This is a genomic window from Paraburkholderia sp. EG287B, from assembly GCF_040965595.1.
GTDB lineage: Bacteria > Pseudomonadota > Gammaproteobacteria > Burkholderiales > Burkholderiaceae > Paraburkholderia.
The window spans coordinates 1-112,572 of sequence record NZ_JBFRCG010000012.1 but is presented as its reverse complement, the minus strand read 5'-3'; the positions used below and the strand labels follow the sequence as shown (position 1 = coordinate 112,572).

Genomic DNA, 112,572 nt, shown 5'->3' with positions numbered 1-112,572 from the left:
GTTGCCCGCCGACGTGCGCTGGCTCGGGCATGTCGCGAGCGAAGCGACGATGGCGCTGCCCGATCGTCATCTCGGCCTGCATCAGGCCGCGGAGATCGACGACCTCGACGCGCGCATCGAACGCGCCGCCGACGCGCTCGCGCAAACCGCGCTCGCCGAATTGCCGCCGGCAGTGGCGTTCGCCGATCCTTCGCACGACGAAGCGATGACGCGGCGGCTCGAAGGCCGTCATATCGCCATTGCGCGCGACGCCGCGTTCTCGTTTCTCTATCCGGCGAACATGGCGTTGCTCGAATCGCTGGGTGCGAGCGTGAGTTACTTCTCGCCGCTCGCGAACGAGCCTGCGCCCGCCGGCGCCGATGCGGTCTTTCTGCCGGGCGGCTATCCCGAGCTACATGCTTCGACGCTCGCGCACAACACGCGGAGCGCGAATTCGTTGCGCGCGCATGTATCCGCAGGCAAACCGCTCGTCGCCGAATGCGGCGGCATGCTCTATCTGCTCGACGCGTTGACCGACGTGGAAGGCACGCGCACGCCGATGCTCGGCATGCTTCCGGGCGAGGCGGTCATGCAAACGCGCTTCGCTGCGCTCGGAATGCAGCAGCTCGACGGCGCGCATGGCGAGCTACGCGGCCATACGTTTCACTATTCGCGTGTTTCCACATCACTCGCACCCGCGCTCACGGCACGCCACGCTCAAACTGGCGCGCCCGGCGAGGCGCTGTATCGGCACGGCTCGATCGCGGCCACCTATATGCACGCTTACTGGCCCTCCAACCCGGCTTTCGCGGCCGCACTCTTCCATGGCACAGCCCTTTGACGAAGCCGAACGCGCGGCGGTCTACCGCGCGATTTACGAGCGCCGCGACATGCGGCACTTCGCACCGGGCCCGATCGACCCCGCGACGCTCGCGCGTCTGCTCGACGCCGCGCATCACGCGCCGAGCGTGGGCTTCATGCAGCCGTGGCGCATCATGCGCATCACGGACCATGCGTTGCGCGAACAGCTGCATGCGACGGTCGAGCGCGAACGCATCGCGACCGCCGATGCGCTGGGCAAACGGCGCGACGAGTTCATGAAGCTCAAGGTGGAGGGCATGCGCGATTGCGCCGAGGTGCTCGTGGTCGCGCTGATGGATCGCCGCGAAGCCCACGTCTTCGGCCGCCGCACGCTGCCCGAGATGGACCTCGCTTCGGTGGCGTGCGCGATCCAGAACATGTGGCTCGCGGCGCGCGCCGAAGGCCTCGGCATGGGCTGGGTGTCGATCTTCGACGTCGACGAGGTACGCGCCCTGCTCGCCATGCCCCCCGGCGCCAAGCCGGTGGCGATACTGTGCGTGGGTCAGGTCGACGCGTTCTACCCGCAGCCGATGCTAGAAATGGAGAAATGGGCCGAACGCAAGCCGCTTGGCGAATGCGTGTTCGAAAACCGCTGGCCGCATGACGAGCCGGCCAGCGTGGCCGAAGCGGCGCCGGACGCAACGCCCGGCGCCTGACGCCCGCTCACGCCTCGCGCGCGTAGCAGACGGCCTCGACGTTGTTGCCGTCGGGATCGATCAGGAATGCTGCGTAATAGTCGGGGCTGTAATCGGCACGCACGCCGGGCTCGCCATTGTCTTTCGCGCCTGCGCGCAGGCCCGCTTCATAGAAACCAACGACCGCCGCGCGGTTCGCCGCCGCGAATGCCACGTGCACGCCGCGCGGCGCCAGCGCGGTGGCGGCGGATATGGCGTGCAGCCAGAGTTTGGGCTCGCCGGGCTGGCCGAGCCCCGCGTAGGAGTCGTCGCGCATGCACACCACGACGCCTGACGGCGCGAGCAGCGCCTCGTAAAAACGCACGCTTCGTGCGAGATCCTGCACGCGCAATCCAATGTGATCGAACATGAGCGACTCCCGTGATGTCTGCGCGCAACCGTTGCGCCAGATTCTGGAGCCAGCATAGCGCCTCCGCGTTCGGCGCGGCCTGGGAAAAGTTGCCCTGAACTACTGCGGATTGACGGGTGAGACGGAGAGCACTTCCGGCATGCCCGGCGCCTGCTCCGCCGTGCCGGCGCTGGCCGGAGCCTTCAGCTTGACGCGCCATTGCGGCGCGCCCGCGTACGGCAGCCGCGCCAGTGCGCCCGCCACGAGATACGGCACGGCCTCGCGTGCGTCGGCGTTGCGGTCGCGCTTCACGGCGCTCACCTTGTAGACCTCGCCGCCTTCGGGCAACGCGAAGAAACGCAGCGTCAGCGTATGCACGTAGGGCCGCCCGAACCACGGCAACGACGGCCCCTCGGCCGGCGCGCAGCCGGCGCCGCAATTGCTATTCACGACTTTCACCTCGGCGGGATGCGTGTCCCACGCCACCGAGACGAGATAGCGCGCCGCCTCGGGTGCGCCTGCCTTGAAGCCGCGCTGCGCGAGACCGTCGCTCAGCAACGCCTGGTACGGCAGGATCTCGCCCGCATCGGCCTGGGCGGGGGTTGGCGCAAAACGGTAGAGCGCGGGCTGGCTGGTCGCCGCCGCAGCGGGCAGCGCACCCGTGGCCGCGACGTCGGTCGTCATGCCCGCGCATCCGGCGAGGGCGACGAGCATCGGCAGGAGACAGATCGACAGCAAGGTCTTCACGAAACACTCCATCGGGTGGCCGCCGGCATGGGGCCAGCGGCATTCGGGTTATGCATGCGCCGCCGCAACGGTCCGGCGCGGCTCAAACCGGCGCGTCGAACGCGGGCAGCGACATCGTCAGGACGGTGCCCTTGCCCGGCTCGCTCTCCAGCTGGACGTCGCCGCCGTGGCGCGTCACGACCGTTTTCACGAACGCCATGCCGAGCCCCGCGCCGCTCACCTCGGGCCGCTGTTCCGCGTGAAAGCGCTGGAACGGCTGGAACAGCCTCGCCTGATCTTCCTGCGAAATACCGTAGCCCTGATCGCGAATCGAGCAGAGCACACGCGGCGGTGCGCGGTCGTCCAGCGCGACGGTGCAGACGATGCGCGTATCCGCAGGACTGTACTTCACTGCGTTGTTCAGCACGTTCACGAGCGCGCGCGTCATGAGCGAGCGGTCGGCGTTGATCCAGCCCATCTGCTCGCCTTCGAACACGGTGTCGATCTGGATGCGCTTCGCGTGCGCCTGCGGCCACACTTCATCGCTCGCATCGATCACCAGCTCCGCGAGGCTCGTGGGCTCGAGCGCATACACCTGCGACTCGGCGCGCGCGAGTTGCACGAAGTCGTCGGCGAGCTCGAGCGAGCGGCGCGCGTAGCGCTCGATGCGCTCCATCACGCCGCGCAGGGGCTCCGAGCCGAGCGTGCCGCGTTCGCGCTCCGTCTCGACCAGCGCAACGATCGAGGCCTGCGGCGAGCGCATGTCGTGCGACAGCAGGCGCAGCGCGTCCTCGCGCTGGCGTTCGGCGTCGTGCAGCTCGGTCACGTCGACGAGACCCGCGATCCAGCCCACCGCCTGCCCCTGCGCGTTGGTGCAGCACGCGTAGCGCAGCAGGTAGTCGCTGCCGTCGCGCGCGCGCACTTCCACGCCACGCTCCATCAATTCCGCGAACTCGTCGCGCGCCGGGTCGAGCGGCGCTGGCCAGTGCGCGTGCGCAAACGCCATCGCGTCGGGCGCCGGGTCGATCGGCTTGACGAGCGCGAGGTCGCCGAACACGTCCTGCATCCGGCGCCCTTCCGCGGCGCTCACCGCCAGGCGCTCGAGATACGCACGCGAAGCATGATTCGCGATCAGCACGACACCGCGCAGATCGGCCACGAGAATCGGCTCCGGCACGGAATCGAGGCTGTCCCACACGAAGCGGCGCATGTCCTGCAGCCGCTGCGCGGCCTGCGCCATGAGCGCCATTTGCTGGGCGAGCGCGTCGCCGGCGAATTCGCGGCGCGGCGTGGGGGCCTCGGGCAGCAGGTAGGGTTCGTCGGCAAGCTGGCGCAGTTCCTTGCGCAGATACGCCATCGTCATCTCGAGGCGGCGCCAGCTCCACACCGGATAGACGATGAGCAGCGCGACGATCGCCGGCACGGGCGGGAGCCAGAGGCGCGCGTGCAGCATGCCCGCGCTCGCGCCGAGCGACACGGCGATCAGGAACGCGAGCAGCAGCAGCGTGCGCAGCGGCGAGAGCACGAGGAAGCCCGCCAGCAGCAGCACGAGCGGCGCGAGCGAGGCAAGCACGACCATGACCGGCGGCACGGGCTGGATGGCGCCGCCGTTGAGCAGCGTGTCGAGCACGATGGCGTGGATGTACACGCCGGGCAGCGGCCCGAGCGTACCCGAGAGCGGCGTGGCGAAGCGGTCGTAGAGCCCCGAGGCCGTGACGCCGACGATCGCCACGCGCCCGCGCAACTGCTCGGGCGGCACGCGGCCATCGAGCACGTCGGCGAACGAGACCTTGCGGAAGGCCTGCGAATTCGCGCCGAACGGAATCAGGAAGCGCGACTCGCTGCCGGGTGCCGCCGCATGCAGCACCTCATCGCGCTGCGCGGCGCCGGGCGTACCGTGCGCGAGCTTCACGGCGCCGCTGCGCACCGCCCGCCAGACCGGCACCATCAGCTGTGGCCAGCGCTGCTGCGCGTCGCCTTCGAACAGCGCGACGCTGCGCACGATGCCGTCGCTATCGACTTCGAGGTTGATATGACCCATGCCGGCGACCGCCTGCGCGAGCGGCGCGACCGGGGGCACGGCCTCGCGGTGGCCGGTGTCGTCGGCGGGCGTGAGCAGGATCGGCAGGAACGACGGGCGCGCGCGCAGCGCCTGCGCAAAGTGCGCGTCGTCGGGAGACGATTCGGTGAACAGCACGTCGTAGACGACGGCCGCCGCGCCCGCTTTCGCGAGCTGATCGACGAGCCGCGCGTGCAGCTCGCGCGGCCAGGGCCAGCGTCCGAGCGCGGCGACGCTCGCATTGTCGATCTCCACGAGCACGATGTCGGGCGACACCGGCAGCGCGCGCGCGGAGAGCAGACGGTCATAGACCAGATGGTCGGCGCCGCTCGTGAGCCGCCAGAGCACGCAGAGCACGACCACGACCACGCCCGCGCAGCCCACCCCGGCCCATTCGAACAGGAAGCGTCGCCCGACGGAGCGGCCAAGGCGCGCGGGCGGCCTCACGCTCATGCGCGGCTCCGTCACCAATCGAGCCTGAACGACTGGACCGGGCTGGCCTTCTGGTAATAGTGGCCGTTGTCGAACTGCTCGGCGATCACCGTCCAGTAGTAGACGCCCTTCGGCAGGTCGCGCACGACCGCGTCGCCCGCCGTGATGTCGGTACGGTCGATGAGCGGCGCGCGCAGATCGGACGTCGTGGCGAGCACGAAGCGAAAGCGCGTGTTCGGCGCGTTGCGGTCGATGAACCAGCGGAACGCGAAGTCGCGCGAGCCTTCGATCGGGCCGGCGCTCGTGCCGAGCGCGACTCGCCGGCGCTCGAACGCATACGACGCCGGCATGCCTTCGAGGCCGCGCGCGTCGATGGCGGAGATGCGCACGAAGTAGGTGCCGTCTTCGAGGTTGGCAAACGACGCGCGCGGCTCGGCGCTGCGCTGGTCGCGAATCATGTCGAGCAGCCCCGCGTCGCGGCCGATCTGCACGCGCCAGGCGCTCGCACCCGCCGACGGCGCGATTTCGAAGGCGACTGCTTCGTCATCCTGCACTTTTGACGGATGCAGCAGCTCGGGCGCGTCGAGCAGCGTGACGGGCGCGCCCGCCGGCTGGCCCGCCAGCGTGAGGTTGCCGTGGTGCGCGGCGACGAGTTGCTCCGAGGCCGTGAGCGGCATGCCCGGTGCCGGCGGCCGTGCGTGTGCGCCGCTGCGGCGGCGGGTCGGCGAGTCGGCGTCCACGCCCACCGCGCCGTCCAGCACCTCGACCGCCGTCGCGCGCTTGTCGCCGTTGTAGCTCACGCGAAACTGCGTGCCGCGCACGCCGGCCACCACGGAAGGCGAGCGGATCTGGAAGCGATCGTCCTTCTTCGTGGCGTGCGTGACCTCGCTGTTCACCTCGCCATGATGGAGATCGACGATGCGGTCGGTCGCGCCCGTGAGCGCCGTTTGACGCAGCGTGGCAAGGTCGAGCGAGGTATCGGGCGGCAGCGCGATATGCGAGCCGTCGGCCAGTTCGAGGGTGGCGAAGCCGTTGTGGCCGGTCTGCACCCGGTCGCCTTCGACGAGGCTCGCGCCGACCGTGAGCGGCAGGAGCGGACCGCTGCGGAACGCATGCTGCACGGGACCGTTCGCGGCAACCACCTTCGCGCTCAGGCCATCCTGGCGCAGCAGCGCGACCGGCACGCGCAGCGTCGTACCCGGCCGGAGGTGGCGCGGCTCGCTCACATGATTGAGGCTCGCGAGCGTCTTCCAGTCGGCGGGATTGCGCAGGTAACGCGTGGCGATGTCGTAGAGCGAGTCGCCGGGGCGCGTGACGTAGGTGGTCATCTCGGGCGGCTGCGCCGGCGCGTGCTCGCGGGCCTCGGCGCCGCGGGGCAGGGCAATGAACGCAAGCGCGAAGGCAAGGAACGGCGCCGCGGTGGCGCGCACCGCACGCACGCCCCTCACGCGCTGTCCCCCTCGATCCGCTCGAGCCGGTAGCCGTAGCCGTAGATCGGCGTGAGGCGATAGCCGTTTTCGGGACGCAGGCCGAGCTTCGAGCGCAGCATGGAAACGTGCGTGTCCATCGTGCGCGAAGGAATGTCGTCGGACTGTTTCCAGATCACGTCGAGAATGTGCGCGCGCGACAGCGGCCGGCTCAGGTGCTGAAACAGCAGCAGCGCGAGATCGAACTCCTTCTGCGTGAGCGCGACGTTGCGGCCGCTCACCGAAGCCTGGCGCGACTTCAGGTCGAACTCGTACTCGCCGAAGGTTTCCTTGAACGCAGGCGTGTGCAGCTGATAGGCGCGGCGCAGCAGCGAATTGACGCGGGCGCTCAGCACCGGCGCCGAGACGGGCTTGACGACATAGTCGTCGGCGCCGGCGTTGAGCATTTGCGCGATGTCGGCCTCGCGGCTGCGGCTCGTCATGAAGAGCACCGGCAGGCGCGTGGAGAGGCTCTGCCGCACCCAGTGCAGCACTTCGTCGCCCGCCATGTCGGGCACGTTCCAGTCGAGCACGAGCAGATCGAACGTCTGCCGCCGAAGCTGCCTGACGAGCTCGCTGCCCTTGGCGAAGGCGTGGCAGACGTGGCCCGCCGCGCTCAAGGCCTGGCAGACGAACTCGGTCTGCGCTGCATCGTCATCCAGTACTGCAACTCTCATAGCACCCCGCAACCAGGTTTGTTCTTCATCGTCCTGCGATGGACTGCCTCCCTGCCGCACCGCGCTGCCACCGGGACCATCGCCTGGCGGGCTCTGGCGCGCGCTTCGGCACCGGATCGTCGGCCACCCGCCCTGGCCCTGGCGGCACGCGCAACCCACCGTGCAGTAAAGGCCGCTACTCTCGCCGCGTCTCGAAAAAAATGGGAGCGCGAGGCCGCGCTCGACTTCGGTGAACAGATCGCTCTCATGTTAATCACTCATGGTAGTCGAATTTGCCTTCGTTCGAACCGGGCCTGGCCGCCTCGCCCGCGGCTGAAGGCGATTCCGCGAGCAGCGCGGTCAGATGGGAGCGCACGTGCTCCCATGCCACATGCGCATAGTCGGGCTGCAAGGCCGCGCGCGACTGCGCCATGACGAACACGCGCAACACTGTGGACGAACACTGTGTCAGGCGCTCGGCCGCGCCGAAACGCGAAAGGTGCAGCGCTTCGCTGAGCCACGGGAGTTCGGCCGCGCAGGAATCCGCGTAGGCCTCCATTGCGGCGCGCGCATGGCGGTCGCGCGCGAGGTCGAGTTCGATGCGGTCGAACTCGCGGCCACCGTCGGGGCTGTCCACGCGCGTGCCCGGTGGAAAACGCATACGGCCGGATCGGAAAAACATGTAGCCCCCGTGAAGACAAGCAGGCAGAGCAACGGAAGTGAAGCGGCCAGGCGTTTTTTCGCGGACGCAACAACGTCGAGCCGCTCGCCATGCGCGAAGCGGCAAAAAGAATGCGTTCTGGAGTGCGGAAAAAAATGTGGCGACGGCCGCGTGCTGCGCACTGCGTGGTCTCCGGATTCCGCCCCCGGAGTCGGACCGCCAGCGCAGTCATCGTCGTACGCGGCGCGAGCCCCGCTGCCAGCGTCACCGCCCGACGCTGTCAGCGGGCCGCAGCCGCCTCCCTGCACGACGAGGCACGTGCCGCCATCGCCACGTCCACCTCAAAGCACTGGTTTTCCCAGCGTTATCCGGCGAACTCGGGTTCGCTCTGACTTCCTCTTGCTGACTGCGTCGCCAGGTCCCGAGCGAGCCAGCCCCCGTAGCAGAAATCCGTTGCCAGCGGCGCATGCGCGAAGCTCGCGTGGCGCTGGCGGAGCGCGGCCGTGCTTGCACTTGCCGCGACGACGTATTCTCACCTGGGCGCCATGAATTTACTGTCAGGGATTGTTAAATCTGTCAGAACCGACGAAAAGCGGTGAAACGCCGGGCGGATGGCATGGCGCGGGCGATGGCTCCAGTGAGCCCGCGTAACGCCGAGCATGACCGTCACGCCCCTTGATTGATTCGCAATCCTAATTCTCAGCCGGAAAACAGCAGCGGCGGGATTCCCGCCATCGAGATCCCGCCGCTGCAGCGAAGCAACGCGCTATGCGTTAGTGCTCGGTTTGCCGCTCGTTGCCCCGTTCGCCACCCTGGCTGGGACCGTGGCCGCCCTGACCACCCTGAGGCGGCGCAGCCGGCCGCCCCTGCGGCTGTTGAGGCGCGGGCGCGGGCGCACGCATGCCGCCCTGCGCCTGTTGAGGTGCGGGCGCGGGCGCACGCATGCCACCCTGAGGCTGTTGAGGTGCGGGCCCGGGCGCACGCATGCCGCCCTGCGGCTGGGGCTCCGGCGGACGCGCATAGCCCTGCGCGGGCGCGCCGGCCGGCGGCCGGCCGCCGAACTGCTGCTGCTCAGGCGGATGCCCCGCCTCGTGGGGACGCATGGTGCCGGGCTGCTCCACGTTGCCAGGCGGGCGTTGCGCTCCGGGCGGCGGTGCGCCGCGCATCGGCTCATTGGGCGCGGGCGGGCGCTCGCCGCCGCCCGGCGCAATCGCGGGCGGACGGCCCGGCGCGCCGTGCCACGCCGGCGCGGCCGGCGGGCGGCCGCGTTCAGGCGGCGGTACATGATCCCATCGATGCTGTTCGCCATACCACGGCCGGTCGCGATAGAAGCTGCCCCAGTAGGCACCGAGCGAGAACGCCACGATCGGCACGCCGATCTCCGCGCCATAGTCGGTGAGCGGCACGTAGTTGCCCTGATACGGATAACTGAGATACCCACCGTAGACCCAGCCGCGCAGACCCGGCACCGTGACGTCACACCACGAATAGTCGCCCACGCAGCCCATCACGGTGACGGGCTGGCCGGGTCCCAGTTCGGCAACGACGGGATAGTCGCCTGAAGGCCCTGCGTACAGATCCACCGGTTCACTCGTGTAGGCCGCGGATTGCGCGCTGGCGTCGGACGACGCGAGCACGAGGCCGGTTGAGAGGCACGCGCTGGCGAGCGCAGGTACGAGCGCGCGCAGGCGCGTGTTGAAGCGCTTGGACATCGTTTCTCCCTGTTCCAGCTAGTTTGTTTTGCCGCTGCGCAATTGCCGTTCCCGGCCCGTCGTGACGACGGTTCGAGGCTATTCGTTCTCTTCGAAGTAATGCCCGAACTTGACCTGCTTGGTGCGGATATAACGCTCGTTTTCCTCGCGCATCGGGATCGCGAGCGCCACGCGTTCGATCACCGGGAGGCCGTGCTGCCTGAGCGTGTCGAACTTCTTCGGATTGTTGCTCATGAGCTTTACCGACGACACTTTCAGCAGGCGCAGGATTGCCGCCGCCGAATCGTATTCGCGCGCGTCGTCGGGCAGACCGAGATCGAGGTTCGCCTCGACGGTGTCGCGGCCTTGCTGTTGCAGCTGGTACGCGCGGATCTTGTTCGACAGGCCGATGCCCCGGCCTTCGTGGCCACGCAAATAGAGCAGCACGCCACGGCCTTCGGCGGCGATGTAGCGCAGCGCGAGGTCGAGTTGCTCGCCGCAGTCGCAGCGGTAGGAACCGAACACGTCGCCGGTCAGGCACTCGGAGTGGAGCCGCGTCAGCGTGGGCTCGCCACTGCCCACGTCGCCCATGACGAGCGCGAGATGCTCGGCGCCGCCGTCCTTCACCCGGTAGACATAGGACTCGAACGTGCCGTAGCGGGTCGGCAGCGTGGCAGTCGCGTCAAGCACGACGCATTCGTTGGCGTTGTCGCCGTCCGCACAGGACGACTCAGGAAGCGTAGGCATGATTCTCGAGCAAAAAGCGGGCAAAACCGGCAAGGGGCCGGGTTGAGGTTCGGAACCGGAGTTTACCGCCATTTGCTCCGCCCCGCCGCGCAGCCCCGTAGGGGGCCGCCCGGTCTGCGCCGCATGCCCTCGGCATAAATGGTGCGACCCCGCGCATACCCCGACGACGCACGGCACGCCAGCCGCCTATACTGAAATGGCTTTCCAATGGCTTGACGGGTAATCCACCGGCTTGCCGCACCGCGCAATGACTGGACAACCAGAAGGACGAAGAGGGTCGCCCTATGACAAGCGTTGCACAGGTACTCAAATCGAAGCCGGAACAGGTGGTGTACACGATCGAAGCCTCCGATTCCGTCTATAACGCAATCCGCCTGATGGCCGATAAGCAGATCGGCGCGCTGCTCGTGACCGACGGTCCATCGATCGCCGGCATCGTCACAGAGCGTGACTACGCGCGCAAGATCGTGCTGATGGACCGATCTTCGAAAACGACCGCCGTGCGCGACATCATGAGCACGCACGTGCGCTTCGTCCAGCCGGAGCAGACCACCTACGACTGCATGGCGCTCATGACCGAGCGGCGCATGCGCCACCTGCCCGTCATGGACGACGGCAAGCTCGTGGGGATGGTGTCGATCGGCGACCTGGTGAAGGAAATCATCGCCGAGCAGAAGTTCACGATCGAGCAGCTCGAGCATTACATCACCGGCGGCCCTGGCGCCTGACGTAACGCGCCCGCCCCTCCCTCCAGACCGCCAGACGCGAAAAAGCGCCCAATCCCGACGGGGTTGGGCGAAGCCACCTTTCGGCGGCGGAGGTTCCACGCATGAAAAATCGCGCGATGGTTTGCGCGGGCGGCATGCGACAAAGGCGGAACGGTGTCCGCCTTCGCCGGTATCGGTTGGGAGCCAGGCTGGGTGGGGGCGCGGCCGGGTCAACTTGCGAGGGCGTCTGGGCCTGCTCGAAGCGCCCCGGCACCGGCTGGCGCGGGAGCGGCCAGACTGTGGCCGGTCGATGTCGCCTGCGCCGGTGTCTGAGCGACGGCCGTTTGCACCGTTCGCTTTCCCCGGACTTCGGCGCCCCATGACGGCGCGCCCTGCCCGGTTATCCGCTCAGTTGCCCGGGCCGGTCGCCCACGCCGGTAGCCGCTCAGTTGCCGAAGTACACCGACTGCGACGGGCGCACCGTGGCCGGCTGGCCCGACTGCGCCGAACCCGAGGTCGACGGGCCATAGCCGCTCGTTTCGGCTGCCGGCGCTTGTTGCGCCAGCCCTTCCTGCTGGCTCACGCGGGCTTCGGCGGCCTGGATGTCGCTCGGGTACGTCGCGTCGTTGGCGGTAGCCGGGTTGTAGCCGGCCTTCTCGAGCTGGATCAATTCGGACTTCACTTCGGCGCGTGTGACCGGACCGTTGCCTTGCACCTGGGCAAACGAAAGGGCCGGAGCAGCCACGAGGGCAGCGACGATTGCGGCTTGAATCAGGGTACGGGACTTCATGTTCATTACCTCCATCACTTGTTTTATGCCGGCGGCGGTGTCTGCCTGCATCGCCGAACCAGTGATTTCAGTGTATTGAGACAGGAGCCCAGGGGAAACCCTTATTTTGAGAAAATACACTTTCATTCGCGGCAACAATGCCGCGCGCATGCGATATCGCCCGAGCGCCTTGCGGCACGGCGCTTCCCGCGGCTTCCCACGGGGCGCTCGAGCCGGTCACAGCGGGGCGACGCTGCCGTCCAGCAGCTTGCGAGGGCCGCTCACGAACCGGCTGCCCAGTTCGTAGAAGCGCAGCGGCCGGTCCTTCTCGCGCGAGAGCCCGATGCGCGTCGTCACGCCCACGGGCCGCTCGGGTTCGTCCACGCGGCCGATCCAGAGTCCGTGCCCGCGGCACAGGTCCACGCCGTCGAAGGCCGCCGCGATGCCGAACGCCTGCGAGAGCCGCCCCGGCCCGCGCGCGAGATCGCGCAGCGGGACGCCGGGGCGCAGCGCCTCCATCGCGCCGATGCCTTCGAGCGGCTCCAGCGCGCGAAACAGGATGCCCGCGCCCACGTCCACGGCTTCGCTCGACATGTTGAACATCCAGGCGCTGCCGTAGGTCAGCCGCACGTGGGCATGACCGCGCTCGAGGAACATCGCGGCGTTATAGGGCCGGCGTCCGATGTAGGCGTAGCTCGTGGAGTCGCCCACGGGATACGCTTCGACTTCGACGAGCCGCCCGGCCATGCGCCCGCGCGCCAGGTCGCGCACGACGTATTTGCCGACCATGAAGCGCGCCAGCTCGGCGGTGTCGAGCGGCAGGTCGTTGCGGTGCAGTGGCAGGATCGTCATCGTCATCGAAGCGTTCTCGGGGTGATCGGCGCAAGCATCGCGGTTTCGCGGACCGGCAGAGTGTAGCGCTGCCGCGCTCGTCCACTGCTCATCTACCGCTTGGCCACGTGCGGCCGGCCATTGCGCTACCATCGTCCGCATATCCGCGCGAACGGTTCGCGCTACCGAAGGAGCCGCACGATGAACGAACAAAGCGCGATTGAATTCCTCACCACCGTGCGCAAGCCCCTGCTCACGCTGCACAAGGCGATTCTCGACCACGAGCGCAAGGACTACGAACGCGAGTTCGGACCGGTCACGCCGGCGGCCTTCCTGCAGGTGCTCATCAACGGCTCGGGCTTTCGCTGGCTCATGCCGCTCTCGACGGTGATCGCCAACGTCGACGAAACGCTCGACGCCAAGGACGCGAGCCCCGACGATCGCATCGGCGCGGCGCAAGGCGTGGCGGCGCTCTTTTCCGGCGAGGAATCGGCGGAGTTCTACGAGCGCTATCAGGCGTTGTTGCAGGCGAGCCCCGAAATCCTGCACTTGCACGGCACCGTGGCGCCGCTGCTCAACGCCCTGAAGAACTGAGCACGTTTCAGGCGCGCGGCGCCTTGCGGGAAGCCGTGGCCGCCGTTGCCTCCGCGGCCGCACCGCCGCGCTTGCCCTTCGCGGCGGAAAGGCGCCGCCACAGTGTCGTCTTGCTGATGCCGAGCATCTCGCACGCGCGGTCGCGATCGCCGTTGCACGCGTCGAGCGCGGCGCGGATTTCATCGGCTTCGGTGTGGAGGCTGCGCTCGCGCAAGGTGAGCGCGCCCTCGCCTGCCGTCGTTGCAGCGCCACTCGCCGCACCGCGCGACTCGAACACCTCCGGCGCGATCGAGCGCAGCACATCGGGCGTCAGCACGTCCTGTTCCGAATCGGCCAGCTCCACCACCATCCGCTCGACCACGTTCTGCAGCTCGCGCACGTTGCCGGGCCATGCGTGCCGCGCGAGCGCGCCGCTCACCAGCGCGAGCGTGCGCGCCGCGTCTTCGGGCGTGCGGATGCGCACGGCCACGCGCGGCTCGCGGCGCGAGGCCTGGAACAGCAGTTCCGCCGCCAGCAGCGCGATATCGGCGCCGCGCTCGCGCAACGGCGGAATGGCGAGATTGAGAATGTTCAGGCGGTAGAAGAGATCCGCGCGAAACTCGCCCGCTTCGATCTGCTCGGTGAGCGCGCGGTGCGTCGCGGCGACGACGCGCACGTCCACGCGCGTGGGCTCCGTGGCGCCGAGGCGCACCACCTCGCGCTCCTGCAGTACGCGCAGCAGGCGGCTCTGCAACGGCAACGGCATCTCGCCGATTTCATCGAGAAACAGCGTGCCGCGGTGCGCCGCCTCGATGAGCCCCACCTTGCCGCCGCGCCGCGCGCCCGTGAACGCGCCCTCCTCGTAGCCGAACAGCTCGCTCTCCAGCAGCGCCTCGGGAAACGCGCCGCAATTCATGGCGACGAACGGAAAGTCCCGCCGCGGGCTCTCGCGATGAATGCCCTGCGCGATCATCTCCTTGCCGGTGCCGCTTTCGCCGCGGATCAGCACCGTGGCGTCCGACTTCGCATAGCGCCGCGCGAGCTGGCGCACGCGCTCGATGCTGGGCGTCGCGCCGCTCAGGTCGTCCAGCCGGTAGCGCGCGACGAACTGCTGCGTGCGCTGACGCGAGCGCAGCGTGCGGTCGAGCCGCTCCACCGCGCGCGACTCCTGGAAGGTGAGCACGGCGCCCGTCGTCACGCCGTTGTCGACGAGCGGCCCGCGGTGCACGACGTAACTCACGCCGCGCACGGTTTCGAGCGATTCGCCATCGGCTTCGGGCAGCGCGAAGGCAATGTCGGGCGCGAGCGCTGCGAGCGACTGGCCCGCGGCCGCCGCCGGATCGATGCCGAGCACGGCCGCGAGGCGCTGGTTGATCGCCTCCACGCGGCCGCGCGCGTCGAGCGCGACCACGCCGTCGCGCAGGTGTTGCAGCACGCTGTCGAGCCGCTGGCGGCGCTGCGTTTCGCGCCAGGTGGCTTGCACGAGATCCAGCGCGTTGTCGAAAGCCGCGCGCACCGACGGGCGCGAGTAGACGAAAAACGGCACGAGCCCGAGCCGGGCCGCGAGATCGTTGACGAGGCCCGGCCCCACGACCGCGCCCACGCCGCGGTCGCGCAGGTCGAGCACGCAGGCTTCGGCGTCCTGCACGGTGCGGTAATGGCCGAACACCACGTTGATGCCATACGCGCTCGCGAAGCGCTGTACTTCCACGGGCGACTCCCCGTAGGTCACGAGCGCGACGAGTTCGGCCTCGCGCCGCGCGCGAGCGAGCGCCTGCATCACGTCGAAGCCGGTGGGCTGCACGAGCACCACGGGCAGGTCGATGCGCGCCTTCAGGTAGGTGCCGTTCGAGCCCGCCGCCACCACCACATCGGGCCGCTGGTTCGGCCCAGCCGCGGCGATTTCGGCCACCGCTTCCTCGAAGCCGCGCGGCACCACGCGCAGGTCCGCGAGCTCGTCGTATTCGCGGGCGATGTCGCGAAACAGGTCGCGCAAGCGGCTGATGCCCATGGCCCACACACGCGGGCGAATGGCGGAGGAAGCGGGAGCGGGAAAGCGGTTCATGATGTCCAACGATACGGTCGTGACGTCGAGGGCCGGCGCAGCCGAAAGCCGGCCGTCAGGCAGATTTCGCATTATCGCGCGTCGATTTCATTTTTGAAATTGTGATTTCACCATGGAAATCGGGGCGCGTTGCCGGCACACGCGATTCCGGCGCAAAATCAACGCGTTAGCCTCCTTGCGCGGAGCTGGCACGCTATCTGCAGTATGAGGCGGCGATTCAATTGGAGACATCCCGCATGAACAACAAATCCCCCGCCAGCGCCGGCGCGAAATTCCGCGCAGCCGTGGCCGCCGAACAACCGCTGCAGGTCGTCGGCGCCATCACCGCGTATGCGGCCAAGCTCGCGCAGGCGACCGGCTTCAAGGCCGTGTATCTCTCGGGCGGCGGCGTGGCCGCCAACTCGCTCGGCGTGCCGGACCTCGGCATCAGCACCATGGACGACGTGCTGATCGACGCCCGCCGCATCACCGACGCCGTCGACATTCCGCTGATGGTCGACATCGACACCGGCTGGGGCGGCGCCTTCAACATCGCGCGCACGATCAAGTCGTTCATCAAGGCGGGCGTGGCGGCCGTGCACCTGGAAGACCATGTGGGCCAGAAGCGCTGCGGCCATCGCCCGAACAAGGAAGTCGTGGCGACCGGCGAAATGGTGGACCGCGTCAAGGCCGCCGTGGACGCTCGCACCGACGACGGCTTCGTCATCATGGCCCGCACCGACGCGGCAGCCGTGGAAGGCATCGACGCCGCGATCGAGCGCGCCGTGGCCTACGTGGAAGCGGGCGCGGACATGATCTTCCCCGAAGCGATGAAGACGCTCGACGACTACCGCCGTTTCCGTGCCGCCGTGAACGTGCCGATTCTCGCCAACCTCACGGAATTCGGCTCGACGCCGTTCTTCACGACCGAAGAACTGAAGAGCGCGAATGTCGATATCGCGCTCTACTGCTGCGGCGCGTATCGTGCGATGAACGCTGCCGCGCTGAACTTCTACGAGACCGTCAAGCGCGACGGCACGCAAAAAGCCGCCGTCTCGACGATGCAGTCGCGCGAAGACCTCTACCGCTACCTCGGCTATCACGCGTACGAAGACAAGCTCGACGCGCTCTTCGCCGCGAAGAAGTAAATCCGCCCACCATATAGTTCACAGATACCTGGAGAGAGGAAGACACCATGAGCGAAGCAGAAAACACCACGCAAGCCGCAGGCGGTTTCAAGCCGAAGAAGTCCGTTGCGCTGTCGGGCGTGGCGGCGGGCAACACGGCACTGTGCACCGTGGGCCGCACCGGCAATGACCTGCACTACCGCGGCTACGACATTCTCGACCTCGCCACCGCGTGCGAGTTCGAAGAAGTCGCGTACCTGCTCGTGCACGGCAAGCTGCCGAACACGGCCGAACTGGCCGGCTACAAGGCGAAGCTCAAGGCGCTGCGCGGCCTGCCCGCCAACGTGAAGACCGCCCTCGAAGCCGTGCCCGCCTCGGCGCACCCGATGGACGTGATGCGCACCGGCGTCTCGATTCTCGGCACCGTGCTGCCCGAGAAAGACGACCACAACCTGCCGGGCGCGCGCGATATTGCCGACCGCCTGATGGCCTCGCTCGGCTCGATGCTGCTGTACTGGTATCACTTCTCGCACAACGGCAAGCGCATCGAAGTCGAAACCGACGACGACTCGATCGGCGGCCACTTCCTGCACCTGCTGCACGGCCGCGCACCGTCGAAGTCGTGGGTCGACGCGATGCACGTGTCGCTCAACCTGTACGCCGAGCACGAGTTCAACGCCTCGACGTTCACGGGCCGCGTGATCGCGGGCACGGGCTCGGACATCTACTCGGCCATCACGGGCGCGATCGGTGCGCTGCGCGGTCCGAAGCACGGCGGCGCGAATGAAGTCGCGTTCGAGATCCAGTCGCGCTACGAAAACGCCGACGACGCAGAAGCCGATATCCGCGCGCGCGTGGAGAAAAAGGAAGTCGTGATCGGCTTCGGCCACCCGGTGTACACGATCTCGGACCCGCGCAACAAGGTCATCAAGGAAATCGCGAAGAAGCTCTCGAAGGAGCAGTCGAACATGAAGCTGTTCGACATCGCCGAACGCCTCGAATCGACGATGTGGGAAGTCAAGAAGATGTTCCCGAACCTCGACTGGTTCAGCGCCGTGTCGTATCACATGATGGGCGTGCCGACCGCCATGTTCACGCCGATCTTCGTGATCGCGCGCACGGCCGGCTGGAGCGCGCACATCATCGAGCAGCGCATCGACAACAAGATCATCCGCCCGAGCGCGAATTACACGGGTCCGGAGAATCTGAAGTTCACGCCGATCAGCAAGCGCTGATCGCCGGAGGCGATGCGTCGTAGCGTGACGACATCGCCTTCGATCCCGCGCACCGCCGCTCACAACACATTTGGTCCCCAAGCCGTGAATACCGCCTACCGCAAGTCCCTCCCGGGCACCCGGCTCGATTACTTCGACGCGCGCGAAGCCGTCGAGGCCATCCAGCCCGGCGCCTACGCCACGCTGCCGTACACCTCGCGCGTGCTCGCCGAAAACCTCGTGCGCCGCTGCGACCCGGCCACGCTCGCCGCCTCGCTGACGCAGCTGATCGAACGCAAGCGCGACCTCGATTTTCCGTGGTTCCCCGCGCGCGTGGTCTGCCACGACATCCTCGGGCAGACCGCGCTCGTCGATCTCGCCGGCCTGCGCGACGCCATTGCCGACCAGGGCGGCGACCCCGCCAAGGTGAATCCGGTCGTGCCGGTGCAGTTGATCGTCGACCACTCGCTCGCCGTGGAATGCGGCGGCTTCGACCCGGACGCGTTCAACAAGAACCGCGCGATCGAAGATCGCCGTAACGAAGACCGCTTCGACTTCATCAACTGGACGAAGAAGGCGTTCAAGAACGTCGACGTGATTCCTCCGGGCAACGGCATCATGCACCAGATCAATCTGGAGAAGATGTCGCCCGTGATCCAGGCGCGTGACGGCGTGGCGTTCCCCGACACCTGCGTCGGCACCGACAGCCACACGCCGCACGTCGATGCGCTCGGCGTGATCGCCATCGGCGTGGGCGGCCTCGAGGCCGAGAACGTCATGCTCGGCCGCGCCTCGTGGATGCGCCTGCCCGATATCGTCGGCGTGGAACTCACGGGCAAGCGCCAGCCCGGCATTACCGCTACCGACATCGTGCTCGCCCTCACCGAGTTCCTGCGCAAGGAAAAGGTGGTGGGCGCGTACCTGGAGTTCCGCGGCGTTGGCGCATCGAGCCTCACGCTCGGCGACCGCGCCACGATTTCGAACATGGCGCCCGAGTATGGCGCCACGGCCGCGATGTTCTTCATCGACGATCAGACGCTCGACTATCTGCGCCTCACGGGCCGCGAGGAAGAGCAGGTCAAGCTCGTCGAAACCTACGCGAAGACCGCTGGCCTGTGGGCCGACACGCTCGACAACGCGCAATACGAGCGCACGCTCACGTTCGATCTTTCGAGCGTCGTGCGCAACATGGCCGGCCCGTCGAATCCGCACAAGCGTCTGCCCACCTCCGCTCTCGCCGAGCGCGGCATCGCGGGCAAGTGGGAAGAGACGCCGGGCCAGATGCCCGATGGCGCGGTCATCATCGCCGCCATCACGAGCTGCACGAACACGAGCAACCCGCGCAACGTGATCGCCGCCGCGCTGCTCGCGCGCAACGCGAACGCGCGCGGTCTCACGCGCAAGCCGTGGGTGAAGAGTTCGCTCGCGCCGGGATCGAAGGCCGTCGAGCTTTACCTCGAAGAAGCCAACCTGCTGCCCGATCTGGAAAAGCTCGGCTTCGGGATCGTCGCGTTTGCATGCACCACGTGTAACGGCATGTCGGGCGCGCTCGACCCGAAGATCCAGCAGGAAATCATCGACCGCGACCTGTACGCAACCGCTGTGCTCTCGGGCAACCGCAACTTCGACGGCCGCATTCACCCGTATGCAAAGCAGGCGTTCCTCGCCTCGCCGCCGCTCGTCGTCGCCTACGCGATTGCGGGCACGATCCGCTTCGACATCGAACAGGACTCGCTCGGCACGGACAAGGACGGCAAGCCCGTGTACCTCAAGGACCTCTGGCCGAGCGACGAAGAGATCGACGCCATCGTCGCGAAGAGCGTGAAGCCCGAGCAGTTCCGCAAGGTGTACGAACCGATGTTCGCGGCCACCGCGGTAACAGGTGAAACGACCGACCCGCTCTACGACTGGCGCGCGCAAAGCACCTACATCCGCCGTCCGCCGTACTGGGAAGGCGCGCTGGCTGGCGAGCGCACGCTCAAGGGCCTGCGCCCGCTCGCCGTGCTCGGCGACAACATCACGACCGACCACCTCTCGCCTTCCAACGCGATCCTGCTGGACAGCGCAGCGGGCGAGTACCTCGCGAAAATGGGCCTGCCCGAAGAGGACTTCAACTCGTACGCGACGCATCGCGGCGACCACCTCACGGCGCAGCGGGCAACCTTCGCGAACCCTACGCTCATCAACGAAATGGCCGTGGTGGACGGCGCCGTGAAGAAGGGGTCGCTCGCGCGCGTCGAGCCGGAAGGCAAGGTCACGCGCATGTGGGAAGCCATCGAAACCTACATGGAACGCAAGCAGCCGCTCATCATCGTTGCGGGTGCGGATTACGGCCAGGGCTCGTCGCGCGACTGGGCGGCCAAGGGCGTGCGTCTCGCGGGTGTGGAAGTGATCGTGGCGGAAGGCTTCGAGCGCATTCACCGCACGAACCTGATCGGCATGGGCGTGCTGCCGCTGGAGTTCAAGGCGGGCACGAATCGCACGACGCTCGGCATTGACGGCACCGAAACCTATGATGTGATCGGCGAGCGCACGCCGCGCGCCGACCTCACGCTCGTGATCGAACGCCGCAACGGCGAGCGCGTGGAAGTGCCGGTCACCTGCCGGCTCGATACGGCCGAAGAAGTGTCGATCTACGAAGCAGGCGGCGTGCTGCAGCGTTTCGCGCAGGACTTCCTCGAATCGTCACAGGCAGCGGCATAAACGGGAGACGGGCGGCGCAGCGCTCACGCGCGCGCCGCCCTTCGTTTCAGGACAACACATGGCACACGTACCTCAGATCAAGATTCCCGCCACTTACATTCGCGGCGGCACCAGCAAAGGCGTGTTCTTCCGCCTCCAGGATCTGCCCGCTTCGGCGCAGCAGCCGGGCGTTGCGCGCGACAAGCTGCTCATGCGCGTGATCGGCAGCCCCGACCCGTACGGCAAACAGATCGACGGCATGGGCGGCGCGACGTCGAGCACGAGCAAGACCGTGATCCTGGCCAAAAGCAGCAAGCCCGATCACGACGTCGACTACCTGTTCGGCCAGGTCGCCATCGACAAGGCCTTCGTGGACTGGAGCGGCAACTGCGGCAATCTCTCCGCCGCCGTGGGCCCGTTCGCGATCAGCGGCGGCCTCGTCGACCCGAGCCGCGTGCCCGACAACGGCGTGGCGACCGTGCGCATCTGGCAGGCCAACATCGGCAAGACCATCATCGCGCACGTGCCGATGACGAACGGCCACGTGCAGGAGACGGGCGACTTCGAACTGGATGGCGTGACCTTCCCCGCCGCTGAAGTGCAGCTCGAATTCCTCGACCCGGCCGCCGAGGAAGAAGGCGCGGGCGGTTCGATGTTCCCCACCGGCAATCTCGTGGACGACCTCGAAGTGCCGGGCGTGGGCACGCTCAAGGCCACGATGATCAATGCGGGCATTCCGACGATCTTCGTGAACGCCGAGGCCATCGGCTACACGGGCACGGAATTGCAGGACGCGATCAACGGCGACGCGCAGGCGCTCGAGAAGTTCGAGACGATCCGCGCGCACGGTGCGCTGCGCATGGGACTCATCAAGCATCTCGACGAGATCGCCACGCGCCAGCACACGCCGAAAATCGCCTTCGTGGCGAAGCCGGTGGGCTATACGGCGTCGAGCGGCAAGCGGGTGGAAGCCGGCGACGTGGATCTGCTGGTGCGCGCCATGTCGATGGGCAAGCTCCACCACGCGATGATGGGCACGGCGGCCGTGGCGATCGGCACCGCGGCGGCCATTCCGGGCACGCTCGTGAATCTCGCGGCGGGCGGCGGCGAGCGCAGCGCGGTGCGCTTCGGGCATCCGTCGGGCACGCTGCGCGTGGGCGCCGAGGCGCGTCAGGAAAACGGCGAATGGACGGTCACGAAGGCCATCATGAGCCGCAGCGCACGCGTGCTGATGGAAGGCTGGGTGCGGGTGCCGGGCGACGCGTTTTAAGGCGCGGTTTCAAGAAGTACGCGGTTTGCGGTAATGAAAAAACCGCCCTGACGTTGCAATGCGTCAGGGCGGTTTTGTTGTTCTTGCCGCGCTCAGCCCTGCGGAGAAGAAGGCAAATACGGCATCGGGTCCACCGGCTTGCCATCGCGGCGTACCTCGAACAGCACCGCCACGCGGTCGTTGTTCTCGCTGCCCATCTCGGCGATCTGCTGGCCCTGGTGCACCGTGTCGCCGGTCTTCACGAGCAGACGGCGGTTGTGCGAGTAAGCCGTGAGGAAGTCCTTGTTGTGCTGGACGATGATCAGGCTGCCGTATTCGTTCAGGCCCGTGCCCGCGTACATGACCTTGCCGTCGGCGGCAGCGATCACGGGATCGCCGGCCTTGCCCGCGATCTCGATGCCGCGCGTCGTGCCCGGCGCGAACGGTTCGATCACACGGCCATGCGCCGGCCACACGAGCGCGACGCTGTTCGCGTGGCGCGCCACTTCGGCGGCGACCTGGCGGTTTCCGGCGGCGTTCGCGTTGGCGTTCGCCGTTGCGCCGCCAGCTGGCGGCGCGGCCACCTGGACGGTGATCGTCTGCTTCGAAACCAGCTTGATCGACTGGCCTGCGCGCAGGTGACCGTTCGGCTTCAGGTGATTCCAGGCGGCCAGATCCTTGACCGACACACTGTGCTTTTGCGCGATGCGCTGCAGCGTGTCGCCGCGGCGCACGCGCACGTAGGTCGTTTTCGTGACGACGCGCGTGACGGGCGCACTCGCCGCCTGTTGTGCGGCGCTGGCGTCGGCGCTCGCTGCGTCGGAGGCCGGGGCCGCCGCCGCCGGGTCGGGCTGCGGTTGTTGTTGCGGTTGCTGCTGGTTCATGTCGGCGCAGCCGCCCAGCAGGGCTGCCAGCCCCAACACAGCCCAGAACCCCTTGAGACCGCGCTGGCCGATACGATCGTCTTTCATCATTGCTCTCTCCTGCGGTGCTTGCAGCCGTGCGATGCAGCGAGTGGATGCCCGGGACGGTCTGCTGCGTATGCCGCGCTCCCGCCCCCGTGGCGCTCCGGCTCGCCTGCGCCGGGCTGCTTCGATCTGCATCCAAACCGACTGCATCTCGAACCATAAACATTCAACGCACGCGATCGCCCCATTAACGAACGAGCGTGCCATCTCAAATTCGATCCGGCATTGTAAAGCGCAACTCCACGAAATCAGCCCAGGGAGAACACTTTGAAACAAATGTTAATTAGCCGAATTCTTGCTCGATAAAAACATCGGCAAGGGGCCAGAAGAAACTGCCCAAACCCGCGTCAGGGCGGCGTTCGCCGCGCCGGCATGATCGTGCCCTTTCCCCCGACTTATCGGCACACGTACCGGAAACTTGAAGGGCGCACTGGCGGCGCCCACTGAAAGCAAATTGAAATTGCGCTAATATCGGCGGCGTCAACGTAAACCCGCATGCGGCGGGAACCCTCGCGTATTCTTCAGGTCTTTTCCTGCGTTTGTCGTGCGGCCGCCGCGGTGGCCACGTCACGGTTCCCGGCGCCAGGCGCCCCGCGAACCTCGCCCGAATTCCCGATTTCCCGATTTCCCGATTTTTCCAGCCAGGTACTCCCAGCCTCTGCCCGCCCGGCCCGTTTCGCATCACCGGCTGCTTCAAGCGCCCCATACCGGCCCGGCCCGCTGCCCCAACATGCCAAAGTCATCCAACCGTCTAGTCGAACTCGATTTCTTCCGCGGCCTCGTCCTGCTCATCATCGTCGTCGATCACATTGGCGGCAGCATCGTCTCGCGCGTCACGCTGCACGCCTACGCGCTGTGCGACGCGGCCGAGGTGTTCGTCTTCCTCGGCGGCTTCGCCACGGCCACCGCGTGGGCCACGCTGTGCGCACGCCGCACCGAGGCCGCGGCGCGGCAGCGCTTCATCAAACGCGCGTTCGAGATCTACCGCGCGTTCGTCGTGACGGCGCTGTTGATGCTGCTCGTCACCGCGATTCTCGTGGCCTGCAACGTCGACGCGCCCAACCTCGCCACCACCGATCTCGACGATCTCACGCTCGCGCCCGCCGCCGCGCTGCGCGACATCGTGCTGCTGCGCCGCCAGCCGTATCTGGCCGGCGTCCTGCCGATGTACGCCTGGTTCGCCCTCGCCGCCCCGCTCGCCTTGCCGCTCGCGCGCACGCGGCCGTGGCTGCTGCTGGCCGTGAGCCTTGCGCTATGGGGCGTCGCGCCGCACCTGGCGCCGTGGCTGCCGCACGTCGAAGACGTGCAATGGGACTTCAACCCGTTCGGCTGGCAGCTGATGTTCGTGCTCGGCGTGATCGCGCAGGCGCAACCCGTGTTCCAGCGCGTGAGCGCGCACCGTCTCGGCACGCTCGTGACCCTCGCCGCACTCGCCGTCGTGGCGGGCGCCGCGATCTATCGCCTGCAGCTCGGCAACGTCGGGCTCGACGGCGACTTCAAGCGCAACCTCGCCTGGTTTCGCGTGCTCAACTTCCTTGGCATCGCGTGGCTCACGGCGCATGTCATCCGCCTCGGCTGGGCGAAGCGCGTGGCGCATGCGCTGCCCTGGGTGGGCCTCGTCGGCCGCAAGGGCATGCTCTCGTTCGTGGCCGGCGCCGTGATTTCGCTCACGGTCGACTCGGTGCTCTACTGGTACACCGACGGCTACCTGAACGTGCCGCTCGGCCTCTGCGCCGACGCCGTGGCGATCACCGCGCTGCTGCTCGTCGCACGTGCGTCCGACCCGCTCAAGCGGCTGCTGCCTTCGCGCGCCAAAGCTTCCGCCTGAAACGACGCGGCGCGCAGGCCATGCACTGCGCGCCCGCACACCGATCACGCTTCCGGCGTGCACGAGCGGCTGCTAGCATGATGACCCCGCGCCGCCGGCGCGCCACCGCCCTCGATGTCCCTGCCATGCGCAGACTCCTTCGCACCGCGCTGCTCCCGCTCGCCCTCTCCTGCGCGGCGTTCGTCACGCCAGCGGCGCCTGCCGCGGCGAGCACGATCGTGGTCCGCACGTTCCACGCCGAGGCGCTCAACCGCGAGTGGGCCTACGTGGTATACCTGCCGAACGGCTATCGCGCCGACCAGGGCCGCTACCCGGTGCTCTATCTTCTGCATGGCAACAACGGCGAGCCCATGGACTGGGTCACGCATGGCCAGCTCCAGACCACCGCCGACACGCTGATCGCCCGTCACGAAATCCCGCCCGTAGTGATCGTGATGCCGCAGGGCGGCACCGACTGGTACGTCGACCGCAAGGAGCGGATGGAGACGGCGTTCTTCCAGGATCTGCTGCCCGAGATCGAGTCGCACTTCGCGGTGGACGACGCGCGCGACGGCCGCGCGATCGGCGGCGTTTCGATGGGCGGGTTCGGCGCGCTGCGCTATACGCTGGAGCACCCCGACATGTTCTGCGGCGCGCTGCTGCTTTCCCCGGCGGTCTATGCGGGCGACCCGCCGCCCAGTTCGGCGGCGCGTCACGTGGGCGTGTTCGGCGACCATCAGTTCGATGCGCAGATCTGGCGCACGCTCAACTATCCGGCGCTCTGGAAGCCGTATTTCGCGCAGCCCCGGCGCGTGCCGTTCTTCATTGCCGCCGGCGACGACGACCTCGTGATCCAGGCCGAGTCGTCGCTGCTCTACACGCGGCTGCGCGAGGCCGGCAATACGGCGGCGCTGCGCATCGTCGATGGCGGCCACGTGTGGCCCGTGTGGCGCGAACTGCTGCCGGCGGCGCTCAAGTACACGCTCGAGTGCTTTCGCTGAGCGAGGCGCGCGGCGCGCCTCGCCGCGAACCGGGCGTAACCGGGCGTCACTCCGCCCAGTTCACCCAAAGCACCATCAGCACGGTCATGAGCGCCGGGCCGATGAAGATGCCGATCAGCCCGAAGGTCGTCGCCCCGCCCAGAATGCCGAACAGCACAAGCAGAAAAGGCAGACGCGTGGAATTGCCGATCAGCACGGGCCGCACGAAATGCTCGGCGACGAACACCACCACGAATCCCCATATCGCGAGCGCCGCCGCCGCGATCAGCGAGCCCTGGATGACGAGCCACAGCGCCGCGCCGCCGAACACGATCGGTGCGCAAAACGGCAGCATAGCCGCGATGGCGGTGACCGTGCCCAGCAGCGCTGCATGCGGCACGCCGGTCGCGATATAGGCGGCGGTCAGCAGCACGCCCTCGCCCAGCCCCACGACCACGAGCCCCGTGACCGTGGCGCGCACGGCGGCAGCCATGCGCTGCAGGAGTTGCGCGCCGTCGGCGCCGAAGGCACGGCGCGCACCGCGCATCACCGTCGCCGAGAGTCGCGGACCCGCCCGGAAGATCACGAACAGCGTGACGAGCATGAAGCCGAACGTCATCGTGGCGTGGGCGGCGCGCGCACCGAAGTGGCGGCCGAACGTGGCGATGGTGTCGCCGTGCAGGTTCTTCATCGCCGGGGACGCCTTGAGCGGCTGGGCGAGATTGGCCTGCCACCAGTCGCTCACCTGGCGGCTGCCGACCGGCAGATGCGCGACGAAGTCGGGCACCGGCACGCCGTTCTCCTGGGCGTCGCGCAGCCAGAGGTAAAGCTCGTGAGCCTCGCCGCCGGCCTGAATGGCCGTGACGGCGATCGGCAGGAGCACGAGCAGGCCGATCGCGGCCGTGAGCAGCGTGGCGATCAGCGTCTTGCGGCCCTTGAACGGGGCGCGGCGCTCGATCGCCTGATAGGCGGGCCACAGGACGATGGCAAAGACGCTCGCCCAGGCCACGGCGGGCACGAACTCGCGCACGATCCACAGTGCCAGCAGGACGAGCGTGGCGTACAGCACCGCGGAGGCGGCGCGCTGGATTTTCTGCTCGTTTGCGGAGTTCGGAGCAGGCGGACGATGAATCATGTAACCTCGTGAAAATTCAAAAACAGGGGCCCGGTTTCGTGGCTGCGCAGGTGCGGTGCCACCAGCCAGCGCGGTGCAGCAATCAATCCGGCCGGGCCAGTCTTTCCTCAGATCCCGATCCGCGCCAACCGTTCCGTCCCCACCCTGGAACGCCCTTCAGGCGCCCGTTTTCGGGCCACTCGATGTCGCGCCACGTACAACAGTGCGTTGCACAAATTCGAGATGTCGACCCCCAATCCGCCGCAAACCCCCATTCCTTCGTGAATCGCAACGTGTCGCAGGATGATTGTTGCTGATAATGGAATGGTGTTTCAACGGCGACAGAATGGCACTTGTCAGCGCGCGGGACTACATTCGCGGCACCACACTTACGGAGCCGACAATGAAGAAAAAAGCGTGCCTCTCGCTTGACGGAGCCAACGGTGAGCGCATCGAAATACTCGAGCAGACGGATACGGCGCTGGTGATCCGCTGGGTCGAACCCGGTCGCTGCCATTATGGCGAACAGCGCTGGCGCCGCCGCTCGGCGCATTCTTCGGGCACCTGCGCCGTGTCGCGCCGCAAGATCCGCCGCGGTGACGCCGTGTTCAAGCCGGCCGAACGTCCCGCACCGCTCAACGCCTCCGTCATGATCGCCGCCGAAGTGTTCGGCGCCCTCATCGGCGCAGAACTGCCGAAGTAAGCGCGGCGACGTCGCCCGCGGCCTCAACGAGGCGCGAGCGAGATAGCCCGCGCGGCATGCCGCGGCGCGAAGCCCGCCGAGGCGGCGCACAACGCCGCCACGCGCGCGAGCACATCGGCGTCGAAGGCCGCCGCGTGCGGGCCCGAGCGGTCCACGTGCAAGAGCAACTGCTCGCTCGCCGAGACGGGCGAGCCGCCCGCTTCGTCAAAATCGCCCGCGAACATCTCCAGATACAGGCGCACGCGTTTCGCGTCGTGCTCGATCACCCGGACGTCGACGCGCACCGGCGCACCCTCCTTGATCTCGCGGAGATAGTTCAGGTGCGCCTCCAGCGTGTACATCGACCGCCCGCGCGCCTCGCGCGCCGCCGCGTCGAGCCCGATGGCGTCGAGCAGCGCGTCGGTCGCGTAGCTGTAGATCAGCATGTAGAACGCGTCGCGCAGATGGCCGTTGTAATCGACCCACTCCGCGCGCACCGTGTCGCGGTAGACCACGGGCGCCGTTTCGTTCGTCATCCAGTCTCCCCTCGCGTCTCCACATTCGGTGCCCGCATGCAAGCGGGAGCAGTGTAACTGCAGACCCGCCTCGTGCGCCGCGACGCCGGCAGGCTCCGGCGCCGCCGCATGCGTGCTCGCGTCGCCGTGCACGCCGCGCGCCGCTGGGGTAAGGTTGAACGGTCGCGGCGCAGCCGCCGCCCTTCCAACGCCCTTCAACCGCCGCCTCCCGCGCGGCGCTTCGCGAGGCCCGGCCATGGCAGAAAACACGCCCCCGCTTCCGTTTCCCCCGCAGCAGTTCTCGCTCGACGTGATGCTCGAGAAGTACGCCAAAGGCGACGAGCAGACCGCCGACGACGTCTACCGCCGCGTCGCGCGCGGCGTCGCGCAGGTCGAGCCGCCCGCGCTGCGCGCCGAGGTCGAGGCGCGTTTCGTCGACAATCTGCGCAACGGCGCGCTGGGCGCGGGGCGGATCATGAGCGCGGCGGGCGCCGGCATCGAAGCCACGCTGATCAACTGCTTCGTGCAGCCGGTCGGCGACAGCATCCAGGGCATGGACGCCGAAGGCCGCCCCGGCATCTACGTCGCGCTGCTGCAGGCCGCCGAGACCATGCGGCGCGGCGGCGGCGTGGGCTACAACTTCTCGGCGATCCGGCCGCGCGGCGCGTTCGTGCATTCGACGGGATCGAGCGCATCGGGGCCGTGCAGCTACATCGACGTGTTCGACGCCTCGTGCCGCACCGTGGAAAGCGCAGGTGCCCGGCGCGGCGCGCAGATGGCCGTGCTCGACTGCGATCACCCCGACCTGCCCGAATTCATCGAGGCCAAGCATTCGAAGGGGCGCTGGAACAACTTCAACGTCTCGGTCGCGGTGACCGACGAATTCATGCGCGCCGTGGAAAACGACGCGCCCTGGCAGCTCGTGCATCGCGCCGAGCCCTCGCCCGCGCTGCGCGCCTCGGGCGACCTGCGGCGCCGCGACGACGGCCTGTGGGTCTACGCCGAGACGCGCGCCCGCGCGCTGTGGGACGCGATCATGCGCTCGACCTACGACGTGGCCGAGCCGGGCGTGGTGTTCATCTCGCGCATGAACGAGGACAACAACCTGCGCGCGCTCGAATCGATCCGCGCGACCAACCCGTGCGGCGAGCAGCCGCTGCCCGCGTACGGTTGCTGCAACCTCGGACCGCTCGACCTCACCCGCTTCGTGATCGACCCGTTCGCGCAGATGCGCGGCGGCAAGGCAGATTTCGACTGGAATCAACTCGCCGTTCGCACGGGCACCCAGGTGCGCTTTCTCGACGACGTGCTCGACGCGACGCTCTGGCCGCTGCCCGAGCAGCAGGCGGAGGCGGCGGCCAAGCGGCGTATCGGCGTGGGCTTCACGGGACTCGGCGACACGCTCGTGATGCTCGGCATCCGCTACAACTCGCCCGAAGGCTGCGAATTCGGCGCGCGCGTGGGGCGCACGATGCGCGACGCCGCCTATCGCGCCTCCGTCGAACTCGCGCGCGAGCGCGGCGCGTTTCCGCTCTTCGACGCGAGGACGTACCTCGAAGAAGGCACCTTCGCCTCGCGCCTGCCCGACGACCTCAAGGGCGAGATCCGCGCGCACGGCATCCGCAACAGCCATCTGCTGTCCATCGCGCCCACGGGCACGGTGAGCCTCGCGTTCGCCGACAACGTCTCGAACGGCATCGAGCCCGCGTTCTCGTGGACCTACCAGCGCACGCGCCGCATGGCCGACGGCAGCCGCGAAACGTTCAACGTCGAAGACCACGCGTGGCGTGTGTTCCGCGAACTGGGCGGCGACGTGAGCGCGCTGCCCGCGTACTTCGTGAGCGCGCTGGAAATGAGCGCGCAGGAACACGTGGCGATGATGGCGGCCGTGCAGCCGTACGTCGACACGTCGATCTCGAAGACCGTCAACGTGCCCGCCGACTATCCGTTCGAGGACTTCGAAAACCTCTATCTCGACGCATGGCGGCGCGGCCTCAAGGGACTCGCGACCTACCGCCCGAACGAGACGCTCGGCGCGGTGCTGCAAACGCTGCCTCCCGAAGCGGCGGCAACGGCCGACGACGCGCTCGGCGACGCCCTGCTCGACCCGCTGCGCGTGGCGATCGACCATCGGCCCAAGGGCGAGCTGCCGGCCGTGATCGAGAAGATCGAATACATCACGCAGACGGGCAAGGTCTCGCTCTACGTGGCGGTGTCGTTTCTCGAAGTGACGGGCCAGGTGGGCGGCGAAGCGGTGACGATCGAGCGGCCCATCGAATTCTTCATCCCCGTGGGCCAGCGCGACGAGCAGCAGCAATGGATCACGGCGACCATGCGTTCGCTCTCGCTCGCGGCGCGCGGCGGCTTCGTCGCGCGCAATCTGCAGGACTTGCGCAAGGTGTCGTGGGATCGCGGCCAGGTGCGCTACGGCGAGACGCAGCGTCTGGACGGCCGGCGCATTCCGCTGTGGCACGACTCCGAGGTCGCGGCCATCGCCTACGCGATCCAGCAGATCCTGCACCGGCGCGGCTTTCTCGATGCCGAGGGGCGGCAGGTGCCGTCGCGGCTGCTCGCGCAGCGGCGTGACGGTGCACTGGCCGCGCAATTCACCGGCAACGCGCGGGCCGGCGCGGAACAGCCCGGCGACCAGGTGCTCGACGGCGACAACGCGCTGCCCGCCGATACCCAGCACGCGTTTGCCCACGCGATGCTCGGCCGCAAGTGCGGGTCGTGCGGGGCGAACGCGGTGATCCGCAAGGACGGCTGCGACTTCTGCACGGCGTGCGGTGAGATCGGGACGTGTGGTTGAACACGGCGACGCGCTCGAGAAAGCGCTGAGGAAGCCCTATGACTGCAGGCTTTCGGTAATGCGCCCGCTTGCCGTCACCTGGTCCAGCCTCGCGACCAACTCGTGGACCGTATCGATATTGTGGACACCCGGGCAGGCAGACGGCCCTGTGATCGATGCCGGCCTGCCGCATGCCAGCATGAGGATCGGCACCAGCGGCGCGACGCTGACCACTTCCTCGACGAACAATGGGGCGCGCCACGCCACCTGCTCCGGGTAGATGATCACCGCGGCGGGCTGCTGATCCTCGATGGCGCGCTCCAGCTCCTGGAGCGTACTTACGGAGTTCGCGTGATAGCCTTCCGCGCGAAGCAATACGGTCAGCGATTTCCTGAACAAATCGGAGTTGCTGAAAACCACGACGGCGACAAGACGGCGACGCGTCAATTGCCGTGCAATCCCCTGGCTTCGCAGCCGAAGTTCACACGAACGCAGGACCACCCTGGCGAGATCACAGGCTTTGCGCGCCTCGTTGGCCTGAGGAGAGTCGGCCGAATAGCGGAGTATGACGCGTTCGAGTACGGCGGATCTTGCCTCGAGCAATTCCAGGGCAAGATCGAATTCCCTCTCGAGCGCGCCACCATTGAGCTGGGAACCTGCCATGTCATCTCCCGCGACCGTTTCATCACGGACGGCTATTCCCATTCTAGTCAAGATTGCAGCCGACTTACGCGGCCGACCGCGCATGCCAGCTATCGCCTGGCCGCCTGCTGTTCCGGTGCAAGCGCACGCCTCGCGTTCTTCGACGCCGCATCGACCACCACGTTGAAGTTGCTTTGCGCGACTTCGACGGCCTGCTGCCCCGTGTTCCCTAGCGTCTGGTACAGCGTATTGGCCGCCGTCATCGCGGAATTGAATGCCGCCACCGCCGCCTCGGAGCCAGCCGGCGCGTTGCGGGTCGCTTCGTCGAAGAACGTCTGGGCCCGCTGCATACATTCTTGCCCTTCCACCTGAGCCGCTCTGAGCACTTCGGCCTGCGCCGACGACATGATGCCGAGAAACTCGCGGTTATAAGACTGGACCCTCTCGGCCAGCGGGGCGCCGAGCGCGCCCTGAAGGGTCACCCAGTCCTGCGGATTGTCCACCGTGCTCTGCGCCAACGCCGACGCTTCTTTCAGCGTCGCTCGCGTGAACTGCGCGTTGAGTTCGACGAGCTTGCCGATGCCCTCGACCATCGCGGCGGCCAGACCATAGGCGACATCGAGATTGACACGCTGTGCGCTTGCAGCCATCTCCTGGACTTGCATGATCGGTCGTCTCCTGAATGAATTGAATTGGCGTGAGCGAGCGCCTTTCCGCCGGGTCATCGGCTGGCAGCATCGCGTTGTTGGAACGTCATGCCGGAAGCGGCACGACAAGGCGCGTCGACCGTGTGCCGGTCAACGTTTTCGCGCCATGGCCTGCAGCAGGGATTCGCCTTCCTCCGTCACACGCGGACGCGGCACACCCGTGGCCAGGCGCTCGAGTGCCACGAGCTGTTGCTCGAGCAGCGTGTCGAGGTCCTCGCGGTCCATGTCGATCTGGTCAGGCGATGACTTGACCAACATGAGCGTCGCAAATTCGTGAGGGCTCAGCACTGATGTCTCCTGGAATTTTGATGAGGCCTGGCCGAGAAACGCTTGAATGAGGCGTGTATGAGCATAGGCCCCGGATGACCGAAAAGTACACAACGGCCACATGTTCGTAAATCTGTCTTTACGGACGGCCGCTGCCGGTCTGGGCCAGCAAGATTCCTGCTGTCGAGGCCCGCGAAAAGCGCAACGAAGGCATGAGATTTGCCCAATAAAGTCGTTGCCTGGCTTACGGCTTTGTCAGGGGCAGAACTTTCCTCCCATCCCCAAGGTAGTCCGCAAACCCCTGCGCCAACGCATTCGCCTCGCCACTGCGCACGAGTCTTAGCACTTGCGATTCATAAGGATTGCTGGTCAATGGGCGGAATACCACGCGCCCGCCACCCGCCGCCCCGAGCGCGGCGGGGACGAGCGCGACGCCCATGCCGAACTCCACCATCGTCACGACGGTCTGCCAGAGCCGCGCTTCATGGCGAATCTGCGGGCTGAATCCGGCCTCCACGCAGGTCGCGATGATCTGGTCGTGATAATGCGGCGACACCGAGCGCGGGAACAGGATGAACGGTTCGCGCGCGAGCGTGCCCAGTTCGATACGGCGCCTGCGCGCGAGCTTATGCCCTTCCGGCAGACAGCAGAGAAACGGCTCGGCAAACAGCCGCTCCGATTGCACCTCGGCCGGAAAGCGCCCCCAATGCGCAAAGCCGAGATCGATCTGCAGGCGCTGCAGCGCCTGCACCTGCTCGGCCGTGTTCATCTCGCGCAGCACCACTTCCACGGCGCGATGATCGGCCTCGAAACGCCGCACCGCCTCCGGCAGCCCGCGATACAGCATCGAATTGACGAAACCGATGCGCAGCCGCCCCGCCAGCCCGTGCGCGGAGCGCGCCGCGATGCGCCGCACTTCGTCGGCCTGCTCCAGCAGCCGCCGCGCCTCTTCGAGCAGCACGTTGCCCGCGTTGGTCAGCGCGACGGCCTTGTTGGTGCGTTCGAGCAGTTGCACGCCTAGCTGCTCCTCGAACTTGCGGATGTCGAAGCTCAGCGCCGGCTGCGAAATGAAGAGCCGGCGCGCCGCGCGCCCGAAGTGCAGCTCTTCGGCTACCGCCACGAAATAGCGCAGTTGCTTGAGTTCCATGGCGGCCTCCTTCGGCGTGTTATCGATAGATGGCGTTTATCGTACATGACATCGGTTGTATTGGACCGTTATCGAAGCCGCGCCTAAGCTACGCCGAATCGCAGAGCAAAACAGCATGGAGACAGCACACGATGAGCGATCGCCCCGCCTTCGCCACCCAGTCCGCACAGGCCTCGCAGGCCGTCCCGGCAAGCGGTTCGGCCAACATCCCCGATAGCCGCGGCATCAACTTCTACACGAGCGACCCCGGTCTCGCGCCCCTTTTGCGCAGCTATCTCGGCGATGCCGCATTCGGCGCGCTCGAAACGCGGCTCGTCGCGCTCGGCCAGCGCGCCTCCGACGAACTCGACACGCTCGCGCTCGTCGCCGACAAGCACCCGCCCGCGCTCGAGGCGCGCACGCGCAGCGGCGAAGCGATCCAGCGCATCGACAAGCATCCCGACTACGTGGCGCTCGAACGCGTCGCCTACGCGGAGCTCGGCCTCGCGGCCATGAGCCATCGCGAGAACGCGCCCGCGCCGCTCGTCAAATACGCGCTCACGTTTTTGTTCGTGCAGGCCGAATTCGGCCTGTGCTGCCCGGTGAGCATGACCGACTCGCTCACGCGCACGCTGCGCCGCTTCGGCTCGCCCGACCTCGTTGCGCGCTACTTGCCGATGCTCGCCTCGCAGGACTTCGACACGCTCTATCAGGGCGCGATGTTCATGACCGAGCAGGCAGCGGGTTCGGACGTGGCGCGCATCGCCACGCGCGCCACGCGTGAGCGCGACGCGAATGGCGAGGACGTGTGGCGTCTTTACGGCGACAAGTGGTTCTGCTCGAACGCCGACGCCGATCTCGCGATGGTGCTGGCGCGCCCCGACGACGCGCCGCCCGGCATCAAGGGCCTCGCACTGTTCCTGCTGCCGAAGACGCTCCCCGACGGCACGCGCAACGCCTATCGCATCGTGCGCCTGAAGGACAAGCTCGGCAGCCGCTCGATGGCGAGCGGCGAGATCGTGCTCGAAGGCGCGCAGGCGTACCTGATCGGCGAGGTGGGCCGCGGCTTTCATCAGATGGCGGACATGATCAACATGTCGCGGCTGTCGAACGGCGTGCGCGCGGCGGGCCTCATGCGCCGCGCCGTGACCGAGGCGCTGCACGTCGCGCGCAACCGCGAAGCGTTCGGCCGCAAGCTCATCGAAATGCCGCTGATGCAGCGTCAATTGCTCAAGATGATGCTGCCCGCCGAACAGGCGCGCTCGATGTTCCTGCGCATCGCCACGCTGCTCGCGAGCGCCGATGCCGGCGACGCGCTCGCGGCGAAGTGCGTGCGCGTTCTCACGCCGCTCATCAAGTTCCGCGCCTGCCGCGACGCGCGCCGCGTCACCGGCGACGCCATGGAAGTGCGCGGCGGCGTGGGCTATATCGAGGAGTGGAGCGACCCGCGCCTCGTGCGCGACGCGCATCTCGGCTCGATCTGGGAAGGCACGAGCAATATCGTCGCGCTCGACGTCGCGCGTGCGGCGAAGCGCGAAGGCGCGCTCGAGGCGCTCACGCAGCACGTGCACGCGGAGCTTGCGCAAAGCGGCCTGCCCGAAGCAAGTACCGCGCTCCTGCGCGACGTGTTCGACCGCGCGGGCGCTGCGCTCGTGAGCGTGGCCGAATGCGGCCGCGACGAATCGGTGCGCCAGGCCGCGAGCGCGCTCTATCACGCCACGACGGCGGCCCTGATGGCCTGCGAAGCCGCGCAGATTTCGCACGACGCCGCGGATTACCGGCGCCTCGCCTTCGCGCATCTGCTCTTGCGCCACAAGCTGCTGCCGCGCGACCCGCTCGCGCTCGACGAACGCGACGAAAACGCCGCGACGCTGCGTGCGCTCGTGGACGAACGAGCGTTGACGCTCGAGCAAGCCATGCAACTGATTCCGGCACATCGAGGCGACGCGCGATGAATACAACTCAGGAATCCGCATCAACCCCGGTGCACGGCGCGCTGCATGGCCTGCGCGTGATCGATCTGAGCCGCGTGCTGGGCGGTCCGTACTGCACCCAGGCGCTCGCCGATCACGGCGCCGAAGTCATCAAGCTCGAACCGCCCGACGGCGACGAAACGCGCGGCTGGGGCCCACCCTTCGTCGGCGATACGGCGTCGTACTACGTTGGCGTGAACCGCAACAAGCAGGGCATCGCCGTCGACCTCTCGCGCGAAGAGGGTCGCGCGATTCTGTGGCGGCTGCTCGAAGGCGCGGACGCGCTGGTCGAAAACTTCAAGCCGGGCACGCTCGCGCGCTGGGGCATGGACTACGAGCGCGATCTGCGTCCCCGTTTTCCCCGCCTGATTCACTGCGCAATTTCGGGCTTCGGTCCGGACGGCCCGCTCGGCGGCCTGCCCGGCTACGACGCCGCGATTCAAGCGATGGCGGGCCTGATGAGCGTGAACGGCGAGCACGACGGCCCCGCGCTGCGCATCGGCCTGCCGATCGTGGACATGGTCACGGGGCTGAACGCGCTCGCCGGCATCCTGCTCGCGCTGGCCGAGCGTGAAAATAGCGGCCTCGGGCAGTCGGTGGATATCGCGCTTTACGATTGCGGCGTGTCGCTCCTGCATCCGCATCTGCCGAACTATTTCGGCAATGGCCGCACGCCGCAGCGCAGCGGCAACGCGCACCCGAACATCGCGCCGTACGACAGCTACGCGACGGGTAGCGCGCCCATCTTCCTCGCGGTGGGCAACGACCGCCAGTTCGCGAAGCTCTGTGCGCACCTGGGCGTGCCCGGCCTCGCCGACGACCCGCGTTTCGCCGACAACCGCAGCCGCTGCGCGCATCGGCCGGAACTCAAGGCCGCGCTCGAAGCGCGGCTTGCCGCGCACGACTGCGAGCCGCTCGCGCGCGACCTGATCCGGGCCGGCGTGCCGTGCGGCCCCGTGCAGACCGTCGACGCCGTGGCTGCGCATCCGCACACGCAGCACCGCCGCATGATCGTCGAGATGGACGGCTATCGCGGCACCGGCGCGCCCGTGAAGCTCTCGCGCACGCCGCCGACCTATCGCACGCGCCCGCCCGCGCTCGGCGCCGACACGCGTGCCGTGATGGATGCGCTAGGCATCGACGCCGATATGCAGCAACGGCTCTTCGAAGCCGGCATTGTCAAGGATCCCGAAACGACGCCAAGCGCCTAGCGTTCCATCCCACCCCAACGGAATACAGACCGGCCCAAGCCGGCTCACCCCGATCCAGGAGACAAGCATGACCCGCCCCGGCACTACCCCTGCGCGCCAGCCCGCGCGCGCTTCGCTCGCCGCCTTTGTCGGCACCACCATCGAGTGGTACGACTTTTATATCTACGCCACCGCTTCGGCGCTCATCTTCGGCAAGCTCTTCTTCCCCTCCCACGAGCCGTTCTACAGCACGCTCGCCTCGTTCGGCACCTTCGCCGTGGGCTTCTTCGCGCGCCCCTTCGGCGGGCTCGTGTTCGGGCATTTGGGCGACCGTATCGGCCGCAAGAAGGCGCTCGTCGCGACGCTGTCGATCATGGGCGTCGGCACCGTGGGCATCGGCTTTTTGCCGACCTATGCGAGCGCCGGCGCGCTCGCCCCGGCGCTCCTCGTGCTGCTGCGCGTGGCGCAAGGCATTGCGATCGGCGGCGAATGGGGCGGCGCAGTGCTCATGGCCGGCGAGCATGCGCCCAAGGAAAAGCGCACGTTTCTCGCCTCGTTTGCGCAACTCGGCAGCCCGGCAGGCCTCATTCTCGCGCTGCTGGCGTTTCGCATCGTCGCGCATCTCGACCGGGACGCGCTCTTTGCCTGGGGCTGGCGCTTGCCGTTCATCGCGAGCGCGGTGCTGCTCGTGGTGGGCCTGCTGATCCGCTCGGGCGTGGGCGAGTCGCCGGAATTCGAGGCGATCCGGACGCAGCGCCGCACCGCCGCGATGCCGATCGTCGAAGTGCTGCGCGATTCGTGGCGCGCCGTGCTGCTGTGTCTCGGCGCGAATGTGATCGGCGTGGCGGGCGCGTGGTTCGTCAACACCTTCATGCTCAACTACACGACCCAAACGCTCGGGCTCGACCGCGGGCTGATTCTGGATTGCCTGTTCGTCGTCGCGTTCATCCAGCTTTTTACTCAGCTCTTTTCCGGCTGGTTTGCCCAGCGCGTGGGCGCCGGTCGCTTCCTCGTGCTGGCCGCCGCGCTGGCCATGATTTCGCCATACCCGATGTTCGTGCTCGTCTCAACCGGCCGGCCGGTCGCCATCGTGGTCGGCATTGCGACTGCGGTGATGTGCATGTGCAGCTCGTACGCGGTGATGGCGGGCTTCATGACGAATGCGTTCCCGGTGCGCGTGCGCTACTCGGCGATTTCGATCTCCTACCAGTGTTGCGCGGCGCTCGCGGGCGGCCTCACGCCCCTCGTCGGCACGCTGCTCGCGCATGACTATCCGGGTCAGTGGTGGCCGCTGGCGCTGTTCTATAGCGCGCTCGCGGCCATTTCGCTCGTGTGCATCGCGGTGCTGCAGCGCAAGCAGTCGTCGGCCACCCAAAGCGACGTGGCGCTGGCGTTGCAGGACTAACGCTCTGCTACACGGCCGCCGCTACCGCCGCTATCAGCCCGTTCAGCGCAACGCGCCACGCTTCGCTGTTCGGGCCTTCGGTCAGCAGCGCGCCGACCACCTCCCGGTGCAGCGCATCGCGTTGCGCGCCGGCCGGCAGAATATCGCCGAAGCCCGCCAGCGACTGCGCGAGCGGCGTGCTGCCGCCCTCGCCCTCTTCGCGCGTCAAGGCGCGCAAGAGGTTTTGCGCCGCTTCGGGCACCGCCGCGATCATGAGCATGCGCTCTTCCCAGTTCACGAAGCGGGCGAGCCGCGCCAGGAGGCCTTCCGTTCCGGCGCCGCTTTCGACGTTCGCGGTCGCGACGAAGGCCGGCGTCGTGTCGAGCCATTCGATGAGGCGTGTGCCTTCCATCGGCTTCGCGATGCCATAGCCCTGCGCGCCGTCCACGCCGAGAATGGCGAGCGCGCGAAGGAGGTCGAGCGTATCGACGCCTTCCGCAAGCACGCGCCTGCCTAGCGAATGGCCGAGGCGCGTCAACTGATAGATCACGCGCAGCGTACTGAGCGCGTCGCCGCCGCTCACCTTCACCATCTCGCGGTCGAGCTTGATCCAGTCGAACGGCAATTCCCGCAGCCGCGTGAGGCCGCTATGCCCGGCGCCGAGATCGTCCTGCGCGAGCAGCACGCCCAGCTCGCGGAACTTCGCGAGAATGGCGCGCTGTCCCTGGCTCAGCGACAGTGCTTCGTTCTCCAGAACTTCCAGCGTGAGGCGCTCAGCTGGGCAACGGTGCGCGGCCAGCGCGGTGCGGGTGGCCTCGAAATAGCGGATGTCGTTGAGCGCCGCCGGCGGCAGGTTGATCGCCACGTCGAGATCGCGGCCCTGGGCGCACCAGCGCTCGCGGTCGGCGAGCGCCTGCTCGATGCCGCGTGCGAAGAGCGCGAGCAGATCGTCGGAGGAGAGCGCCGAGAGAAACACGTCGGGCACGAGCAGGCGCTCGCCGTCGCGCAGACGCGCCAGCGCTTCGACCTTGGTCGCCTTGCCCGTGGCGAGGCTGAGCAGCGGCTGATAGTGCATTTCCAGCGCGCCGGTACGCACGAGCGCCGCCCAATGCTGGCGCACGCTCACCGGCACGGCGGCGCTCAGGCCGTCGTTGCCGGCGATACGCGTCGCGGCACAGCCGAGCAGCGTTTGCAGCAAATCGACGAAGGCTACCTGATCGGGCCCGACGAAGCCGCCCGGAAACGCGCTATACAGACTCAACACGGCGAGCGGCGGCTGTCCGGGCGCGGCCAGCGGAATCGCCACCGAAGAGCGCACGCCCTCGCGCGCCGCGAGATCGCGCCACGGCGCGACGAGCGGATCCGTCTGATAGTTGACGACGCGCTCGGGCTTGCCGCTGCGCCACGCGCGCCCGATGGCGCCCTGCCCTTGCGGATGATCGGCGCGCACGCTGATTTCCCGATCGTGCGCGGCAAGCACGTTGAGCATGCCGCCTTCCGTCTTGCCGCCCGCGCCGGCCTCGAAGTGAAAAATGCCCGCTTCGTCGGGACGGCCGATGGTGCAGGCGCTCACTTCGTCGTGCGCCGCCAGCGCGGCAATGACCTGGTCGATGAAATTCGTGTAGCTGCCCGCCTCCCACACCAGACGCGTGATGCGCAACAGCGCCTCCTGCTGCGAGTCCTGGACGGCCTGATACGCCTTGAGCTGCCACGCGAGGTCGGTGGTCAGGCGGCGCGCGTAGAGCGAGAGTTGTTGCGTGCTCACGGTTCGGCCGACGTCCGCGTAGATCAGCTCCTGAAGAATGCCGCGGCTGCGCACGAGTTCTTCCTTGTCGAGCCCGACGATGGAATGAATGCGGCCGATGCGCTGCGCCATGTCCTCGTGCTCGCGCGCGGTCAGGCCGAGGCTGGCGAGGGCAAGCAGATTCTGGATCTGCCGCGCCTTGAGGTGCGCGAGTTCCGCAGCCGAAAGCATTTCGAGGATGCGGCGGGATTTGGGCAAGCGGCCCAGCTCCTCGTAGAAGCGGTTCACCACGTGGGCCACGTGCTCGTGCAGCGCGCCAATCAGCGTTTTCATTTTTGAGCCTTCGATATCACCGCCCTGGCGTCACGGCCCGGATCTGCAAAACGGGCAGGGTGTCGCGCCAGGTTCATGGCCGTGGTGGTCACTAGCGGCCGCTCGAACAGCGATTTTGGCTCGCACAGGAGGAATGATACGTCATGCGCTGCGGGCGTCGGTGCACGGTGGCATACACGGGGCGGCGCACGCGGGCGCTAAAACCGCCCAACGCCGGCCTTCAAAGCGGCGTGAGCAGCGCCTCGCCCGCGAAGTGCCGCGCCGCGTTTTCGGCGAAGTGGCGCACCGTGGCGGTGCGCACGTCGGGCGACGCGCCGGCCACGTGCGGCGTGAGCACGATGTTGTCTAACCCGATGAGCGCGGCGGGCGGCTGCGGCTCGCCCTCGTAGACGTCGAGCCCCGCGCCGCCCAGCGTTCCCGCCTTCAGCGCGAGGGCGAGCGCGGCCGTATCGACCACGCTGCCGCGCGACACGTTGACGAGAAAGCCCTGCGGCCCCAGTGCATCGATCACGTCGCGGTCGATCAGATGCTTCGTTTGCGCGCCGCCCGGCGTCGCGATCACGAGAAAGTCGCTCCATTGCGCGAGCGCCATCACGCTCTCGAAATAGCGCGCCTGAGCGCCCTCGCGCGGCTTGCGGTTGTGATAGCCGAGCTCCATGCCGAAGCCCGCCGCGCGCCGCGCGACCTTCTCGCCGATATGCCCGTAGCCGACGATGCCGAGCCGCCGCCCCGTGACCGTGGGGCGCATGGGCAGCGCGTCGCGCCAGACGCCGGTGCGGCAGGCGGCATCGAACTGCGGCACGGCGCGCACGGCCGCGAGCAGGAGCGCGAGCGCGTGGTCGGCGACGCAGTCGGCATTGACGCCCGCGCCATTGCACAGCGCGATGCCACGCTCGCGGGCGTGATCGAGTGCGATGTTCTCGTAGCCCGCGCCGAGCGCGCCCGCCAGTTCGAGCGCGGGCATGCGGTCGATTTCGTCGGCGGTGAGGCCCGTCGTGCCGTTGGTGAGCACCACGCGCACGTCCTTGCCGCGTTCCGCGACCGCTTTGGCGCGCGCATCCGCATCGGGCGCGTAGATCACGTCGAACTGTTCGCCAAACCCGGCGAGGTCTTCAGCGGGAAGCCGTATCAGGACCAGCAGGCATGGCTTCATCGTCGTGTCACCCTTCCGTCATTGTTTCGATATGCGAATCGAATACCGGAGTGCCCCCGCGCGTGGACTTCACACGGCCGTCACATAGCGCGGCGGCAGCACCTCGACGCGCGGCGCGGCCGCGGCGGCTGCGGCGTCGCGCGCCTGGCGCATCTGGTCGGCCGGGCTCATGCCGAACAGGCGCTTGAATTCGCGGCTGAACTGCGACGCGCTTTCATAGCCGACGCGCGTGGCCGCCGCGCTCACGGTCAGGCCGTCGTGCGTGATCAGGAGGCGCGCATGATGCAGGCGCGTGGTCTTCACGTACTGCATCGGCGATGTCGAGGTGACGGCCTTGAAATGCGCATGAAAAACGGCAAGGCTCATGCCCGCCTCGGAGGCGAGCGTTTCGACGTCGAGGTCGCCACGGTAGTCGGTGTGAATGCGCCGCAGCGCCTTCGCGATCCGCCCGAAGTGATGCTGATGTGTGAGCGCTGCGCGAATCGCGTCGCCCTGCTCGCCCATGAGCACGCGGTAGCAGATCTCACGCACGATCGAAGGACCGAGAATGCGCGCTTCGTACGGTTGCGCGAGCGCTTCGAGCAGGCGCAGCACGGCATTCGAGAGCGTGGCGTCGAGCGGCGTGGCGTAGATGCCCGAGGGTTCGGACACGGCGCGGCGCGGGTCGTCGAGCGCCATGAGCAGTTCGGCGACGGTCGTGAGATCGACGCGAATCGAGATGGCGAGAATCGGCTTCTCGGGGCTCGCCTCGGTCTCGCACTCGAACGGCATCGGCACCGAGAGGACCAGGTATTGCTGGGCGTCGTAGATGAACACCTGGTCGCCGAGAAAGCCGCGCTTGCGCCCCTGGCAGACGATGAAAATGCTCGGTTCGTACATGACCGGCTGGCGCGGATGGCTTTGGCTGCCGCGGTAGAGCCGCACGCCTTCGACCGCCGTGGCGTGCACGCCGTCGCGCTGCGTGATTTGCATGAGCAGGTCGACCGTGCGCGCCTGCGTGGCGGCCGCCGGCGCGATGGCCGCCGCGGCGAGGGTTTTGACGTAGCCCATATCGGTTGTGCCCCAAAAGATGAAGTCAGGCAGAGAAACAGGCTTGCCAATCTATCACCGAACCTGTGGATGTGCTGAGCACCAGGAGAATCAGGCAAGTCTTCGATAGCTTCAGGTATTCCCTGGGTGGGTCCCGGTCCTTACGATGGGAACCCTGCCGCAACACCCATGCACCAAAGGAGCCAACCCATGTACCCAACTTACGGATACGCCGCCCGCGACGCCGCCTCGCCGCTCGCCGCGTTCGAATTCCAGCGCCGCGACCTGCGCGAACTCGACGTCCGTATCGACGTGCTGTTCTGCGGCGTGTGCCACTCCGACCTGCACCAGGCGCGCGACGAATGGCGCAACACGATTTACCCGGTCGTGCCGGCCCACGAGATCGTCGGCCGCGTGGCCGAAGTCGGCAACGGCGTCACGCAGTACAAGGTGGGTGAACTCGTCGGCGTGGGCTGTCTCGTCGACTCGTGCCGCACCTGCCCGAGTTGCGCCGAAGGCCTCGAACAGTATTGCGAGAACGGCTGGGTCGGCACCTATAACGGCGCCGACCGCGTGAGCGGCGACATCACCTACGGCGGCTACTCCACGCAGCTGGTGGTGGACGAAGCGTTCGTGCTGCGCGTGCCCGAGAACCTCGATGCCGCCGCGGCCGCGCCGCTGCTGTGCGCGGGCATCACCACGTATTCGCCGCTGCGCACGTGGGGCGCAGGCCCCGGCAAGAAGGTCGGCATCGTGGGGCTCGGCGGCCTCGGTCACATGGGCGTGAAGCTCGCGCATGCCATGGGCGCGCACGTGGTGCTGTTCACCACGTCGCCGTCGAAGATCGAAGACGGCAAGCGCCTCGGCGCGGATGAAGTGGTGATCTCGAAGGACCCGGAGCAGATGCAGGCGCACGCCAACAGCTTCGACCTGATCGTGAACACCGTGGCCGCGCAGCACGACCTCAACCCGTTCATCGAACTGCTGCGCCGTGACGGCACGATGACGCTGGTGGGCGCGCCCGAGCACGATCACCCGTCGCCGCAAGTTTTCAACCTGATCATGAAGCGCCGCCGTCTGGCGGGCTCGCTGATCGGCGGCATTGCAGAAACCCAGGAAATGCTGGACTTCTGCGGCAAGCATGGCATTACGTCGGATATCGAAATGATCAAGATGCAGGACATCAACAACGCCTATGAGCGCATGCTCAAGAGCGATGTGAAGTACCGCTTCGTGATCGACCTCGATTCGCTGCGCAAGTAACGCGCACGCCGCGCAGGCAACAAGACCCGCGCATCCCGACGTAACACCCTGCCCCGCCGGGCCATCCGTTCCGGATGGCCCGCCAGCCCTTCCCCTTCGAGGCCTACTTTTTTGGCCTCCCGTAGTCGAGCCGGCGTCACATGCGCCGCCATCCAATCGTCATGGCTGTTTAACCGCTGAGCGTCGCTTTCCGCGAGACGCCGGCGCCGCGAAGCGCATTCGTCGCTACGCGGCTCACTCTTTTTCTGCAGCAGCGCGGATTTCGTTCAAGCCTCAAGCCCATTGTCAGGAGCTCGCCCGTGATCGACCGCATCCAGGCGATGCGCACGTTCGTACGCATCGTCGACACCAATAGTTTCACCAAAGCCGCGCAGTCACTCGATATGCCGCGCGCCAGCGCCACCACGCTGATGCAGAACCTCGAATCGCTGCTCGGCACGCAATTGCTCGTGCGCACCACGCGGCGCCTTTCGCTCACGCCCGAAGGCGCCGCGTACTACGAGCGCGCCTCGCAGATCCTCGCCGACATCGACGATGCCGAAGCGAGCGTGCGCCAGTCGCCCGGCGCGATCGGCGGCCGCTTGCGCGTGGAAATGCCGGGCCTCATCGCCAACGCGATCGTGCTGCCCGCGCTCGATGAATTTCACGCGCGCTATCCGCAGATCGACCTCGTGATCGGCGTGAGCCTGCGCAACGTCGATCTCGTCGGCGAGGGCGTGGATTGCAGCATCCAGCTCGGCGAGCTGCCCGATTCGGGACTCGCTGCGCGACGCCTCGGCGTGCTGGAGCACGTGACCTGCGCGAGCCCCGCTTACCTCGAGCGGCATGGCGCGCCGCAAACGCTCGACGATCTCGCGCAGCATCCGGTCGTCAACTTCCTCTCGCCGCTCACGGGCCGCCCGTTCGAGTTCGACTTCGAGGTGGACGGCAGTCCGACCAAGGTGAAGGTGGACGGGTTCGTGCATGTCTCCGACGAGTTCGCCTACCTCACGTGCGGTCTGCAGGGCTATGGGCTGATCCAGCCGCCGCTGCTCGCGGCGCAGCCGTACCTGGACAGCGGTGCGTTGGTCGAGGTGCTGCCGCAGTGGAAGCCGCTGCCTACGCCCGTTTCGGTGGCGTTCGTGAAGTCGCGGCAGCTGTCGCCGCGCGTGCGCGTGTTCGTCGACTGGCTCGCGGAGTTGTTCGAGGATGCTGGCGCGGTGAATCGCGATCTCTCGCGGGTGCGGCAGTTGTTGGAGGGGCTGCAGTTGGCGCCGGTCTGAGCCCACGCGCATTCAGCGCGGCCGCCTAAGCGCCATCCCACGCCGCGCGTGAAACCGCGCAACCGTCTCATAAGGCAGCCAAGCATCCGCCTGATACGGCGCAATGCCCGAAGGATTGTGGAACCAGACGCCGCCATCGCCGCGGCCGTGCAGCAGGATCAGATGACCGCCCTGGCCGGGATCCATCCGCTCGGGATAGCGGATCTCCGGGCTCACGGAGACGATGGCAAGCGTGTCGGCATCGATGCGCGCGGCACTCGCCGCGATGCCCTCGTCGGTCATCACCTCCACGCGCACGCCGAACGCGCCTTCCACCCATGCGGCGAACGGCCGGTAAATCAAACCGTCCACACCGCCATCTTCGCGCACGCGATATACCCCATGCCGCAACGCCTCCTCGAGCATCTGCGCGCGCGGCGCATGCGCGACGCCCCAATAGTCGAGCGCCGATTCGAGGCAGGTCAGGCCGCACAGGCGCTTGGCCCAGAAGCGGTAGGCGTCGGCCTCCGGGAAGCCGCTCGCCCGCCAGTGCGGGTCCTCGCACGGGTCGGCGCCGCGCTCGACGATGGGCGCCACCCAGTCGGCGCTGCCCCACTGGCTGTAGTACGGCACGCCTTCATGCCGCCATGTCCCGCCGTTGCCCCCGTCGTCCAAACGATACCCCTCGCCGCAGTAAGGTTGATCTTCCGCGCGCGAGCGCACGGCGTTCAAAATCGTGCATCTTCGCAGCCGCGCGCCGTCCCCGCAATGCCGCGAATATCGCAAGCCGGATGTAAACGAAGCCGAATATACGCTTACATTCTCGTTTTTCGGCGCCGCATTACATTTAGCTAAAATAGCGCCGTCGTTTGGCATTTTATGCGTTTAGAATATCGTGCTCCCGTGCGCAGGCCGCGCGAGGTCCGGTCAGACCGGCCTCACGGCGCCACGGCATGATCAATCAGAAACTGAATCCACGAATCCCCCCTTTGAGCAGTATGTCGAACGTTGCCTACACAACCGACTCGGCCTCGGTGGCGGAGCGCGTACGCGAGCTGATGAGCCGTCACGGCATCGGCAAGCGTCAGCAAACGACCGAGCTGTGCCGGATTCTTGAACTGAGCTTTTCACAGGGGCACCGCAAGCTGCGCGGCAACAGCCCGTGGACGCTCGCGCAGATCAAGAAAGTGGCCGAAGCGTTCGGCGAACCCGCAGGCCAGTTGTTCGGCGCGCAGTTGCTCGATCCCGGCATGGTCGGGGCCAGCGCTCAGGAGGCGATGCTCTGCGTGAGCGCCGCCGAGCTTCCCTGCACCGCGTGGATCGGCGCACCGGTCGAGGCGGGCAGCCGCCCCGACTTCGTCGCCTACGAAAAGCAGGGCCAGTGGCGCGTGGTGCGCCCGGACGGCGCGCTCTACCAGAACGCGCGCGAAGTCCACAAGATCGAGATCTACCCGCGCCGCGCCGAGTCCGACAAGCCGCTCATCGCCGTCGTCGACGACGACCGCTCCTCCGCCGACAACCTGCGCGACTACCTCGAGCACAGCGGCTACACGGCACTCGCGCTCTACGGCCTCGCGGCATTCAACGAAGCGCTCGAAAACAACGTGTTCGACGGCGTGGTGATCGACTGGCTGTTCGGCAGCCAGACCGCCGCCGAGGCGATCCGCAGCGTGCGCGCCTCCGAGAACCCCGACGCGCCCATCTTCGTGCTCACCGGCGAACTGCTGACCGGCAAGGCCAGCGAATCGGAGATCAGCCAGGTCGTGCGCCACTACAACGTGGCCTGCTACGAAAAGCCGGCGCGCATGGCGATTCTCGTCGCCGATCTTTCCAAGCGGCTCAACCGCGGCTAACGCCGAGCATTGCCCGCTCAGCTCCCTCCCACGCCTTTTCAGGCGGCCGCCCGCGGCGCGCTCAGCGCGCGCTGCAGCGCCGCGCGCAGCACCTCGTAATGCACCGGCTTCGTGAGCCGGTCGAAGAACGGCGCGCCCTCGCCGCCCGGCGTCTTGCCCGCGTGGTCCGGAAGCGCCGCCAGCCCCGCCACGTCGGCGCTCACCGCGATCACGCGCGGCTGCGCGAGCACGTCCTGCGCGGTTTCGAGCCCCGCCACGAAGTCGTAGCCGTCGCGGCCCGGCATATGCAGGTCGAGCAGCACCACGTCGCATGCCACGTGCGCGAGCAGCGCGAGCGCACTGTCGGCGTCGCCGGCCGCGAGCGCGCGATAGCCCATGTGCGCGACCATCTCGCAGAGCGAATCGCGCACGAGCGGGTTGTCGTCGACGACGAGCACCTGCGGCGCTGTCCGCGCGGGCTGCGCCGCTTCGGCCACGGCCGTGGGCGCAAGCGGCTCGACCGGCGTGACGGGAATCCGCACGGTGAAGGTCGTGCCTTTGCCCACGCGGCTTTGCGTCTCGATCGTGCCGCCGAACAGCTCGACGAGGCCGCGCACGATCGCGAGTCCCATCCCCGCGCCCTCGTAGCGCCGCGAGCGCGACGTGTCGAGCTGCGTGAACTCCTTGAAGATGAGCGGAATCTGGTCCGGCGCCACGCCGGGCCCCGTGTCGCCGACGACGATCACGAGCGTGTCGCCGCCAGCAGGCTTCGGCGCACCCTCCTCGTCCGGCGAGAGCCGCGGGACCCGCGCGGGCGCCTGCAGCCAGAATTCGAGCCGCACCTTGCCGCGCTCGGTGTAGCGGATCGCGTTCGTGACGAGGTTGCCGGCGATCTGGCGAATCCGGTGCGGGTCGGCCACCACGCGCCGCTGCGGTCCCACCCACGCATGCTCGAACACCAGCCCGCGCGAGCGCGCCGCCTGCTCGTTCTCGTCGACGATCGACTGCAGCAGTTCGCGCGGCTCGAACTCTTCCTGGCGCAATTCGAGCTTGCCCGCGCCGAGACGCGCGTAGTCGGTGAGGTCCTTCATCTGCGCTTCGAGCTGGCGCGCGGCGGTTTCGAGGCGCTGGATCACCTTGCGGTCGGCTTCCGAATGCGAGTTGAAGCCGAGCAGCTCGATCGACGAAACGATCGCGTGCAGCGGCGTGCGCAGTTCGTGGCTGATCATGCCGAGGAAGGCGTCCTTCGCCATGCTCGCCTCGCGCGCGGCGCGGCTCGCCTGGTGCTCGGCTTCGAGCGCCGCGCGCTGCTGGTGCAGCAGGCGCGTGCGCCGGTAGCCGTTCATCACGAGCAGCACGCCCGCCGCCGCCGACAGCACGAGCAGCACGAGCCCCGAAGCGAACAGTTCGCGGCGCTTGGCGATGAAGTCGTGCCGGATCGCCTCGCGCTCGGTCACGTCGGCGAAACGCCGGTTCAGCGCGAGGTCGGTCACCTGGGTCCAGTGCAGGTCGAGCGCCATGAGCATCGGCACTGCGCGTTCGGGGTTGTCCGCGAGCGTGGCGATTTCGGCCTCGAACGGCGAGATCGTCGCGGCCAGAATGGCGAGATCGGCGTCCTGGCGGCGCTTGAGGCCCGGCGTCGAGTCGAGCGAGAGCGTCGAGCCCTTCATCACGTTGAGCTTCGACTGCAGCACCTCGTAGCGCAGCCGCACCTTGTCGAGATCGCGGTCGATGCCGTCCGCGAACATCAGCAACTGGCTCTCGAAGCGCGCGTAGGCGATCTGGAGCTGCGCGGCGTCCCAGTACAGGCCGTCGTAATTGCCCGTGATGCGCTGCACGACCTGCGGATTGAGCAGGTTCGCATAGAGCAGATAGCCGACCGCCACCACGGGCGGCGCGAGCGCCGCCATCCAGATGATCGCCTGCAGCAGGCGTCGCAAGGGACGTTGTATCACCCGCTACTCACCGCTTGATCGTCATCGACTTGATCTGCCACGCGAATTTCGAGTCGCCGGCCGCGCCGTCGAGCTCGAGCGGATGCTGGTCGCGTGGATAGATCAGGAACAACGGGCCGAAATTGCTCACCTTCAGCCGCTGGCCGTTCATCTCATAGGCGACCACCACGCCGTAGCGCGCGGCGTCGGCCACGGGCACGACGCAGGTGTAGTCGTCGAGCGTATGGATCTCGATCTGGCTGCCGTAGGCGCCCACGGCCTTGAGCACGTCCGAAAGCAGCGGGCCCGTGAAGGTCGAGCGCGGCGTCCAGGTCGTGGCCGTCGTGATCGAATGCGCGGGCAGCGCGAGCAGTTCCGCCTCGCTGAAGTGATACGCCGTGTGGGACGCGTTGTTGGTCACGCGCACCTCGCCATCGACGTCGAGCGAGAGCGCACCGGTCGAACCCGCCGCCTGCGCAGAAGGTGCAAAAAACGGCGCCGCACCCGCGAGCGCCACCACGGCGGCCCAGCGCCGCCAGCCTGGCCATCCCATCCCATGCCACATCTTGCCCGAGCCCTTTCGCGCGATGATTCGCGTCGTTTTCGTGTGTCTTTGCGCGGCGCTACGCTACATTTTGCGGTAATGCGCCGCTTTTTCCTGCTGCGTTTCCCTCGTTTTCCTGCTACCTCCACCCGCCATGCCAGCAGGCGCTGGTGAGCATAGGCATAATATCGTCAAACATTGTGCTGACAATAGCCGTCTTTTTCTCGTACACCGCTATCGGAAACGCGCGTTGCGGAGTTGCCGCGCAGTTACCGCGCAGTTACCGCGCAGTTACCGCGCAGTTACCGATCACGCGCTTCGACACCCAATTCAACCCATGGATAAACCTGTCGTTCCGCTCACCTACGAACAGCTCGATCACTGGGTCGAGTCGCTGCAGCCGGCGCTGATCGCGGAGGAATTCGACCTCGTGGTCGGCATCCTGCGCGGCGGCGCGCCGCTCGCGCTGATGGTTTCGCACGCAACGGGGGCGGCTGTCGCATTCCTGCGCTATGACCGCATCACGCGTGAAGTGCGCTGGGATTCCACGCTGCCGCTGCCCGAACCGGGCTCGAAAGTGCTGCTCTGCGAGGACATCGCGGGGCGCGGCCATACGCTCGTGGACTGCATCGCGTTCCTGAGCGAGCACGGGCTCGTCGTGCGCACGCTCACCGGCGCCTACGACGACCTCAGCCGTTTGCGCCCCGATTATTCGATCGACGCGAGCGGCTATTTCGCGCTGTTCCCGTGGGAGCGCCAGGCCTACACCGACCGCTATCGCGCCGACTGGATCCGCGACGGCGAAGGCGACGGTACGCGCATGGCCGACGACCACGAGTATGCGGTCTACGCCATCGATCTCGACGGCGTCCTGCTCCCCGACCTCCCGATTGCGCGCTACGACGAAGACCTCGTCGCCGCGCTCGCCGAGCGCGATGAGCTGGTGCCGTTCGAGCGTCTGCCCGGCATCGACATGAAACGCACGCGCGCGATCATCACGGGGCGTCCGGAGATCGACCGCGAGCGCACGCTCGCCTGGCTCGAACGCCACGGTTTCGGGCACCTGGAACTGATCATGCGCACGCCGGACGAACACGACGACACGGCCGCGGCCGTGGCGGCGCACAAGGCCGCGGCGGCCATCCGCAGCGGCGTCACGCACTTCATCGAGAGCGATCCGGTGCAGGCCATCCTGATTGCCCAGACCGCGCCGCTCCTGCGCGTGATCTGGTGGAACGCCCAGGCGCGCACGGGCACGCTGATCGGCGCCTCGGCCTGGAGCTGAGCGAGCCGGCGTTCAGGCGCCGCCGCGCCGGCCCTCGATGAACCGCGCGGCGCGCGGCGACGCCACCACGATGAGCTTCATGGCCGCGCGGGTCGCGCCGACGAAGAGTTTGCGCGCAGCGCGCTCGTCGAATGACTCGAAGTCCACCTCGGTCAGGATCACGCACGGCGCGGACTGGCCCTTGAAGCGGTAGATCGATTCGAGCAGCAGGTCGCCCTCGCGGTACTGCGGATTGCCGAACAGGTCGTATTGGCCCGTGAAGCTGCGCAGCCGGTGCGGGCCGAGCTGATCGAGCGTCGCGAACAGCGCATGCTCGCGTCCGCGCCAGGAAAGCACGACGATGTCCTGCTTGCGAAAGCCGAGCGAAAGCGCCTGCGTAATCGCGCGTTTCGTGGCCAGAACCACCCCGGGCTCCGCGCCGGGTCCGGTTTCGTGCTCGTCCCAGCTCGCCACCGTCACGTCGGAGCCGTCGAACGGACTCCCCGCCGCGAGCTGCGCGATGGCGGGCACGGTCGGTCCGGCCACGTCGCGCAGGAACGCGAGGATGTCGCGCGGGCTGCGGTAATTGGTGGTCTCGCGCAGCACGGTCCAGCCCGCCAGCGCGAGCGGCTCGCGCACGTACAGGTTCTGCAGCGGATCTTCGAGCCACCACCATGCCGCGTCCCGCCGCAGCAGACGCCCGAGTGCGCCGACCCACGCCTCCTGGAAATCCTGCCCTTCGTCGACGATCAGCACGTCGAACTGCCAGCGCTCGCCAATCGGCATCTCGCCGAAGCGCCGCACGAGGTCGTCGAACGCGCCGGGGCTTCCGAAGTCGGGCACGTGGCCGCCGTCGCGCGCGACCCAGTCGCACAGCTGGTGATAGGTCGCCACCTTCGCCCCGGGCGGCGCGAGCTGCGCGATGTAATCCGCGAGCGGCCGGTTGAAGCACACGTAGAGCGTGCGCGCGCCGCGCGCCACCGCGTCTTTCATGACCTGCACGGCCAGTTGCGTCTTGCCCGAGCCCGCCGTGCCGATCACGCGCAACCGGAACGGGGCAAATTCGAGCCGCCGCGCCCACGTGGCGAGGCCGCCCGCGAGCCGCGTGACGAGCGTGCCGGCCGCGCCGAGCAGCGCGCTGGTGTCGGGCGTGAGCGAAAGTTCGTCGGCGAGAAAGTGATGGATCCTGGCGGCGCACGGCAGGCGCGGCTCGTCGGCGGGCATGGCTTCGAGCACGATGGCGGCGAGCTGCGCCTTGCGCGTGGCGTCGACGATGCGCGCCGGGTTCACGCCCGCGATGGCGGGCTCGCGCACCACGTGGTCGGGGCAGTAGAACAGCTCTTCGAGCACGTAGGTGCCCGCGCCGAACGACGCCGTAAAGCGCCGATGCAGCCCTTCGACCGTGCGCGCCAGCGCGATCGCCACGTTGCGCTCGGTCTGCATGTACGCCTTGACGAGGCCGCCCGGCGTTTCGCGCAAAAAACCCGTTTTCTGCTCGACGAGCATCACGCGCCCGGCCGGGCTGACGATCACGAAATCGGCCTCGCCGAACACCGAAAAGCCCTCGGAGAGCCGCGTCCAGTGCACGCCGTGATAGACGGTGTAGCCGTTCGGCAAGCCGCGGGCGAGCGCGGCGAGCGTTTCGCGCTCGCGCGCGGCGGCGCCGGTGGCTTCGAGATGCTGCCAGTCGTCGGGGACAATGCGGGCCATGGGCGGGTCTCGGACGGATGTTGAGGTTCGTGGCGGCCGCGCAGGCAAGCGAGGGAGCGCTGCCGCACGAAGCGGGCGCGGCGGCGGAACTCCGGGCGCCGCGCAGCGCCTATTCTACGAAATGCCTGGCTGCACAAATAAACCGCGCGAGAATCGTGTATCGTGGCGGCCAGCGCCAGGTTGACCCTTTTTCCTCTTGCAAGGAGTACGCGCCAGATGATCACGATCTGGGGACGCGCCAATTCGGTGAATGTCCAGAAAGTCCTGTGGTGTTGCGATGAACTCGTGCTGCCGTTCCAGCGCATCGACGCGGGCGGCTCGTTCGGCCATCTCAACGAGCCTTCCTATCTCGCCATGAATCCGAACGGCAAGGTCCCGACGATCACCGACGGCACCTTCGTGCTGTGGGAATCGAACGCGATCCTGCGCTATCTGGCGATGGAATACGGCCCTTCGAGCCTGCTCTACCCGACCGACCCGAAGGTGCGCGCCTCGATCGAGCGCTGGCTCGACTGGTCGATCGGCACCCTCGCGCCCGTCGAGCGCCCCGTGTTCCTCGCGCTCGTGCGCACGCCGCCCGAAAAGCGCGACACGGCGAAGCTCGCGGCCGACTTCGATCAGCTGACCCCGCTTTGGCGGCTGCTCGACCACCATCTGCAAGGCCGCTTCTTCATGGAAAACGAGCGCTTCTCGCTCGCCGACATCGTGCTCGGCGCGTACGCGCGGCGCTGGTTCGGACTCGAAGGCGTGGAGCGCGAGCCGCTGCCGAATGTCGAGCGCTGGTATCAGCGCATCGCTCAGCGCCAGGGCTTCCGCAAGTACATCGATCTGCCGCTCACCTGAGCCGTCGCTCAATGGCGGCGCGGGCGGGCCGGCGGCGCGCCCCGTATAATCGCAAGCATGAAGACAGCAAAACCGTCCCCGGACGCCTTGGCCTTGCACAGCGACACCGAGGCGCACGACCACGCGCACGATCACGGCCACGCCCACTCGCACGACGGTGTAGAGGGCGCTTCGGTCGAGTCCGCGCTCGCGATGGCCGAAGCCTATTGCCGCGAGCGCGGCGAAAAGCTCACGCCGATCCGCCGCAAGGTGCTGGAGCTGCTGCTCGCCTCGGGACGCGCAACCAAGGCGTATTCGCTGCTCGACGAAATGCGCCAGATCCATCCGGGTTCGGCGCCGCCCACGGTCTACCGGGCGCTCGACTTCCTGTTGTCGGCGGGGCTCATCCACCGGATCGAATCGATCAACGCGTTCGCCGTGTGCCACGACCTCACGCAGTGTCAGCACGGCATTCTCGTGGTGTGCCAGCAGTGCGGCAACGTCACTGAGCTGCACGAGCCCAAGCTGCGCCAGGCGTTGGTTGCGCAGATCGAGGCCGCGGGCTACCGGCTCGCCGGCGACGGCATCGAGCTCAAGGGTCTGTGCGCGCAATGCCAGGAGAATCAGGCCAATTCGGCCGACAAGGCTGCACAGCCGGGCGCCGCTGCGGCGCCCGAAGCCGCCGCGCAGTCCTCGTCCGTTAGCTAACCGATCTTGCGCGCCCTTGAGCGCGGGCAACAGCTCAGCCGCGCCGCATCTCGCGGCGCTTCAGTCCATCCGCACCCGCACCTTTGCCGCCGCGCTACGCGCGCGGCGTCACAGCGACTGGCGCGCGTCGATCGCGTCGCTCAGCAGCGTCACCAGTTCGTCCGGCCGGGCCGGCTTGGTCATGAAGTGCTGGAAGCCCTCGCCGATGCTGCGCAAACGCCAGCTTTCGTCGGTATGGCCCGTGAGCGCGACCGCGACGGTCGGTGCGTGATCGCCGCGGATTTCGTAGTCGCGCAGGCGCTGGATCAGGTAGAAGCCGTCCATGGCCGGCAGGTCGAGATCGCAGACCACGGCGTCGGGGTGCAGGCTCAGGGCCGCTTCGACGCCGGTTTCGGCGTCTTCGACCGCCACCACATGCGCACCCTCCGCCTCGAGCAGCGAAGTCAGTGACGCCCGGCTGTGCGGATCGTCTTCGACGAGGACGATGGTCGTCCGGTCGAGCTTGTGTACTGCGTTCATTGTGTTTGCTTACATGCCTTTCTGTCTGTCAGGCCGAGTGCCGCAAGGCTACGAGCCCGGAGTCACGCCGGGCGCACGGCAACGCGGGCCGTCCTGATAGAGCAATCTTGATGCCGTCCGGTTCCTGCGTGCCGCGCGTGCGCCCATCCGCGCCGCGCACGATAGCCGCATCACAAGACAGCCCGATGACGGCGGCGCTCATGCTTTGCCGCCCTTTTTTACGTCCTGCTTTGGCCCCTGTCGCGAAGCGCCGAGGCCCTGGCCCTGCCGGTTTGTGCATAGGCTTCGAGTGCACGCTGGCGTGCCAGTTCATGCTCGACGACAGGTTCCGGATAAGTTTTGCCGAGGCGCACGCCCGCCGCTTCGAGTTGCTGCGCGCCGGCCTTCCACGGCTGGTGCACGAGCGCATCGGGCAGGCCCGCCAGCTCCGGCACCCAGTGCCGCACATAGGCGCCGCGCGGGTCGAACTTCTGGCCCTGCAGCACCGGATTGAAGATGCGGAAATACGGCGCGGCATCCACGCCCGAGCCCGCCACCCACTGCCAGTTGGCCGGATTGCTGGCCGGGTCGGCGTCGACGAGCGTGTCCCAGAACCAGGATTCGCCCGCGCGCCAGTCGATCAGCAGATGCTTGCTCAGGAACGACGCCACGACCATGCGCACGCGGTTGTGCATCCAGCCCGTGTGCCAAAGCTCGCGCATACCGGCATCGACGAGCGGATAGCCGGTCAGCCCACGCTGCCACGCTTTCAGGCCGGCGGCGTCCTTGCGCCACGGCATGGCGTCGAAAGCGGGACGCAGGTTGCGCGTCGCCAGATCGGCGTAATGAAAGCGCTGGTAATGACAGAACTCCCGCCAGCCCAGTTCGCTCGCGAATTTTTCGGCACTCGCGGCGCGGCGCGCCGAGCCGCGTCCGTGCGCGTGCTGCGCCGCCCTGAGCGCCGCCCAGACCTGGCGCGGCGAAATCGCGCCGACGGCGAGATACGGGGAGAGGCGGCTCGTGGCCGCGTCGCCGGGCTCGTCGCGCTCGCCGGCGTAGGCGTCGAGGTCGGTGGCGAGGAACGCGCGCAGGCGCTCCAGCGCGGCTTCCTCGCCCGCTGTCCAGGCTGCGCGCACACCGCCCGACCAGTCGGGCGCGCGAGGAGCCAGGCCGAGCGCGTCGAGCGTCGATGCACGCTGGGTAAGACGTGCTGGCAGCGATTGAAAAATCATCCGTTCGGGCTCGCCTGCCGGCGGCGGCGGGTCGCCCATGCGCAGGCAGGCGCGCCAGTAGGCGCTGAAAACCTGGAACGGCTCGCCGGACTGATTGAGCACCGTCCATGGCTCATTGAGGAGCTGAGCGCTGAAGCTCTCCGCACTGACGCCGCGCTCGCGCAGCGAGGCTTTGAGGGCGCGATCGACCTCGCGTTGCGCCGCGCCGTAGCGGCGGTTCCAGTACACGGCTTGCGCGCCGGTTTCGGTGACGAGGGCGTCCAGTGTCGCCGCTTCGTCGCCCTGCAACAGCAGCAGGCGGCCGCCGCGCGCAGCCAGCGCCGCTTCGAGCGCGCGCAGCGATTCATGGCGCCACCAGCGCGCCGCCCCGCCCTCCGGGCGCTCGCCCGACGCGTGCAGATCGTGGATCCAGATACAGATCAGCGGCACGCCGCTCGCCGCGGCCTGCGCGAGCGCGGGCTGGTCGGCGAGCCGGAGATCGTCGCGAAACCAGACGATGGCGGGGGCCTGGTGCGCAGAAGTGCGGGAAGAAGCGGAAGAAGAAGGCAGACCGGACCTCGACCGGGAACATTCGCGCGGCACTGCGCACGGGCCATGCCGCAAAGGCCACGGAGCGTACCACGGCGCGCGCTGGCGACTAATCCGTATCAATGCCCGTATCGGCGTGTGCGTCGATGCGCCCAGGCCCCACGCCCTCGGTGATGAGCGCGACCGCATGGCGCGCGATCGCCTCGACGCCCACGTGTGGCCGCTGCGCGTCGCCGCGCCACATCTGGCTGGTGGCGAGTGGCAGCAGCGTGAGGCCCATCAGCGACTGGAACAGCAACGCAGGCTCCAGCGCCGCGTTGAGCCGGCCCTCGCGCTGCCAGCGCGCAATGGCCGTGTGGGCCTTTTCCTGGTGGTCGCGGCCGAGGCGCTCGAGCATGCGCTGGCGCAGCACGCCCCCCTCGCTGATGACGTCGCGCACCCACAGCGGCGGAAACCACGGATTGCGCTGCCCCAACGCCACGAAGCGCTGCACCAGCGCGGTGAGCGCCGCCACGGGATCGTCGGGATGCTCCGCGAAGATGTCGCCGAGCGACTCGCGCAGCGGCACGAAGCGCTCGTCGATCAGCACATCGATCAGTTGATCGCGCGTCTTGAAGTAGTAGTGGACCATCGCGGGCGTCACGCCCGCCTCGCGGGCGATGGCGGCAAGCGACGTGTCGAGGATGCCCTGGCGCGCGAACAACGCAAGCGCCGCGTCGATCAGACGCGCGCGCTGCTCCGCCCCGGCCACGCCGCCGCTCGGCCGGCCGGGACGGCGCGCGGCGGGCCGGCCTGGCGTGTCGCCTGCGCTGTCGAGGATGGGTTCTGGCACTTTCATAGGCGTTTTATCGGGTAACGAAATGAATTTTGACCAACTGGAATAATTGTCCTAATATTAACCTCCGAATTAATTAATTTCAAGACAGACGCACACGATGAAACCCAGCACGAAACACCCTGTGCCCGCTACGGCGGGGGTCGGCGCTCACGCGAATGCAGCGGTGCTGGCGTCGGGCCCGGCAGCTGCCGATGCGGGCGGCCATCCGCCGATCCGGCTGCTGTTTCCGGCGCTCCTGCTCGTCATGCTGCTGGCCGCGCTCGACCAGACCATCGTCTCGACGGCGCTGCCCACCATCGTCGGCGAGCTGGGCGGGCTCGACCGGCTCTCATGGGTGGTCACGGCCTACCTGCTCACCTCGACGATCGTCGTGCCGCTCTACGGCAAGTTCGGCGACCTGTTCGGGCGCAAGATCGTGCTGCAGGCGGCCATCGTGATCTTCCTGATCGGTTCGGCGCTTTGCGGCGTGGCGCAGAACATGGAACAGCTCATCGTGCTGCGCGCCCTGCAGGGCATCGGCGGCGGCGGCCTGATGGTCGTGACGATGGCCGCCATCGGCGACGTGATCCCGCCGGCGCAGCGCGGCAAGTATCAGGGCATGTTCGGCGGCGTGTTCGGTATCGCCACGGTGATCGGGCCGCTGCTCGGCGGCTTTCTCGTCGAGCATCTGTCGTGGCGCTGGATTTTCTACATCAACCTGCCGCTCGGCGCGATCGCGCTCGTGGTGATCGGCGCGGTGTTCAAGCCACGCGCCGCGCACGTGAAGCACGTGATCGACTACATGGGCGCGGGCTGGCTCGCCGCCGCCCTCACCTGCCTGATCCTCTTCACGAGCGAGGGCGGCTCGCTGCTGCCGTGGACGTCGCCCACGCTCTGGCTCACGCTGCTGCTCGGCATCGTCGCCGTGGCAGGCTTCATCCACGAGGAAAAGCACGCCGCCGAACCCATCATGCCGCTCGAACTGTTTCGCGAGCGCACCTTCGTGCTCGCAAGCCTGATCGGCTTCATCGTGGGCGTCTCGCTGTTCGGCTCGGTCACCTTCCTGCCGCTGTATCTGCAGGTGGTGAAGGGCTCGACGCCTTCGCAGGCCGGCATGCAGATGCTGCCGATGATGGGCGGCGTGCTCGTGATGTCGATCATCACGGGCCGCATCATCAGCAAGATCGGCAAGTACCGCATATTCCCGATCGTGGGCACGGCGCTCGTGGCCGTGGCGATGATGCTGCTCGCGCGCCTGCAGATCGGCACGCCGATTCACCTCATGTATCTCTACATGGGCCTGCTCGGCTGCGGCCTCGGCATGGTGATGCAGGTGCTGATCCTCGCCGTGCAGAACGCCGTGGAATTTCGCCACATGGGCGTGGCCACATCGGGTGCGACACTGTTCCGCTCGATTGGCGGCTCGGTCGGGGTGGCCGCGTTCGGCGCCGTGTTCTCCCATGGGCTGCACGCGCGGCTCGAAAAGGTGCTCACGGCCGATGTGGAACTACCGCAGCCGCTCACGCCCGACGTGATCCACCATCTGCCGCCCACGCTGCACGCGCAGTATCTCGATGCGTTCGCCGGGGCGTTGCACACGGTTTATCTCTTGGCTGCGGTCGTGGTGGCGTTCTCGTTCGCGCTGTCGTGGCTGCTGCGCGACGTGCCGCTGCGCAAGCAGCATTGAGCGACTTTCCCCCGCTTTCCCCCTCCAGCCAGCGGCTCCCCGCTGGCTTTTTTGTGCCTCGCGAACCGGCATTACGTGGACCTATTAGGGCCCGTTCTCGCAGTCATTACATTTTCCACACATTTAATTACAGTTAACTAAAATCGCGGGCATCGCGCGCCGGGACCCGGCGGCGCGCGTTTCAACTCTTGCGACGGCCGCATGACGGCCGCTCGCCACCAAAATACACAAACCAGGAGAAGACCCGCCCATGGACGTCCAGACCGACCCAACCACGCTATCCGCGCAAGACACGAGGCGACGCGTATTCGCCATCGTCGGCGCCTCGTCGGGCAATCTCGTCGAGTGGTTCGACTTCTATATCTACTCGTTCTGCGCGCTGTATTTCGCGCCCGCATTCTTCCCGAGCGGCAACACCACCACGCAGCTGCTCAACACCGCCGGCGTGTTCGCCGCAGGCTTCCTCATGCGCCCCATCGGCGGCTGGCTGTTCGGCCGCATCGCCGACCGCCACGGCCGCCGCACCGCGATGATGATCTCGGTGCTCATGATGTGCGGCGGCTCGCTCGTGATCGCCATGCTGCCCACCTACGCGCAGATCGGCGCGTTCGCCCCGTTCCTGCTGCTGCTCGCGCGGCTCTTCCAGGGACTTTCGGTGGGCGGCGAGTACGGCACGAGCGCGACCTACATGAGCGAGGTCGCACTCAAGGGCCGGCGCGGCTTCTTCGCGTCGTTCCAGTACGTCACGCTGATCGGCGGCCAGCTCTGCGCGCTGCTCGTGCTCGTGATCCTGCAGCAGACGCTTTCCACCGAAGAACTGAAGGCCTGGGGCTGGCGCATTCCGTTCGTGGTCGGCGCATTCGCCGCGCTGATCTCGCTCTATCTGCGCAAATCGCTCGACGAAACCTCGACGAGCGAGTCGCGCCACAAACGCGACGCGGGCACGATTCGCGGCGTGTGGCAGCACAAGGGCGCGTTCCTCACAGTGGTGGGCTTCACGGCAGGCGGCTCGCTGATCTTCTATACGTTCACGACCTACATGCAGAAGTACCTCGTCAACACGGCCGGCATGCACGCGAAAACCGCCAGCAACGTGATGACCTGCGCGCTGTTCGTCTACATGCTGATGCAACCGGTGTTCGGCGCGCTGTCCGACAAGATCGGCCGGCGCACGTCGATGATCCTGTTCGGCACGTTCGCAGTCATCGGCACGGTGCCGCTCATGCATGCGCTCAAGGACGTGTCGAGCCCGGTGGCCGCATTCGCGCTGATCACGGTGGCGCTGGCCATCGTCAGCTTCTACACCTCGATCAGCGGCCTCATCAAGGCCGAGATGTTCCCGCCCGAAGTGCGCGCGATGGGTGTGGGCCTCTCGTACGCGGTGGCCAACGCGCTGTTCGGCGGCTCGGCCGAATACGTCGCGCTGTGGTTCAAGGCGGCCGGCAGCGAGTCCACGTTCTACTGGTACGTGACCGCGCTGTGTGCGATTTCGCTGATCGTCTCGTGGCGCATGCGCGATCCGTCGAAGGAAGGCTATCTGCGTCACGAACCGTGATGCCCGGGCGCGGCCGCTTCATGCCGGCTGCGCCACCCGCTCCATCGCACGCTGCAATGTTTCGTAGACCTTCGGACGATTGCACTGCGAAACATTGAAGCGCAGAAAATCGCCCGCGCTGCGCGACACGCTGAACACGTTGCCCGGCGCGAGCACCACGCCTTCCACCAGCGCCTCGCGCGCGATCTGCGCGGCGTCGAGTCCATCCGGCAACTGCGCCCATACGAATAGTCCCGCCTGCGGCCGCGTCCATGCGGTCAGGCCCAGCGCCGCGAGCCGCTGCAGCGTCTCGCCCATGGCGTCGGCGAGCTTCGCACGCAAGCCGTCCAGATGCCGCCGATAGGTGCCGTCCACGAGCAGGCGGTGCACGAGTTCCGCCACCATCTCCCCATTGCCGAACGAGACCGCGAGCTTGAGATCCACGAGCGGCTCGATCCAGTCGGCGCGTGCCGCGATGAAACCGCAGCGCGCCGCCGCCGACATTGTCTTCGAAAAGCTGCCGATCGTCACGACACGCGCGAGCCCGTCGAAGGCCGCGAGGCGAGGCGCGGGCTCGATCTCGAAGTCGGCAAAGATGTCGTCCTCGACGATCAGGAGGTCGTGTTCCTCCGCGAGCTTGAGCAGGCGATGCGCGACGGCGGGCGCGAGCGTCGCGCCCGTGGGGTTGTGGACCGCCGAGTTCGTCACATAGAGGCGCGGACGCGATTCGGCCAGCGAGCGCTCGAACGCGGCGAGATCCGGGCCCGTCGGCGTGTACGGCACGCCGACCACGCGCACCCGGTGCGCGCGCAGCAGCGCCTGGAAATTGAAGTAGCACGGGTCGTCCACGAGCACGGTATCGCCCGGCTCCAGCAGGAAGCGGCACAACAGGTCGAGCGCCTGGGTGCCGCCGTCGGTCAGCACGATCTGCCCGGGCGCGGCCTCCACGCCGTGCTGGCCGAGCCGCCACGCCAACTGCTGGCGCAGCGCCGGCAGGCCGAGCGGCGACGCGTAATCGGTGAGCGGCGCGCGCGGGTCGCGTGCGAGGGCGCGCAGCGCGCGCCGCACGGCGTCCTGCGGCAGCCACGAGGCGGGCAGCCAGCCGCAGCCGGGCCGCAGCGCGTCGGCCTCGGTCTGCAGCGACTGGCGCGTGAGCCAGAGCGGATCGATCTCGCGGTCGAGCTGCGGCCCGAGCGCGGCGAGCGCGAGCGGCGGCGCGTGCCCGGCCACGAAGAATCCGGCGCCGCGCCGCGCGACGAGCACGCCTTCGGCGACGAGGCGCTCGTAGGCCTCCACCACCGTCGAATTCGAGACGCCAAGCTGCCCGCTCATCGCCCGGATGGACGGCACGCGCGCGCCCGCGGCCAGGGCCCGCGCGGCGATGCGCTCGCGCAGCGCCTGCATCACCTGCTCGACGCGCGTCATGGGCAAGGCTTGCGTCCTCGCTCTGTCTTTCATCTGTACTGCTCCGTGTTCAATACAGTTTGAACAAATTGTACTGATCTGTAGCTTACCTTCGCGCGGCGCGGCGCGCATCATCGGCGGATCGATCACCGCTGTTTCCTCTTGCCCACAAGCCCATGCGCAAAACGCTCGACCCCACCACCGACGGCTGGCTCTGCGGCCTCGCAGGCGTGCTCATCTTCAGCGGCTCGCTGCCCGCCACGCGGCTCGCCGTGCTCGGCCTCGACCCCGTGTTCCTCACCGTCGCGCGGGCGAGCATCGCGGGCGGGCTCAGCGTGCTGCTGCTGCTTGGGCTGCGCGCGGCGCGACCCGCGCGCGCCGAGGTCTGGCCGCTCGTCATCGTGGCACTCGGCGTGGTGGTGGGCTTCCCGCTCCTCACGGCGCTCGCGCTCCAGCACGTGAGTTCGGCGCACGCCATCGTGTTCGTCGGCCTGCTGCCGCTCGCCACGGCCGTGTTCGGCGTGCTGCGTGCGGGCGAGCGTCCGCAGCCGGCCTTCTGGCTCTTTTCCGCGGTGGGCAGCGCCGCCGTGGTGGCGTTCGCGCTGCGCCACGGCATCGACGCCTCGCCGCTCGGCGACGCGCTCATGCTCGGCGCGATCGTCGTGTGCGGGCTCGGCTACGCGGAAGGCGCGCGGCTGTCGCGGCGCCTGGGCGGCTGGCAGGTGATCTGCTGGGCGCTCGTGATCTCGCTGCCCGTGATGGCGCCGCTCGCGTGGTGGCTGCGGCCCGCCTCGTTCGCCGCGGTGGGCGCGGCCTCGTGGTGGGGGTTCGCCTATGTGTCGCTCTTTAGCATGTTGATCGGCTTTGTGTTCTGGTATCGCGGGCTCGCGCTCGGCGGCATTGCGGGCGTCGGGCAGTTGCAGTTGCTGCAGCCGTTCTTCGGCTTCGTGCTCGCCGCGCTGCTGCTGCACGAGTCCGTGCCGCCCGCGATGATCGCCGTCACCGCCGTGGTGATCGCGTGCGTGGCCGGCGCGCGGCGCTTCGGGCGCGCGGGCGGTGCTTCCGCTGTCGCGAATCGCGCGGGCACGCAGCGCGTCTAGCCCGGGCTTTTTTGGCGCGCTTCAAAAGCGCGCCCGCGCAAGGCATAGTGAGGAACGCAAACCTCCTTCTCCTTTGCCTTCGCGCTCGCTCCAACCGATGAACCCACACTCCGACGCGCACGTGCGCGACGCCACCGCCGACGACTTTCCCGCCATCGCCGCGATCTACGCGCACCACGTGCTGCACGGCACGGCGTCGTTCGAGGAGACGCCGCCCTCGCGCGAAGAACTCCTGCGCCGCCACGCCGCCGTGCGCGAACACGGCCTGCCCTGGCTCGTCGCCGAGATCGACGGCCAGGTGGCGGGCTACTGCTACGCCACGCCCTACCGGCCGCGTCCGGCGTACCGCTTCACGGTCGAAGACTCGATCTATATCGACGAGGCGTTTCGCGGCCGCGGACTCGGCCACACGCTGCTCGACGCGCTGATCGAGCGCTGCGAGGCCGGCCCGTGGCGGCAGATGATCGCCGTGGTCGCCGACCCGCGCGGCGGCTCGCTCAAACTGCACGAGCGCCTGGGCTTCACGCTGACCGGGACGCTGCGCGGCGTGGGCTTCAAGCACGGCGAGTGGCGCGACACCGCGCTCATGCAGCGCACGCTCGGGCCGGGCGCGGATACGCCGCCCAAGGGCTGACGCGCGAGCCTCAACTGCATGGCGGCACGCCACACGCGCGCCGCAAGCGAAACGCCGCTCGTACAATACGTCCTTTCGCAACGGAGCCGGACTCAGGGCTCCGCAGACAAGGACTGATTCACCATGCAACCCCTCCTCGAACACCTGCACCCGTCCAACTGGGGCTTCCTGTGGGACGCGCTCTCCGCGCTCGCGCTGCGCCTGTGCGCGGCCTTCGCGATCCTCTGGTTCGGCTGGTGGCTCTCCCGGCGCGTGGGCAACTGGATCAAGCGGCGGGGCAGCGGCATCGATCCCACGCTGCGCCCCATCGTGCGCGACACCGCCGTGTGGGGCGTGCGCCTCGTCGCCGTGATCGGCGCGCTCTCGCAAATCGGCATCCAGACCGCCAGCATCGTCGCGGTGCTCGGCGCCGCCGGTCTCGCCATCGGTCTCGCGCTGCAAGGCACGCTGCAGAACATCGCGGCCGGCATCATGCTGTTGCTGCTGCGGCCGTTCAAGGTGGGCGACTATATCGACGGCAGCGCCGGCGCCAGCGTCGCGGGCACCGTCGAGGAAGTGAACCTCTTCACCACGCGCCTCACGAAACCGGACGGCATCTGCGAATACGTGCCGAACAGCGCGCTGTGGAGCAATTCGATCCGCAACTACAGCCGCAATCCCACGCGCCGGCTCGATCTCGAAGTGGAAGTGTCGGTGCGCGACGACGTGAACCGCGCGATCGACGCCTTGCGCACGCTCGCCGCCGCCGACCCGCGCGTGCTGGCCTCGCCCGCGCCGCAAGTGATGGTGACGCGTTTCGACGACAGCACCGCCGTGCTCAACGTGCGCGTGTGGTCGAATATCGACACATTCTGGGAGATGCGCTGGGAGCTGTCGCGCAAGGTGCGCCAGACGCTCAATGACGCGCACTGCTCGCTGCCCCTGCGCACGCGCGAGTTGCACATCGTGCAGACGCAACCGGCGGAACCTGAGCAACCGACACAACCGACACAACCGACGCAACACGCGCAGCAATGAGCGCGTACGCGCGTCGCCTGCGCGGCTACGCCCGAGGGCTCGTGCCGCACGGCTACCTGGCCGTGCTGCTGGTGCTCGACGGCCTGCTGCTGGTGCGCCCGGTCGCACAGAGGGCGCTCGAACACGCGGGCGGCAACTGGTTCGACGACTGGATCACGCTCATCAATGCGTTCGGCGTGCTCGCGCTGCCTCAGGCGCTCGTTGCGACCGGCCTCACGATGATGTCGTTCGGCATCGCGCTGCGCGCCCGCGTGGCGTGGGTGCTTTCTCTGGTGCTGCTCACCGGCGCGGCCAGCATCTGCCTGTGGGGCGACTATCGCAGTCACGCGCTCGCCGGCTTCTCGCTCGCCCTCGCCTGCGCGCTGATCCACTACTGGCGCCACTTCGATCGCGCGAGCGTCGCCGCGGGATCGCTGTTCGCATTCCTGAGCATTGGCTCGTTGGTCGTCTACGCGGTGTTCGGCTCGCTGTATCTCGGCGACGACTTCGACCCGCCTATCCGCAACCTCGTCACGGCGTTCTACTTCTCGATCGTGTCGATGTCCACGGTCGGCTACGGCGATATCGTGCCGCGCTCGGACACTGCGCGGCTGTTCACGGCCTCGATCATCGTGCTCGGCATCACCGTGTTCGCGACGTCGATCAGCGCCGTGATCGGGCCCGTGATCGGCGGCCATTTGAAACGCATCGTGAAGGGAGGCATTTCCAACGTGACCCGCAAGAACCACTATCTGATCGTCGGCGCGTCGCCGCTCGCGCATAGCGTGTACGCGGGGCTCCTCAAGCGCGGCTACGCGGCGACCGTGATCGTCGCGCCGAATATTCCGCACAACTATCCACCGGAGGCCGATCTCATCATCGGCGATGCGAGCGACACCGCGACGCTGCGCAATGCGGGCGCCGAAACCGCGCTCGCCGCGCTCGCGCTGCGCTCGGACGACGCCGAGAACGCCTTCGTGATTCTCGCGATCAAGGAAATCGCGCCGGAGGTGCGCACCGTGGCGCTCGTCAACGACAGCCGCAACCTGCAGCGGCTGCGCCTGCTGCAGCCGGACATGGTGTTTTCGCCGCAACTGCTCGCGGGCGAGCTGCTCGCACGCACGCTCAACAACGAAACCATCGACAACACGCTGGTCGAGCAGCTGCTGTTCGGCAAGAGCGCGGGCGGCGCGGCGTAAGCGCCTTGTCGCCGCGTGCCATCAGTCCGGCGGCGGCAGGCGCCGGAACAGCGTGGGATAGTCGATCACGAGCCCGTCTTCGTCCACGCGCAGGTTCGCCGTGAAGTCGCGAAAGATGCCCTCGTAGCGATACTCGCGATCGCGCTCGATGCACACGTAGGCCTGCTCGACGGGCTTGGGATCCAGCTCGGGCGCGGCGATGTACACCACGCGGATCGGCTGCCGCTCGCCGCGCGCGAGGCCCAGACGCCGGATCGGCAGCGTGTTCGTGTACGGCGTCGCGGCGATGTCGATGTCGATGCAGCCGTCGAGCGCCTCCAGTGCGCGCCCCTCGCCGTCGGTCCAGTGGCCCTTGCCGTCGCTCTGGAGCACGAGCGAGCCGCCACCCATCACGCGAAACGCCGCCCAGCGCACGCGCCAGCGCGCATCGCACTCGATGGCGTAGCACAGGCCATAGGACTTGCCGTAGCGCTCGCCGATGACCACGCTTTCCGCGCGGATCGTGTCGCCTGTTTCGCCGAATTTCGGGCCGCAATGCGCATCGAACGCCAGATGCTCGATACCCTCGCCCGTCTCGGATGCCCAACGCACTTCACGCATCGTTCGCCTCCCATGTAACGCTGTCGACCAGAGTTAGTGCTTTAGCACTTACTCTGGTCCCGTGCAGACCTGTCTCTGGATGACCTCGATAACCGCCTTGCGCATATCGTAACGCGGCGACGAATAGCGACTATCAACGCACGCGCATGCGCGAGGCGGTCTGCATCGCCTATGCTCGCAATCTGGCCGGCCGTGCGCCTCGCACCGGGGCCTCGCCGCCCGCACCCGCACGCCACGTCTTCGCCATGTCCGCCCGATTTTCCGCCGCTGCCGGCGCCACTGCGCGGTCCACCGACACCGCCGCCGCCGGCGCGCTTTTGCGCAGCCTCGGCCAGATCGTGCTGCAGCCGCACGCGGGAACGGGCGCGTGCCTGCTCGCGGCGCTCGCGCTCACCGACTGGCGGCTCGCTTTCGCCGCCCTGCTCGGCGCCGCGGCGGCCAATGTCTGCGCGGTCGTGGCAGGCCATGCAGAAGCGGCGATCCGAGACGGCGTTGCAGGCTACAACGGCGCGCTCGCCGCGCTCGCGGCGTTCACCTTCGTCGGCGATGCGGGCACGGCGGCCGCGCTTGCGCTCATCGCGGGCGGCGCGAGCGGGTGGCTCGCCGGGCCGCTGGACCGCCGCCTCGCGCGCGCCCGGCTCGGCTTGTATTCCGTGCCCTGCCTCATCGCGACCTGGATCTGGCTGCCGCTGCACCCCGGCAGCGCCCCCGTCGCCAGCGCAATCGCCGCAGCCCCGCCGGCCCTGCACGGCGCGCCGCTAGCGGCCGCCGCACACGCCTCCGCCGGCGTGTTGAGCGGCCTCGCGCAAACCACTTTTGCCTCGGGCGCAGCGGCGGGACTGTGCGTGCTCGCGGGCCTCGCCTGGTCGTCGCGGCGCGCAGCGGCCTATGCGCTCGGCGGCGCGGCGCTCGCGAGCGCGCTCGAACTCGCGTGCGGCGCGAGCCCGGCCGCCCTCGGCGCGGGCCTCGCGGGCTTCAACGGCGTGCTTGCCGCGCTCGCCGTCTGCGCGCTCGGCACACGCGCCGCGATCTGTGCGACCATGCTCGCCGCGGCCCTGCATCTGGCCGCCGTGCGCTGTGGACTGCCCGCGCTGACCGCGCCGTTCGTGCTGGCAAGCTGGAGCGTGCACGCGGCGGCGCGACGCCTGCGCCCTGCGTCGTCCACGCCGCCTGAAGAGTCCATCGTCCGCTGAAGGAATCGCCATGTCTTTCGCCCATCGCCCGACGAGCACCTGCGCCGAGACCGCGCCGCGCTCCGCCGCCGAGCAGCAACTGCGCGTCGATCTCGCCGCCGCCTACCGCCTCATCGCACTCAACGGCTGGGACGACCTCATCTACACGCACGTCTCCGCAGCCGTACCGGGCGAGGCGGGCCGCTTCCTCATCAATCCGTTCGGCCTCGCCTTCGACGAAGTGCGCGCCTCGAACCTCGTGAAGATCGACACCGAAGGCCGCATCGTCGGCGCAAGCGAGCATCCCGTGAACGCCACCGGCTTCGCGCTGCACGCGGCCGTGCATCTCGCGCGGCCCGACGCCGTGTGCGTGATGCATCTGCACAATACGGCGGGCATTGCCGTGTCGATCCAGCGCGACGGCCTCCTGCCCGCCTCGCAGCACGCGCTGCGCTTTTACGGCCAGCTCGCCTGGCACGACTACGAAGGCCTCGCCTTCACGCCCGCCGAAGGCACGCGCCTCACGGCCAATCTCGGCGCGCACCCGGCCATGCTGCTGCGCAATCACGGCACGCTCACCACCGGCCGCACGGTGGCCGAAGCCTACGTGCTGATGGCGACGCTCATCAAGGCCTGCGAAATCCAGCTGCTGGCTCAGGCCGGCGGCGTACCGCTCGTCGTGCCGCCGCCCGGGGTGGCCGAACGCACGGCCGAGCAGTTGCGCGACGGCGGCGCGATCGAAGGCGTGCTCGAATGGCCCGCGCTGCTGCGCAAGCTCGATCGCATCGATTCGTCATACCGAGACTGATCGCGCCCAATCCATCGTTTCGCTCACTTTTCAAGGAGACCCGCATGCCGACATTCCACATCGAAATGTTCGAAGGCCGCAGCGTCGAACAAAAACGCCAGCTCGCCGCCGCCCTGACCGAGACCACGTGCAAGGTGCTCGGCGTCGAGCCGCAATCCGTCGACATCATCTTTCACGACGTGAAGCCGGAGAACTGGGCGACGGCCGGCAAGCTGTGGAGCGATCCGCGCTAAAGCCGCCATTTTCATCGCATTCCTGATCTTTTCCGCCTGGCGTCGCACACCCGCTCGCGCCGCCAGGCGCGCCTGAATTCTCCCCCGCACGATTCCCGACCCCGCACGCGGAGACACATTGCCGCACCCCATGCGGCAGCGCGGTGTATTGACGCAGCGCGACGCTCTTCGCACATCCCCGCTGCGCAACGAGTGTTTAATCTAAATTGATCTGTATCAATGCGTTAGCGCATGTTTTCGTCTCATTGATATTGACGACTGCGACACGCTGGCGCACGTCGCAGCGCAGCAAAACCTTCGCCGTTCCCCTACGCTTACGTCCATTGCACGAGAAGCGCAGCGCCCCCACTGCCTCGCCGTGCGACGTTTCTTCCGCGCTTTTCCCGGTAAGCAAGCAACAGGCACGTACATGCACACGTCACTATCCGCCTTCGACCTGGCCCGGCTGCAGTTCGCCTTCACCGTCTCGTTTCACATCGTCTTTCCGGCGCTCTCCATCGGCCTCGCGAGCTTCATCGCCGTGCTCGAAGCCTGCTGGCTCAAAACGCGTCAACCGTTCTACAAGGACCTCTGCCTGTTCTGGTCGAAGGTCTTCGCCGTGGCCTTCGGCATGGGCGTCGTGTCCGGCGTCGTCATGAGCTACGAGTTCGGCACCAACTGGTCCGGCTTCTCGTCGTTCGCGGGTCCCATCACCGGACCGCTGCTGATGTACGAAGTCATGACCGCGTTCTTTCTCGAAGCGGGCTTCCTCGGCATCATGCTGTTCGGCTGGAACCGCGTGAGCCCGCGCGCCCACTTCGGCGCGACGCTGATGGTCGCCATCGGCACGCTCATCTCCACGTTCTGGATCCTCGCCTCGAATAGCTGGATGCAGACGCCGCAAGGCTTCAAGATCGTCGATGGCCACGTCGTGCCGGTGGACTGGTTCAAGATCATCTTCAATCCGTCCTTCCCGTACCGTCTCGCGCACATGGCGATCGCCGCGTTCATCGTGGCCGCGCTCGTGGTGGCCGCGAGCGGCGCGTGGCATCTGCTCAAGGGGCGGCGCGACCCCGCCATCAAGAAGATGTTCTCGATGGCGCTCGGCCTGCTGCTCGTGCTCGCGCCGGTGCAGGCCTTCGTCGGCGACGCACACGGCCTGAACACGCGCGAATATCAGCCCGCCAAGATCGCCGCGATCGAAGGCATCTGGGACACCGAACAAGGCGGCACCGCGCTCAATCTGTTCGGCATTCCCGACATGCAGGCCGAGACGACGCGCTACGCCGTTTCCATTCCGCACCTGGGCAGCCTGATCCTCACGCATAGCTGGGACGGCGAGATCAAGGGACTCAGGTCCTTCCCCGCCGACGAGCGACCCAATTCGCCGCTGCTGTTCTGGAGCTTCCGCGTCATGGTCGGCTTAGGCATCCTGATGATCGTGCTCGGCGTGACCGGCTGGGTGCTGCGCCGCCGCGGCACGCTCTACGAATCGCGCGGTTTCCAGCGCTTCGTGCTCGCCATGGGACCGACGGGCTTCATCACGCTGCTCGCGGGCTGGGTGACGACGGAAGCCGGCCGTCAGCCCTGGGTGGTCTATGGCGTGATGCGCACGGCACAGGCGGTGTCGCCGCTCACGGCGCAACAGGTGGGCATTTCGCTGATGGCGTTCGTGGCGGTGTACTTCCTCGTGTTCGGCACGGGCATTTACTACCTGCTCAAGCTTCTGCGCAAAGGTCCCGCGCTGCCCGACTCGAGGCCACATGCGCCGCATGAACCACGTGAGCCGCGCGTGGCGCGCCCTGCGCTCGCTGCGAGCCAGACCGCGCGCCGCCCCATGTCCGCCGCCGATCAGCTGATCGACGCCTGAGGCTCCCCGCATTCATCGTTACGAGGCTAGCAAGCAAATGGATGTCACCGTCATCTGGGCCGCGATCATCGCGCTCGGCGTTCTTCTCTACGTGGTGCTGGACGGCTTCGATCTCGGCATCGGCATCGTGTTTCCGCTTTTTCCCGACGAGGATGAGCGCGATCTCATGATGAACACGGTCGCCCCCGTGTGGGACGGCAACGAGACCTGGCTCGTGCTCGGCGGCGCGGGGCTCTTCGCCGTATTCCCCGTGGTGTACTCGACCGTGCTTTCCGCGCTCTACCTGCCGCTCGTGTTCATGCTCGCGTGCCTGATCTTCCGCGGCGTGTCGTTCGAGATTCGCGCCAAGGCCAATCGCACGAAGCATTTGTGGGACCTCGCGTTCATCGGCGGCTCGACCGGCGCCGCGTTTTTCCAGGGCATCGCGCTCGGCGCGTTCCTGCAAGGCATTCCGATGGACGGCGGCCAGTTCGCCGGCGACGCCTTCGGCTGGCTCACGCCCTTCAGCCTGCTCTCGGGTTTCGGGCTCGTCGCGACCTATGCGCTGCTCGGCTGCTGCTGGCTCGTCGCGAAGACCGAGGGCGACCTGCAGCGCCGCCTGCGCAAGCTCGTCTGGCCGCTCACGGTCATGCTGCTCGGCTTCATCGCGCTCGTGAGCCTGTGGACGCCGCTGCAGGACCCGGCCATCGCCGAACGCTGGTTCCGTTCGGGCCTCTTCTGGCGTCTCGCGCCGGTGCCGCTGCTCGTGCTCGCCTGCGCCGCGTGGATGCGCTGGGCCGTGCATGCACGCCATCACAAGACGCCCTTCATCGCGGCCATCGGACTCGTGCTGCTCGGCTACGCGGGCCTGCTCGTGAGCCTGTGGCCGTACGCGATTCCGCAGGGCCTCACGCTGTGGGAAGCGGCGGCGCCGCGCGAGAGCCAGATGTTCACGCTCGCGGGCGCAGCGTTCATTCTGCCGATCATCCTCGCGTACACGATGCTCAGCTACTGGGTCTTTAGAGGCAAGGTGCGTCATGGCGACACCCATCACTACCATTAAAACTGCACGCCGGGCGCTGCCTGGCTGGCTCTGGTTCGTACTCCTCTGGTGTGCGGGCGTGGGCGCAGCCGTCTCGCTCGGGTTCGCATTCAAGGTCTTCATGAACCTCACGCTGTTCGCCGTGAAGTGAATGGCACGAGCGGATTCGCACGAGCGCGCTCGATTTCACGGCGCCGCGTTAGACTGTAGGCTCTCTGTCACCCGTGCGAAAACTTCATGCAACAGATGACCTTCATGGAATGCGTCAAGCGCGCATGGGCGAGCGCCTGGCAGGCCGCCGTGCAAATGCCGTTTCTCCTTGCGGGGACGTTTGTGATCTACGCCGCGCTCGGCTGGTTCGGGCTCGCCGGGCGGCCCGTGCCGGCCGAAGGCGCGACGCCCTCCGCCGGACTCATTGCGCTCGGCAATCTCGCCTCGCTCCTGAATTCGCTTGTCTACCTCTGGTTCACGCTCAAGATTTCGCGCTTCGTGCTGCTAGGCGAGCGCAGCGCGCCGCTCATGCCGGCCGGAGCCAGGCCGTTCCTGCGCATTTTCGCGGTCGGTCTCATCCTGGCGGTCGCGCTCGGCGCATTCGCGCTCTTGCTGTGGGTCGTGCTGCGGCCTCAGTACCAGGGCGGCGCGGCGTTCCTCTTTCTGGTGGTCATTGCGATCTGGATGTTCGTGGCGGTGCGCCTCTCGCTGCTCTTTCCGGCGCTCGCAGTCGGCAGCCCGATCGCCTTCGGCGCCGCCTGGCGCGACAGCCGCGGGCACTTCTGGAGCCTTTTTGGCGTCATCTTCGTCGCCGCGCTGCCCATTGCGGTGTGCGGCCTGATCGTGCTGATCGGCATGGGCCTCGCGGGCGTCACGCCTGAAATCGTGCGGCAGCCGGGGTGGCTCACCGCGCTCGCCATCGGCCAGAGCATCGGCAATATCGTGTTTGCGCTGCTCACCACCACGGCACTCGCCTGGCTTTATCGCCGTTACGCACAAGACCTGACTTCGCCCTCCACGAGTTAATCTCGCACTACCAGATGCCCGGCACGAAGCGATAACGCACGCGCGCCAGATACTCGCGGTAGCCGGGCAGATTCTCCGCGAGCGTTTGCTCTTCGCGCACCGCGCGATAGCCGATCCCCACGACCATGAAGGGCACGCACGCAAGCCCCCACCACGAACCGAGCATGAGCGGCGTGCCGACGAGAAACAGCAGCGCGAAGCCATACATCGGATGACGCACGTAGGCATACGGGCCGGTGTCGCTGACCGTATGCCCGCGTTCGCTCTGAATCTTCACGACAGGCGCCGCGAAGCGGTTCGCCGCGAACACCGCGCGCGTCGCGTAGATATCGACGAAGATGAAGATCGCGCCGAGCACGCTGAGCCACAGCGGCACGCTCGACCAGCCCATGCGCACGGCGTCGATGCCCATCAGGCAGAGCCACGCGCAAAAACCCACCGAGACGCACAGCATGAACACGCGGTCCCACGGCTGCTGCGTGCGCTGCGCGAACGGCGCGAGGCGCTCGACCAGCAGGCCCGGATCTTCGCGCCCGAGCCACAGGCCGATCCACACGCCGCACAACGCCCACTCGATGAGCCACAGCCACGCCGCCGTCCACGCCAGCGTGCCCGCCGAGACGAACAACAGCACGCCCATCAATCCGAACCAGACCACGACTTGCGCGAACAGCTTCGCCATCAGCGCTTTCGTCATTTTCAGCTCAGTCATGATGCCCTCCTTGCCCGCGGGCGCGGCGTCGCGTCGGACGCCGACTCGCGTCTACTGTTGAGCGCCGTGTGACGTCATGCGCGCATAGAGCGCGTCGGCGTCGATACGCTGCGCTTCTTCGCCGCGCGCGAGATCGATGCCGAAGCGTTCGCGCAGACACTGCGCGAGTTCCGCTCCATTTGCGAGCGTACGCTCCTCGCTCACCTGACCTTGTGCGTCGCGCTCGGTAAAACGCTCGTTGAACAGGATCGCGCGGCCGCCTTCGCGTGCAATGCACGCGATCAGGCTGAACGTGAAGAACGACTCGGGCGACGCCGACGTGTACCAGTTCGCCATTTCGTAATCGACCCACTCGGCGGGCGTCAATTCAAAACGATAGAGATCGAACCACTTCTCGCCATCGTGCAATTGCAGCTTGCGCTCGTTCGCCGACAACGTCACGAGCCGCGCCGGTTCGTGCGGCGTCGGCTGTTCCGCCTCTGTCGAGAACGAGAGCGGCGCACGCAGCGTCGCGGCACCGAAGCCTCCGTCGACGAGCCACGTATCGCCTTCCGCCCCCGCGCGCAGCAGCATATGCGTGCGCGGCGTGCGCGCGTCGGGTTCGCGCCCGTACAGCACGCGTGCGGCGAGCGGCGTCACCGTAAAGCCCAGTTGCATGAGCACATGCGCGAGCAAGGTGTTGTGCTCGAAGCAGTAGCCGCCGCGCCGCTGCGTCACGAGCTTCGCGACGATGTCCGGCAACTTGATCGACACGCGCCGCCCCGCCAGCGGATCGAGGTTCTCGAAAGGAATGGCAAGCGGATGCAGGCGCTGCAGTTCGCGCAGCACGGCGAGGGTCGCGACATGCGGACCGTCGTAGCCGATGCGGGCGAAGTACGCGTCGAGATCGAGTTCGTAGCCTGGGGAAATGTCGGTCATGGAGCCAGCTTGTTTTGAAGTTTGAGCGGCGAAACGCGCGTTCACATACGTGATGATAAGCGACTTCATTCGCCTGACTAATCATCCAAAGCTAACGACCTGTAATGCGTAAATGCGCGAATGAAAGCAATTCGCAAGGATCTCCGTGATGCGGCGTAAAGCAAGCGTAAAACAGTTGCGAATCATTCTCGTTTTTGTTGACGCTCGCATTCTCCGTTAGTACGATGGCGCCGTCTGGAGATGTCGGGTATTCAGCGATTTGCGAATAACAAAGCCAGAGCGACCCATCACGCAAACATTTCAATAAGTAAGGAATACGATGGAATTGACCCGAACCGTCCGCGTGCGTGCGCTCGCCTGCCCGCGCGGCGCAGCGCCGGGCCGCCCGGCGCATCGGCGCGCGCCGGCGTTGCGCGCCATTGCCATGCTTGCCGCGAGTGCGACTTTCGCGTGCGGAGCCGCACGCGCGCAGAGCAACGCGAACCCCGACGCCGCGCCTGAAGCACCGGAAGCCGACCTCGCGATTCAGGCGCAGCCGTCGAACTTCTGGACCGGCTTCTGGACGCGCCAGACGATGCTCGGCGACATGGGCGGACTGCGGCCGTGGCTCGGCAAATACGGCGTGACCTTCCAGCTCACGGAGACGAGCGAATACCTCGCGAACCTGCGCGGCGGCCTCAAGACCGGCGGCGCGTACGACGGCCTCACGACGGCGACCGTGCAGGTCGACACGAGCAAGGCGCTCGGCATTCCGGGCGGTCTGTTCAACGTGAGCGGCCTGCAGATTCACGGCACCAACCTGAGCACGTCGAACCTCGGCACGCTGAATACCGCGAGCGGCATCGAAGCGACGCCGACCACGCGCCTCTGGGAGCTGTGGTACCAGCAATCGTTCCTCGACAAGCGCCTCGACGTGAAGATCGGTCAGCAGAGTCTCGACCAGGAATTCATCACGAGCCAGTACGCGGCACTCTTCATCAACACGATGTTCGGCTGGCCCGCGCTGCCTTCGTACGACATGCCCTCGGGCGGCCCGGCCTATCCGCTCGCCGGTCTCGGCGTGCGCGTGCGCGGCCAGATCACGCCTTCGCTCACCGCGCTCGCCGGCGTGTTCGCAGGCGACCCGCTCGGCAACGATCCGAACAACCTTAGTGGTACGAACTTCAATCTGCACAACGGCACGTTGTGGATCGGCGAACTGCAGTACGCCATCAACCAGCCGTCCGAAGGCGAACTCGTGAGCGCCGACAATCATGGCCTGCCGGGCACCTACAAGATCGGCTTCTGGTACAACAACAACCCGTTCGACGACCAGCGCTACGACAACACCGGCCTGTCGCTCGCGAATCCGGCCTCGACCGGGATTCCGGCGACGCATCGGGGCAACTACAGCATCTACGCGGTGGCCGATCAGATGATCTGGCGTCCCGACCCGGACGAAGCGCGCAGCATCGGTGTATTCGCGCGCGTAATGGGCGCGCCCGGCGACCGCAATCTCGTGAGCCTCGCGGCCAACCTCGGCATCGTCATGAAGGCGCCGTTCAAGGGTCGCGACAACGACAGCGTGGGCCTTGCCGCCACCTACATCAAGGTCGGCAACAACGTGCACAACATCGACCTCGACCAGCAGATGTTCACCGGCGGTCCGTACGGCGTGCGCACGCAGGAAACCGCGCTCGAAGCCACCTATCAGTATCAGGTCACGCCGTGGTGGATTCTCCAGGCCGACGCGCAATACACGTTCAACGCGGGCGCCGGCCAGAATCCGCAGGATCCGACCGCGCCGCTGCGCAATACGTTCGTGATCGGCGTGCGGACCAACATCACGTTCTAGGCCCACGAAGGCGCACCCGACCCATGTTCAACCCCAAGTCCTCGCGTGTCCCAGCCGGCGTGCGCGCCGGCCGCGCGAGGCACGGAGATTCAGTATGAAACACGCTACGCGCACGCTCCTGCAATGCACGGCCCACGCGGTCCGCTCCGCGCTCGCGCTTGCCGCCGCGGCGGCGCTCGCCGGCGCGCCGCTCGCCGCTCACGCCGAACCGCAGGGCCTGCTCGAGACCGTCAAGCATCACACCACGCTCATCAACACCGTGCCCGACAACGGCGACCAGAACCCGTATGCGATCTTCGTCGCGCCGGTCTCCTCCGGCGCGGTGAAAGAAGGCGACGTGCTGGTCGACAACTTCAACAACGCGGCCAACCTGCAGGGCACCGGCAGCACGATCGTCGACTATCACCCCGACACGAAGCAGATGACGCTGTTCGCGACGATTCCGCGCGATCTCAAGGAGTGCCCGGGCGGCGTCGGCCTTTCGACCGCGATGACGATGCTCAAGTCGGGCTGGGTCATCGTGGGCAGCACGCCGAGCAACGACGGCACCACCGGCACCAAGGGCGCGGGCTGCATGATCGTGCTCGACAGCAGCGGCAAGATCAACAAGGTCATCAGCAGTCCCAATATCAATGACCCGTGGGGCAACATGGCCGTGGTCGACAACGGCGACCACGCCACACTGTTCGTGAGCAATGCGGGCTTCGGCGTGGGCGGTGCGGACGGTAACCCGCCCGTGTTCAAGCAGGCCACGGTGCTGCGGCTCGACTTCGACATCCCGAGCGGACAGGCGCCGGTCCTGAAGCGCGAAACCGTGGTGGCGAGCGGCTTCGGCGCGCAGGCGGACAAGGGCGTGTTCCTCGTCGGCCCGACCGGCCTCGCACTGTCGGCGGACAACAAGCTGCTCTACGTGTCCGACGCGATCGGCAACCGCATCAACGTGATCGAAGATCCGCTCACGCGCGACACGAGCGCGGGCGTGGGCCGCCAGCTCACCGCCGACGGCCTGCTGCACCGTCCGCTCGCCATGATCGTCACGCCGCAGGGCCACCTGCTCGTGACGAATGCCTTGAACGGCCAGGTCGTCGAGATCGACCCGGCCGCGGCAAAGCAGCTGTACGCGCGCTGGATCGATACCGACAAGGCGCAGACGCCTCCGGGCAACGGCGACCTGTTCGGCCTCGCGCTGACCCCGGCAGGCGACGGCTTCTACTACGTCGAAGACGACGTGAACACTCTCGTGCTGGCTAAATAGTCATGTCCTCCGACGATACCCCCAACAAACCATCGAGGCGCGGCTTCCTGAAAGCCGGCGCCGCGCTCGGTGCGAGCCTCGGCGCAGGCGCGGCCACGAGCGGCCTCGCCCAGGCCGCCGAGGCGAAGCATCACGCGATGCCCGCCGACCCGATGCTCGCCGTCGAGCCGTTCTACGGCGAGCACCAGGGCGGCATCGTGACGCCGCAGCAGGCGCACACGTATGTCGCGGCCTTCGATCTCACGACGACCTCGCGCGACGACGTCATCAACCTGCTGCGCAAGTGGACCGAGTCCGCGGCGCGCATGAGCCAGGCGCAGCCAGCGGCCGCGCTCGACTACACCGGCGACGACCATCCCGCGGCCGACTCCGGCGACGTGCTGGGCCTCGGCCCGGCGGGCCTCACGGTCACCTTCGGCTTCGGCCCCGGCCTCTTCACGTCGCAGGACAAGGACCGCTATGGCCTCGCGCACAAGCGCCCTGCCGCGCTCGTCGACCTGCCGCGCTTCAACGGCGACCAGCTGATCGCGCAAAAGACCGGCGGCGATCTGTTCGTGCAGGCGTGCGCCAACGACGCGCAGGTCGCCTTCCACGCGGTGCGCCAGCTCGCACGCCAGGGCTACGGCATCCTGACGATGCGCTGGGGCCAGGCGGGCTTTCTCTCGGGCCCGCGCGCGCAAACGCCGCGCAACCTCATGGGCTTCAAGGACGGCACGAACAACCCGCCGACCACGGACCCGAAGGCGATGAATCAGTTCGTCTGGGCCACCGCCGCCGACGCGCCCTGGATGCAGGGCGGCACCTATACCGTGGTGCGCCGCATCCGCATTACGCTGGAGCACTGGGACCAGATGGAACTGGGCTTCCAGGAGCAGGTGTTCGGCCGCCACAAGTACAGCGGCGCGCCAATTGGCCAGAAGAAGGAGTTCGACAACGTCGATCTCGACGCGCAAGACAAGGACGGCAATCCGCTGATTCCCGAGAACTCGCACGTGCGTCTCTCGAACCGCGCGTCGAACAACGGCGCGCAGATCCTGCGCCGCTCGTACTCGTACAACGACAGCACGGACTTCTACATCGAGCGCTGGCCGCCGTGGCGCCAGGAAACCGAATATGACGCGGGCCTCATCTTCGTCGCCCACCAGGGCGACCCGCGCACGGGCTTCATTCCGATCAACGAAAAGCTCGCGAAGTTCGACATGATGAACCAGTTCACGACGCACGTGGGCAGCGCGATCTTCGCGTGCCCGCCCGGCGCGAAGGCGGGCTCGTTCATCGGCGCGGAGCTGTTCAGCGCCTGAGATTCATCGATAACAACGGACAACGAAGTCATATGAAACTTTCCATGATGCGCGCACCGCTGCGCGCCGCCGCCCTCTCGCTCGCGCTTGCCGGCATGCTGCCGCTCGCCGCGCACGCAGCCTCGATCACGCTCTACAACGCACAGCACGAGCAGGTCGTGAACCAGCTTGCGAAGGACTTCCAGCAGCAGACCGGCATCGACGTGAAGATCCGCAGCGGCGAAGGCCCGGCGCTCGCGGCGCAGCTCGTCGCCGAAGGCGAAAAGACGCCTGCTGACGTCTACTTCACGGAGAACTCGCCTGAGCTGATGCTGCTGGAAGAAAAGGGCATGCTCGCCCCCGTGCAGCAGGCGACGCTCGCGGCCGTGCCCGCACGCTTCAACTCGCCGCAAGGACAATGGGTGGGCGTGACCGCGCGCGAGAACGTGCTCGCGTACAACACGGCCAAAGTGCAGCCCGCGCAATTGCCGAAGTCGATCTTCGATCTCGCCAAACCCGAATGGAAGGGCAAGGTCGGCATCGCGCCGAGCGACGCCGATTTCCTGCCGCTCGTCGACGCCGTGCTCGCCGTGAAGGGCGAAGCCGCCACGCTCGAATGGCTCAAGGGTCTCAAGACCAACTCGCAGATCTTCGACGACGACGAAGGCGTGGTCGCCGCCGTGAATCGCGGCGCGGTCGCCACCGGCATCATCAACAACTACTACTGGGACCGCCTGCACGCCGAGATGGGCGACAAGAAAACGCAAAGCGCCGTCGCGCATTTCGCCGATGGCGACGTGGGCGCGCTCGTCAACGTTTCGGGCGCCGCCGTGATGAAGTCCGCGCACAATGTGGACGGTGCGCAGAAGTTCCTCGCCTACCTCGTGAGCGAGCGCGCACAGAAGCTGATGGCGCAGGACCACATCAGCTACGAGTACCCGCTGCGGCCCGGCGTGGCGAGCGATCCCATCAACAAGCCGTTCGACCAGCTGAAGCCGCCCGCGCTGACCATCCAGCAGCTCGGCGACGACAGCCAGGCGGGCAAGCTGCTGCGTCAGGCTGGCCTGCTGTAATCGGCATGGAGTACGAAGCAATATCGTGAGCGAAGCCGTTACCACGGCGCAAGCCGTGTCAGAGTCTCATCAAGTGGATGTCGCGGGGGGCCCGCCCCCGCGCGTGCGGCGGCGTGCGCCGCGCGCGCTCTTCGCCGCCGCCGCGCTCGGCCCGCTGCTGGTGCTGCTGCCGCTCGCACTGACCTTCTGGCGCGCGCTGTCCTTCGGTCTGGCCGACGCCGCCGAGCTGATCTTCCGGCCGCTGGTCGGCGAGTTGCTCGTCAACACGCTCTCGATTACGGTTTCGGCCACGCTTGCCTGCGCCGTGCTCGGCACCGCGGTGGCGTGGCTCGTCGAGCGTACCGACGTGCCGGGGCGGCGCGCCTGGGCGCTCCTCGCCGCCGCGCCGCTCGCCATGCCCGCGTTCGTCACGAGCTACGCATGGGTCTCGCTGAGCCTCGATTTGCAGGACTTCCTCGGCGCGTTCATCGTCATCACGACGGCCTACTTCCCGCTCGTCTATTTGCCAGTGGCCGCCGCGCTGCGCGGCCTCGATCCCGCACTCGAAGAATCGGCGCGCGCGCTCGGCTGCAACCGCTGGGCTGTTTTCGTGCGCGTCGTGCTGCCGCAACTGCGTCCCGCGCTGTTCGGCTCGATGCTGCTCGTCGCGCTTGGCGTGCTCTCCGAATTCGGCGCATTCACGCTGCTGCGCTTTCGCACGTTCACCACCGAAATCTACGCGGAATACCGCACGAGCTTCGATGGCGGCGGCGCCTCGCTGCTGGCCTGCGTGCTGATCCTGCTCTGCCTCGTGTGCCTCGTGCTCGAGTTCCGCGTGCGCGGACGCGCGCGCTACGAGCGCGTGGATCGCGGCGCGCGCCGCGCGAGCGTGCGCCATGCGCTCGGCCGCTGGCGCTGGCCCGTCGCGGCGGGTTTCGTCGCGCTCAATGTGGCGACGCTCGGCGTGCCGCTCGCGATGATCGGCTACTGGCTCACGCAGCCTGGCGCCGCAGCAATCACGCCCGCCGATGTCTCGCCGGAGTTGCTGGTTTCGACCACGTTCGCCTCGCTGCGCCTCGGTCTCACGGCCGCGTTTTTCACCACCCTGCTCGCGCTGCCGCTCGCGTACCTGCTTGCGCGCTATCCTGGCCGCGCCGCCACGTTTCTCGAACGCACGGCCTTCATCGCGCAGGGCGTGCCCAGTCTCGTCATCGCGCTTGCCATCGTCTCGCTCGCGGTGCGCGCGCTCGAACCGCTCTATCAGGGCACCACGCTGCTGATTACGGCGTACGCGATTCTCTGTCTGCCCCTTGCGCTCGTGAGCGTGCGCGCGGCGCTCCTGCAAGCACAGCAGCGCCTCGAAGATACGGCGCGTGCGCTCGGCCTGGGATGGTTCGCCACGCTGCGCCGCGTCGTGCTGCCGCTCGCGGGTCCCGGCCTCGGCGCGGCGGCCTCGATGGTGTTCATCTCGGTGGTCACCGAACTGAACGCCACGCTGCTGCTCGCGCCCATCGGTACGCACACGCTCGCCACGCAGGTCTGGACCGACACCTCGACGCTCGCCTTCGCGGCCGCCGCGCCCTATGCCGCGCTGCTCACCGCGCTTTCGCTCGCCGCTTCGGGCCTGCTGTTCGCGTTTGCGGGCCGGTCCGCACTCGCGGGCCATGCTACGGTCAACATGCCGGTCGATACGATCAACGCGCCGCCCGACGACGCCTGAGCCTCAGTTAGCCCAAGTTAGCCCCATGAGCACACTCCGCATTTCCGGCCTGAAAAAGGCCTTCGACGGCCATCCGGTCCTGCATGGCATCGATCTATCCGTGCGCTCGGGTTCGCTCGTCGCGCTGCTCGGGCCTTCGGGCAGCGGCAAGACCACGCTGCTGCGCGTGCTGTGCGGCTTCGAACGCGCCGACGCCGGCACGATCGAGATCGACGGCCGCCGCGTCGCCGGCGACCGCCTGCATCTGCCGACCGAGCAGCGTCATATCGGCTACGTGCCGCAAGAGGGTGCGCTCTTTCCGCACCTCACGGTTGCCGAGAACATCGTGTTCGGCCTGCCGCGTGCGCAGCGTCGCGCGCACCATCGCGTGGCCGAATTGCTCGAACTCGTCGGTCTTCCGGAATCCTATGCATCGCGCGCGCCGCAGCAACTCTCGGGTGGGCAGCAGCAGCGCGTGGCGCTCGCCCGCGCGCTCGCACCCTCGCCCGGCCTCGTGATGCTCGACGAGCCGTTCTCGTCGCTCGACGCCGCGCTGCGCGTCGAAACGCGCGAAGCCGTGGCGCGCGCCCTCGCCGCCGCCGGCGCGACCGCCGTGCTCGTCACGCACGATCAGGCCGAGGCGCTCTCGCTCGGTCATGAAGTCGCCGTGCTGTGGCGCGGCAAGCTGTTGCAAAGCGGACCGCCGCAAACGCTCTATCGCCGCCCGGCCACGCGCGAACTCGCGGCCTTCATCGGCGAGGCGGTGCTGCTGCCGGGAACGGTGGCCAACGGGCGCGCGCATTGCGTGCTCGGCGCGCTGCCGATCCAGCAAGACCAGCATGCGGCAGAAGGCGCCGTGGACGTGATGCTGCGCCCCGAGCAGATCGACGTGCTGCCCGAAACCGCCCAGCGCGACGGCGCGCTCGAAGCGGTCGTGCAGGCCATCACCTTCCAGGGCCAGGACGCCGCGCTCACGCTGCAGCTGATCGATGCGCACGCAACGGTCCGTGCGCGCGTGCCCGGCTATCGCACGCCGCGCGAAGGCGAGCGCGTGCGGCTCGCGGTGGGCGGCGAAGTGAGCGTCTACCCGCGCTGACGCGGCACCGAGAGATCCTGCACCATCTGCTGCGCGAGGTAGTCGCAAGTCGGCCGGTTCGACTTGACGCTGCGCGCCACCACGATTTCCAGCGGCTCGATCTTCGGCAGGCCCTGCGCCTCGCCGAGGATCGCGAAGCGCGGCGGCACGCTGCAGCGCGTGAGCGCGACGATCGCAATGCCCGCCTCCACCGTCGCCGTCAACCCCATCAAACTCGCGCTGCTATAGGCGGCGCGGTAGCGGATGTGCGCGCCGTCGAGCGCTGCCACGGTATGCGCGCGCGCCACGCTGCCGTGCTCGTAGAGCCCGACCGGCAGCGGCGACATGGCAAGCGGCGCGGGGTCGGTGGCGGACCCCACCCAGACCATCTCCTCGGCGCGCACGAACTCGCCACGCATCTTGCGGTCGCGTGTGACGAACGCGATGTCGATCTTGTTGTCCGCCAGCATCGGCCCGAGCGCGACGCTCTGCGCGCAGACGATCTCGATCTCCACATGCGGATAAAGCGTCGAGAAGCGCCGCAACACCGGTGACAGCAGCGACGCCATATAGTCGTCGGGCGCCCCGAGCACCACGCGCCCCGTCACCTCGGGCCGCACCAGCGCCGCCCACGCCTCCTCCTGCAGGTCGAGCGCGCGCCGCGCATATTCGAGCAGCGTGTTGCCCGGCCGCGTGAGCGCGAGATTGCGCGTGTCGCGCGTGAATAACGTGGTGCCGAGCATCTGCTCGAGCCGCTTGACCTGCATGCTCACGGCCGCCTGCGACCGATGCACGGCCACGGCGCCCCTCGTGAAGCTGCCCGCGTCCGCCACGGCGGCGAAGGTGCGTAGCAAATCGATGTCGAATTCGGGGTTCATACGCTGGGTGGCCGGATCGCGGCCTATTCATAAGCTGCGTTGATGGAATTCTTCAATTTAATTCGTTTGCCCGCGCCCCGCAACTGGCGAATACTCAACCCGTCTCCAACCCTCTTTCGATTTTCCGCTCCGGCCATGCAATCCGAACATCACGGCAACCGTCAGCAAGGCGTCTTCATGCTCGCGGGCGGCGGCCTCCTGATGGGCACGATCGGCGTGTTTGTCGAGGAGGCGCGTCTCGGCGCCCTCACGCTCGTGTTCTTCCGCTGCTTTTTCGGCATGCTCGCGCTCGCCGGGTACTGCGCGTACAAGGGCTGGCTCTCGCCGCGGCAGTTCACGCGCCGCACGCTCACGCTCGCGGTGATTTCAGGCGTGCTCATGGTCACGCAGTGGGTCGCCTTCTTCGACGCGATCCATCGCACGAGCATCGCCATCTCGACGGTCGTATTCCATGTGCAGCCGTTCTGGGTCGTGCTGATGGGCGCGGCGATCTTTCACGAGCGGCTCGGCGCCGACCGGCTCGGCTGGATCGGCATCGCGTTCGTGGGGCTCGCGCTCGCTTCCGGCGTGCTCGCGGAAACCCACGTGGCCGATCGCACGAGCTACATGATCGGCATTGGCGAGTCGCTGGGCGGCTCGGTGCTCTATGCGAGCGTCACGCTGATCGCCAAGAGCCTGCGCAACTTTCGCCCGCATCTGCTCACGCTGACGCAATGCGTGGTGGGCTCCGTGTGCCTGCCGCTGATCGCGCCGTTTTTTGCGCCGCTCGAACTTGTGCATATTTCGGCCACGCAATGGGGCTGGCTCGTGGGCATGGGGGTGTTGCACACGGGGCTTTCGTACGTGCTGATCTACGGCGCGCTGCCGATGTTGACCACGCCCGTGATCGCCGTGCTTCTGTTCGTGTATCCGCTCACCGCGATCGCCGTCGATGCGATCGTCTACGGTCGCGCACTGAGCGTGCCCCAGCTTGCGGGCATGGCGCTGATCGTGGCGGCGAGCCTCGGGGTCAATCTCGGCTGGCGCCTGTTGCCGCCGAGGCTCGTGAAGGCGCGGCGCTAACCGACGCGCCGCATAGGGGGTTCAGGAAGGCAGCGTTTGACCCTTGGTTTCCGGCGCAAACGGAATGATCAGAAGGCCGAGAACGAAGGCCAGCGCCGTGAGCGCCACCGGCACGCCAAGCGTGTGCATCCGCAGCACGGCCGCGCCCAGCAGGAAGTTCACGCCCGCGCCCACGAAGCGGCCAAACGACGTGCAGAACGCGAACGCCGTGGCGCGCACACGCGTTTCGAACTGCTCAGGCAGCCAGAGGCTGAACAGCGCGAAGTTGCCGCCGAAGAAGCCCAGCACGAAGAGCAGCGCGATGAACGGCACGAGTCCGTTCTCCAGGTAGAACGCCCAGCCGAAGCTCGCCGCGATCGTCACCGCCATACCCGCGAAATAAACGGCGAGCGTCCACTTGCGGCCAATGCGTTCGGCCATCGGCGGCAATGCGAGGCAACCAAGAATCGTACCGATCGACAGGATGCCCGTGGCGATGGACGCCGTCCGGATCGCCTCGGCCTTGTTCGCTCCCGCCTTCGTCGCGAGCTGGATCACGGCGGACGGTTCATAAACCGCGCCCGCCCACAAGCCGATGATCGCGATGGTCAGCAGCGCGCACGCCACCACGGTGCGCATGCGGTACACGTCGCCGAAGATTTCACGCAGCGGGCGGCCGCGGTGCACATGGCTCGCCTCCGACTTCTGCCATTTGGCCGGTTCCTCCACGCGCGTGAGCACGAGAATGGCCACCACCACCGGCACCGCGCCCGTGAGGAACATGGCACGCCAGCCGAAGTGCACGCCGACCGTGTAATTGAGCGCGGCCGCTATGAAGAAGCCCGCGTAATAGCCGGTCTGCAGATAGCCCGCGCCCATCTTGCGGCGATCCTCCGGCCACGATTCGGCCACGTACGTGCCCGCGAGCGCCCACTCCCCGCCGATGCCCACGCCTGCCAGAAAGCGGTAAATGCCGAGCGACCACACGCTCTGCGCGGTGGCCGAAAGTCCCGTGAAGATCGCAAACATGAAAATGGTGCCCGCCAGCACGCGCGTGCGTCCATAGCGGTCCGCGAGCGGCCCCCAGATGAACGACAGCCCCCAGCCCACGAGGAAGAGCGCGAACAGGATCGAGCCGGCAAGCCCGATGTTCGCCGCGCTCGCCTCGTAGCCCGAACGCGGCAACAGCTCCGTGAGCGCGGGCGTGAGCACGAGTGCGTAGATGAACGAGTCCATCCCGTCGAGCGTCCAGCCTGCCCAGGCGCCCCAGAAACCGGCGATCTGCGACCGGTTGAGCGGTGTCTTGGTGCGAGTTCGCCGTGCGGACTCGGTGATCGAATTCATGATGCTCCTCTCTCCATTGATGCCTCGCCAGCCCACGCAGCAAGATGCGCACGCACGCCGCGAAACGCGGAAATGCAGGCCGCGGCAGTGCCGGCCCTCTTCAGGAACTCCCTGTAAGCCCCCGTTCTTCTTACCCGTCTATAGTGAATCTGGTGTTTCTGTGTTGCGGGTTTTCGAGGCTTTCGCCTTGGTCGTTTTATATATAATATTTGATCTCATGAGCGACGCAACGAATGGTTTTCCCCTGGAAGGCGCTGCCGCGCCCCGCACCAGCACCTCGCGCATGATCGCCGACGCCCTGCGCAGCGCGATCGTCGAGGGCAAGCTCGCGCCCAACGCGCCGCTGCGCCAGGACGCGATCGCGCGGCATTTTTCGGTCAGCGCGATCCCCGTGCGCGAGGCGCTGCGCCAGCTCGCGAGCGAAGGCTGGGCGAAGATCGAGGTCAACAAGGGCGCGAGCGTGGCCCCGCTTTCCGCCGACGAGGCGCGCGAAATCTACGAGATCCGTTCCGCGCTCGAAAGCCTCGCGCTCGGCCTCGCCATTCCGAATCACACGAGCGCCACGCTGCGCGAAGTGACCGCGCTGGCCGCCGCCGCGAAGCGCGAGCGCGATCCGTCGCTCTATGTCGCGCGCAACGAGGCCTTTCACATGAGCCTCTACGCGCCCGCCGGCCGGCCGCAGCTGATGGAAATGCTCACGGCGCTGCATCGCCGCGGCGAACGCTACCTGCGCCTGAAATTCGGCTTCCCCGAATACAAGGGCGAATCCGATAGCGAGCACACCGAAATTCTCGCCGCCGTGAAGCGCGGCGACGTGCCCACCGCGCAAAAGCTCGTGGCCGAGCACCTGCTCGGCACGGGCGAACTCATCTACCGTTTTCTGACCGAGCGCGCCGCGCTGCCTGCAGTGGCAACCTCAGTGCCGCCTTCGGCACAATCTGCCGCCGCGAAGCCGCGCGCCGCCTCTTCCCGCTCACGGAGCCGAACCGCCGATGAAGCCTCAAGCTGATACGCCAACCTCGCCTGACCTCGCACCGCGTTCGTGGACCACGCGCCGCGACGAAAAGGCCCGCCGCCTCGCCGCCATTTCGGGCTGGCTCGAAGACGGCGTCCTGCCCGCCTCGCGCATGACCGATGCGCTCGAACTGCTGATCCGCCCAGGCGACCGCGTCGCGCTCGAAGGCGACAACCAGAAACAGGCGGACTTCCTCTCGCGCTCGCTGGCCAAGGCCGATCCGGCCAAGATCAACAACGTTCACCTGCTGATTTCGAGCATCAGCCGCCCCGAGCATCTGACGCTGTTCGAGCGCGGCATCGCGCACCGCGTGGACTTCGCGTTCGCGGGGCCGCAGAGCCTGCGGGTGGCGCAACTGCTCGAAGACGGCCAGCTCGAAGTGGGCGCGATCCATACCTATGTCGAGCTGTACGCGCGCATGTTCGTCGACCTGATTCCCCAGGTCGCGCTGCTGTGCGCCGAAAAAGCCGACCGCCACGGCAACCTCTACACCGGCCCGAATACCGAAGACACGCCGACCATCGCCGAAGCCGCCGCGTTCAGCCAGGGCATCGTGATCGTTCAGGTCAACGAAATCGTCGATGAACTGCCGCGCGTGGACATTCCCGGCTCGTGGGTCGACGTGGTCGTGCAGGCCGACCGGCCGTTCGCGGTCGAGCCGCTCTTCACGCGTGATCCGCGCCACATCGGCGACTTGCAGGTGCTCACCGCGATGATGGTCATCAAGGGCATCTACGCGCCCTATGGCATCGCCGCGCTCAATCACGGGATTGGTTTCGACACCGCCGCGATCGAATTGCTGCTCCCCACCTACGGCGAATCGCTCGGGCTCAAGGGCAAGATCTGCCGCAACTGGACGCTCAATCCGCACCCCACGCTGATCCCCGCCATCGAATCGGGCTGGGTAGAAAGCATCCATTGCTTCGGCAGCGAAGTGGGCATGGAAGCCTATATCGCCGCGCGGCCCGATGTGTTCTTCACCGGCAGCGACGGCAGCCTGCGCTCGAACCGCGTGCTGTGCCAGCTCGCGGGGCAATATGCCGTGGATCTCTTCATCGGCTCGACGCTGCAGATCGACGCGGACGCCAATTCGTCCACCGTCACGCGCGGCCGGCTCGCGGGCTTTGGCGGCGCGCCGAACATGGGCCACGATCCGCGCGGGCGGCGCCATGCGAGCGAAGCATGGCTCAAGCTGCTCAAGGACAACGGCCCGGTTTCGCGCGGCCACAAGCTCGTGGTGCAGCTGGCGGAAACGTGGAAGAAAGGCGGCGAGCCGACCTTCGTCGACGAACTCGACGCTATCGCCGTGGGCCAGAAGAGCGGCATGCCCGTCGCGCCCGTGATGATCTACGGCGACGACGTGAGCCATGTCGTGACCGAAGAAGGCATCGCGCACCTGCATCGCGCAGAGGGCATCGACGAGCGCCGAGCCGCGCTCGCGGCCGTGGCGGGCGTGACGCCCATCGGCCTGCGCGCGCAGCAGCAGAAAACCGACGAACTGCGCCGCCGCGGCATCGTGCAGTTCCCCGAGGATCTCGGCATCTTGCGCGGCGAGGCCAAGCGCTCGCTGCTCGCGGCGCGCAGCATCGACGACCTGGTGACGTGGTCGGGCGGGCTCTATACGCCGCCCGCGCGTTTCCGTAGCTGGTAAGCGCGATGCGTACGCTTCCCTATACGGCGCTTGCCGAGGGCTCGGCGGGTCTCGCGCGGCGGGTCCCGTACGCCCGCGACGCGCGGCCGGCCTCCTCCGGCGCGCAGCTCGCGCGCTTCGCCCGCGACGCGCTGATCGAAGAGGCGCGCCTCACGCCCAAGCCCGCGCTCGTGGACGCGCGCGGCAGTGGCGCGCACAACGATCTCGATCTCGCGACGATGCTGCGCTCGGCGCATGCGCTCGAGCCCACGTTCGAAGCGCTCGCGCGCGCTTCGCGCGGGGCCGCGCCCGGCACGGCGCTGCGCACCGATCTCGCACGCATCGGCCGTGCCGGCGAAGCCGCGATGATGCGCGCGACGCAAGGCAGCAACGCGCATCGCGGCGCGATCTGGATTGTCGGTCTGCTGGTGGCGGGCGCGGCGATCGTGCATACGCCGCAAGGCAGCGACAGCGACTGCGCCCACGCGGCGCGCATCTGCGAAACGGCTGCGCAGATCGCGCGCTACGACGATCTGCTCGCGCAGCCCGCGCAAAGCAACGGCGAGCGCGTGCGTCAGCGCTACAACGTGGGCGGCGCGCGTAGCGAAGCGCAAGACGGCTTTCCGCACGTCGTGCGCGTGGGCCTGCCCGCCCTGCACGCCGCACGCACGCAGGGCCTCGACGAAGCCCACGCGCGCGTGGACGCCCTGCTCGCGATCATGGCCTCGCTCGACGACACCTGCGTGCTGCATCGCGCGGGGCTCGCCGGGCGCGAGGCCGCGCAAGCGGGCGCGCAGCGCGTACGCGACGCGGGCGGCCTTGCCACGCAAGCCGGCCGCGCCGCGTTCGATGTGCTCGAACGCACGCTGCTCGCACTCAACGCATCGCCGGGTGGCGCGGCCGATCTGCTTGCCGCGACGCTCTTCATCGACAGACTGGTTCAGCACCGCATGGGCGGGAGGACGGTTTCATGGAACAACTGACATTCGACTATCCGGCGCAACGCGCCGTGACGACGCGCGCCCACGTGGGCGTGGTGGGCTCGGGCGATCTCGAAGTGCTGCTGCAGCCCGCGAGCGACATGCAGGCGCGCGTGGTCGTGCATACGAGCGTGGACGGCTATAGCCATATCTGGAAGAGCGTGCTCGACCGCTTCTTCACGCGCTACGACGGCGCGGCGCTCATCGAGATCAACGACTTCGGCGCCACGCCCGGCGTGGTGGCGCTGCGGCTCGCAGAAGCCGTGGAAGCCGCGCAGGAGGCGCAGTCATGAGCAGCCCGAATCAACTGACGCCGGCCACGCTGCTGCGCGAGAGCTTCATCGAATTGAGCGCGCGCGAACGCGCGGCCGCCGTGCTGGACGCGGGCACGTTCCGCGAACTGCTCGGGCCGTTCGACCGTATCGAATCGCCGTGGCTGCCGTTGCAGGGCATCGTCTGCCAGGCCGACGACGGCGCGGTGATCGCGCGCGGCACCATCGACGGCGAGCCCGCCGTCGTGGCCGCGATCGAATCGGCATTCCAGGGCGGCAGCATCGGCGAGGTGTCGGGCAGCAAGATCGCCGCCGCACTCGAACTGGCGCTCGCCGACTGCGAGCGCGGCAAGATCGTGCGGCCCGTCATCCTGTTCGAAACCGGTGGCGTGCGCTTGCAGGAGGCCAATCTCGGCCTCGCCGTGATCGCGGAGATCCAGTCGGCCATCGTCGCGTTGCGCGCACATGTGAACGTGGTCGGCGTGATCGCGGGCATGGTGGGTTGCTTTGGCGGCATGTCGCTCGCGGCGGCCCTCTGCTCGACGCTCGTGATGACGAAGCAGGGCCGCCTCGGCATGAATGGCCCGGAGGTGATCGAGCAGGAAGCCGGCATCGAAGAACTCGATTCGAGCGACCGCCGCCAGGTGTGGCAATTGATCGGCGGCGAGCAGCGCGCGCAGACGGGTTTCGCCGATGCGCTCGTCGACGACGCCGTGGACGACGTGCGCGCCGCCGTGCGAGCGGCGTTTGCGCAAGGCGCGCCGCGCACGCCGCGCTCGGCCGATGTGGATGCCACGCTCGCGAAACTCGCGCAGATCGATCCCGCCAGCGTCACCCCTGAAACGATGCGTGCGGTGTTCACCGCTTCGCCCCTGAACCTGCGCGGAGAAAACGCATGAACGACACGACGACGAGCCGCGGCGCACGCTGGCTGCGCGCCCTCGCGGGCACGGACACGCAGGGCGCGTGCGTGCAATACGCCGATGCGCCGCTCGACAACGAAACCGCGCGCTTCATCACCGTCGCCCCCGATCCCGCGAACCGCTTTCCGCGCGCGCGCGACAACGTGGTGGGCCTCGAACAAGGCTGGCGTCTCGCCAAGGCCGTGCGCGAAACGATTGCCGAAGACGCCGCGAGCGGCAAGCGCCGCCCCATCATCGCGATCGTCGACGTGAAGAGCCAGGCCTACGGCTATCGCGAGGAGATGCTCGGCATTCACCTCGCCTGCGCCTCGGCTGTGGACGCCTACGCCAGCGCGCGCCTCGCGGGGCATCCCGTGGTGGCGCTGATCGTCGGGCCCGCCATGTCGGGCGCGTTCCTCGCGCACGGCTATCAGGCCAATCGCATCGTCGCGCTCGACGCGCCCGGCACGATGGTCCACGCCATGGGCAAGGAAGCGGCGGCGCGCGTTACGCGCCGCAGTGTCGAGGACCTCGACGAGCTGGGCGAAAAGATCGTGCCGATGTCGTATTCGATGGCTTCGTTCGCGAAGCTCGGTCTGCTCGACGAGTTGATCGAAGGCATCGATGCGGACGCGCCGAGCGAAGCGCAGATCGCACGCGTGCGCGATGTGCTCGCACAGAAGGTGCGGGAGGCACGCAGCGACACGAGCGGCCTCGCGCATCGTCTGCAAGGCGAGTCGGCGCAGCGTACGCGTGCAGCGTCGAACGAGGTGCGCAAGCGCCTCGCGCAACAGTGGGACGCCAGCTGATGCGCGTGTGCGCCGCCCCGCCGTTCGCTGCTGATGCGCCGCGCGTGGACGACGCACGCTGGCGCGCGCACGACCTGCTTCGCATCGCGCGCCATACGCCGTCAGGCGACGAGCCGGACTGGGTACGCGAGGCGCTTGCCCGCGCGCCCTGGGTAGTCGTGCGGCGCACGTGCGCGGCGGCGGGTTTCGTGGCGGTAGGCGTGCGCGGCAGCGTACGTTCGGAGCGTTTCGGCACCTGGCTCAATACTGAGGATATCGAATCGTCATTTGCTCCTGAGGATCTGCTCGGCCTCGAGCCGCTTCGCGCACGCCGCGCATTGCCCGCGTTCATCGCGCTCGCTACCCTGCGCACAAGCGCGGCGGCGTTGCGCCATTACGTTTGGGGCCCTACGGGCAGCGCCGGCTTCGAGCTTGCCACGGGCGTTCCCACCCTCACCGCATCGAGCGATCTCGACATCCTGATTCGCCTGCCGCAGCGCGTCTCGCGCACGGCGATCGAGTCGCTAGCGCAGACGCTCGCTCAAGCCGCCAGCCGCGCCGGCACGCGCATCGACGCGCAACTCGAAACGCCCGCGGGCGGCGTCGCTCTCGCCGAACTCGCGGCGCACAAGCCGCGCGTGCTGGCGCGCGCGTCCAGCGGCGCGCAGCTCGTCTCCGACCCGTGGCAAGCAGCATGACGCTCGCCCTGCTCTTTCCGGGCCAGGGCGCACAAAACGCTGGCTTCCTCCACAAGCTGCCGCAACACGACGCCGTGCGAGCGACGCTCGACGAGGCGTCCGCGGCACTCGGCTTCGACGTCCTCACGCTCGATAGCGACGACGCCTTGCGTTCCACGGTCGCCGTGCAGATCGGCCTCACGGTCGCGGGCGTAGCGGTGACGCGCGCGCTCGCGCACGAAGGACTCGCGCCGCAATTCAGCGCTGGGCTTTCCGTGGGCGCTTATGCGGCCGCGGTGAGCTGCGGGGCGCTGGCGTTTGGCGACGCGCTGCAGATGGTGCGCAAACGCGCCGAGCTGATGGAGAACGCGTGGCCCTCGGGCTATGGCCTCACGGCCGTCGCGGGGCTAAGCGAGACGCAGGTCGAAACGCTCGCCGAAGCGCATGCGCGCGATGGCGGCGAGCGAGTGTACGTGGCAAACGTCAACGCGCCGCGCCAGATCGTCGTGGCCGGCGCCGACGGCGCGCTCGAAGCCTTTGCGGCCCGCGCGCTCGCCGCTGGCGCGCGCAAGGCGCAACGGCTCGCAGTGGCCGTTCCTTCGCATTGCGAACTATTAGCCGACGCCGCCGAGATGCTCACAGAGTGGGCACGCGACATACCGTTTCGTACGCCGCGCAGCGTCTATGTCGACAATCGCGGCGGCAGGCCGCTCAACAGCGCCGACGCCATCCGCGCCGATCTCGCCACCAACATGCGCTACACGGCGCGCTGGTACGACGCGCTCACGGTCATGATCGAGTCGGGCGCGAGCGTGCTGGTCGAAGCGCCGCCCGGCCAGGTGCTCACGGATATTGCGCGCGAGCATTATCCGGAAGTGACCGCGCTCGCGGGCTCGGGTTTGCCGCTGGAGCGTCTCGTCGCGATCGTGCGGCGCCGGCTCGGCGCGGACGGCTGACCGCCGCGCCAACGCCGCATTTGGCGTTTATGCGCATAAATTCTTATTTGATTTTTAGCGCGAAGCCACTCGCGCGAGCGTAGCCCGCGCACCAAACATCGGCGATTTAATGCCCATCCGCAGCGATCTAGCCGTCTATTTCCGCAAATCCGGCATCACCACGCGAAACGTGAGATTCACACGCTCGGCGCTCACGGCGGGTTCCTTCGGCACGCGATGCCGCCATTGCGCCTGAGTCTTTCCCTGCATTATGAGCAGGCTGCCGCTCGTCAGCTGGAAAGAATGCACCACGCCCGTCGCGTTGTGGCGCAGGTCGAAGCGCCGCGTCGCGCCGAGGCTCAGCGAGGCGATCACCGGGTCGGGGCCGAGTTCGGGTTCATGGTCCGCGTGCCAGCCCATGCTGTCCGTGCCCGTACGATAACGGTTGAGCAGCACGCTGTTGAAGCGCACGCCGCAAAGCGCCGAGATGGCGTCGCGCAGTTCGGCGACCTGGCGGGTCCACGGCTGCGGGACGTTTCGGATGCCTGAATAGATGTACACCGCGCCTTCGTCGCCCTGCCAGGTCGTGAGGCGCGGCTGGTCCACCCAGCCGCCGGGCGTGCGAATGCGTTCCTGGCGCCAGTCGGCCTCGGCGATGATGCGCGCGAGCGCCTCGGCAGCGGCCTCTGGCGCGAGCCATGACGGATGCCACGCCACGTCGGGGGCAGGCGTATCGTCGAAGAGATCGAACATCGGGAGTGCTTCTATCGAGCGGGAAAACACACAGTTTCGCATGGCGCGGACCCGGCCGCCGCGCGCCCTCGCCTCCCGCAGGATTGCGAACCAACCGAAACTGCAAACAAACGAATCAGGTGAGCAGCGCGATGTAGAACACCACTGCGCCGATGAGCGCGCCGACGAAGCAGAAGCCTTCGGCGGGTTCGTCGGTGGTGCGGGATCGCAGCCAGGCGCCCAGCACGCCGAACATGCCCGCAATACCGAGCGCGACGAACACCATCACGACATCGAACAACGCGCTGCGGCCAATTTCGAGAATGTCGATGTTCTTGACCGCGATATACAGCGCGATGGCCATGATCGAGAGAACGACCATCGGCAGCATGACGTGGCTGCCCTCGTGCCCGACGTGACGACCATGCAAACCCTCATGCAGTCCATGTGCGACCGGCCGGATTCCTTTCATGATCCGTCTCCCCCAGAGCGCCCGAAACCACGCGGGCCTCATTTCGAGCATAGTCCATCGCGGGGGCCGATTCAATGGACGTTTAATAGAGTGTGCCCGGCCCCACGAGAACATAGTGCGACGAGTGGGATCGCCCTGGCAATCCAGGGAAATGCCGCACTGCCACACGCGCAAACAGTAAAGCATCCGGGCCCATGCATACAAGCATGCATGTATGTTCATGCGGGATCGCCAGGCCCTTTCATGACGCATCGCAGCATGCGCATCCGGAAACCGCCGCCACCGAACGGCACGAAGTCTGCTGCGCCGGTAAAATGCAACGCAGCCTACCTGTGCTGACCCGTCCACCGGGTTTTCGAGCGGACCTCGACGATTGGGCTTTGCTGCAGCGCGCCGTGCCCGGCGCGCCAGCCCGCGTCGGTCCGCTCCCATCCGTTTGCGCCGCCATGCCCCGACTCTCGTTTCTGGTCCGCTTCATTGCCATCGGCGTGCTGCTGCATGCTTATGTCGGCTTTCGCCTGATTCCCGACCTGCCAGTGGCCGCCGCCGGCAAATGGCTCGCCGTGCTGTGGCTCGTGCTCTCGGTGCTGTTCATCCCGCCCGGCATGCTCGCGCGGCGCTTCAAGCGCCAGCCGCTCGGCGACCGCCTCGCCTGGATCGGCATGCTCGCCATGGGCTTCTTCTCGTCGCTGCTGATGCTGACGATCGCGCGCGACATCGTGCTCGCCTCGGCCATGACCGTGGAGGCCTTATGGCCCAGGGCAATCGATCTCGCCGGCTGGCGCACCGTGAGCGCCGCCGCGGTGATCGTGCTGGCGTTCCTCTCCTCCGGGTTCGGCTTCTTCAACGCGCGGCGGCGTGCGCGCGTGCGCAACGTCGAGGTGCCGATTCGCGGCCTGCCAGCCGCGCTCGACGGCTTCACCATCGTGCAACTGAGCGACATCCACGTCGGGCCGACGATCAAGCACGGCTACGTCGATGCCATCGTGCGTGCCGTGAACCAGCTCGACGCCGACGTGGTCGCCATCACGGGCGACGTGGTGGACGGCAGCGTGGCGCACCTCGCCGCGCACACCGCGCCGCTCGGCAAGCTCAATGCGCATCACGGCGTGTATCTCGTGACAGGCAACCACGAGTACTACTCGGGCGCGGACGCCTGGATTGCCGAGTTCCGCCGCATCGGCCTCACGGTGCTGATGAACCAGCACGTGGTGATCGAGCATGGCGGCGCGCGGCTCGTGCTGGCCGGCGTGACCGACTACACGGGCGGCCAGTTCGATCCCGCGCATCGCAGCGACCCGGCCGAAGCGCTGCGCGGCGCGCCCGCCGACGTCAACACGCGCGTCCTGCTCGCGCACCAGCCGCGCACGGCCCACGCCGCCGTCGATGCGGGTTTCACACTGCAACTCTCCGGCCACACGCACGGCGGTCAGATTTTCCCGTGGAATTTTCTCGTGCGGCTGCAGCAGCCGTTCACGGCGGGCCTCGAAAAGCTCGGCAGCCTGTGGGTCTATACGAGCCGCGGCACGGGCTACTGGGGGCCGCCCAAGCGCCTTGGCGCGCCTTCGGAAATCACGCGCGTGCGGCTCGTGGGCGCACAGTGAACCCCTGGGCGCGCTGCGCCCGACGGCCCGCGCGGCCATGCCGGTATCATCGGACGACGCCGTCGTTCGTCCGCCTGCCGCTTTAACTGGAATCCATCGCACATGGAAGGCAACAAGCAGCTTCACCAGACATCGTTCTATTTGCTGTTGTTCACGGTGTCCGTCGCGCTCTGCTTCATCCTCGCGCCGTTCTTCAGCACGGTGCTGTGGGGCGCCATACTCGCATTGATCTTCCAGCCCGTGCAGCGCCGGCTCGTCGCGCGGCTCGGGCGGCGGCGCAATATCGCCGCGCTCATTACGCTCACCATCTGCCTCGTCATCGTGATCTTTCCGCTCACGCTGGTGACGGCCACGCTGGTGCAGCAGGTCGCCTTGGCATATCAGGGGGTGCGAAGCGGCAGCCTCGACTTCGGCGCCTACTTCACGCAGATCGTCCATGCCATGCCCGAGTCGATTCAGAATCTGCTAGCGCGCTACGACCTCATGGATCTGCCCGGGCTGCAGCAGCGCCTTTCGGCGGGCGCCGCAGAGATCAGCCAGTTCGTCGCCACGCGTGCTTTCTCCTTCGGGCAGAACACGCTGCAATTTCTGGTGAGTTTCGGCGTGATGCTCTATCTGTTCTTTTTCCTCGTGCGCGACGGCCGGGAAATTTCGCGGCTCGTGCGCGACGCCATTCCGCTCGACGAACAGCACAAGCTGCATCTCATGCGCAAGTTTACGACTGTGATCCGCGCAACGGTGAAGGGCAACGTGGCCGTCGCTGTCGTGCAGGGCGGCCTGGGCGGTATCGCGCTCTGGGTGCTCGGGATTCAGGGCGCGCTGCTGTGGGGCTTCGTGATGATGCTGCTCTCGCTGTTGCCCGCCGTGGGCGCGGCGCTCGTGTGGGGACCCATAGCGATCTACTTCCTCTCCACAGGCGCGGTGGCGAAGGGCGTCGGGCTGATCGTCTTCGGCTCCGTCGTGATCGGCACCGTGGACAACGTGCTGCGCCCCCTGCTGGTGGGCAAGGACACGCGCCTGCCCGACTGGGTCGTGCTGATCTCGACGCTCGGCGGCATTTCGCTCATCGGCATCAACGGCTTCGTGATCGGGCCGCTCGTCGCTGCGCTTTTCATCAGTTGCTGGGACTTGCTGCGCAAGGACCAGCACTACATCGAAAACGAAAGCACGCCCGTGGAAGACGAGCCCGTGTAAGCGCCGCTTCCGGGCCGCATCAGTGCGGCGCTAGGGCGAAACATGCAGCGGCACGCCGGCGCGGCCTTGGCGTGCAATACCGGCAACGGGCGCTTCGGGTGCTTCTGCGCCGTCCACGGCCACCGAAAACCCGAACGTGTTGACGCCGTCTGCACTGCGCACGAACACCGTGCCGCCGTGCATTTCCGCCACGGCCTTGACGATCGACAGCCCGAGCCCGTGATTTTCGTGGCTGTTCGAGCGAGCCTCCTGAATGCGGTAGAAGCGGTCGAAAATATGCTCGCGCGTCACCGGATCGAGCGGCTCGCCGGGATTCGAAACGGCGATCTCGACGTGACCGTTCTGCGGCGCGACCGTGGCGCGCAGCGTCGTACCGGGCTGCGAATGCTGGATCGCGTTGACGAACAGATTGCTCATGGCTCGGCCGATCAGCGACGTATTCACCCATGCGCGCGCATCGCCTTGCACTTCCACGCGCAGTTGCGCCTCTTCGAGCGGCATCTCCAGAAAATCGAGCATGCGTTCGATCTCCGAGCGCAACGACACTTCCGTGAGGTCCGTCGCGCGTTCGCCGCGATCGCTGCGCGAGAGGAACAGCATGTCGTTCACGATCACGCGCAATCGTTCGAATTCCTCAAGGTTCGATTGCAGCGTCTGTTGCAGCTGCTCGACCGAACGGTCGCGCGTGAGCGCCACCTGGGTCTGGCCAATCAGGATGCTCACCGGCGTGCGCAGTTCGTGCGCCACGTCGGCGTTGAACGACTCGAGGCGCTCGTAAGCCTTGTCCAGACGCTCCAGCGCGCCATTGAACGACGTGGCGAGTTCGTGCAGCTCCTCGGGCAGTTCGTCCGAGTGCAGACGCTGACGCCGGTTCGACGGGCTCAACTGCGAGGCCTCGCGCGAGAGGCGCGTGAGCGGCGCGAGTCCGAAGCGCGTCACCGCGCGGCTCAGCAGCGCGACCGCGATGGTGGAGAGCGCGATCAGCACGCCGAGCGCAATGCCGAAACGCCGCAGCATGCCTTCGGTGCGCACGCAGTCGCTGCCGACCACGAGTTTCACCTGGGGCCGGTCGCCGCTCGCGGGCACGATAAAGGTCGTCGTGATGATGTCGTAGCTGCAGCCGGGCGGGCGCACGAGCAGATGATTCGGGCCCACGTCACCGGTGACCTTGCCGACGATGGGCGCGCCGAAACGAAAGCGCGGATCGGGGCCTTCGACGTAGTAATGCATGCGGCTATCAGCAGGCGAGAGGTCGCGCAGCTTTTCCTGCACGAAGGCCCACTTCTGCACATCCGGTGCGTGCGAAACGATCAGGCTCGCAATGCGCGCACGCGTGTCGAGCGTCTCGCGCAATTCGTTGAAGAGTTGACGCTGCATCAGGAAGAAGAGGCCCGCGCCCGTGAGCGTGAACACGATGAGCGACACCGCTGCGAACATCGCCGAAAGCCGCAGCGAGATCGAGCGTTTCATGACGTCTGGCCTCCTTCCTCGCGCACTTCGAGCACGTAGCCCATGCCGCGTATGGTGTGCAGCAGCTTTGCCGCGTGCGGGCCGTCGAGCTTGGCGCGCAGCCGCTTGATCGCCGTTTCCACCACGTTCGCGTTGCTTTCGAAATTCACGTCCCAGACCAGCTCGGTGATGAGCGTCTTGGAGAGAATCTCGCCGCGCCGCCGCGCGAGCACCGAAAGCAGCTGGAATTCCTTCGCCGTGAGATCGAGGCGCACGCCGTCGCGCGTCGCGCGGCGGCTGATGAGATCCACCTGCAGATCGCCCACCGAAATCAGCGTGGATTCCTGCGTGCGTGCGCGCCGCGTGAGCGCGCGCAGCCGCTCGACGAGTTCGAGGAACGAGAACGGCTTCGTGAGATAGTCGTCGGCGCCGTCGCGCAGGCCGTGCACGCGGTCGTCTACGCGGTCGCGCGCCGTCAGCATGATGACCGGCGTGTCCTTCTTCGTGCGCACGGCGCGCAGCACGCCGAAGCCGTCGAGCTTCGGCAGCATGACGTCGAGCACGATCACGTCGAAGTCGTATTCCGTGGCCATCCACGCGCCTTCCTCGCCGTCCATGGCGACGTCCACGACCCAGCCCTGCTCGGTGAGTCCGCTACGCAAGTAGTCCACGACCTTGCGTTCGTCTTCGATTACCAATACTTTCATGCCCGCCCTCCTCTTCGCGCGCTGCCCTGGCGGTGCCGGCCGATGCAGCCCGCGACCGCCGTTGCGCGCTTTTATATACCCTGGTGCCGGGCCCGCTCAAGCCCTCTTGTACCGCTTGTATGCCCCGCTTTCAGCCCTTGCATCGACTCAGCTTCTGCCCTCGGTCTTCGGCACTTCGCGGCACGTGCCCGCGCTGCAGGCCATCTCGCGGTCGTCGGCGCTCCAGCCGCCGCCCAGCGCCTTCGCGAGAAAAACCACTGTGGCGACCTGCTGGCCGTGAATCTGCACTTCCTGACGCTCGCTGGCGAGCAACTGCTGCTCCGCGTTGAGCACGTCGATGAACGCGACCAGGCCGCCCTGATAGCGGTCGTTGGCGAGATCGAAGGACTTGCGTGCGTCGTCCACGGCCGCCTGGCCATCGGTGGAGGCGCGTTCCAGCACCGACAGGCCCGTTACCGCATTTTGCACCTCCTGGAACGCGGTGAGCACGGTCTGACGATAAGACGCCTGCGCCGACGCGTAGCCCGCCTGCGCGAAATCCACGCCCGCCGCGCGCTTGCCGCCGTCGAACAGCACCTCGCTGGCCGTCGCGCCCACCGACCACATCAGGCTCGGCACGGAAAAAAGGCCCCCAAAACGCGTCGATTCCCAGCCGAACGTGGGCGAAAGCGTGATGTCCGGAAAGTACGCGGAGCGCGCCACGCCGATCTGCGCATTGGCCGAGGCCATCGCGCGCTCAGCGGAAGCCACGTCGGGCCGCCGCTGCAGCAGCTCGCTCGGCAGCCCCGTGGGCAGCGCCGGCACCGGCAGCGGCGTGACCTTCTGCGCCAGCGTGAATTCGGGCGCCGGCTTGCCGACCAGCACGGCAATGGCGTTCTGCTCCTGCTGGCGCTGGTTTTCGAGCAGATGCACCTGGGTTTGCGTCGCCGCCAGCTGGGCTTTCTGCTGTAGCAGTTCGAGACCCGAAACCGCGCCGAGATCGTGCTGCGCGGTCACGAAATCGAGCGCCTTTTGCTGCAGTTGCGCCGAGCGGTTCACCACGTCGATCTCGTTGTCGAGTTCGCGCATGGCGAAATAGTCGGTGGCGAGTTCGGCGGTCAGCACGAGGCGCGCGTTGGCGAGATCGTCGCCGGCCTGCTGCGTCGACGCCTGCGCGGACTCCACCATGCGCCGGATGCGCCCGAACAGGTCCAGCTCGTAACTCACGGTCGCGCCGACGATGACCTGGTTCTGCACGGTCGACGTATTGGGCGTCGCGTAGTTCGTGAGCGGCCGGTTCGCGGAAATGCGCTCGCGCGCGAGGCCCGCGTCGAGCCCGACCTGCGGGCTTTGCTGCGACGACACCGAAGCGAGCGTCGCGCGTGCCTGCGCGTAGTGCGCGGCGGCCACGCGCAGCGTCTGGTTCTCGGCAAGCGCCGCGGTTTCCAGACTGTCGAGCTCGGCGTTGTCGAAGGCCTTCCACCACAGCGGATCGAGCGGCGCGTGCGAAGGCTGCGCCGCGTGCCAGTATGAATCGGCGGAATCGACGCGCCAGGCCGAAGGGCTTTGCGTTTGCGGCGCGTGATAGTCGGGGCCCACGGTGCAAGCCGCGAGTCCGAGCGCGCCGAGCGCCGTGACGTATGCGAGCGGCCGTTGCCGCGTGGTTTGCCGCATCGTCACGTCGCGCTCCGCCTGGCGGCCTCGTGCGCCGCCTCGGTATTGTTCGGCGCGACCACGACGACGCTGTCGCCATCCGCGATCGAGTCGCTCGGGTTGAGCACGACGCGATCGGTCGGCGCCAACCCGCGGCTGATCTCGAGCGTCTGCCCGAGGTCCTGCGCGATTTCCACCGCCTTGAGCTTGATCTTGCCATCCGCATCGACGACTGCAAGACGCGGGCCTTCCGAGCGGAACAGCAGCGTGTTGCCCGGCACCGTGAGCAGGCCCTTCGCGTCGGTCTGCAAGGCGGCCTGCACGTAGGCCCCGGGCAGCAGCTTGCCGTCGTGATTGGGTAGCGAGATTTCCGCTTCCAGCGTGCGCGTGGCCACGTTGATGGCCTGCGCCGTGCGTGTGACGGTGCCGTCGAACGTCACGCCCGGCAGTTCCTGCTCGGTCACGCTCACGTGCTGGCCGACCGCCACCTGCTGCGCGTAGGTCTGCGGTACGTCGAGGTAGAGGCGCAGCGGGTCGGACTGCGCAATCGAAAAGAGCGCATGACCCGCCCCGCCGTTGCCCGCGTTCACGAGGTCGCCGATATCGACGTTGCGCTGCGTGATGATGCCCGTGATCGGCGCGACGATGCGCTGGAACGACTTCATCTCCGTGAGGCGGCGCACGTTCGCATCGGCGGCGGCGAGATTCGCCTGGTCCGTGTTGAAGGCGCCCTGGCGGTCGTCGAGTTCCTGCTGCGAGACCGCATCGCGCTGGCGCAATTGCTGCGCCCGATCGAACGAGGTCTTCGCGAGCGCGAGCGTCGAGGCGGCCTGATCGCGCTGCGCCTGCGCCTGGGCGAGTTCCTGATCGATCTCGGGCGTATCGATCTCGGCGAGCAACTGCCCTTGTTGCACGTGCGCGCCGATATCGGCGTACCAGCGCCGCACGTAGCCGTTCGCGCGCGAGTAGATCGGCGCTTCGACAAAGCCGCGCAGCGTGCCAGGCAGCACGATGCGGCCGTCCGCGCCCGCGGCCACCGGTTGTACGACGCTCACGTACTGCTTCGCGTTCTGCTTCGTGACGTCGGCCAGATGGTGGGCGTTCATGAGATTCGACACGATCGTGCGCGTGGCGCCCGCGGCCAGCAGCAGCGCGACCACGATCAGCGCAAAACGTGCGCGCCTGCCCGCCTGGCCGCGCGCCGGCAGGTCCATGCCCTGCTCGCTACCCACGGTGATGTCGAGCGATGAATGGTGGTGAGGTTCGTTCATGTCTTCGGCCATAGTGACTTAACGGGTATCGCCTCGCGTACCGCGGCGCTGCGCCTCGCGCTCGCGCTTCGCGGCGGCGCGGTAGGCGAGCCGGGTATGCACGGTCGCAAACATCAGGGGTACGAACAATAGCGTGGAGACCGTCGCGAACAGCAGGCCGCCGATCACCGCGCGCCCGAGCGGCGCATTCTGCTCCGCGCCTTCGCCGAGGCCGAGCGCCATCGGCACCATGCCGATCATCATGGCGAACGCTGTCATCAGCACGGGGCGTATGCGGGTGGCGCCCGCTTCGAGTGCGGCGGCGAGCGGCGACGCGCCGGCGGCGAGACGCTGCCGCGCGAACGAGACCACGAGAATACTGTTCGCGGTCGCGACGCCCACGGTCATGATCGCGCCGGTGAGCGCGGGCACGCTCAGGTGCGTGCCGGTGATGAAGAGCATCCACGCAATGCCCGCGAGCGCGGCGGGCAGCGCACTGATGATGATGAGCGGATCGGCCCACGACTGGAAGTTCACGACGATCAGCAGATACACGAGCACCACCGCCATCGCGATGCCGACGCCCAGACCCACGTACGACGAACGCATCGTGCCGATCTGCCCGCGCATGGTGATGGTCGTGCCGCGCGGCGCGTGCGCCTGCACATGCCGGATGATGTCGTTGATGTTCACGCCCACGGAGCCCAGGTCGCTGCCCTCCACGCTCACGAGCAGATCGATCACGGGACGGATGTTGTAGTGCGTGACGATGGCCGGCCCGCCGTGCGGCTCGAGCTGCACGAGGTTGCTCACGAGTTGCAGCGGCGCATTGGGATTCGTCGCGCGCGCGGAAACGGGCGTGCCCATCACCTCGTTCATGGAGGTCTCGCGATACTGCGGCGTTTGCACCGTGAGCGGATATTCCACGCCGTTTTGCGGGCTCACCCAGAACGCCGGCGAAGTCTGCGTGCTGCCCGAGAGCGCGATCAGCACGTCCTGCGCAACGTTTTGCGGACTCAGGTTCAACTGCTGCATACGCGTGCGGTCCATGGCAAGCGTGAGCGCGGGCTCGTCGTTACGCTGCTCGATATGCGCATCGACAGCGCCCGGCAGTTGCCGCACCTGCTTGAGCAGCGTGCTCGCAAGCGCCATGTCCTGGTTCAGGTTCGCGCCCACGACCTGCACGTCGATCGCCGCGGGCTGACCAAAGTTCAGAATCTGCGTGATGATGTCCGCGGGCTGGAAGAAGAACTCCACGCCCGGGAAGCGTTGCGGCAGCAAGGTCCGCAGCTTGTCGATATAAATGCGCGAGGGATCGTGATCGGGCTTCAGCGCGATCTGGATTTCGCCGTCGAGCGTGCCCATCGTCCCCGCGTTGCTGTACGAGAGGTTGATGCCGCTATAGGGCAGCCCGAGGTTGTCGACGATCGTTTCGAGTTGATCGGGCGGCACGACTTCGCGCACCACCTGCTCTACCTGGTCGGCCAGGCGCGCGGTTTCCTCGATGCGAAAACCCGTTGGCGCACGCATGTGCAAACGAATATTGCCCGCATCGACCGAAGGAAAGAAGTCGCGGCCGAGGAAAAACACGAGGACGAGCGACAGCAGGCAAAACGCGAGGAAGGTGCCGCCAAAGAACTTGCGGCGTGCGAGCAACAGACTCAACAGCGCGATGTAATTGGCGCGCACGCGCTCGAACGCATGATTGAAACGCCAGTGAATGCGCGCAAAGAGCGAGCCCTGAGCGCGCTGCGCATGCGCGGTGGGATCGTGGCCCTCGAAGAGCAGCATGGCGAGCGTCGGCACCAGCGTGCGCGAGAGGATGTACGACGCGATCATCGCGAACACCACGGCTTCCGCGAGCGGCACGAACAGGAAGCGCGCCACGCCGGTGAGGAAGAACATCGGCACGAACACGATACAGATAGACAGCGTCGAGACGAGTGCGGGCACCGCGATTTCGCCCGCGCCTTCGAGAATGCCGTCGTGCAGTTTCGCGCCCAGATGCAGGTGCCGTTCGATGTTTTCGATCGTGACCGTGGCGTCGTCGACCAGGATGCCGACCGCGAGCGCAAGGCCGCCGAGCGTCATGATGTTGATGGTCTCGCCCAGCGCATAGAGCGCGATGATCGACGAGAGAATCGACAGCGGGATCGATACCGCGATGATGAGCGTGCTGCGCCAGTTGCCGAGAAAGAGCAGGATCATCGCCGCCGTGAGCGCGGCCGCGATCAGCGCTTCGCGCACCACGCCCTGCACGGCGGCGGAAACGAAGACGGACTGATCGAAGAGCGGCTTGACGACGAGGTCGGCGGGCAGCGTGTCGCGCGCCTTCGGCAGCAGGTCCTTCAGTGCGCCCACCACCTGCAGCGTCGAGGCATCGCCGCTCTTTAGGATCGACATCAGCACGCCGCGCTGGCCGTCCTGGCGCACGACGTTGGTCTGCGGCGTGAAGCCGTCGCGCACGTGCGCCACGTCGCCGAGATACGTGGTCGCGCCGTTCACCGTCTGCACGGGAATGCGGTTCAGCCCGGCCAGCGTAGCGGGCGATGCATTGGTGTCCACACGATATTCGGTCTGCCCGAGCTTGGCCGTGCCCGTCGGCAAGATCAGGTTCTGAGCGTTGACGGCATTGACGATATCGGCAGGCGTGAGGCCCTTTGAAATGAGCGCGCGCGTGTCGAGGTCCACGGAAATCACGCGCGTCTTGCCTCCATACGGGTAAGGCACCTGCGCGCCGGGAATCGTAATGAGTTGCGGGCGCAGGAAGTTCATCGCGACGTCGGCGAGCGCCTGCTCGCTCATCGACTTGCTGGAGAGGCCGAGCTGGATCACCGGAATGCTCGAGGCCGAATAGCTGATGACGAGCGGGGGCGTCGCACCGGGCGGCATCTGCTTCACCTGCGCCTGTTCCGATGCAACGGCCTGCGCGATCGCGGTTTGCAGGCTCGCGCCCGGCTGCAGGAACAGCTTGATGATGGCGATGCCGGGCAGCGACTGCGACTCGATGTGCTCGATATTGCTCACCGTGGTCGTGAGGCTGCGCTCGTTGACCGAGGTGATGCGATCGGCCATGTCCTTCGCGGAGAAGCCGTTATACGACCAGATGATGCTGATGACCGGGATGTTGATGTTGGGCAGCACGTCGGTGGCCATCGACATGAGCACGAACGGCGTGGCCAGCACGATCAGGATGGCCATCACGATGAACGTGTACGGTCGCTTCAGCGCGAGATTGACAATCCACATGTCAGTGTTTCGGACAACTCAGGCGAGGGGTTGAGACGGGGACACATTCATCCCGCGGGTGCCGCATCATAGGCAATGGCGGTGGCAGGTCGCTGTCGCCAATATGGCGAAATTGACAGGCAATGCGCGAGACGCGCGAAAGCGCACGGGAACGCAGCTAGACCGGCGCTGTAGCGTCGCGAAGCGCCGGAAATCCGCAGCCGCGAAACGCGCCGTAACAGACTCGCGCTTCGCGAAGACTTCTTTAACTGCTTCAGTTCACAAGGCGCAGGCGCTCCAGGTCGTGCGTGTTGTGACCGCGGCCGCTGCGCGCACGCGTGCCTCGCGGGCCCGCGTGTGCATCCACTTCGCGAAGCGGCTCGTCGCAGGTGGCGAGCGCAGCCTCCTGCTCGGCAAGGACGAGCGGCACCTTCTCGCGCAGAAACTCGACGAAGGTGCGGATCTTCGCATCCAGATAGCGACGCGAAGCGTACAGCGCGTAGATGTTGAGCTTTTGCAGGGTGTGCGTGGGCAGCACGCGCACCAGCGTGCCGTCGGCGAGACCGGGCAGCGCAACCGGCACCGGCAGCGGGCCAATGCCCATGCCTTCGCGTATGGCGAGCGCAAGCGCTTCGGGATTGTTCACCTGGAACGGCGTCACGCCCGTATGCCGGAAGGTCTCGCCAAGCGGTCCCTCGGAAACCCATTGGCCGGCGGGCAGGCTCGCATCGGTCAGGTGCAGACAGGTATGCGCTTCGAGGTCATCGAACGATTGCGGCTCGCCGCGCGTGCGCAAGTACGCAGGCGAAGCGCAGAGAATGGCAGCGGTGCTGCCCAGATGCTGGGAGATCAGCGCGGAGTCCTCGAGTTCGGCGGCCACCACGACCGCCACGTCGAAGCCCTCCTCGATGATGTCCGGCATCTGCTGCGCGATGGTGAGATCGACCGAGACCTCCGGCAAATGCTGCTGATAACGCGCGATGAGCGGCATGACATAGTGCTGCCCGAAACTCGTGCCGCCGTACACTCGCAGTTTGCCTGCCGGGTTCGCATGCGCAGCGGCGGCTTCGGCCTCGGCCTGCTCGATGTCGGCAAGAATGCGCTTGCAGCTCTGAAAGTAGCGCTCGCCGGCTTCGGTCAGCGACATGCGCCGCGTAGTCCGGTTAAGCAGCCGCGTGCGCAGCCGCGACTCCAGATCGGTGACCGCGCGCGAGACCTGCGCCGTCGTCATCGTTTCGCTCGCCGCAGCGCGCGTGAAGCTGCCCGACTCCACCACTCGCACGAAGACCCGCATATTGCGCAGCGTATCCATCAGAAACTCCCGTTCATTCGGCCTGCCTTCCCATCTCCATACGAATGAGAGTAGTTTCGCCCACGAGCCGTGGCCTGATCCTGACTCGAACATGGCAGCGCGGACAGCTTGGCGCAAAGCCCCGTCCCGCGTATGATCCACGGGCCCCCGGGGCGTACCGCCATGCACCCGCCACGCCTTGCGCGAGAGCCGCATGACGTGCGGCCGCCCTGTGTTTTCATGACAAAACGATGACTCTCGAATTCGCCCTGCGCCTTCTCGCGGCGTTCGCCTGCGGCGTCGCCATCGGCCTCGAACGCCAGATTCGCCAACGCACGGCCGGTCTGCGCACGATCACGCTCGTCGCAAGCGGCGCATGTTTGTTCGTCACGCTCGGCGTGCTGACCGGCAATGGCTCGACCGGCGTGACGCAAATCGCGGCCTATGTCGTCTCTGGCGTGGGCTTTCTGGGCGGCGGCGTCATCATGCGCGAGAAGGGCTCGATTCAGGGCATCAATACCGCGGCAACGCTATGGTGCTCGGCGGCCGTGGGCGTGCTGTGCGGAGCGGGCCACTATGCCCCGGCGGTGGCCGGCACCGTCGTCGTGCTGCTCACGAATACCGTGCTGCGCGAGGTGAGCCGCATCATCAACGCATCGCCCGTTTCGAATGCGGATCTCGTGCGCGCTTATGTGCTTACGGTGGTTTGCCGCGAAGAGGATGAAATCCATATCCGCACGTTGCTTTCGAACTCTCTGTACTCCACCCCGCTTTCGTTCCAAAGCCTCACGAGCGAGGACCTGGCTGGCGATCCGCCGCGCCTGCGCGTGACGGCGACGATGCGCCTCCATCCGAAGTACCAGTCGAAGCTGGAGCTCCTGGCGAACCGCCTGAGCATGGAGAAAGGCGTTTCGAGCATAAGCTGGACCGCCGCGGAACCCGAAATCGCACCCGAATGAGGGGTGCGCACGGCATCGGCCGGCATTCCTTACGAATACATTTCTGATTCGTTGCGCTTTTTAAAACTATCGGCGGCAGTTTTCAACAACTGTTAATTCTGGCCGCGTTTCATGGACGCGTATTCGCCCTTGGACTAAGCTCCACTCACCGTGATTCTTTCACGCCAACAAGGGGAGTCCATTCATATGCAACACGGCATCATTGCCTGGCTCATCATCGGCGCAATCGCAGGCTGGCTCGCTGGCGTTCTTGTCAAAGGCGGCGGCTTCGGATTGTTCGTCGATATCATCGTCGGCATTGTCGGCGCGTTCATCGGCGGTTGGCTTGCCGGCGTGCTCGGCATTCATATCGGGGCTGGCATCATCAGCTCGATCATTACCGCCATTGTCGGCGCGGTCATTCTGCTCTTCATCATCCGCCTCGTGCGACGAGCGTAGCGAATTCACGCTATCAATGAAAAACGGGAGCACCGTTGCCGGTGCTCCCGTTTTGTTTTGTGTGCTTCTGGTACGCGAGCGCCTTCGGCCTTATGCGTTCGCAGCGAGTCCGCCCGTCGCTTCGGGCAGCATCGAACCCGTTTGATTGAAACGCAGATGCATTTCATATGCGCGCGCGAGATCGTGCGGCGTCTGGCCGCCGATCCTGAGTGCGTCGCGGTAGTAGTCGCGCAGCAGGTCGCGATACAGCGGATGCGCGCAACGCTCGATCACGAGGTTCGCACGTTCGCGCGGCGCGAGTCCACGCAGATCGGCCAGGCCCTGCTCGGTGACGATCACGTCCACGTCGTGCTCGTTGTGATCGACGTGCGGCACCATCGGCACGATGCTGGAAATGCGGCCGTCCTTCGCAATCGCCTTGGTCGCGAAGATCGCGCACGACGCATTGCGCGCGAAATCGCCCGAGCCGCCAATGCCGTTCATCATGTGCGTGCCGCCCACGTGCGTGGAATTCACATTGCCGTAGATGTCGCATTCGAGCGCGGTGTTCAGCGCGATCAAACCGAGGCGGCGAATCACTTCCGGATGGTTGCTCACTTCCTGCGGACGCAGCACGAGCTTGTCGCGATAGCGGTCGAGTTCGGCGAGCACCTGCGCCTGGCGTTGCGCGGAAAGCGTCATCGAGGCGCCCGAGGCGAATACCATCTTGCCGGAATCGATCAGATCGAACGTCGAGTCCTGCAATACTTCGGAGTACATCGTAAGCGCGTCGAACGGTGAATCCACGAAACCCGAAAGCACCGCGTTCGCGATCGTGCCGATGCCGGCCTGCAGCGGCGGCAGTTGTGCGCTCATGCGGCCGTGCTTCACTTCATGCTGCAGGAATTCGATGAGGTGGCCGGCAATGCGCGCGGTTTCTTCATCGGCGGGGAGCACGGTCGAGGGGCTGTCCGACTCGTTCGTGATGACGATGGCGGCGATCTTCTCGGGCGGAATCTCGATGGCGGTCGTACCCACGCGGTCCTGCGGACGGACGATCGGCAGCGGATCGCGATGCGGGCGGCGGCCGGGAATCCACACGTCGTGCAGGCCTTCGAGCGCAAGCGGCTGCGCGAGATTGATCTCGACGATCACTTTCTCCGCGAGAATCGCGAAGCTCGCCGAATTGCCGACCGACGTGGTCGGCACGATCGCACCGGTTTCCGTGATCGCGGCGGCTTCGATGATCGCGAGATCGAGTTTCCCGAGCAGGTTCGCGCGCAGCATCTCGACGGTTTCCGAAAGATGCTGGTCGACGAACATCACTTCGCCGCGGTTGATCGCCTTGCGCAGCGTGGCGTCCACCTGGAACGGCAGACGGCGCTCGAGCACACCCGCTTCGGTCAGCATGCGATCGACGTCGTGGCCGAGCGAGGCGCCCGTCATCAGCGTAATGCGCAGCGGTTCTTTCTCTTCGCGCGCACGGCGCGCCAGTTCGAGCGGCACGGCCTTCGTGTCGCCCGCGCGCGTAAAGCCGCTCGCGCCGACGCGCATGCCGTTGCGCACGAGTTGGGCCGCCTCGGCGGCCGAAGTGATTTTCCCGCGCAAGGCGGCACAACGAATACGGTCTTCGTACATCAAAGTCTCCACAAACTCTCTGATCGCCTGGTGCCTATTTTCAGGTCTTGCATCGGCGGTCGTGCACTGCGGGTTTCACAAAACACTGTTGCAGTGTTTCGTGCAGCCACAATGCGCAAAGCCGCGGCGCCCTTTTGAAGGCGTCGCGGCACAAGATTTCAGCGTGCGCCTGCACATGGCTGGCGTGCTCTCGATCTCAGCTACCGAAATAAATATTGCAGAAGCTGACCGGGCCGACGCATTCATCCTTCTTTGCCGGCTTTACGATTTCGCGGTGGGCGGGCGCTTGCGCTACCTGCGGGGCAGCGGACTGCGCAACCTGCTGGGGGACGCTCGCTGCCGGTGCTTCGTTCTGTGCATAAGCAGCGGCGGCGGCAAACAGCGAACAGGCAACAACAGCGATCTTCAGGGACTTCATTTTACTCTCCAGTGCTAACGGGTACTGCGAAGCAGTGATGTGACTGTATGACTCAGGGTCGAATAGATTAAGGAGGCGGGGTGGAAGGCATATTTCCAGACTGCAGCAAGATCGCGCGGGGCCCGCATTTTCATTGTGTTTTCAACGATCTGCGCGGCGCCAGCGTACGGCGTGCGCGGCGCGCCAGCGGCCCGAGCGGCGCGTCGCGGTCGAGCAGCGCGCTGCGGATGAAGTGCAGATGACTCAGCAGCCGTTGCGTCTCGTGCCGCCGTTCCCGCTCGTGATGCACGGTGGCGAGCGCCTCCTGGGCGATCCAGGTCGCCGCGCGCACAGCGCTGAGCGCGTGGTCGAGCGCGACCCCGTCCGGGTTCTCGAAAAGGTGCGCGATGTCCTCCTGAACGCGCGCGAGAGCCGCAGGCCAGCGCGCGTCATGACGGTCGAGCCAGGCTGCCGCGTGCGCCTCGTTGCGCAGATCGACCACGGCGTGCCCGACTTCGAGCGTCACGAGCATCCAGCGCAGCGCACGCCGGTGCGCCTGGCGGCGCCCGTTCAGCAAGAGCCTCAACTGATGCATCAGATCGTGCGTACCGGACTGGAAGCGCTGCCCGAGGCCATCCAGTTCCCCATGGCAAGCCAGCACGACCTGTCCGCGCAACGACACGCACATGCGCTCGACGAGCCAGTTCATGTGCGGCGGAAACACCACCGCGAAAGCGAGCGAAGCGACCAGCATCGCGGCAACGACAGCGATGCCGTTGTTGACCAGCAGATCCGGCGTGTAGACGATCACGTTGTCCGGGCCAGCCAGCAGGCAGAAGAACACCGAGAAACCGACGCCATAGCCCGCTATTCGCGAGCGCGTGGCGAGAAAAGCGCCGATGGCGAGCACCGGAACGAGTGTCGCGCAGAGCAGCGGAAAGCCATCGACATTGGGATAGACGTAGCAGGTGAAGAGATAGCCCGTCACGGCGGCAAAGCCCGCGCCGACCGCCATCTGCACGGCCATGCGCGATGCGTTCGGCGACGACGACGTGAGCGCGCACGTGAGCGCGGCCGCGATCATCGCGAGGCCGCCGCTCGGCCAGTCGGTCTCGACCCAGAACCAGCCCAGCGCCGCCACCACCACGGCGGTGCGCACAAAGGTGAACGCCACCACGTACCAGCTCGTGCGGGGCACGTAGCGCGCGGCGCGCGGCTCCTGTGCAGGACGCGCCTCCATGAGCGAGGCCCACGAGCGGCTGTAGCGCACGATCTCGGTCGTGAAGCGATAGATGAGTTCGGCCGAGGTGTCGAAGTCGGGCAGCGCATCGGGCAGCGCGTGTTCGAGCGGCCGCCGCGTCTCGCGCACATGACGCGGCAGCGTGCGCTGGAAGGCTTCGAGTCCGTCGGCGAGCCGCCGCGCATAAGCGCGATCGCTTTCGTTGCGGCTCGGCCGCTGTGCGAGCAGCGCGGCTAGCTCGCTGAAATACGGCGCGAGCGGTGCGATCGCCGCGTCGCTCCAATGCAGTCTTTTGAGCAACTGACGCAGCGCGTGCAGCCGCGCGCAGGCATCCATGAATTCGGAATTCAGGCGCGAAAGCAGGCCGCTGCGCGAGCGCATCGTCGGATCTTCGAAAGATGAGAAAGCGCGCGTGGCCTCGAAGCCGACGACATCGTCGACGAGACTCGCAAATCGCCCTTCGAATGCGCCCCTTTCGAGCCGTCCAGCCAACACCGCCGCAGCGAACGCAGTAAAATTGAAATAGCGTGAGCACAGGGTGCGATCGAGCAGCGAGCCCGACTGCCGGGGCACGATCACCGCGCTGACCATGCCCGAGCAAAGAATGCCAACGGCCACTTCGGCGCCGCGACCAAGTGCGGCGAGAAAGAGACCGTTGGGCTGCATCACGAGCGGAATGCCGATCAGCGCTGCCGTGTAGCCGGCAAGCACGAAACCGTACCAGCGAAAATGGCGATTCCTCATGGCGGCGGCCGTACATACGGCTACCCACCCCGTCATCCCGAGTATGTAGAGTTCGGGCTGCTGGACGAACACGGCGCCCAGCACGACCGCCGCGACCATTCCCACCGCAGTGCCGACGATGCGATAAAAGCTCTTGGCGAACACCATGCCCGAGAGCGGCTGCATCAGCACGAACACCGTCGTCATCGCGATGCGCGGCTGCGGCAGGTCCAGCAGCATGGAAACGCCCATGGCAAGCAAGCCGGCCGCGACCGTTTTCAGCAGATGAATCCAGATCGCGCCGTCGCTGGCCTGCCAGTCGCGCAACGCCCGTCTGGCGGCGCGCCATATGATCTCCGCGCGCCGACGCGAGTCGAACGCTCGATGTATCGCAGGCTGGCGGCTCATGACAAACGCTCGGGCTGTTTCGAAGACAGGGGCCGATTGTAGGAGCGTCATTGCGCCGTATTAATGGGACGCGTGGGGAACCTCCGTTCCAGATCACTCAACAATGGCGTGCCCCGACAGGCGGACAATATCGTTTCTGTACCGAACAAGAAGGTTAAGAAGGTCTGATGGATACGTTACAAAACATGCGGGTGTTCGTGCGCGTCGTGGAAGCGGGCAGCTTCACGGCCGCGGCTCAGTCGCTGGACTCGACGACCGGCGCGATGTCGCGCGCAGTGTCGGAACTCGAAGCGCATTTGCGCACCCGTCTGCTCAACCGCTCGACACGCCGGCTTGCGCTCACGCCCGCCGGCGAGCGGTATCTCAAGCGCTGCTCGCAGATTCTCGCGGATGTCGATAGCGCGGAAGAAGAAGCGAGCTGCGCGCACGAACGCCCGGTCGGAGCGCTGCGCATGCACAGCTTCGCGAGTATTGGTCAGCAGTACGTGCTGCCGGCGATCTCGCGCTATCGCGCACTGCATCCCGAAGTCACTGTCGAGCTGACGCTCTCGCAACGCATGCCGGATCTCTTCGAGGGCAGCAGCGACGTCTCGGTGGTCACGGCGTCATCGCTGCCGAATTCCGATCTCGTTTCGCATCAGCTGGGTTCGACGTACAGCATTCTGTGCGCGTCGCCCGGGTATGTGCATACGCACGGTGCGCCGCGCACACCCGCCGATCTGTCGCATCACGACTGTCTGATTCTCAAATCGCCGGCGTTCCCGGCCCATGAGTGGACGCTCGAGGGGCCCGAAGGCAGTGTCGAGATGCAAGTGGACGGGCCGGTGCAGGTGAATATTGCGGAATCGCTCGCCGTGGCGATACGCGAGGGCATGGGGATCGGGATGCTGCCGGTCTACGCGGCAATAGAAGGATTGCATAACGGTACGCTCGTGCGCGTGCTGCCGCAGCACAAGCTGCAAAAGACGAACGTGTACGCACTCTATCCGTCGCGCAAATTCGTCGACGCAAAAACCAAGACGTGGGTGGAATTCCTGCGCGCGCATCTGCCGCAAGTCATCGAGCGCGACCTGGCCCTGCTTGAAGAGCTGACTCAAGAGCAGCTTGCGGACGTCGCAGAAGAGGTTGCTTTGGCGAAGGACGCCGCGGTCGCAGCAGCTGTGCAGAAAGCGGCGCAATAAGCCTGCGCTTGCGTTGCGCGAGCGGGTTAATGCAAAAAGCCGTCCACTGGACGGCTTTTTTGCTTGCTGCTTCTAAAGCGTAAACGCCAGAACCCCGGTGCTCTTTCGGAGACACCGGGGTTCTGGACGTTACAGCATAAGGAGCCTGACGATTACCTACTTTCACACGGGCAATCCGCACTATCATCGGCGTGGAGCTGTTTCACGGTCCTGTTCG

99 protein-coding genes (1 of these 99 only partly in view) are annotated in these 112,572 nt (G+C 67.2%); 54 read left to right on the top strand and 45 right to left on the bottom strand.

Going from position 1 to position 112,572, the window contains the following annotated elements; translation table 11 throughout:
* Positions 1–820: the 3' portion of a cobyrinate a,c-diamide synthase gene (locus AB4Y40_RS22680; protein WP_368689663.1), read on the top strand. 491 nt of this gene lie to the left of the window's left edge; only the last 820 of its 1,311 coding nucleotides appear in the window; its start codon lies off the left edge, out of view; it ends in the stop codon at positions 818–820.
* Positions 804–1,496: a 5,6-dimethylbenzimidazole synthase gene (bluB, locus tag AB4Y40_RS22675; protein WP_368689662.1), complete on the top strand. Its 693-nt coding sequence runs from the start codon at positions 804–806 to the stop codon at positions 1,494–1,496. The genes AB4Y40_RS22680 and bluB overlap by 17 nt, the downstream gene beginning before the upstream one ends.
* A gap of 7 nt (positions 1,497–1,503) precedes the next feature.
* On the opposite strand, the gene AB4Y40_RS22670 is transcribed toward bluB, so the two are convergent.
* The 8 genes from AB4Y40_RS22670 to ribA form a co-directional block, all read right to left on the bottom strand.
* On the bottom strand, positions 1,504–1,884 hold the full coding sequence (locus tag AB4Y40_RS22670; RefSeq protein WP_368689661.1) for a VOC family protein: 381 nt from the start codon (positions 1,882–1,884) through the stop codon (positions 1,504–1,506).
* Between the two features lie 99 nt (positions 1,885–1,983).
* Positions 1,984–2,610: a DUF4136 domain-containing protein gene (locus AB4Y40_RS22665; protein WP_368689660.1), complete on the bottom strand. Its 627-nt coding sequence runs from the start codon at positions 2,608–2,610 to the stop codon at positions 1,984–1,986.
* 82 nt (positions 2,611–2,692) lie between these two features.
* Positions 2,693–5,101 (bottom strand): CHASE2 domain-containing protein, encoded by a 2,409-nt coding sequence (locus AB4Y40_RS22660; protein WP_368689659.1) that lies wholly within the window; start codon positions 5,099–5,101, stop codon positions 2,693–2,695.
* An 11-nt stretch (positions 5,102–5,112) separates the two neighbouring features.
* Positions 5,113–6,528 (bottom strand): FecR domain-containing protein, encoded by a 1,416-nt coding sequence (locus tag AB4Y40_RS22655; protein ID WP_368689658.1) that lies wholly within the window; start codon positions 6,526–6,528, stop codon positions 5,113–5,115.
* Positions 6,525–7,223, bottom strand: a complete 699-nt coding sequence (locus tag AB4Y40_RS22650) for a response regulator transcription factor (protein ID WP_368689657.1) — start codon at positions 7,221–7,223, stop codon at positions 6,525–6,527. The genes AB4Y40_RS22655 and AB4Y40_RS22650 overlap by 4 nt, the downstream gene beginning before the upstream one ends.
* Positions 7,224–7,476: 253 nt before the next feature.
* Positions 7,477–7,863: a hypothetical protein gene (locus tag AB4Y40_RS22645; RefSeq protein ID WP_368689656.1), complete on the bottom strand. Its 387-nt coding sequence runs from the start codon at positions 7,861–7,863 to the stop codon at positions 7,477–7,479.
* Positions 7,864–8,636: 773 nt separating this feature from the next.
* Positions 8,637–9,575: an SH3 domain-containing protein gene (locus AB4Y40_RS22640; protein WP_368689655.1), complete on the bottom strand. Its 939-nt coding sequence runs from the start codon at positions 9,573–9,575 to the stop codon at positions 8,637–8,639.
* A gap of 78 nt (positions 9,576–9,653) precedes the next feature.
* On the bottom strand, positions 9,654–10,301 hold the full coding sequence (gene ribA, locus AB4Y40_RS22635) for a GTP cyclohydrolase II (protein WP_035513597.1): 648 nt from the start codon (positions 10,299–10,301) through the stop codon (positions 9,654–9,656).
* Between the two features lie 284 nt (positions 10,302–10,585).
* Here ribA and AB4Y40_RS22630 point away from each other — a divergent pair, with 284 nt between their 5' ends.
* Positions 10,586–11,029, top strand: coding sequence for a CBS domain-containing protein (locus tag AB4Y40_RS22630; protein WP_368689654.1), 444 nt, complete (start codon positions 10,586–10,588; stop codon positions 11,027–11,029).
* A 424-nt stretch (positions 11,030–11,453) separates the two neighbouring features.
* Here the strand turns inward: AB4Y40_RS22630 and AB4Y40_RS22625 are convergent, their stop codons facing one another.
* Together AB4Y40_RS22625 and AB4Y40_RS22620 are read right to left on the bottom strand one after the other, a co-directional pair.
* The gene (locus tag AB4Y40_RS22625; protein WP_368689653.1) at positions 11,454–11,798 is read right to left on the bottom strand and encodes a DUF4148 domain-containing protein; all 345 of its coding nucleotides are present in this window, start codon (positions 11,796–11,798) and stop codon (positions 11,454–11,456) included.
* Between the two features lie 216 nt (positions 11,799–12,014).
* Positions 12,015–12,635 carry a DNA-3-methyladenine glycosylase gene (locus AB4Y40_RS22620; RefSeq protein ID WP_368689652.1) on the bottom strand — a complete coding sequence of 207 codons (621 nt, stop codon included), beginning with the start codon at positions 12,633–12,635 and terminating at the stop codon, positions 12,015–12,017.
* 174 nt (positions 12,636–12,809) lie between these two features.
* On the opposite strand from AB4Y40_RS22620, the gene AB4Y40_RS22615 reads away from it, so the two are divergent.
* Positions 12,810–13,202: a hypothetical protein gene (locus AB4Y40_RS22615; RefSeq protein WP_342922541.1), complete on the top strand. Its 393-nt coding sequence runs from the start codon at positions 12,810–12,812 to the stop codon at positions 13,200–13,202.
* A gap of 7 nt (positions 13,203–13,209) precedes the next feature.
* Here AB4Y40_RS22615 and prpR read toward each other — a convergent pair whose 3' ends face one another.
* Positions 13,210–15,246 carry a propionate catabolism operon regulatory protein PrpR gene (gene prpR, locus AB4Y40_RS22610; RefSeq protein WP_368689865.1) on the bottom strand — a complete coding sequence of 679 codons (2,037 nt, stop codon included), beginning with the start codon at positions 15,244–15,246 and terminating at the stop codon, positions 13,210–13,212.
* 236 nt (positions 15,247–15,482) lie between these two features.
* On the opposite strand from prpR, the gene prpB reads away from it, so the two are divergent.
* The 4 genes from prpB (at position 15,483) to prpF (ending at position 21,518) form a co-directional block, all read left to right on the top strand.
* A complete protein-coding gene (gene prpB / locus AB4Y40_RS22605; protein ID WP_368689651.1) occupies positions 15,483–16,373 on the top strand; it encodes a methylisocitrate lyase in 891 nt (296 codons plus the stop codon).
* Positions 16,374–16,420: 47 nt separating this feature from the next.
* Complete coding sequence (gene prpC, locus AB4Y40_RS22600; protein WP_158759499.1) at positions 16,421–17,587, top strand: 2-methylcitrate synthase; 1,167 nt, start codon at positions 16,421–16,423, stop codon at positions 17,585–17,587.
* An 84-nt stretch (positions 17,588–17,671) separates the two neighbouring features.
* A complete protein-coding gene (acnD, locus tag AB4Y40_RS22595; RefSeq protein WP_368689650.1) occupies positions 17,672–20,269 on the top strand; it encodes a Fe/S-dependent 2-methylisocitrate dehydratase AcnD in 2,598 nt (865 codons plus the stop codon).
* 58 nt (positions 20,270–20,327) lie between these two features.
* Complete coding sequence (prpF, locus tag AB4Y40_RS22590) at positions 20,328–21,518, top strand: 2-methylaconitate cis-trans isomerase PrpF (protein ID WP_368689649.1); 1,191 nt, start codon at positions 20,328–20,330, stop codon at positions 21,516–21,518.
* 92 nt (positions 21,519–21,610) lie between these two features.
* Here the strand turns inward: prpF and AB4Y40_RS22585 are convergent, their stop codons facing one another.
* A complete protein-coding gene (locus AB4Y40_RS22585; RefSeq protein WP_368689648.1) occupies positions 21,611–22,471 on the bottom strand; it encodes a peptidoglycan DD-metalloendopeptidase family protein in 861 nt (286 codons plus the stop codon).
* A gap of 724 nt (positions 22,472–23,195) precedes the next feature.
* Between AB4Y40_RS22585 and AB4Y40_RS22580 the strand changes: the two genes are divergently transcribed.
* A complete protein-coding gene (locus AB4Y40_RS22580) occupies positions 23,196–24,293 on the top strand; it encodes an OpgC domain-containing protein (RefSeq protein ID WP_368689647.1) in 1,098 nt (365 codons plus the stop codon).
* 125 nt (positions 24,294–24,418) lie between these two features.
* The gene (locus tag AB4Y40_RS22575; protein ID WP_368689646.1) at positions 24,419–25,273 is read left to right on the top strand and encodes an alpha/beta hydrolase; all 855 of its coding nucleotides are present in this window, start codon (positions 24,419–24,421) and stop codon (positions 25,271–25,273) included.
* A 46-nt stretch (positions 25,274–25,319) separates the two neighbouring features.
* Here AB4Y40_RS22575 and AB4Y40_RS22570 read toward each other — a convergent pair whose 3' ends face one another.
* Complete coding sequence (locus tag AB4Y40_RS22570) at positions 25,320–26,387, bottom strand: AI-2E family transporter (protein ID WP_368689645.1); 1,068 nt, start codon at positions 26,385–26,387, stop codon at positions 25,320–25,322.
* A gap of 382 nt (positions 26,388–26,769) precedes the next feature.
* On the opposite strand from AB4Y40_RS22570, the gene AB4Y40_RS22565 reads away from it, so the two are divergent.
* Positions 26,770–27,069, top strand: a complete 300-nt coding sequence (locus tag AB4Y40_RS22565; RefSeq protein ID WP_069266348.1) for a DUF3331 domain-containing protein — start codon at positions 26,770–26,772, stop codon at positions 27,067–27,069.
* 23 nt (positions 27,070–27,092) lie between these two features.
* On the opposite strand, the gene AB4Y40_RS22560 is transcribed toward AB4Y40_RS22565, so the two are convergent.
* Positions 27,093–27,584 carry a thioesterase family protein gene (locus AB4Y40_RS22560; RefSeq protein WP_368689644.1) on the bottom strand — a complete coding sequence of 164 codons (492 nt, stop codon included), beginning with the start codon at positions 27,582–27,584 and terminating at the stop codon, positions 27,093–27,095.
* A 235-nt stretch (positions 27,585–27,819) separates the two neighbouring features.
* Between AB4Y40_RS22560 and AB4Y40_RS22555 the strand changes: the two genes are divergently transcribed.
* Positions 27,820–30,372 carry an adenosylcobalamin-dependent ribonucleoside-diphosphate reductase gene (locus AB4Y40_RS22555; RefSeq protein WP_368689643.1) on the top strand — a complete coding sequence of 851 codons (2,553 nt, stop codon included), beginning with the start codon at positions 27,820–27,822 and terminating at the stop codon, positions 30,370–30,372.
* Positions 30,373–30,408: 36 nt separating this feature from the next.
* Here AB4Y40_RS22555 and AB4Y40_RS22550 read toward each other — a convergent pair whose 3' ends face one another.
* From AB4Y40_RS22550 to AB4Y40_RS22535, 4 genes are all read right to left on the bottom strand, one after another.
* Complete coding sequence (locus AB4Y40_RS22550; protein ID WP_368689642.1) at positions 30,409–31,014, bottom strand: hypothetical protein; 606 nt, start codon at positions 31,012–31,014, stop codon at positions 30,409–30,411.
* 89 nt (positions 31,015–31,103) lie between these two features.
* Positions 31,104–31,658, bottom strand: coding sequence for a TIGR01841 family phasin (gene phaP / locus AB4Y40_RS22545; RefSeq protein WP_368689641.1), 555 nt, complete (start codon positions 31,656–31,658; stop codon positions 31,104–31,106).
* 132 nt (positions 31,659–31,790) lie between these two features.
* Positions 31,791–31,988 carry a hypothetical protein gene (locus AB4Y40_RS22540; protein WP_368689640.1) on the bottom strand — a complete coding sequence of 66 codons (198 nt, stop codon included), beginning with the start codon at positions 31,986–31,988 and terminating at the stop codon, positions 31,791–31,793.
* Between the two features lie 223 nt (positions 31,989–32,211).
* On the bottom strand, positions 32,212–33,114 hold the full coding sequence (locus tag AB4Y40_RS22535; protein ID WP_368689639.1) for a LysR family transcriptional regulator: 903 nt from the start codon (positions 33,112–33,114) through the stop codon (positions 32,212–32,214).
* Positions 33,115–33,245: 131 nt separating this feature from the next.
* Here AB4Y40_RS22535 and AB4Y40_RS22530 point away from each other — a divergent pair, with 131 nt between their 5' ends.
* The 3 genes from AB4Y40_RS22530 to AB4Y40_RS22520 all read left to right on the top strand — a co-directional run bounded on the left by AB4Y40_RS22530 (position 33,246) and on the right by AB4Y40_RS22520 (position 37,661).
* Positions 33,246–35,048, top strand: coding sequence for an acyl-CoA dehydrogenase family protein (locus AB4Y40_RS22530; RefSeq protein WP_368689638.1), 1,803 nt, complete (start codon positions 33,246–33,248; stop codon positions 35,046–35,048).
* A complete protein-coding gene (locus AB4Y40_RS22525) occupies positions 35,045–36,277 on the top strand; it encodes a CaiB/BaiF CoA transferase family protein (RefSeq protein WP_368689637.1) in 1,233 nt (410 codons plus the stop codon). The genes AB4Y40_RS22530 and AB4Y40_RS22525 overlap by 4 nt, the downstream gene beginning before the upstream one ends.
* Positions 36,278–36,344: 67 nt before the next feature.
* Positions 36,345–37,661, top strand: coding sequence for an MFS transporter (locus tag AB4Y40_RS22520; RefSeq protein WP_368689636.1), 1,317 nt, complete (start codon positions 36,345–36,347; stop codon positions 37,659–37,661).
* A gap of 7 nt (positions 37,662–37,668) precedes the next feature.
* On the opposite strand, the gene AB4Y40_RS22515 is transcribed toward AB4Y40_RS22520, so the two are convergent.
* From AB4Y40_RS22515 to AB4Y40_RS22505, 3 genes are all read right to left on the bottom strand, one after another.
* On the bottom strand, positions 37,669–39,717 hold the full coding sequence (locus tag AB4Y40_RS22515) for an EAL domain-containing protein (RefSeq protein WP_368689635.1): 2,049 nt from the start codon (positions 39,715–39,717) through the stop codon (positions 37,669–37,671).
* Positions 39,718–39,937: 220 nt separating this feature from the next.
* A complete protein-coding gene (locus tag AB4Y40_RS22510) occupies positions 39,938–40,870 on the bottom strand; it encodes a 2-hydroxyacid dehydrogenase (protein WP_368689634.1) in 933 nt (310 codons plus the stop codon).
* A 69-nt stretch (positions 40,871–40,939) separates the two neighbouring features.
* Entirely contained in the window at positions 40,940–41,920 is a 981-nt protein-coding gene (locus tag AB4Y40_RS22505; RefSeq protein ID WP_368689633.1) for an AraC family transcriptional regulator N-terminal domain-containing protein, read from the bottom strand.
* Positions 41,921–42,109: 189 nt separating this feature from the next.
* On the opposite strand from AB4Y40_RS22505, the gene AB4Y40_RS22500 reads away from it, so the two are divergent.
* Both AB4Y40_RS22500 and AB4Y40_RS22495 read left to right on the top strand, forming a co-directional pair.
* The gene (locus AB4Y40_RS22500; RefSeq protein WP_368689632.1) at positions 42,110–43,162 is read left to right on the top strand and encodes an NAD(P)-dependent alcohol dehydrogenase; all 1,053 of its coding nucleotides are present in this window, start codon (positions 42,110–42,112) and stop codon (positions 43,160–43,162) included.
* A gap of 299 nt (positions 43,163–43,461) precedes the next feature.
* The gene (locus AB4Y40_RS22495) at positions 43,462–44,424 is read left to right on the top strand and encodes a LysR family transcriptional regulator (protein WP_368689631.1); all 963 of its coding nucleotides are present in this window, start codon (positions 43,462–43,464) and stop codon (positions 44,422–44,424) included.
* A 12-nt stretch (positions 44,425–44,436) separates the two neighbouring features.
* Here the strand turns inward: AB4Y40_RS22495 and AB4Y40_RS22490 are convergent, their stop codons facing one another.
* Complete coding sequence (locus AB4Y40_RS22490) at positions 44,437–45,078, bottom strand: C39 family peptidase (RefSeq protein ID WP_368689630.1); 642 nt, start codon at positions 45,076–45,078, stop codon at positions 44,437–44,439.
* Between the two features lie 323 nt (positions 45,079–45,401).
* On the opposite strand from AB4Y40_RS22490, the gene AB4Y40_RS22485 reads away from it, so the two are divergent.
* A complete protein-coding gene (locus AB4Y40_RS22485; RefSeq protein ID WP_254319511.1) occupies positions 45,402–46,256 on the top strand; it encodes a helix-turn-helix domain-containing protein in 855 nt (284 codons plus the stop codon).
* A 38-nt stretch (positions 46,257–46,294) separates the two neighbouring features.
* Here AB4Y40_RS22485 and AB4Y40_RS22480 read toward each other — a convergent pair whose 3' ends face one another.
* On the bottom strand, positions 46,295–48,145 hold the full coding sequence (locus AB4Y40_RS22480) for a hybrid sensor histidine kinase/response regulator (RefSeq protein ID WP_368689864.1): 1,851 nt from the start codon (positions 48,143–48,145) through the stop codon (positions 46,295–46,297).
* A 52-nt stretch (positions 48,146–48,197) separates the two neighbouring features.
* Complete coding sequence (locus tag AB4Y40_RS22475) at positions 48,198–48,722, bottom strand: molybdopterin-dependent oxidoreductase (protein ID WP_368689629.1); 525 nt, start codon at positions 48,720–48,722, stop codon at positions 48,198–48,200.
* 328 nt (positions 48,723–49,050) lie between these two features.
* Between AB4Y40_RS22475 and AB4Y40_RS22470 the strand changes: the two genes are divergently transcribed.
* Positions 49,051–49,998, top strand: coding sequence for a phosphoribosyltransferase family protein (locus AB4Y40_RS22470; protein ID WP_368689628.1), 948 nt, complete (start codon positions 49,051–49,053; stop codon positions 49,996–49,998).
* Between the two features lie 12 nt (positions 49,999–50,010).
* Here AB4Y40_RS22470 and AB4Y40_RS22465 read toward each other — a convergent pair whose 3' ends face one another.
* Positions 50,011–51,687, bottom strand: a complete 1,677-nt coding sequence (locus tag AB4Y40_RS22465) for an ATP-binding domain-containing protein (RefSeq protein ID WP_368689627.1) — start codon at positions 51,685–51,687, stop codon at positions 50,011–50,013.
* Between the two features lie 216 nt (positions 51,688–51,903).
* Here AB4Y40_RS22465 and AB4Y40_RS22460 point away from each other — a divergent pair, with 216 nt between their 5' ends.
* Both AB4Y40_RS22460 and AB4Y40_RS22455 read left to right on the top strand, forming a co-directional pair.
* Positions 51,904–52,530 carry a glutathione S-transferase family protein gene (locus tag AB4Y40_RS22460; protein ID WP_368689626.1) on the top strand — a complete coding sequence of 209 codons (627 nt, stop codon included), beginning with the start codon at positions 51,904–51,906 and terminating at the stop codon, positions 52,528–52,530.
* Between the two features lie 57 nt (positions 52,531–52,587).
* The gene (locus AB4Y40_RS22455) at positions 52,588–53,217 is read left to right on the top strand and encodes a Fur family transcriptional regulator (RefSeq protein WP_368689625.1); all 630 of its coding nucleotides are present in this window, start codon (positions 52,588–52,590) and stop codon (positions 53,215–53,217) included.
* A 108-nt stretch (positions 53,218–53,325) separates the two neighbouring features.
* On the opposite strand, the gene AB4Y40_RS22450 is transcribed toward AB4Y40_RS22455, so the two are convergent.
* The 3 genes from AB4Y40_RS22450 to AB4Y40_RS22440 form a co-directional block, all read right to left on the bottom strand.
* The gene (locus AB4Y40_RS22450; protein WP_069268743.1) at positions 53,326–53,736 is read right to left on the bottom strand and encodes a response regulator; all 411 of its coding nucleotides are present in this window, start codon (positions 53,734–53,736) and stop codon (positions 53,326–53,328) included.
* Positions 53,737–53,954: 218 nt separating this feature from the next.
* The gene (locus AB4Y40_RS22445) at positions 53,955–55,496 is read right to left on the bottom strand and encodes a deoxyribodipyrimidine photo-lyase (protein ID WP_368689863.1); all 1,542 of its coding nucleotides are present in this window, start codon (positions 55,494–55,496) and stop codon (positions 53,955–53,957) included.
* A gap of 88 nt (positions 55,497–55,584) precedes the next feature.
* Positions 55,585–56,313, bottom strand: a complete 729-nt coding sequence (locus AB4Y40_RS22440; RefSeq protein ID WP_368689624.1) for a TetR/AcrR family transcriptional regulator — start codon at positions 56,311–56,313, stop codon at positions 55,585–55,587.
* A gap of 97 nt (positions 56,314–56,410) precedes the next feature.
* Here AB4Y40_RS22440 and AB4Y40_RS22435 point away from each other — a divergent pair, with 97 nt between their 5' ends.
* Both AB4Y40_RS22435 and AB4Y40_RS22430 read left to right on the top strand, forming a co-directional pair.
* Complete coding sequence (locus AB4Y40_RS22435; protein ID WP_368689623.1) at positions 56,411–57,979, top strand: MDR family MFS transporter; 1,569 nt, start codon at positions 56,411–56,413, stop codon at positions 57,977–57,979.
* 250 nt (positions 57,980–58,229) lie between these two features.
* A complete protein-coding gene (locus AB4Y40_RS22430) occupies positions 58,230–59,534 on the top strand; it encodes an MFS family transporter (RefSeq protein WP_368689622.1) in 1,305 nt (434 codons plus the stop codon).
* A gap of 18 nt (positions 59,535–59,552) precedes the next feature.
* On the opposite strand, the gene AB4Y40_RS22425 is transcribed toward AB4Y40_RS22430, so the two are convergent.
* A complete protein-coding gene (locus AB4Y40_RS22425; protein ID WP_368689621.1) occupies positions 59,553–60,971 on the bottom strand; it encodes a PLP-dependent aminotransferase family protein in 1,419 nt (472 codons plus the stop codon).
* Positions 60,972–61,093: 122 nt separating this feature from the next.
* Between AB4Y40_RS22425 and AB4Y40_RS22420 the strand changes: the two genes are divergently transcribed.
* The 4 genes from AB4Y40_RS22420 (at position 61,094) to kch (ending at position 64,846) form a co-directional block, all read left to right on the top strand.
* On the top strand, positions 61,094–62,017 hold the full coding sequence (locus AB4Y40_RS22420; protein ID WP_368689620.1) for a DMT family transporter: 924 nt from the start codon (positions 61,094–61,096) through the stop codon (positions 62,015–62,017).
* Positions 62,018–62,114: 97 nt separating this feature from the next.
* Positions 62,115–62,651: an N-acetyltransferase family protein gene (locus tag AB4Y40_RS22415; RefSeq protein WP_368689619.1), complete on the top strand. Its 537-nt coding sequence runs from the start codon at positions 62,115–62,117 to the stop codon at positions 62,649–62,651.
* A gap of 123 nt (positions 62,652–62,774) precedes the next feature.
* Positions 62,775–63,668, top strand: coding sequence for a mechanosensitive ion channel family protein (locus tag AB4Y40_RS22410; RefSeq protein WP_368689618.1), 894 nt, complete (start codon positions 62,775–62,777; stop codon positions 63,666–63,668).
* On the top strand, positions 63,665–64,846 hold the full coding sequence (kch, locus tag AB4Y40_RS22405; protein WP_368689617.1) for a voltage-gated potassium channel protein: 1,182 nt from the start codon (positions 63,665–63,667) through the stop codon (positions 64,844–64,846). The genes AB4Y40_RS22410 and kch overlap by 4 nt, the downstream gene beginning before the upstream one ends.
* A gap of 21 nt (positions 64,847–64,867) precedes the next feature.
* On the opposite strand, the gene AB4Y40_RS22400 is transcribed toward kch, so the two are convergent.
* The gene (locus tag AB4Y40_RS22400) at positions 64,868–65,446 is read right to left on the bottom strand and encodes a putative glycolipid-binding domain-containing protein (protein WP_368689616.1); all 579 of its coding nucleotides are present in this window, start codon (positions 65,444–65,446) and stop codon (positions 64,868–64,870) included.
* 245 nt (positions 65,447–65,691) lie between these two features.
* Between AB4Y40_RS22400 and AB4Y40_RS22395 the strand changes: the two genes are divergently transcribed.
* The 7 genes from AB4Y40_RS22395 (at position 65,692) to AB4Y40_RS22365 (ending at position 71,546) form a co-directional block, all read left to right on the top strand.
* Positions 65,692–66,639, top strand: a complete 948-nt coding sequence (locus AB4Y40_RS22395) for an urea transporter (RefSeq protein WP_368689615.1) — start codon at positions 65,692–65,694, stop codon at positions 66,637–66,639.
* A gap of 10 nt (positions 66,640–66,649) precedes the next feature.
* Entirely contained in the window at positions 66,650–67,426 is a 777-nt protein-coding gene (locus AB4Y40_RS22390) for a class II aldolase/adducin family protein (protein ID WP_368689614.1), read from the top strand.
* 44 nt (positions 67,427–67,470) lie between these two features.
* The gene (locus AB4Y40_RS22385; protein WP_028205614.1) at positions 67,471–67,659 is read left to right on the top strand and encodes a 4-oxalocrotonate tautomerase; all 189 of its coding nucleotides are present in this window, start codon (positions 67,471–67,473) and stop codon (positions 67,657–67,659) included.
* Between the two features lie 409 nt (positions 67,660–68,068).
* Complete coding sequence (locus tag AB4Y40_RS22380) at positions 68,069–69,508, top strand: cytochrome ubiquinol oxidase subunit I (protein ID WP_368689613.1); 1,440 nt, start codon at positions 68,069–68,071, stop codon at positions 69,506–69,508.
* Positions 69,509–69,545: 37 nt separating this feature from the next.
* The gene (gene cydB, locus AB4Y40_RS22375; protein ID WP_368689612.1) at positions 69,546–70,550 is read left to right on the top strand and encodes a cytochrome d ubiquinol oxidase subunit II; all 1,005 of its coding nucleotides are present in this window, start codon (positions 69,546–69,548) and stop codon (positions 70,548–70,550) included.
* Positions 70,525–70,680, top strand: a complete 156-nt coding sequence (locus AB4Y40_RS22370) for a hypothetical protein (protein ID WP_342922500.1) — start codon at positions 70,525–70,527, stop codon at positions 70,678–70,680. Before cydB ends, AB4Y40_RS22370 begins: the two co-directional genes overlap by 26 nt.
* A gap of 86 nt (positions 70,681–70,766) precedes the next feature.
* A complete protein-coding gene (locus AB4Y40_RS22365; RefSeq protein ID WP_368689611.1) occupies positions 70,767–71,546 on the top strand; it encodes a hypothetical protein in 780 nt (259 codons plus the stop codon).
* Between the two features lie 7 nt (positions 71,547–71,553).
* On the opposite strand, the gene AB4Y40_RS22360 is transcribed toward AB4Y40_RS22365, so the two are convergent.
* Together AB4Y40_RS22360 and AB4Y40_RS22355 are read right to left on the bottom strand one after the other, a co-directional pair.
* A complete protein-coding gene (locus tag AB4Y40_RS22360) occupies positions 71,554–72,231 on the bottom strand; it encodes an isoprenylcysteine carboxylmethyltransferase family protein (protein ID WP_368689862.1) in 678 nt (225 codons plus the stop codon).
* A gap of 78 nt (positions 72,232–72,309) precedes the next feature.
* Positions 72,310–73,176, bottom strand: coding sequence for an arylamine N-acetyltransferase (locus AB4Y40_RS22355; protein WP_368689610.1), 867 nt, complete (start codon positions 73,174–73,176; stop codon positions 72,310–72,312).
* Between the two features lie 424 nt (positions 73,177–73,600).
* Here AB4Y40_RS22355 and AB4Y40_RS22350 point away from each other — a divergent pair, with 424 nt between their 5' ends.
* The 6 genes from AB4Y40_RS22350 (at position 73,601) to AB4Y40_RS22325 (ending at position 81,392) form a co-directional block, all read left to right on the top strand.
* The gene (locus tag AB4Y40_RS22350; RefSeq protein ID WP_368689861.1) at positions 73,601–75,010 is read left to right on the top strand and encodes a carbohydrate porin; all 1,410 of its coding nucleotides are present in this window, start codon (positions 73,601–73,603) and stop codon (positions 75,008–75,010) included.
* 94 nt (positions 75,011–75,104) lie between these two features.
* A complete protein-coding gene (locus tag AB4Y40_RS22345) occupies positions 75,105–76,265 on the top strand; it encodes a hypothetical protein (RefSeq protein ID WP_368689609.1) in 1,161 nt (386 codons plus the stop codon).
* Positions 76,266–76,267: 2 nt separating this feature from the next.
* On the top strand, positions 76,268–77,566 hold the full coding sequence (gene efeB, locus AB4Y40_RS22340; protein ID WP_324154455.1) for an iron uptake transporter deferrochelatase/peroxidase subunit: 1,299 nt from the start codon (positions 76,268–76,270) through the stop codon (positions 77,564–77,566).
* A 32-nt stretch (positions 77,567–77,598) separates the two neighbouring features.
* Positions 77,599–78,618 (top strand): iron ABC transporter substrate-binding protein, encoded by a 1,020-nt coding sequence (locus tag AB4Y40_RS22335; RefSeq protein ID WP_368689608.1) that lies wholly within the window; start codon positions 77,599–77,601, stop codon positions 78,616–78,618.
* 55 nt (positions 78,619–78,673) lie between these two features.
* Entirely contained in the window at positions 78,674–80,317 is a 1,644-nt protein-coding gene (locus AB4Y40_RS22330) for an ABC transporter permease (RefSeq protein ID WP_368689860.1), read from the top strand.
* A 25-nt stretch (positions 80,318–80,342) separates the two neighbouring features.
* Positions 80,343–81,392 carry an ABC transporter ATP-binding protein gene (locus tag AB4Y40_RS22325; protein ID WP_368689607.1) on the top strand — a complete coding sequence of 350 codons (1,050 nt, stop codon included), beginning with the start codon at positions 80,343–80,345 and terminating at the stop codon, positions 81,390–81,392.
* Here the strand turns inward: AB4Y40_RS22325 and AB4Y40_RS22320 are convergent.
* Positions 81,380–82,249: a LysR family transcriptional regulator gene (locus AB4Y40_RS22320; protein WP_368689606.1), complete on the bottom strand. Its 870-nt coding sequence runs from the start codon at positions 82,247–82,249 to the stop codon at positions 81,380–81,382. The genes AB4Y40_RS22325 and AB4Y40_RS22320 overlap by 13 nt on opposite strands.
* Before the next feature lie 135 nt (positions 82,250–82,384).
* Here AB4Y40_RS22320 and AB4Y40_RS22315 point away from each other — a divergent pair, with 135 nt between their 5' ends.
* Entirely contained in the window at positions 82,385–83,311 is a 927-nt protein-coding gene (locus tag AB4Y40_RS22315; RefSeq protein WP_368689605.1) for a DMT family transporter, read from the top strand.
* 21 nt (positions 83,312–83,332) lie between these two features.
* Here AB4Y40_RS22315 and AB4Y40_RS22310 read toward each other — a convergent pair whose 3' ends face one another.
* A complete protein-coding gene (locus AB4Y40_RS22310) occupies positions 83,333–84,634 on the bottom strand; it encodes an MFS transporter (RefSeq protein ID WP_368689604.1) in 1,302 nt (433 codons plus the stop codon).
* 217 nt (positions 84,635–84,851) lie between these two features.
* Between AB4Y40_RS22310 and AB4Y40_RS22305 the strand changes: the two genes are divergently transcribed.
* The 8 genes from AB4Y40_RS22305 to mdcH are packed head-to-tail and all read left to right on the top strand — an operon-like array spanning position 84,852 to position 91,854.
* Positions 84,852–85,643 carry a GntR family transcriptional regulator gene (locus AB4Y40_RS22305; protein ID WP_368689859.1) on the top strand — a complete coding sequence of 264 codons (792 nt, stop codon included), beginning with the start codon at positions 84,852–84,854 and terminating at the stop codon, positions 85,641–85,643.
* Complete coding sequence (gene mdcA, locus AB4Y40_RS22300) at positions 85,627–87,300, top strand: malonate decarboxylase subunit alpha (protein ID WP_368689603.1); 1,674 nt, start codon at positions 85,627–85,629, stop codon at positions 87,298–87,300. The genes AB4Y40_RS22305 and mdcA overlap by 17 nt, the downstream gene beginning before the upstream one ends.
* Before the next feature lie 5 nt (positions 87,301–87,305).
* Complete coding sequence (locus tag AB4Y40_RS22295) at positions 87,306–88,262, top strand: triphosphoribosyl-dephospho-CoA synthase (protein ID WP_368689602.1); 957 nt, start codon at positions 87,306–87,308, stop codon at positions 88,260–88,262.
* On the top strand, positions 88,250–88,552 hold the full coding sequence (locus AB4Y40_RS22290; protein WP_042265098.1) for a malonate decarboxylase subunit delta: 303 nt from the start codon (positions 88,250–88,252) through the stop codon (positions 88,550–88,552). The genes AB4Y40_RS22295 and AB4Y40_RS22290 overlap by 13 nt, the downstream gene beginning before the upstream one ends.
* A complete protein-coding gene (locus tag AB4Y40_RS22285; protein ID WP_368689601.1) occupies positions 88,549–89,430 on the top strand; it encodes a biotin-independent malonate decarboxylase subunit beta in 882 nt (293 codons plus the stop codon). Before AB4Y40_RS22290 ends, AB4Y40_RS22285 begins: the two co-directional genes overlap by 4 nt.
* Positions 89,427–90,242 (top strand): biotin-independent malonate decarboxylase subunit gamma, encoded by an 816-nt coding sequence (gene mdcE, locus AB4Y40_RS22280; protein WP_368689600.1) that lies wholly within the window; start codon positions 89,427–89,429, stop codon positions 90,240–90,242. The genes AB4Y40_RS22285 and mdcE overlap by 4 nt, the downstream gene beginning before the upstream one ends.
* On the top strand, positions 90,242–90,919 hold the full coding sequence (locus AB4Y40_RS22275; RefSeq protein ID WP_368689858.1) for a malonate decarboxylase holo-ACP synthase: 678 nt from the start codon (positions 90,242–90,244) through the stop codon (positions 90,917–90,919). Before mdcE ends, AB4Y40_RS22275 begins: the two co-directional genes overlap by 1 nt.
* Positions 90,916–91,854, top strand: coding sequence for a malonate decarboxylase subunit epsilon (gene mdcH / locus AB4Y40_RS22270; RefSeq protein WP_368689599.1), 939 nt, complete (start codon positions 90,916–90,918; stop codon positions 91,852–91,854). Before AB4Y40_RS22275 ends, mdcH begins: the two co-directional genes overlap by 4 nt.
* 135 nt (positions 91,855–91,989) lie before the next feature.
* Here the strand turns inward: mdcH and AB4Y40_RS22265 are convergent, their stop codons facing one another.
* Both AB4Y40_RS22265 and AB4Y40_RS22260 read right to left on the bottom strand, forming a co-directional pair.
* Positions 91,990–92,586, bottom strand: coding sequence for an alpha-ketoglutarate-dependent dioxygenase AlkB (locus AB4Y40_RS22265; RefSeq protein WP_368689598.1), 597 nt, complete (start codon positions 92,584–92,586; stop codon positions 91,990–91,992).
* A 115-nt stretch (positions 92,587–92,701) separates the two neighbouring features.
* The gene (locus AB4Y40_RS22260) at positions 92,702–93,037 is read right to left on the bottom strand and encodes a hypothetical protein (protein WP_368689597.1); all 336 of its coding nucleotides are present in this window, start codon (positions 93,035–93,037) and stop codon (positions 92,702–92,704) included.
* 446 nt (positions 93,038–93,483) lie between these two features.
* On the opposite strand from AB4Y40_RS22260, the gene AB4Y40_RS22255 reads away from it, so the two are divergent.
* Both AB4Y40_RS22255 and AB4Y40_RS22250 read left to right on the top strand, forming a co-directional pair.
* Positions 93,484–94,641: a metallophosphoesterase gene (locus AB4Y40_RS22255; RefSeq protein WP_368689596.1), complete on the top strand. Its 1,158-nt coding sequence runs from the start codon at positions 93,484–93,486 to the stop codon at positions 94,639–94,641.
* Positions 94,642–94,743: 102 nt separating this feature from the next.
* The gene (locus AB4Y40_RS22250) at positions 94,744–95,835 is read left to right on the top strand and encodes an AI-2E family transporter (protein WP_368689595.1); all 1,092 of its coding nucleotides are present in this window, start codon (positions 94,744–94,746) and stop codon (positions 95,833–95,835) included.
* Positions 95,836–95,865: 30 nt separating this feature from the next.
* Here AB4Y40_RS22250 and AB4Y40_RS22245 read toward each other — a convergent pair whose 3' ends face one another.
* The 6 genes from AB4Y40_RS22245 to AB4Y40_RS22220 form a co-directional block, all read right to left on the bottom strand.
* On the bottom strand, positions 95,866–97,305 hold the full coding sequence (locus AB4Y40_RS22245) for a heavy metal sensor histidine kinase (RefSeq protein WP_368689594.1): 1,440 nt from the start codon (positions 97,303–97,305) through the stop codon (positions 95,866–95,868).
* Entirely contained in the window at positions 97,302–97,991 is a 690-nt protein-coding gene (locus AB4Y40_RS22240; RefSeq protein WP_042265081.1) for a heavy metal response regulator transcription factor, read from the bottom strand. Before AB4Y40_RS22240 ends, AB4Y40_RS22245 begins: the two co-directional genes overlap by 4 nt.
* Positions 97,992–98,138: 147 nt before the next feature.
* Positions 98,139–99,644 (bottom strand): efflux transporter outer membrane subunit, encoded by a 1,506-nt coding sequence (locus AB4Y40_RS22235; protein ID WP_368689857.1) that lies wholly within the window; start codon positions 99,642–99,644, stop codon positions 98,139–98,141.
* Positions 99,645–99,646: 2 nt separating this feature from the next.
* Positions 99,647–100,894, bottom strand: a complete 1,248-nt coding sequence (locus AB4Y40_RS22230; protein ID WP_368689593.1) for an efflux RND transporter periplasmic adaptor subunit — start codon at positions 100,892–100,894, stop codon at positions 99,647–99,649.
* 18 nt (positions 100,895–100,912) lie between these two features.
* On the bottom strand, positions 100,913–104,122 hold the full coding sequence (locus AB4Y40_RS22225) for an efflux RND transporter permease subunit (RefSeq protein ID WP_368689592.1): 3,210 nt from the start codon (positions 104,120–104,122) through the stop codon (positions 100,913–100,915).
* Positions 104,123–104,375: 253 nt separating this feature from the next.
* Entirely contained in the window at positions 104,376–105,413 is a 1,038-nt protein-coding gene (locus AB4Y40_RS22220) for a LysR family transcriptional regulator (protein WP_368689591.1), read from the bottom strand.
* A 230-nt stretch (positions 105,414–105,643) separates the two neighbouring features.
* Here AB4Y40_RS22220 and AB4Y40_RS22215 point away from each other — a divergent pair, with 230 nt between their 5' ends.
* Positions 105,644–106,351: an MgtC/SapB family protein gene (locus AB4Y40_RS22215; protein WP_342922475.1), complete on the top strand. Its 708-nt coding sequence runs from the start codon at positions 105,644–105,646 to the stop codon at positions 106,349–106,351.
* A 186-nt stretch (positions 106,352–106,537) separates the two neighbouring features.
* Positions 106,538–106,789 (top strand): GlsB/YeaQ/YmgE family stress response membrane protein, encoded by a 252-nt coding sequence (locus AB4Y40_RS22210; protein WP_042265070.1) that lies wholly within the window; start codon positions 106,538–106,540, stop codon positions 106,787–106,789.
* 90 nt (positions 106,790–106,879) lie between these two features.
* Here the strand turns inward: AB4Y40_RS22210 and AB4Y40_RS22205 are convergent, their stop codons facing one another.
* From AB4Y40_RS22205 to AB4Y40_RS22195, 3 genes are all read right to left on the bottom strand, one after another.
* Entirely contained in the window at positions 106,880–108,406 is a 1,527-nt protein-coding gene (locus AB4Y40_RS22205; RefSeq protein ID WP_368689590.1) for an acetyl-CoA hydrolase/transferase family protein, read from the bottom strand.
* 196 nt (positions 108,407–108,602) lie between these two features.
* Entirely contained in the window at positions 108,603–108,824 is a 222-nt protein-coding gene (locus tag AB4Y40_RS22200; RefSeq protein WP_028205643.1) for a hypothetical protein, read from the bottom strand.
* 130 nt (positions 108,825–108,954) lie between these two features.
* Complete coding sequence (locus AB4Y40_RS22195; protein ID WP_368689589.1) at positions 108,955–111,174, bottom strand: FUSC family protein; 2,220 nt, start codon at positions 111,172–111,174, stop codon at positions 108,955–108,957.
* Between the two features lie 167 nt (positions 111,175–111,341).
* Here AB4Y40_RS22195 and AB4Y40_RS22190 point away from each other — a divergent pair, with 167 nt between their 5' ends.
* Entirely contained in the window at positions 111,342–112,355 is a 1,014-nt protein-coding gene (locus AB4Y40_RS22190) for a LysR family transcriptional regulator (RefSeq protein WP_368689588.1), read from the top strand.
* The last annotated feature ends 217 nt before the right edge of the window (positions 112,356–112,572 follow it).

What these genes read in the sequence shown, in the direction of transcription:
- AB4Y40_RS22505 (WP_368689633.1), bottom strand. Translation starts at nt 41,920, where the DNA reads ATGGGCTACGTCAAAACCCTCGCCGCGGCGGCCATCGCGCCGGCGGCC.
- AB4Y40_RS22295 (WP_368689602.1), top strand. Translation starts at nt 87,306, where the DNA reads ATGCGTACGCTTCCCTATACGGCGCTTGCCGAGGGCTCGGCGGGTCTC.
- mdcA (WP_368689603.1), top strand. Translation starts at nt 85,627, where the DNA reads ATGAAGCCTCAAGCTGATACGCCAACCTCGCCTGACCTCGCACCGCGT.
- AB4Y40_RS22525 (WP_368689637.1), top strand. Translation starts at nt 35,045, where the DNA reads ATGAATACAACTCAGGAATCCGCATCAACCCCGGTGCACGGCGCGCTG.
- AB4Y40_RS22520 (WP_368689636.1), top strand. Translation starts at nt 36,345, where the DNA reads ATGACCCGCCCCGGCACTACCCCTGCGCGCCAGCCCGCGCGCGCTTCG.
- efeB (WP_324154455.1), top strand. Translation starts at nt 76,268, where the DNA reads ATGTCCTCCGACGATACCCCCAACAAACCATCGAGGCGCGGCTTCCTG.
- prpR (WP_368689865.1), bottom strand. Translation starts at nt 15,246, where the DNA reads ATGAACCGCTTTCCCGCTCCCGCTTCCTCCGCCATTCGCCCGCGTGTG.
- ribA (WP_035513597.1), bottom strand. Translation starts at nt 10,301, where the DNA reads ATGCCTACGCTTCCTGAGTCGTCCTGTGCGGACGGCGACAACGCCAAC.
- AB4Y40_RS22515 (WP_368689635.1), bottom strand. Translation starts at nt 39,717, where the DNA reads ATGAAAACGCTGATTGGCGCGCTGCACGAGCACGTGGCCCACGTGGTG.
- AB4Y40_RS22645 (WP_368689656.1), bottom strand. Translation starts at nt 7,863, where the DNA reads ATGCGTTTTCCACCGGGCACGCGCGTGGACAGCCCCGACGGTGGCCGC.
- mdcE (WP_368689600.1), top strand. Translation starts at nt 89,427, where the DNA reads ATGAACGACACGACGACGAGCCGCGGCGCACGCTGGCTGCGCGCCCTC.
- AB4Y40_RS22625 (WP_368689653.1), bottom strand. Translation starts at nt 11,798, where the DNA reads ATGAAGTCCCGTACCCTGATTCAAGCCGCAATCGTCGCTGCCCTCGTG.
- AB4Y40_RS22570 (WP_368689645.1), bottom strand. Translation starts at nt 26,387, where the DNA reads ATGATTCATCGTCCGCCTGCTCCGAACTCCGCAAACGAGCAGAAAATC.
- AB4Y40_RS22435 (WP_368689623.1), top strand. Translation starts at nt 56,411, where the DNA reads ATGAAACCCAGCACGAAACACCCTGTGCCCGCTACGGCGGGGGTCGGC.
- AB4Y40_RS22315 (WP_368689605.1), top strand. Translation starts at nt 82,385, where the DNA reads ATGCAATCCGAACATCACGGCAACCGTCAGCAAGGCGTCTTCATGCTC.
- AB4Y40_RS22480 (WP_368689864.1), bottom strand. Translation starts at nt 48,145, where the DNA reads ATGGCGGCGCTCGCGCCGCCCGTGGTGGCGGTCGGCTATCTGCTCTAT.
- AB4Y40_RS22290 (WP_042265098.1), top strand. Translation starts at nt 88,250, where the DNA reads ATGGAACAACTGACATTCGACTATCCGGCGCAACGCGCCGTGACGACG.
- AB4Y40_RS22510 (WP_368689634.1), bottom strand. Translation starts at nt 40,870, where the DNA reads ATGAAGCCATGCCTGCTGGTCCTGATACGGCTTCCCGCTGAAGACCTC.
- AB4Y40_RS22385 (WP_028205614.1), top strand. Translation starts at nt 67,471, where the DNA reads ATGCCGACATTCCACATCGAAATGTTCGAAGGCCGCAGCGTCGAACAA.
- AB4Y40_RS22190 (WP_368689588.1), top strand. Translation starts at nt 111,342, where the DNA reads ATGGATACGTTACAAAACATGCGGGTGTTCGTGCGCGTCGTGGAAGCG.
- AB4Y40_RS22365 (WP_368689611.1), top strand. Translation starts at nt 70,767, where the DNA reads ATGCAACAGATGACCTTCATGGAATGCGTCAAGCGCGCATGGGCGAGC.
- bluB (WP_368689662.1), top strand. Translation starts at nt 804, where the DNA reads ATGGCACAGCCCTTTGACGAAGCCGAACGCGCGGCGGTCTACCGCGCG.
- AB4Y40_RS22230 (WP_368689593.1), bottom strand. Translation starts at nt 100,894, where the DNA reads ATGAACGAACCTCACCACCATTCATCGCTCGACATCACCGTGGGTAGC.
- AB4Y40_RS22390 (WP_368689614.1), top strand. Translation starts at nt 66,650, where the DNA reads ATGTCTTTCGCCCATCGCCCGACGAGCACCTGCGCCGAGACCGCGCCG.
- AB4Y40_RS22380 (WP_368689613.1), top strand. Translation starts at nt 68,069, where the DNA reads ATGCACACGTCACTATCCGCCTTCGACCTGGCCCGGCTGCAGTTCGCC.
- AB4Y40_RS22260 (WP_368689597.1), bottom strand. Translation starts at nt 93,037, where the DNA reads ATGAAAGGAATCCGGCCGGTCGCACATGGACTGCATGAGGGTTTGCAT.
- kch (WP_368689617.1), top strand. Translation starts at nt 63,665, where the DNA reads ATGAGCGCGTACGCGCGTCGCCTGCGCGGCTACGCCCGAGGGCTCGTG.
- AB4Y40_RS22470 (WP_368689628.1), top strand. Translation starts at nt 49,051, where the DNA reads ATGGATAAACCTGTCGTTCCGCTCACCTACGAACAGCTCGATCACTGG.
- prpF (WP_368689649.1), top strand. Translation starts at nt 20,328, where the DNA reads ATGGCACACGTACCTCAGATCAAGATTCCCGCCACTTACATTCGCGGC.
- AB4Y40_RS22560 (WP_368689644.1), bottom strand. Translation starts at nt 27,584, where the DNA reads ATGACGAACGAAACGGCGCCCGTGGTCTACCGCGACACGGTGCGCGCG.
- AB4Y40_RS22620 (WP_368689652.1), bottom strand. Translation starts at nt 12,635, where the DNA reads ATGACGATGACGATCCTGCCACTGCACCGCAACGACCTGCCGCTCGAC.
- AB4Y40_RS22420 (WP_368689620.1), top strand. Translation starts at nt 61,094, where the DNA reads ATGCGCAAAACGCTCGACCCCACCACCGACGGCTGGCTCTGCGGCCTC.
- AB4Y40_RS22425 (WP_368689621.1), bottom strand. Translation starts at nt 60,971, where the DNA reads ATGAAAGACAGAGCGAGGACGCAAGCCTTGCCCATGACGCGCGTCGAG.
- AB4Y40_RS22235 (WP_368689857.1), bottom strand. Translation starts at nt 99,644, where the DNA reads ATGCGGCAAACCACGCGGCAACGGCCGCTCGCATACGTCACGGCGCTC.
- AB4Y40_RS22475 (WP_368689629.1), bottom strand. Translation starts at nt 48,722, where the DNA reads ATGGGATGGCCAGGCTGGCGGCGCTGGGCCGCCGTGGTGGCGCTCGCG.
- AB4Y40_RS22305 (WP_368689859.1), top strand. Translation starts at nt 84,852, where the DNA reads ATGAGCGACGCAACGAATGGTTTTCCCCTGGAAGGCGCTGCCGCGCCC.
- AB4Y40_RS22400 (WP_368689616.1), bottom strand. Translation starts at nt 65,446, where the DNA reads ATGCGTGAAGTGCGTTGGGCATCCGAGACGGGCGAGGGTATCGAGCAT.
- AB4Y40_RS22220 (WP_368689591.1), bottom strand. Translation starts at nt 105,413, where the DNA reads ATGGATACGCTGCGCAATATGCGGGTCTTCGTGCGAGTGGTGGAGTCG.
- AB4Y40_RS22460 (WP_368689626.1), top strand. Translation starts at nt 51,904, where the DNA reads ATGATCACGATCTGGGGACGCGCCAATTCGGTGAATGTCCAGAAAGTC.
- AB4Y40_RS22370 (WP_342922500.1), top strand. Translation starts at nt 70,525, where the DNA reads ATGGCGACACCCATCACTACCATTAAAACTGCACGCCGGGCGCTGCCT.
- AB4Y40_RS22335 (WP_368689608.1), top strand. Translation starts at nt 77,599, where the DNA reads ATGAAACTTTCCATGATGCGCGCACCGCTGCGCGCCGCCGCCCTCTCG.
- AB4Y40_RS22650 (WP_368689657.1), bottom strand. Translation starts at nt 7,223, where the DNA reads ATGAGAGTTGCAGTACTGGATGACGATGCAGCGCAGACCGAGTTCGTC.
- cydB (WP_368689612.1), top strand. Translation starts at nt 69,546, where the DNA reads ATGGATGTCACCGTCATCTGGGCCGCGATCATCGCGCTCGGCGTTCTT.
- AB4Y40_RS22215 (WP_342922475.1), top strand. Translation starts at nt 105,644, where the DNA reads ATGACTCTCGAATTCGCCCTGCGCCTTCTCGCGGCGTTCGCCTGCGGC.
- AB4Y40_RS22225 (WP_368689592.1), bottom strand. Translation starts at nt 104,122, where the DNA reads ATGTGGATTGTCAATCTCGCGCTGAAGCGACCGTACACGTTCATCGTG.
- AB4Y40_RS22250 (WP_368689595.1), top strand. Translation starts at nt 94,744, where the DNA reads ATGGAAGGCAACAAGCAGCTTCACCAGACATCGTTCTATTTGCTGTTG.
- AB4Y40_RS22345 (WP_368689609.1), top strand. Translation starts at nt 75,105, where the DNA reads ATGAAACACGCTACGCGCACGCTCCTGCAATGCACGGCCCACGCGGTC.
- prpB (WP_368689651.1), top strand. Translation starts at nt 15,483, where the DNA reads ATGAACAACAAATCCCCCGCCAGCGCCGGCGCGAAATTCCGCGCAGCC.
- AB4Y40_RS22465 (WP_368689627.1), bottom strand. Translation starts at nt 51,687, where the DNA reads ATGGCCCGCATTGTCCCCGACGACTGGCAGCATCTCGAAGCCACCGGC.
- AB4Y40_RS22240 (WP_042265081.1), bottom strand. Translation starts at nt 97,991, where the DNA reads ATGAAAGTATTGGTAATCGAAGACGAACGCAAGGTCGTGGACTACTTG.
- AB4Y40_RS22485 (WP_254319511.1), top strand. Translation starts at nt 45,402, where the DNA reads ATGTCGAACGTTGCCTACACAACCGACTCGGCCTCGGTGGCGGAGCGC.
- AB4Y40_RS22275 (WP_368689858.1), top strand. Translation starts at nt 90,242, where the DNA reads ATGCGCGTGTGCGCCGCCCCGCCGTTCGCTGCTGATGCGCCGCGCGTG.
- AB4Y40_RS22310 (WP_368689604.1), bottom strand. Translation starts at nt 84,634, where the DNA reads ATGAATTCGATCACCGAGTCCGCACGGCGAACTCGCACCAAGACACCG.
- AB4Y40_RS22350 (WP_368689861.1), top strand. Translation starts at nt 73,601, where the DNA reads ATGCTTGCCGCGAGTGCGACTTTCGCGTGCGGAGCCGCACGCGCGCAG.
- AB4Y40_RS22450 (WP_069268743.1), bottom strand. Translation starts at nt 53,736, where the DNA reads ATGAACGCAGTACACAAGCTCGACCGGACGACCATCGTCCTCGTCGAA.
- AB4Y40_RS22325 (WP_368689607.1), top strand. Translation starts at nt 80,343, where the DNA reads ATGAGCACACTCCGCATTTCCGGCCTGAAAAAGGCCTTCGACGGCCAT.
- AB4Y40_RS22555 (WP_368689643.1), top strand. Translation starts at nt 27,820, where the DNA reads ATGGCAGAAAACACGCCCCCGCTTCCGTTTCCCCCGCAGCAGTTCTCG.
- AB4Y40_RS22640 (WP_368689655.1), bottom strand. Translation starts at nt 9,575, where the DNA reads ATGTCCAAGCGCTTCAACACGCGCCTGCGCGCGCTCGTACCTGCGCTC.
- AB4Y40_RS22580 (WP_368689647.1), top strand. Translation starts at nt 23,196, where the DNA reads ATGCCAAAGTCATCCAACCGTCTAGTCGAACTCGATTTCTTCCGCGGC.
- AB4Y40_RS22255 (WP_368689596.1), top strand. Translation starts at nt 93,484, where the DNA reads ATGCCCCGACTCTCGTTTCTGGTCCGCTTCATTGCCATCGGCGTGCTG.
- AB4Y40_RS22565 (WP_069266348.1), top strand. Translation starts at nt 26,770, where the DNA reads ATGAAGAAAAAAGCGTGCCTCTCGCTTGACGGAGCCAACGGTGAGCGC.
- AB4Y40_RS22660 (WP_368689659.1), bottom strand. Translation starts at nt 5,101, where the DNA reads ATGAGCGTGAGGCCGCCCGCGCGCCTTGGCCGCTCCGTCGGGCGACGC.
- AB4Y40_RS22615 (WP_342922541.1), top strand. Translation starts at nt 12,810, where the DNA reads ATGAACGAACAAAGCGCGATTGAATTCCTCACCACCGTGCGCAAGCCC.
- prpC (WP_158759499.1), top strand. Translation starts at nt 16,421, where the DNA reads ATGAGCGAAGCAGAAAACACCACGCAAGCCGCAGGCGGTTTCAAGCCG.
- AB4Y40_RS22535 (WP_368689639.1), bottom strand. Translation starts at nt 33,114, where the DNA reads ATGGAACTCAAGCAACTGCGCTATTTCGTGGCGGTAGCCGAAGAGCTG.
- AB4Y40_RS22195 (WP_368689589.1), bottom strand. Translation starts at nt 111,174, where the DNA reads ATGAGCCGCCAGCCTGCGATACATCGAGCGTTCGACTCGCGTCGGCGC.
- phaP (WP_368689641.1), bottom strand. Translation starts at nt 31,658, where the DNA reads ATGCAAGTCCAGGAGATGGCTGCAAGCGCACAGCGTGTCAATCTCGAT.
- AB4Y40_RS22395 (WP_368689615.1), top strand. Translation starts at nt 65,692, where the DNA reads ATGTCCGCCCGATTTTCCGCCGCTGCCGGCGCCACTGCGCGGTCCACC.
- AB4Y40_RS22550 (WP_368689642.1), bottom strand. Translation starts at nt 31,014, where the DNA reads ATGGCAGGTTCCCAGCTCAATGGTGGCGCGCTCGAGAGGGAATTCGAT.
- AB4Y40_RS22530 (WP_368689638.1), top strand. Translation starts at nt 33,246, where the DNA reads ATGAGCGATCGCCCCGCCTTCGCCACCCAGTCCGCACAGGCCTCGCAG.
- AB4Y40_RS22320 (WP_368689606.1), bottom strand. Translation starts at nt 82,249, where the DNA reads ATGAACCCCGAATTCGACATCGATTTGCTACGCACCTTCGCCGCCGTG.
- AB4Y40_RS22630 (WP_368689654.1), top strand. Translation starts at nt 10,586, where the DNA reads ATGACAAGCGTTGCACAGGTACTCAAATCGAAGCCGGAACAGGTGGTG.
- AB4Y40_RS22455 (WP_368689625.1), top strand. Translation starts at nt 52,588, where the DNA reads ATGAAGACAGCAAAACCGTCCCCGGACGCCTTGGCCTTGCACAGCGAC.
- mdcH (WP_368689599.1), top strand. Translation starts at nt 90,916, where the DNA reads ATGACGCTCGCCCTGCTCTTTCCGGGCCAGGGCGCACAAAACGCTGGC.
- AB4Y40_RS22440 (WP_368689624.1), bottom strand. Translation starts at nt 56,313, where the DNA reads ATGAAAGTGCCAGAACCCATCCTCGACAGCGCAGGCGACACGCCAGGC.
- AB4Y40_RS22430 (WP_368689622.1), top strand. Translation starts at nt 58,230, where the DNA reads ATGGACGTCCAGACCGACCCAACCACGCTATCCGCGCAAGACACGAGG.
- AB4Y40_RS22575 (WP_368689646.1), top strand. Translation starts at nt 24,419, where the DNA reads ATGCGCAGACTCCTTCGCACCGCGCTGCTCCCGCTCGCCCTCTCCTGC.
- AB4Y40_RS22200 (WP_028205643.1), bottom strand. Translation starts at nt 108,824, where the DNA reads ATGAAGTCCCTGAAGATCGCTGTTGTTGCCTGTTCGCTGTTTGCCGCC.
- AB4Y40_RS22410 (WP_368689618.1), top strand. Translation starts at nt 62,775, where the DNA reads ATGCAACCCCTCCTCGAACACCTGCACCCGTCCAACTGGGGCTTCCTG.
- AB4Y40_RS22245 (WP_368689594.1), bottom strand. Translation starts at nt 97,305, where the DNA reads ATGAAACGCTCGATCTCGCTGCGGCTTTCGGCGATGTTCGCAGCGGTG.
- AB4Y40_RS22670 (WP_368689661.1), bottom strand. Translation starts at nt 1,884, where the DNA reads ATGTTCGATCACATTGGATTGCGCGTGCAGGATCTCGCACGAAGCGTG.
- AB4Y40_RS22265 (WP_368689598.1), bottom strand. Translation starts at nt 92,586, where the DNA reads ATGTTCGATCTCTTCGACGATACGCCTGCCCCCGACGTGGCGTGGCAT.
- AB4Y40_RS22500 (WP_368689632.1), top strand. Translation starts at nt 42,110, where the DNA reads ATGTACCCAACTTACGGATACGCCGCCCGCGACGCCGCCTCGCCGCTC.
- AB4Y40_RS22210 (WP_042265070.1), top strand. Translation starts at nt 106,538, where the DNA reads ATGCAACACGGCATCATTGCCTGGCTCATCATCGGCGCAATCGCAGGC.
- AB4Y40_RS22355 (WP_368689610.1), bottom strand. Translation starts at nt 73,176, where the DNA reads ATGACCGACATTTCCCCAGGCTACGAACTCGATCTCGACGCGTACTTC.
- AB4Y40_RS22205 (WP_368689590.1), bottom strand. Translation starts at nt 108,406, where the DNA reads ATGTACGAAGACCGTATTCGTTGTGCCGCCTTGCGCGGGAAAATCACT.
- AB4Y40_RS22415 (WP_368689619.1), top strand. Translation starts at nt 62,115, where the DNA reads ATGAACCCACACTCCGACGCGCACGTGCGCGACGCCACCGCCGACGAC.
- AB4Y40_RS22585 (WP_368689648.1), bottom strand. Translation starts at nt 22,471, where the DNA reads ATGATGAAAGACGATCGTATCGGCCAGCGCGGTCTCAAGGGGTTCTGG.
- AB4Y40_RS22285 (WP_368689601.1), top strand. Translation starts at nt 88,549, where the DNA reads ATGAGCAGCCCGAATCAACTGACGCCGGCCACGCTGCTGCGCGAGAGC.